The sequence below is a fragment of the Streptomyces sp. NPDC007901 genome (genome assembly GCF_042959465.1).
Lineage (GTDB): Bacteria > Actinomycetota > Actinomycetes > Streptomycetales > Streptomycetaceae > Streptomyces.
The window spans coordinates 550,929-659,535 of sequence record NZ_JBIBKW010000002.1 but is presented as its reverse complement, the minus strand read 5'-3'; the positions used below and the strand labels follow the sequence as shown (position 1 = coordinate 659,535).

The 108,607-nt window shown below is 71.5% G+C and carries 100 protein-coding genes and 1 riboswitch (1 of these 101 running past the window's edge); of the genes, 35 read left to right on the top strand and 65 right to left on the bottom strand.

Annotation, left to right across the window (positions count from 1 at the left end):
* Positions 1-211 precede the first annotated feature (211 nt).
* Genes ACFZDK_RS08750 through ACFZDK_RS08740 form a run of 3 tightly spaced genes read right to left on the bottom strand, consistent with a single transcriptional unit; the run spans position 212 to position 2,831 of the window.
* Complete coding sequence (locus tag ACFZDK_RS08750; protein WP_390971135.1) at positions 212-1,369, bottom strand: acetyl-CoA C-acetyltransferase; 1,158 nt, start codon at positions 1,367-1,369, stop codon at positions 212-214.
* Between the two features lie 46 nt (positions 1,370-1,415).
* The gene (locus tag ACFZDK_RS08745; protein ID WP_390971133.1) at positions 1,416-2,027 is read right to left on the bottom strand and encodes a TetR family transcriptional regulator; all 612 of its coding nucleotides are present in this window, start codon (positions 2,025-2,027) and stop codon (positions 1,416-1,418) included.
* 15 nt (positions 2,028-2,042) lie between these two features.
* Positions 2,043-2,831: an SDR family oxidoreductase gene (locus tag ACFZDK_RS08740; RefSeq protein ID WP_390971131.1), complete on the bottom strand. Its 789-nt coding sequence runs from the start codon at positions 2,829-2,831 to the stop codon at positions 2,043-2,045.
* Between the two features lie 53 nt (positions 2,832-2,884).
* Here ACFZDK_RS08740 and ACFZDK_RS08735 point away from each other — a divergent pair, with 53 nt between their 5' ends.
* Complete coding sequence (locus ACFZDK_RS08735) at positions 2,885-4,024, top strand: acyl-CoA dehydrogenase family protein (RefSeq protein WP_390971594.1); 1,140 nt, start codon at positions 2,885-2,887, stop codon at positions 4,022-4,024.
* Between the two features lies 1 nt (position 4,025).
* Positions 4,026-4,997 carry an acyl-CoA dehydrogenase family protein gene (locus ACFZDK_RS08730; protein ID WP_390971129.1) on the top strand — a complete coding sequence of 324 codons (972 nt, stop codon included), beginning with the start codon at positions 4,026-4,028 and terminating at the stop codon, positions 4,995-4,997.
* Here ACFZDK_RS08730 and ACFZDK_RS08725 read toward each other — a convergent pair.
* The 5 genes from ACFZDK_RS08725 to ACFZDK_RS08705 all read right to left on the bottom strand — a co-directional run bounded on the left by ACFZDK_RS08725 (position 4,972) and on the right by ACFZDK_RS08705 (position 14,791).
* Entirely contained in the window at positions 4,972-6,636 is a 1,665-nt protein-coding gene (locus ACFZDK_RS08725) for a cytochrome b N-terminal domain-containing protein (RefSeq protein WP_390971127.1), read from the bottom strand. The genes ACFZDK_RS08730 and ACFZDK_RS08725 overlap by 26 nt on opposite strands.
* A 95-nt stretch (positions 6,637-6,731) precedes the next feature.
* Positions 6,732-7,457, bottom strand: coding sequence for a VWA domain-containing protein (locus ACFZDK_RS08720; protein WP_390971125.1), 726 nt, complete (start codon positions 7,455-7,457; stop codon positions 6,732-6,734).
* Positions 7,458-7,609: 152 nt separating this feature from the next.
* Positions 7,610-9,070, bottom strand: coding sequence for a glutamate synthase small subunit (locus ACFZDK_RS08715; protein WP_390971123.1), 1,461 nt, complete (start codon positions 9,068-9,070; stop codon positions 7,610-7,612).
* Complete coding sequence (gene gltB, locus ACFZDK_RS08710; RefSeq protein ID WP_390971121.1) at positions 9,063-13,685, bottom strand: glutamate synthase large subunit; 4,623 nt, start codon at positions 13,683-13,685, stop codon at positions 9,063-9,065. The genes ACFZDK_RS08715 and gltB overlap by 8 nt, the downstream gene beginning before the upstream one ends.
* Before the next feature lie 374 nt (positions 13,686-14,059).
* A complete protein-coding gene (locus tag ACFZDK_RS08705; protein ID WP_355708015.1) occupies positions 14,060-14,791 on the bottom strand; it encodes a VIT1/CCC1 transporter family protein in 732 nt (243 codons plus the stop codon).
* Positions 14,792-15,087: 296 nt separating this feature from the next.
* On the opposite strand from ACFZDK_RS08705, the gene ACFZDK_RS08700 reads away from it, so the two are divergent.
* The 7 genes from ACFZDK_RS08700 to ACFZDK_RS08670 are packed head-to-tail and all read left to right on the top strand — an operon-like array spanning position 15,088 to position 22,962.
* Complete coding sequence (locus ACFZDK_RS08700; RefSeq protein ID WP_390971119.1) at positions 15,088-16,305, top strand: ADP-ribosylglycohydrolase family protein; 1,218 nt, start codon at positions 15,088-15,090, stop codon at positions 16,303-16,305.
* The gene (locus tag ACFZDK_RS08695) at positions 16,302-17,420 is read left to right on the top strand and encodes an ADP-ribosylglycohydrolase family protein (protein ID WP_390971117.1); all 1,119 of its coding nucleotides are present in this window, start codon (positions 16,302-16,304) and stop codon (positions 17,418-17,420) included. Before ACFZDK_RS08700 ends, ACFZDK_RS08695 begins: the two co-directional genes overlap by 4 nt.
* Before the next feature lie 8 nt (positions 17,421-17,428).
* Positions 17,429-18,604, top strand: coding sequence for an ADP-ribosylglycohydrolase family protein (locus ACFZDK_RS08690; RefSeq protein ID WP_390971115.1), 1,176 nt, complete (start codon positions 17,429-17,431; stop codon positions 18,602-18,604).
* Positions 18,592-20,010 (top strand): ADP-ribosylglycohydrolase family protein, encoded by a 1,419-nt coding sequence (locus ACFZDK_RS08685; protein ID WP_390971113.1) that lies wholly within the window; start codon positions 18,592-18,594, stop codon positions 20,008-20,010. Before ACFZDK_RS08690 ends, ACFZDK_RS08685 begins: the two co-directional genes overlap by 13 nt.
* Positions 20,007-20,900, top strand: a complete 894-nt coding sequence (gene rbsK, locus ACFZDK_RS08680) for a ribokinase (protein ID WP_390971110.1) — start codon at positions 20,007-20,009, stop codon at positions 20,898-20,900. Before ACFZDK_RS08685 ends, rbsK begins: the two co-directional genes overlap by 4 nt.
* An 11-nt stretch (positions 20,901-20,911) precedes the next feature.
* Positions 20,912-22,120: a CoA transferase gene (locus ACFZDK_RS08675; RefSeq protein ID WP_390971108.1), complete on the top strand. Its 1,209-nt coding sequence runs from the start codon at positions 20,912-20,914 to the stop codon at positions 22,118-22,120.
* Positions 22,117-22,962: an aldolase/citrate lyase family protein gene (locus tag ACFZDK_RS08670; protein ID WP_390971106.1), complete on the top strand. Its 846-nt coding sequence runs from the start codon at positions 22,117-22,119 to the stop codon at positions 22,960-22,962. Before ACFZDK_RS08675 ends, ACFZDK_RS08670 begins: the two co-directional genes overlap by 4 nt.
* Positions 22,963-23,056: 94 nt before the next feature.
* On the opposite strand, the gene lgt is transcribed toward ACFZDK_RS08670, so the two are convergent.
* The 11 genes from lgt to hisI form a co-directional block, all read right to left on the bottom strand.
* A complete protein-coding gene (lgt, locus tag ACFZDK_RS08665; RefSeq protein ID WP_390971104.1) occupies positions 23,057-24,049 on the bottom strand; it encodes a prolipoprotein diacylglyceryl transferase in 993 nt (330 codons plus the stop codon).
* Between the two features lie 92 nt (positions 24,050-24,141).
* The gene (locus tag ACFZDK_RS08660; protein WP_390971102.1) at positions 24,142-24,918 is read right to left on the bottom strand and encodes a thioredoxin domain-containing protein; all 777 of its coding nucleotides are present in this window, start codon (positions 24,916-24,918) and stop codon (positions 24,142-24,144) included.
* Positions 24,919-25,022: 104 nt separating this feature from the next.
* Positions 25,023-25,841, bottom strand: a complete 819-nt coding sequence (trpA, locus tag ACFZDK_RS08655) for a tryptophan synthase subunit alpha (RefSeq protein ID WP_390971100.1) — start codon at positions 25,839-25,841, stop codon at positions 25,023-25,025.
* Positions 25,838-27,121 carry a tryptophan synthase subunit beta gene (gene trpB, locus ACFZDK_RS08650; protein ID WP_390971098.1) on the bottom strand — a complete coding sequence of 428 codons (1,284 nt, stop codon included), beginning with the start codon at positions 27,119-27,121 and terminating at the stop codon, positions 25,838-25,840. The genes trpA and trpB overlap by 4 nt, the downstream gene beginning before the upstream one ends.
* 70 nt (positions 27,122-27,191) lie before the next feature.
* The gene (gene trpM / locus ACFZDK_RS08645; protein ID WP_390971096.1) at positions 27,192-27,428 is read right to left on the bottom strand and encodes a tryptophan biosynthesis modulator TrpM; all 237 of its coding nucleotides are present in this window, start codon (positions 27,426-27,428) and stop codon (positions 27,192-27,194) included.
* A gap of 21 nt (positions 27,429-27,449) precedes the next feature.
* Entirely contained in the window at positions 27,450-28,259 is an 810-nt protein-coding gene (gene trpC, locus ACFZDK_RS08640; RefSeq protein WP_390971094.1) for an indole-3-glycerol phosphate synthase TrpC, read from the bottom strand.
* Between the two features lie 148 nt (positions 28,260-28,407).
* Positions 28,408-28,857, bottom strand: a complete 450-nt coding sequence (locus tag ACFZDK_RS08635; RefSeq protein ID WP_390971092.1) for a DUF2752 domain-containing protein — start codon at positions 28,855-28,857, stop codon at positions 28,408-28,410.
* A gap of 78 nt (positions 28,858-28,935) precedes the next feature.
* Positions 28,936-29,196 (bottom strand): HGxxPAAW family protein, encoded by a 261-nt coding sequence (locus ACFZDK_RS08630; RefSeq protein WP_390971091.1) that lies wholly within the window; start codon positions 29,194-29,196, stop codon positions 28,936-28,938.
* Between the two features lie 219 nt (positions 29,197-29,415).
* Positions 29,416-30,060 (bottom strand): TIGR02234 family membrane protein, encoded by a 645-nt coding sequence (locus ACFZDK_RS08625; protein WP_390971089.1) that lies wholly within the window; start codon positions 30,058-30,060, stop codon positions 29,416-29,418.
* Between the two features lie 61 nt (positions 30,061-30,121).
* Positions 30,122-31,618, bottom strand: coding sequence for an anthranilate synthase component I (locus ACFZDK_RS08620; protein WP_390971087.1), 1,497 nt, complete (start codon positions 31,616-31,618; stop codon positions 30,122-30,124).
* Positions 31,619-31,629: 11 nt separating this feature from the next.
* Positions 31,630-32,070, bottom strand: coding sequence for a phosphoribosyl-AMP cyclohydrolase (hisI, locus tag ACFZDK_RS08615; RefSeq protein ID WP_390971085.1), 441 nt, complete (start codon positions 32,068-32,070; stop codon positions 31,630-31,632).
* Positions 32,071-32,143: 73 nt separating this feature from the next.
* On the opposite strand from hisI, the gene ACFZDK_RS08610 reads away from it, so the two are divergent.
* Positions 32,144-32,779 carry a TIGR03085 family metal-binding protein gene (locus ACFZDK_RS08610; RefSeq protein WP_390971083.1) on the top strand — a complete coding sequence of 212 codons (636 nt, stop codon included), beginning with the start codon at positions 32,144-32,146 and terminating at the stop codon, positions 32,777-32,779.
* A gap of 10 nt (positions 32,780-32,789) precedes the next feature.
* Positions 32,790-33,188, top strand: a complete 399-nt coding sequence (locus ACFZDK_RS08605) for a VOC family protein (RefSeq protein ID WP_390971081.1) — start codon at positions 32,790-32,792, stop codon at positions 33,186-33,188.
* A 4-nt stretch (positions 33,189-33,192) separates the two neighbouring features.
* Here ACFZDK_RS08605 and hisF read toward each other — a convergent pair whose 3' ends face one another.
* Genes hisF through hisD form a run of 8 tightly spaced genes read right to left on the bottom strand, consistent with a single transcriptional unit; the run spans position 33,193 to position 38,933 of the window.
* Positions 33,193-33,948 (bottom strand): imidazole glycerol phosphate synthase subunit HisF, encoded by a 756-nt coding sequence (gene hisF / locus ACFZDK_RS08600; protein ID WP_359209719.1) that lies wholly within the window; start codon positions 33,946-33,948, stop codon positions 33,193-33,195.
* Positions 33,949-33,973: 25 nt separating this feature from the next.
* Complete coding sequence (locus ACFZDK_RS08595; protein WP_390971079.1) at positions 33,974-34,366, bottom strand: Rid family hydrolase; 393 nt, start codon at positions 34,364-34,366, stop codon at positions 33,974-33,976.
* Positions 34,367-34,382: 16 nt separating this feature from the next.
* Complete coding sequence (gene priA, locus ACFZDK_RS08590) at positions 34,383-35,105, bottom strand: bifunctional 1-(5-phosphoribosyl)-5-((5-phosphoribosylamino)methylideneamino)imidazole-4-carboxamide isomerase/phosphoribosylanthranilate isomerase PriA (RefSeq protein ID WP_390971077.1); 723 nt, start codon at positions 35,103-35,105, stop codon at positions 34,383-34,385.
* Complete coding sequence (gene hisH, locus ACFZDK_RS08585) at positions 35,102-35,752, bottom strand: imidazole glycerol phosphate synthase subunit HisH (RefSeq protein ID WP_390971075.1); 651 nt, start codon at positions 35,750-35,752, stop codon at positions 35,102-35,104. The genes priA and hisH overlap by 4 nt, the downstream gene beginning before the upstream one ends.
* Complete coding sequence (locus tag ACFZDK_RS08580) at positions 35,743-35,907, bottom strand: hypothetical protein (RefSeq protein ID WP_390971072.1); 165 nt, start codon at positions 35,905-35,907, stop codon at positions 35,743-35,745. Before ACFZDK_RS08580 ends, hisH begins: the two co-directional genes overlap by 10 nt.
* 4 nt (positions 35,908-35,911) lie before the next feature.
* Positions 35,912-36,505, bottom strand: coding sequence for an imidazoleglycerol-phosphate dehydratase HisB (hisB, locus tag ACFZDK_RS08575; protein WP_133028294.1), 594 nt, complete (start codon positions 36,503-36,505; stop codon positions 35,912-35,914).
* Positions 36,502-37,611: a histidinol-phosphate transaminase gene (locus ACFZDK_RS08570; protein ID WP_390971070.1), complete on the bottom strand. Its 1,110-nt coding sequence runs from the start codon at positions 37,609-37,611 to the stop codon at positions 36,502-36,504. Before ACFZDK_RS08570 ends, hisB begins: the two co-directional genes overlap by 4 nt.
* Positions 37,608-38,933, bottom strand: coding sequence for a histidinol dehydrogenase (hisD, locus tag ACFZDK_RS08565; RefSeq protein WP_390971068.1), 1,326 nt, complete (start codon positions 38,931-38,933; stop codon positions 37,608-37,610). Before hisD ends, ACFZDK_RS08570 begins: the two co-directional genes overlap by 4 nt.
* A 201-nt stretch (positions 38,934-39,134) precedes the next feature.
* Between hisD and ACFZDK_RS08560 the strand changes: the two genes are divergently transcribed.
* The 4 genes from ACFZDK_RS08560 to ybaK all read left to right on the top strand — a co-directional run bounded on the left by ACFZDK_RS08560 (position 39,135) and on the right by ybaK (position 43,177).
* The gene (locus tag ACFZDK_RS08560; protein ID WP_390971066.1) at positions 39,135-40,712 is read left to right on the top strand and encodes an oxidoreductase; all 1,578 of its coding nucleotides are present in this window, start codon (positions 39,135-39,137) and stop codon (positions 40,710-40,712) included.
* A gap of 137 nt (positions 40,713-40,849) precedes the next feature.
* The gene (locus ACFZDK_RS08555; RefSeq protein WP_390971064.1) at positions 40,850-41,902 is read left to right on the top strand and encodes a hypothetical protein; all 1,053 of its coding nucleotides are present in this window, start codon (positions 40,850-40,852) and stop codon (positions 41,900-41,902) included.
* A gap of 11 nt (positions 41,903-41,913) precedes the next feature.
* Positions 41,914-42,654, top strand: a complete 741-nt coding sequence (locus tag ACFZDK_RS08550) for an LON peptidase substrate-binding domain-containing protein (RefSeq protein ID WP_390971062.1) — start codon at positions 41,914-41,916, stop codon at positions 42,652-42,654.
* A 16-nt stretch (positions 42,655-42,670) separates the two neighbouring features.
* Positions 42,671-43,177: a Cys-tRNA(Pro) deacylase gene (gene ybaK / locus ACFZDK_RS08545; protein ID WP_390971060.1), complete on the top strand. Its 507-nt coding sequence runs from the start codon at positions 42,671-42,673 to the stop codon at positions 43,175-43,177.
* Positions 43,178-43,692: 515 nt separating this feature from the next.
* On the opposite strand, the gene ACFZDK_RS08540 is transcribed toward ybaK, so the two are convergent.
* The 4 genes from ACFZDK_RS08540 to ACFZDK_RS08525 form a co-directional block, all read right to left on the bottom strand.
* A complete protein-coding gene (locus tag ACFZDK_RS08540) occupies positions 43,693-44,352 on the bottom strand; it encodes an AAA family ATPase (protein ID WP_390971058.1) in 660 nt (219 codons plus the stop codon).
* A 34-nt stretch (positions 44,353-44,386) separates the two neighbouring features.
* Positions 44,387-45,211 carry an ABC transporter permease gene (locus ACFZDK_RS08535; RefSeq protein ID WP_390971057.1) on the bottom strand — a complete coding sequence of 275 codons (825 nt, stop codon included), beginning with the start codon at positions 45,209-45,211 and terminating at the stop codon, positions 44,387-44,389.
* 100 nt (positions 45,212-45,311) lie between these two features.
* Positions 45,312-46,286, bottom strand: a complete 975-nt coding sequence (locus ACFZDK_RS08530) for an ATP-binding cassette domain-containing protein (protein WP_390971056.1) — start codon at positions 46,284-46,286, stop codon at positions 45,312-45,314.
* A gap of 200 nt (positions 46,287-46,486) precedes the next feature.
* On the bottom strand, positions 46,487-47,707 hold the full coding sequence (locus tag ACFZDK_RS08525) for an NYN domain-containing protein (protein WP_390971054.1): 1,221 nt from the start codon (positions 47,705-47,707) through the stop codon (positions 46,487-46,489).
* Positions 47,708-47,927: 220 nt separating this feature from the next.
* Between ACFZDK_RS08525 and ACFZDK_RS08520 the strand changes: the two genes are divergently transcribed.
* Positions 47,928-48,107 carry a hypothetical protein gene (locus ACFZDK_RS08520; RefSeq protein WP_390971052.1) on the top strand — a complete coding sequence of 60 codons (180 nt, stop codon included), beginning with the start codon at positions 47,928-47,930 and terminating at the stop codon, positions 48,105-48,107.
* A 113-nt stretch (positions 48,108-48,220) separates the two neighbouring features.
* Here ACFZDK_RS08520 and dnaE read toward each other — a convergent pair whose 3' ends face one another.
* Positions 48,221-51,760: a DNA polymerase III subunit alpha gene (dnaE, locus tag ACFZDK_RS08515; RefSeq protein WP_390971050.1), complete on the bottom strand. Its 3,540-nt coding sequence runs from the start codon at positions 51,758-51,760 to the stop codon at positions 48,221-48,223.
* Between the two features lie 182 nt (positions 51,761-51,942).
* Between dnaE and ACFZDK_RS08510 the strand changes: the two genes are divergently transcribed.
* From ACFZDK_RS08510 to ACFZDK_RS08495, 4 genes are all read left to right on the top strand, one after another.
* The gene (locus ACFZDK_RS08510) at positions 51,943-53,268 is read left to right on the top strand and encodes a DUF2252 family protein (protein WP_390971048.1); all 1,326 of its coding nucleotides are present in this window, start codon (positions 51,943-51,945) and stop codon (positions 53,266-53,268) included.
* Positions 53,269-53,335: 67 nt separating this feature from the next.
* The gene (locus tag ACFZDK_RS08505) at positions 53,336-54,022 is read left to right on the top strand and encodes a hypothetical protein (protein ID WP_390971047.1); all 687 of its coding nucleotides are present in this window, start codon (positions 53,336-53,338) and stop codon (positions 54,020-54,022) included.
* Between the two features lie 84 nt (positions 54,023-54,106).
* Positions 54,107-54,949 (top strand): thioredoxin domain-containing protein, encoded by an 843-nt coding sequence (locus ACFZDK_RS08500; RefSeq protein ID WP_390971045.1) that lies wholly within the window; start codon positions 54,107-54,109, stop codon positions 54,947-54,949.
* 102 nt (positions 54,950-55,051) lie between these two features.
* Positions 55,052-56,722, top strand: coding sequence for an alkaline phosphatase D family protein (locus tag ACFZDK_RS08495; protein WP_390971043.1), 1,671 nt, complete (start codon positions 55,052-55,054; stop codon positions 56,720-56,722).
* A gap of 16 nt (positions 56,723-56,738) precedes the next feature.
* On the opposite strand, the gene ACFZDK_RS08490 is transcribed toward ACFZDK_RS08495, so the two are convergent.
* Positions 56,739-57,308, bottom strand: coding sequence for a dienelactone hydrolase family protein (locus ACFZDK_RS08490; RefSeq protein WP_390971041.1), 570 nt, complete (start codon positions 57,306-57,308; stop codon positions 56,739-56,741).
* Positions 57,309-57,409: 101 nt separating this feature from the next.
* Here ACFZDK_RS08490 and ACFZDK_RS08485 point away from each other — a divergent pair, with 101 nt between their 5' ends.
* Positions 57,410-58,522: a mechanosensitive ion channel domain-containing protein gene (locus ACFZDK_RS08485; protein ID WP_390971593.1), complete on the top strand. Its 1,113-nt coding sequence runs from the start codon at positions 57,410-57,412 to the stop codon at positions 58,520-58,522.
* A 24-nt stretch (positions 58,523-58,546) separates the two neighbouring features.
* On the opposite strand, the gene ACFZDK_RS08480 is transcribed toward ACFZDK_RS08485, so the two are convergent.
* The 6 genes from ACFZDK_RS08480 to ACFZDK_RS08455 form a co-directional block, all read right to left on the bottom strand.
* The gene (locus tag ACFZDK_RS08480) at positions 58,547-59,287 is read right to left on the bottom strand and encodes an SDR family oxidoreductase (RefSeq protein WP_390971039.1); all 741 of its coding nucleotides are present in this window, start codon (positions 59,285-59,287) and stop codon (positions 58,547-58,549) included.
* An 81-nt stretch (positions 59,288-59,368) separates the two neighbouring features.
* Positions 59,369-60,955, bottom strand: coding sequence for a Na+/H+ antiporter (locus ACFZDK_RS08475; protein ID WP_390971037.1), 1,587 nt, complete (start codon positions 60,953-60,955; stop codon positions 59,369-59,371).
* 56 nt (positions 60,956-61,011) lie between these two features.
* A complete protein-coding gene (locus tag ACFZDK_RS08470; RefSeq protein ID WP_390971035.1) occupies positions 61,012-61,482 on the bottom strand; it encodes a GNAT family N-acetyltransferase in 471 nt (156 codons plus the stop codon).
* A complete protein-coding gene (locus ACFZDK_RS08465) occupies positions 61,479-62,423 on the bottom strand; it encodes an RluA family pseudouridine synthase (protein WP_355707935.1) in 945 nt (314 codons plus the stop codon). The genes ACFZDK_RS08470 and ACFZDK_RS08465 overlap by 4 nt, the downstream gene beginning before the upstream one ends.
* Positions 62,424-62,478: 55 nt before the next feature.
* Entirely contained in the window at positions 62,479-63,087 is a 609-nt protein-coding gene (gene lspA, locus ACFZDK_RS08460) for a signal peptidase II (RefSeq protein WP_390971033.1), read from the bottom strand.
* Between the two features lie 67 nt (positions 63,088-63,154).
* Positions 63,155-63,919 carry a TraR/DksA C4-type zinc finger protein gene (locus ACFZDK_RS08455; protein WP_390971031.1) on the bottom strand — a complete coding sequence of 255 codons (765 nt, stop codon included), beginning with the start codon at positions 63,917-63,919 and terminating at the stop codon, positions 63,155-63,157.
* A 593-nt stretch (positions 63,920-64,512) separates the two neighbouring features.
* On the opposite strand from ACFZDK_RS08455, the gene ileS reads away from it, so the two are divergent.
* Complete coding sequence (gene ileS, locus ACFZDK_RS08450; protein ID WP_390971028.1) at positions 64,513-67,650, top strand: isoleucine--tRNA ligase; 3,138 nt, start codon at positions 64,513-64,515, stop codon at positions 67,648-67,650.
* A gap of 217 nt (positions 67,651-67,867) precedes the next feature.
* On the opposite strand, the gene ACFZDK_RS08445 is transcribed toward ileS, so the two are convergent.
* From ACFZDK_RS08445 to rsmH, 16 genes are all read right to left on the bottom strand, one after another.
* Complete coding sequence (locus ACFZDK_RS08445) at positions 67,868-69,160, bottom strand: DivIVA domain-containing protein (protein WP_390971026.1); 1,293 nt, start codon at positions 69,158-69,160, stop codon at positions 67,868-67,870.
* Between the two features lie 56 nt (positions 69,161-69,216).
* On the bottom strand, positions 69,217-69,501 hold the full coding sequence (locus tag ACFZDK_RS08440) for a YggT family protein (protein WP_355707926.1): 285 nt from the start codon (positions 69,499-69,501) through the stop codon (positions 69,217-69,219).
* Positions 69,502-69,551: 50 nt separating this feature from the next.
* Positions 69,552-70,193, bottom strand: coding sequence for a cell division protein SepF (locus ACFZDK_RS08435; RefSeq protein ID WP_355707924.1), 642 nt, complete (start codon positions 70,191-70,193; stop codon positions 69,552-69,554).
* Positions 70,194-70,319: 126 nt separating this feature from the next.
* Positions 70,320-71,039, bottom strand: coding sequence for a YggS family pyridoxal phosphate-dependent enzyme (locus ACFZDK_RS08430; protein ID WP_390971023.1), 720 nt, complete (start codon positions 71,037-71,039; stop codon positions 70,320-70,322).
* A gap of 6 nt (positions 71,040-71,045) precedes the next feature.
* Positions 71,046-71,774: a peptidoglycan editing factor PgeF gene (gene pgeF, locus ACFZDK_RS08425; protein WP_390971021.1), complete on the bottom strand. Its 729-nt coding sequence runs from the start codon at positions 71,772-71,774 to the stop codon at positions 71,046-71,048.
* 10 nt (positions 71,775-71,784) lie between these two features.
* Positions 71,785-72,981 (bottom strand): cell division protein FtsZ, encoded by a 1,197-nt coding sequence (ftsZ, locus tag ACFZDK_RS08420; protein WP_390971019.1) that lies wholly within the window; start codon positions 72,979-72,981, stop codon positions 71,785-71,787.
* A 279-nt stretch (positions 72,982-73,260) separates the two neighbouring features.
* Positions 73,261-74,058 carry an FtsQ-type POTRA domain-containing protein gene (locus ACFZDK_RS08415; protein WP_390971592.1) on the bottom strand — a complete coding sequence of 266 codons (798 nt, stop codon included), beginning with the start codon at positions 74,056-74,058 and terminating at the stop codon, positions 73,261-73,263.
* A 29-nt stretch (positions 74,059-74,087) separates the two neighbouring features.
* Entirely contained in the window at positions 74,088-75,176 is a 1,089-nt protein-coding gene (gene murG, locus ACFZDK_RS08410; RefSeq protein ID WP_390971017.1) for an undecaprenyldiphospho-muramoylpentapeptide beta-N-acetylglucosaminyltransferase, read from the bottom strand.
* A 6-nt stretch (positions 75,177-75,182) separates the two neighbouring features.
* Positions 75,183-76,538 carry a putative lipid II flippase FtsW gene (gene ftsW, locus ACFZDK_RS08405; RefSeq protein WP_390971015.1) on the bottom strand — a complete coding sequence of 452 codons (1,356 nt, stop codon included), beginning with the start codon at positions 76,536-76,538 and terminating at the stop codon, positions 75,183-75,185.
* A 66-nt stretch (positions 76,539-76,604) separates the two neighbouring features.
* Positions 76,605-78,038, bottom strand: a complete 1,434-nt coding sequence (murD, locus tag ACFZDK_RS08400) for a UDP-N-acetylmuramoyl-L-alanine--D-glutamate ligase (RefSeq protein ID WP_390971013.1) — start codon at positions 78,036-78,038, stop codon at positions 76,605-76,607.
* Positions 78,020-79,090, bottom strand: coding sequence for a phospho-N-acetylmuramoyl-pentapeptide-transferase (mraY, locus tag ACFZDK_RS08395; RefSeq protein WP_390971591.1), 1,071 nt, complete (start codon positions 79,088-79,090; stop codon positions 78,020-78,022). The genes murD and mraY overlap by 19 nt, the downstream gene beginning before the upstream one ends.
* Positions 79,090-80,517 (bottom strand): UDP-N-acetylmuramoyl-tripeptide--D-alanyl-D-alanine ligase, encoded by a 1,428-nt coding sequence (gene murF / locus ACFZDK_RS08390; protein ID WP_390971011.1) that lies wholly within the window; start codon positions 80,515-80,517, stop codon positions 79,090-79,092. Before murF ends, mraY begins: the two co-directional genes overlap by 1 nt.
* A gap of 4 nt (positions 80,518-80,521) precedes the next feature.
* A complete protein-coding gene (locus ACFZDK_RS08385) occupies positions 80,522-82,186 on the bottom strand; it encodes a UDP-N-acetylmuramoyl-L-alanyl-D-glutamate--2,6-diaminopimelate ligase (RefSeq protein WP_390971009.1) in 1,665 nt (554 codons plus the stop codon).
* A gap of 43 nt (positions 82,187-82,229) precedes the next feature.
* A complete protein-coding gene (locus ACFZDK_RS08380) occupies positions 82,230-84,230 on the bottom strand; it encodes a penicillin-binding transpeptidase domain-containing protein (RefSeq protein ID WP_390971007.1) in 2,001 nt (666 codons plus the stop codon).
* Positions 84,227-84,757 (bottom strand): septum formation initiator family protein, encoded by a 531-nt coding sequence (locus tag ACFZDK_RS08375; RefSeq protein WP_390971005.1) that lies wholly within the window; start codon positions 84,755-84,757, stop codon positions 84,227-84,229. The genes ACFZDK_RS08380 and ACFZDK_RS08375 overlap by 4 nt, the downstream gene beginning before the upstream one ends.
* Positions 84,758-84,799: 42 nt before the next feature.
* A complete protein-coding gene (gene rsmH, locus ACFZDK_RS08370; RefSeq protein ID WP_390971003.1) occupies positions 84,800-85,756 on the bottom strand; it encodes a 16S rRNA (cytosine(1402)-N(4))-methyltransferase RsmH in 957 nt (318 codons plus the stop codon).
* A gap of 355 nt (positions 85,757-86,111) precedes the next feature.
* Here rsmH and ACFZDK_RS08365 point away from each other — a divergent pair, with 355 nt between their 5' ends.
* From ACFZDK_RS08365 to ACFZDK_RS08350, 4 genes are all read left to right on the top strand, one after another.
* Entirely contained in the window at positions 86,112-86,660 is a 549-nt protein-coding gene (locus tag ACFZDK_RS08365) for a carbonic anhydrase (protein WP_390971000.1), read from the top strand.
* A 284-nt stretch (positions 86,661-86,944) separates the two neighbouring features.
* Positions 86,945-87,985 carry an AAA family ATPase gene (locus ACFZDK_RS08360; protein WP_390970998.1) on the top strand — a complete coding sequence of 347 codons (1,041 nt, stop codon included), beginning with the start codon at positions 86,945-86,947 and terminating at the stop codon, positions 87,983-87,985.
* On the top strand, positions 87,985-89,334 hold the full coding sequence (locus tag ACFZDK_RS08355) for a DUF58 domain-containing protein (protein ID WP_390970996.1): 1,350 nt from the start codon (positions 87,985-87,987) through the stop codon (positions 89,332-89,334). The genes ACFZDK_RS08360 and ACFZDK_RS08355 overlap by 1 nt, the downstream gene beginning before the upstream one ends.
* Positions 89,331-91,730, top strand: coding sequence for a transglutaminaseTgpA domain-containing protein (locus tag ACFZDK_RS08350; protein ID WP_390970994.1), 2,400 nt, complete (start codon positions 89,331-89,333; stop codon positions 91,728-91,730). The genes ACFZDK_RS08355 and ACFZDK_RS08350 overlap by 4 nt, the downstream gene beginning before the upstream one ends.
* Before the next feature lie 131 nt (positions 91,731-91,861).
* On the opposite strand, the gene ACFZDK_RS08345 is transcribed toward ACFZDK_RS08350, so the two are convergent.
* The 3 genes from ACFZDK_RS08345 to ACFZDK_RS08335 all read right to left on the bottom strand — a co-directional run bounded on the left by ACFZDK_RS08345 (position 91,862) and on the right by ACFZDK_RS08335 (position 94,058).
* Positions 91,862-92,251 (bottom strand): DUF3040 domain-containing protein, encoded by a 390-nt coding sequence (locus ACFZDK_RS08345; protein WP_390970992.1) that lies wholly within the window; start codon positions 92,249-92,251, stop codon positions 91,862-91,864.
* A 277-nt stretch (positions 92,252-92,528) separates the two neighbouring features.
* A complete protein-coding gene (locus ACFZDK_RS08340; RefSeq protein ID WP_390970989.1) occupies positions 92,529-93,299 on the bottom strand; it encodes a methyltransferase in 771 nt (256 codons plus the stop codon).
* Between the two features lie 192 nt (positions 93,300-93,491).
* A complete protein-coding gene (locus tag ACFZDK_RS08335; protein ID WP_390970987.1) occupies positions 93,492-94,058 on the bottom strand; it encodes an SAV_6107 family HEPN domain-containing protein in 567 nt (188 codons plus the stop codon).
* A 180-nt stretch (positions 94,059-94,238) separates the two neighbouring features.
* Here ACFZDK_RS08335 and ACFZDK_RS08330 point away from each other — a divergent pair, with 180 nt between their 5' ends.
* The 5 genes from ACFZDK_RS08330 to ACFZDK_RS08310 all read left to right on the top strand — a co-directional run bounded on the left by ACFZDK_RS08330 (position 94,239) and on the right by ACFZDK_RS08310 (position 100,255).
* A complete protein-coding gene (locus tag ACFZDK_RS08330; protein WP_390970986.1) occupies positions 94,239-95,009 on the top strand; it encodes an ATP-binding cassette domain-containing protein in 771 nt (256 codons plus the stop codon).
* Entirely contained in the window at positions 94,981-97,065 is a 2,085-nt protein-coding gene (locus ACFZDK_RS08325) for a YhgE/Pip family protein (RefSeq protein WP_390970984.1), read from the top strand. The genes ACFZDK_RS08330 and ACFZDK_RS08325 overlap by 29 nt, the downstream gene beginning before the upstream one ends.
* A gap of 61 nt (positions 97,066-97,126) precedes the next feature.
* Positions 97,127-97,753, top strand: coding sequence for a TetR family transcriptional regulator (locus ACFZDK_RS08320; protein WP_390970982.1), 627 nt, complete (start codon positions 97,127-97,129; stop codon positions 97,751-97,753).
* A 364-nt stretch (positions 97,754-98,117) separates the two neighbouring features.
* Positions 98,118-98,732 carry a DUF4126 family protein gene (locus ACFZDK_RS08315; protein WP_390970980.1) on the top strand — a complete coding sequence of 205 codons (615 nt, stop codon included), beginning with the start codon at positions 98,118-98,120 and terminating at the stop codon, positions 98,730-98,732.
* A 47-nt stretch (positions 98,733-98,779) separates the two neighbouring features.
* Positions 98,780-100,255 (top strand): FAD-dependent oxidoreductase, encoded by a 1,476-nt coding sequence (locus ACFZDK_RS08310; RefSeq protein WP_390970977.1) that lies wholly within the window; start codon positions 98,780-98,782, stop codon positions 100,253-100,255.
* Positions 100,256-100,281: 26 nt separating this feature from the next.
* Here ACFZDK_RS08310 and ACFZDK_RS08305 read toward each other — a convergent pair whose 3' ends face one another.
* From ACFZDK_RS08305 to ACFZDK_RS08285, 5 genes are all read right to left on the bottom strand, one after another.
* Positions 100,282-101,286 (bottom strand): hypothetical protein, encoded by a 1,005-nt coding sequence (locus ACFZDK_RS08305; protein WP_390970975.1) that lies wholly within the window; start codon positions 101,284-101,286, stop codon positions 100,282-100,284.
* A gap of 56 nt (positions 101,287-101,342) precedes the next feature.
* Complete coding sequence (gene metF / locus ACFZDK_RS08300; protein WP_365680325.1) at positions 101,343-102,266, bottom strand: methylenetetrahydrofolate reductase [NAD(P)H]; 924 nt, start codon at positions 102,264-102,266, stop codon at positions 101,343-101,345.
* A 118-nt stretch (positions 102,267-102,384) separates the two neighbouring features.
* Entirely contained in the window at positions 102,385-103,032 is a 648-nt protein-coding gene (gene thiE / locus ACFZDK_RS08295; RefSeq protein ID WP_390970971.1) for a thiamine phosphate synthase, read from the bottom strand.
* 35 nt (positions 103,033-103,067) lie between these two features.
* A complete protein-coding gene (locus tag ACFZDK_RS08290) occupies positions 103,068-103,433 on the bottom strand; it encodes an Rv2175c family DNA-binding protein (protein ID WP_390970969.1) in 366 nt (121 codons plus the stop codon).
* Between the two features lie 118 nt (positions 103,434-103,551).
* On the bottom strand, positions 103,552-104,790 hold the full coding sequence (locus tag ACFZDK_RS08285; protein ID WP_390970967.1) for an FAD-dependent oxidoreductase: 1,239 nt from the start codon (positions 104,788-104,790) through the stop codon (positions 103,552-103,554).
* A 129-nt stretch (positions 104,791-104,919) separates the two neighbouring features.
* A riboswitch (TPP riboswitch) is annotated at positions 104,920-105,031 on the top strand.
* Here ACFZDK_RS08285 and thiO point away from each other — a divergent pair.
* The 3 genes from thiO to ACFZDK_RS08270 all read left to right on the top strand — a co-directional run bounded on the left by thiO (position 105,029) and on the right by ACFZDK_RS08270 (position 107,196).
* A complete protein-coding gene (gene thiO / locus ACFZDK_RS08280; RefSeq protein ID WP_390970965.1) occupies positions 105,029-106,189 on the top strand; it encodes a glycine oxidase ThiO in 1,161 nt (386 codons plus the stop codon). It overlaps the preceding riboswitch by 3 nt.
* Positions 106,186-106,398, top strand: coding sequence for a sulfur carrier protein ThiS (thiS, locus tag ACFZDK_RS08275; protein ID WP_355707857.1), 213 nt, complete (start codon positions 106,186-106,188; stop codon positions 106,396-106,398). Before thiO ends, thiS begins: the two co-directional genes overlap by 4 nt.
* Positions 106,399-106,401: 3 nt before the next feature.
* Complete coding sequence (locus tag ACFZDK_RS08270; RefSeq protein WP_390970962.1) at positions 106,402-107,196, top strand: thiazole synthase; 795 nt, start codon at positions 106,402-106,404, stop codon at positions 107,194-107,196.
* 146 nt (positions 107,197-107,342) lie between these two features.
* On the opposite strand, the gene ACFZDK_RS08265 is transcribed toward ACFZDK_RS08270, so the two are convergent.
* Together ACFZDK_RS08265 and ACFZDK_RS08260 are read right to left on the bottom strand one after the other, a co-directional pair.
* On the bottom strand, positions 107,343-107,792 hold the full coding sequence (locus ACFZDK_RS08265) for a MarR family transcriptional regulator (RefSeq protein ID WP_390970960.1): 450 nt from the start codon (positions 107,790-107,792) through the stop codon (positions 107,343-107,345).
* Positions 107,789-108,283 carry a MarR family transcriptional regulator gene (locus tag ACFZDK_RS08260; protein ID WP_390970958.1) on the bottom strand — a complete coding sequence of 165 codons (495 nt, stop codon included), beginning with the start codon at positions 108,281-108,283 and terminating at the stop codon, positions 107,789-107,791. Before ACFZDK_RS08260 ends, ACFZDK_RS08265 begins: the two co-directional genes overlap by 4 nt.
* 133 nt (positions 108,284-108,416) lie before the next feature.
* Between ACFZDK_RS08260 and pknB the strand changes: the two genes are divergently transcribed.
* Positions 108,417-108,607, top strand: partial view of a Stk1 family PASTA domain-containing Ser/Thr kinase gene (gene pknB, locus ACFZDK_RS08255; RefSeq protein WP_390970956.1) — the 5' end (the start) only. Its footprint extends 1,765 nt past the window's final position; the window shows 191 of its 1,956 coding nt (coding positions 1-191); its start codon is at positions 108,417-108,419; the stop codon falls past the right edge of the window.

Here is a 108,607-nt window from a genome sequence, read left to right as displayed (position 1 = left end):
ACTCCGTCCGCCGAAATTGGTGGCCTAGCCTTGTCCGCTCCGATCACAACCGCTCGATGACCGTCACGTTCGCCTGTCCGCCGCCCTCGCACATGGGCACCATCCCCCACGGCCCCCTCACACCGCTCGGCCCGAGGGGGCCTCCCAGGCTTCGGCGGCCTGCGCCGGACTCCGTCCGCCGAAATTGGTGGCCTAGCCTTGTCCGCTCCGATCACAACCGCTCGATGACCGTCACGTTCGCCTGTCCGCCGCCCTCGCACATGGTCTGGAGGCCGAAGCGGCCGCCGGTGCGTTCCAGTTCGTGGAGGAGGGTGGTCATCAGTTTGACGCCGGTCGCGCCGAGGGGGTGGCCGAGGGCGATGGCGCCGCCGTTGACGTTGACCCGGGCGGGGTCGGCGCCGGTCTCCTTGAGCCAGGCGAGGACGACGGGGGCGAAGGCCTCGTTGATCTCGACGAGGTCGATGGCGTCGATGGTGAGGCCGGTCTTCTTCAGGGCGTGCGCGGTGGCCGGGATCGGGGCGGAGAGCATCCGGATGGGGTCCTCGCCGCGGACGGAGAGGTGGTGGACGCGGGCGCGGGGGCGCAGTCCGTGTTCGCGGACGGCGCGTTCGGAGGCGAGGAGCATCGCGGCGGCGCCGTCGGAGACCTGGGAGGAGCAGGCGGCGGTGATGGTGCCACCGTCGACGACCGGCTTGAGGGCGGCCATCTTCTCCAGGGAGGTCTCGCGGCGCGGCCCCTCGTCCACGGCGACCGGGCCGTAGGGGACCGTCTCGCGCTCGAAGCGGCCCTCGTCGATGGCGCTCAGCGCCCGCCGGTGGGAGCGCAGGGCGAACTCCTCCTGGTCCTGGCGGCTGATGCCCCACTTGGCGGCGATCATCTCGGCGCCGGCGAACTGGTTGACGGGCTGCCGGCCGTACCGGGCCCGCCAGCCCTCGCTGCCGAGGAAGGGGCCCTCGGTCAGCCCGAGGGGCTCGGCGGCCTGCCGGGAGGCGAAGGCGATGGGGATCTGGGACATGTTCTGGACGCCGCCGGCGACCACCAGGTCCTGGGTGCCGGAGAGCACGGCCTGCGCGGCGAAGTGCACGGCCTGCTGCGAGGAACCGCACTGCCGGTCGACGGTCACGCCCGGCACCTCCTCGGGCAGTCCGGCCGCCAGCCAGCTGGTCCGGGCGATGTCACCGGCCTGCGGACCCACCGCGTCGAGGCAGCCGAAGACGACGTCCTCGACGGCGGCCGGGTCCACGCCCGACCGCTCGACCAGGGCCCGCAGCACATGGGCCCCCAGGTCGGCCGGGTGGACCCCGCTCAGTCCGCCCCCGCGCCGCCCGACGGGCGTACGCACCGCTTCGACTATGTAGGCCTCGGCCATGTCAGCAACTCCCTCGGCAGAAAGGGGTTTTCAACGAATGGGTGGGCTACTCACGGACGGCGATCCCGTCCAGCACCATCGACAGGTACTGCCGGGCGATCTCCTCCGGGCTGTGCTGTCCGCCGGGCCGGTACCAGGAGGCGGCGACCCACACGGTGTCGCGGACGAACCGGTAGGTGAGGCGGACGTCGAGGTCGGCGCGGAAGACGCGCGCGGCGACCCCGCGTTCCAGCGTGGACAGCCACGCCTTCTCGAACCTGCGCTGCGACTCGGCGAGAAAGCCGAACCTCTCCTGCGCGACCAGCTGCTTGCTCTCCTTCTGGTAGATCGCGACGGCGGCGCGGTGCCGGTCGATCTCCCGGAAGGACTCGGTGACCAGGGCTTCGAGGGTCTCGCGGGGCCCGAGTTCGGCGTCCAGGACGGTGTCGTAGCCGCCCCAGAGCTCGTCGAGGAAGGTCCGCAGGATCTCCTCCAGCATCGACTCCTTGGAGTCGAAGTGGTAGTAGAGGCTGCCCGCGAGCATGCCCGCGTGGTCCGCGATCTTGCGTACGGTGGTGGCGTTGTAGCCCTGTTCGGCGAAGACCTCGGCGGCGGTCTCGAGGAGTTCGCGGCGCCGGGCGGGGGCGGCGGTCACCTGGGGCTTCTTCTTGGTCGGCACGGGTCCATTGTGGTCCTAGGGATGCTGGCTGCTGACGGAGACGACCTCCCCCGTGAGGTACGAGGAGTAGCCGGACGCGAGGAAGACGATCGCGTTGGCCACCTCCCAGGGCTCGGCATACCGCCCGAAGGCCTCGCGGGCGGTGAGTTCCGCCAGCAGTTCGGCCGAGGTGGCCTTCACCAGGTGCGGATGCATGGCGAGGCTCGGCGCCACGGCGTTGACCCGCACCCCGTACGCGGCGGCCTCGATCGCCGCGCACCGGGTCAGCGCCATCACCCCGGCCTTGGCGGCGGCGTAGTGCGCCTGTCCGGCCTGGGCCCGCCAGCCGACGACGGAGGAGTTGTTGACGATCACCCCACCGTCCGCGCTGTCGCGGAAGTGCCGCAGGGCGGCGCGGGTGCAGCGGAAGGTGCCGCCCAGGGTGACGTCGAGCACCCGCGCCCACTGCTCGTCGCTCATCTCGACCAGGGTCGAAGTGCCGCCCAGTCCGGCGTTGTTGACGACGATGTCCAGCCGGCCGTGGACCCGCACGGCGGTGTCGAACAGCTCCCGCACCTGGGCCTCGTCGGTCACGTCACAGGGAAGGGCGGCCACGGCACCCGGATGCCGGCCGGCCAGCTCGGCCTCGTACTCCTTCAGCCGCCGCGCGTGCGCGTCGCTGATCAGCACGCGCGCGCCCTCCTCCAGGAAACGGCGCGCGGTGGCGCCGCCGATGCCCGCCCCGGCCGCGGCCGTGACGACGGCGGTACGCCCTTCGAGCAGCCCGTGCCCGGGCACGTACTCCGGACTCTCGACGTCTGTCATGGACCCACGCTAACCTACCAAACACTTGTTAGGGAAGGATGGTGACGGCGACCGTGGACCTGACCCACACCCCGGCCGACGAGGAGTTCCGCGCCGAGGCCCGCGCCTGGCTGGCGGACCACGTGCCCGACCCCCCGCTGCCCTCCCTGGAGACCGCGGAGGGCTTCGCGGCGCACCGCGCCTGGGAGGCCGAACTGGCCGCGGACCGCTGGTCGGTGGTGTCCTGGCCGGAGCGGTACGGCGGCCGGGACGCCGGGCTGATCCGCTGGCTGGTCTTCGAGGAGGAGTACCACGCGGCGGGCGCGCCGGGCCGGGTCGGCCAGAACGGCGTCAGCCTGCTCGCGCCCACCCTCTTCGAGCACGGCACGGAGGAACAGCGGGCGCGGGTGCTGCCGCCGATGGCCACCGGGGAGGTGGTCTGGGCGCAGGCCTGGTCGGAGCCCGAGGCCGGCTCGGACCTGGCCTCCCTGACCTCCCGCGCCGTACGGACCGACGGCGGCTGGCTGCTCACCGGCCAGAAGACGTGGTCGTCACGGGCGGCCTTCGCCGACCGCGCGTTCGGCCTGTTCCGCAGCGATCCGGACGCCCCGAAACCGCATCAGGGCCTCACCTACCTGATGTTCGACCTGCGGGCGCCGGGCGTGACCGTCCGCCCGATCGGCCGGCTGGACGGGAAGCCGGCGTTCGCGGAGCTGTTCCTGGACGAGGTGTTCGTGCCCGACGAGGACGTGATCGGGGAGCCGGGCCGGGGCTGGCGGGTCGCGATGTCGACGGCGGGCAACGAGCGGGGCCTGACGCTGCGCTCGCCGGGCCGCTTCCTGGCCGCCGCCGACCGGCTGCTGCGCCTCTGGCGGGCGCGGGGCGCCCCGGAGTCCGCCGCGGCCCGGGTGGCCGACGCGGTCGTCGGCGCCCGTGCCTACCAGCTGTTCACCTATGCGGCCGCCGCCCGCGTCCTGGACGGCGAGTCGCTGGGCCCGGAGTCCAGTCTCAACAAGGTGTTCTGGTCCGAGCTGGACCTCGCGCTGCACGAGACGGCGCTGGACCTGCTGGGCGCGGAGGGCGAGTCGGCCGACTCGCCGTGGTCCGAGGGATACGTCTTCTCGCTCGCCGGCCCGATCTACGCGGGCACCAACGAGATCCAGCGCGACATCATCGCCGAGCGCCTGCTCGGCCTGCCGAAGGAGCGCCGCTGACATGCGTTTCCTCCTCGACACCGAGCAGCGCGACTTCGCGGCCGCCCTGCGGGGGCTGCTGACGGCGGCGGACACACCGGCGGTGATACGGGACTGGAGCCGCGGCGAGCAGGTGAGCGGGCGGGCCTTGTGGGGCCGTATCGGCGCGGCGGGGGTGTTCGGGCTCGCCGTGCCGGAGGAGTACGGCGGGGCGGGTCGCCGCCCCGTCGAACTCGCCGTCGCGTTCGTCGAGTTGGGGCGGTACGCGGTACCGGGGCCGTTGGCTGAGACGGTGGCGGCGGCGGTGCTGCTCGATGACGGCGAAGGCCTCGCCAAGCGGTTCCTGCCGGGGATCGCGTCGGGCGAGTCGGTGGCGACGGTGGCGTTCGAGAAGCACGGTTACGGGTTCGCGCTGGACGGGGAGGCCGCCGATGTACGGCTCGCGGCCGCACCGGAGGGCTTGCTGCTGTCCTCCGGTGCCGGGGCCGTGCACCGGTCCCTGGACCCCGCCCGCCGGCTCACCCCGCTGTTTCCGGTCGGCGAACTGCTCGGCGCGGAGCCGCCGTGGGCGGAGGCACGGACCTGGGCCCGGCTGGCCACGGCCGCGCAGGCGCTGGGGGTGGGGCTGGCCCTGCTCGACAGAACGGTGGCGTACGTCAAGCAGCGGACCCAGTTCGGGGTGCCGATCGGGTCGTTCCAGGCGGTCAGGCACCGGCTGGCCGATGCGAAGATCGCGTTGGAGTTCGCGCGCCCGCTGGTCTTCGGGGCGGCCGTGACGATGACTCCGGCGGACGTGGCCGCGGCGAAGCTCGGCGCGTGCGAGGCGGCCTACGCCGGGGCGCGGGCCGCACTGCAACTGCACGGGGCGGTCGGTTACACGGCGGAGTACGACCTGTCGCTCTGGCTGACCAAGGCGCGGGCGCTGCGGGGAGCTTGGGGGACACCGGAGGAATGCCGCGGAGAGGTGCTCAGTGGTGGTGATCCCCGCTCGTGATCTCCCGGTACTCCTGCTCCGTCGGCTTCGGGATGTGGGTGTCCGGGCCGAACATGCCCTTGGCCAGGCTCGCCCGTACCCGCTGGGTGACGGTGACCTTGCGCCGTACCCCGTTCGCGTCCTCCAGGGGGCCGATCTCGTACGGCGGCTGCTGCTCGTGCTGGGTCAGGACGAACAGGCTCTCCTGGCTGAGCGGTTCGTGGACCTCGATGTACTCGCCGTGCGGAAGCATCTTGATGAGGCCGGTCTCCCGGCCGTGCAGGACCTTGTCGCGGTCCCGGCGCTGCAGCCCGAGGCAGATCCGTTTGGTGATGACGAAGGCGAGGACGGGGACGACGAAGACGGAGATCCGTACGAACCAGGTGATCGAGTTGATGGAGAGATGGAGATGGGTGGCGACGACGTCGTTGCCGCCGCCGATCAGCAGGACGAGGTAGATGCTCAGCCAGGCCACGCCGAGGGCGGTGCGCACGGGGGTGTTGCGCGGCCGGTCGAGGATGTGGTGCTCGCGCTTGTCGCCGGTGATCCACGCCTCGATGAACGGGTAGACGCCGATGGCCAGCAGGAAGAGCGGGAACAGCGAGAAGGGGATGAAGACGCCGAGTTCCAGGGTGTGGCCCCAGGCGTTGATCTCCCAGCCGGGCATGACCCGGATCAGGCCTTCGGAGAAGCCCAGGTACCAGTCGGGCTGGGCACCGGTCGTCACCAGGTCCGGCCGGTAGGGGCCGAAGGCCCACACCGGGTTGATGGTGGCGATGCCGCCGATGATCGCGAGGATGCCGAAGACGAGGAAGAAGAAGCCGCCGGCCTTGGCCATGTAGACCGGCAGGAAGGGCATCCCGATCACGCTCTTCTGGTCGCGTCCGGGCCCCGGGTACTGGGTGTGCTTGTGGTAGAAGACCAGGATCAGATGGGCGACGACCAGGCCCAGCATGATCCCGGGCAGCAGCAGGACGTGGATCGGGAAGAACCGGGAGATGATGTCGTGGCCCGGGAACTCCCCGCCGAACAGGAACATCGAGATGTACGACCCGACGATCGGGATCGACAGGATCGCGCCGTCGGCGAACCGGACGCCGGTGCCGGAGAGCAGGTCGTCGGGGAGCGAGTAGCCGGTCAGACCGGTGAGGATGGCGAGGAACAGCAGGGTCCAGCCGAACAGCCAGTTGACCTCGCGCGGCTTGCGGAAGGCGCCGGTGAAGAACACCCGCATCATGTGGACGAACATCCCGGCCACGAAGACCAGCGCCGCCCAGTGGTGGATCTGCCGGATCAGCAGTCCGCCGCGTACGTCGAAGCTGATGTGCAGCGTCGACTCGTACGCCTTGGTCATGATGATGCCGTTCAGCGGCTCGTAGGTGCCGTGGTACACGACCTCGGCGCCGCTGGGCTCGAAGAACAGGGTGAGGTAGATGCCCGTGAGGATCAGGATGAGGAAGCTGTAGAGGCAGACCTCGCCCAGCATGAAGGACCAGTGGTCCGGGAACACCTTGCGCATGTTGGCCTTGGCGAGGGAGTAGATCCCGAGCCGCCCGTCCGCCCAGTCCGCGAGCTTCTCACCCTTGCCGGGCGGCTCCGCTCGATCCGCGGAACTCCCCACCCGTGCCTGGCCGTTCACCGTTCGTGCCGCGTCGTCCATACGTCGCGTCGCCTCCCCGCCGGATCACCCCTCAGGGTGGCACGCCGGAGCGCTACAGCCAACGGGGCCGCGTAAAGTCGGCGGAGTCCGCCGGGTCAGCCGGCCCGCACGATGCCCGTCGCCCGCGCCGCCGCCAGCCACTGCGGGAACTCGCCGACGAGACGGTCGTACAGTTCGCCGTCCGGCACCTTCATCGGGTCCGAACCGGCGTGGAAGAAGCCCGCGTTGTCCACCGCCCGCTTCCCCGGCACCGCCAGCTCGTCGAGCTTGCGCAGGAAGTCGAACTGCTTGCTGTGCGGGTCGCCGAAGCCGACGAACTGCCAGAACAGCGGCAGCTTGGCCGCCTTGCACAGATAGCGTTCCGCGGCGAGCTTGTTGATGGGGCCGCCGTCGGTCTGGAAGACGACCAGGGCGGGCGCGGTGGAGCCGCTGTCGAGGTAGTGGTCGATGACCGCGTCCATCGCCAGGTGGTAGCTGGTCTTGCCCATGTGCCCGAGCCCGGCCGCGATCTTCTCGATCCGGCCGGTGTGTTCGGCCAGCTTGATGTCGGTGACCGCGTCGATGTCCGTGGAGAAGAAGACGACGGGCACCCGGCCGTCGTCGTCCAGGTGCGCGGAGAGACCGAGGACCCGGTCGGCAAGCGCCTGCACGCTGCCGTCCGCGTAGTACGGCTTCATCGAGCCGGAGTAGTCGACGACCAGGTAGACGGCGGCGCGCAGGCCGTCGAGTCCGTGCTTGGTGAGGGAGATCCCGGCCGACCTGTACGAGCCGACCAGCGCGGGCGCGGCCTGCTCCACCTTGCTGAGACTGATCGCGGCCATCCCACTCCCCCTTCAACTGCTGGTCAGGAGGCAGAGGTTACTTGATCGGCGGACATGCGGCGGCGCCTGCCCGGTCGTCCGGTCGGGGACTGTGGGGCAGGCGCCGTCAGTGTTCCGTACGCCTTTGTACGGGACGTTCTACGGGGTGATGATCAGACCATCAGCGAGCGGTCCGTCGGGCGGATCGGGGCCGGGAGGTCGCTCGCGCCGGTGAGGAAGCGGTCGACGCCCTTGGCGGCCGAGCGGCCCTCGGCGATCGCCCAGACGATCAGGGACTGGCCGCGGCCCGCGTCACCAGCGACGAAGACACCGGGGACGTTGGTCTGGAAGTCGGCGTCGCGGGCGACGTTGCCGCGCTCGTCGAGCTCGAGACCGAACTGGTCCACGACACCGTTCACCCGGTCGGTGCCGGTGAAGCCCATGGCCAGGGTGACCAGCTGGGCGGGGATCTTGCGCTCGGTGCCCGGCTTCGGGGTCAGCTTGCCGTCGATGAACTCCACCTCGGTGAGGTGCAGCCACTGGACGTTGCCGTCCTCGTCGCCCTCGAAGTGGGTGGTGGAGACGGAGTAGACCCGCTCGCCGCCCTCCTCGTGCGCCGAGGTGACCTTGTAGAGCATCGGGAAGGTCGGCCACGGCTGGTTCGGGGCCCGGTCCTCGCCCGGACGGGGCATGATCTCCAGCTGGGTGACGGAGGCCGCACCCTGGCGGTGGGCGGTGCCGACGCAGTCCGCGCCGGTGTCGCCGCCGCCGATCACGACCACGTGCTTGCCCTCGGCCGAGATGGGCGACACCACGTAGTCGCCCTCCTGGACCTTGTTGGCCAGCGGCAGGTACTCCATCGCCTGGTAGACGCCCTTGAGCTCACGGCCGGGGACCGGGAGGTCACGGGCGGTCGTGGCACCGGCGGCGATGACGACCGCGTCGTACCGCTTCTTCAGGTCGGTCGCCTTGAGGTCGACACCGATCTCGATACCGGTACGGAAGCGGGTGCCCTCCGCGCGCATCTGCTCGATACGGCGGTTGATGTGCCGCTTCTCCATCTTGAACTCGGGGATGCCGTAGCGGAGCAGGCCGCCGATGCGGTCGGCGCGCTCGTAGACGGCGACCGTGTGGCCGGCCCGGGTCAGCTGCTGGGCGGCGGCGAGGCCCGCCGGGCCCGAGCCGATGACGGCGACGGTCTTGCCGGACAGGCGCTCGGGGGCCTGCGGGGCGACGGTGCCCGCGTCCCACGCCTTGTCGATGATCGAGACCTCGACGTTCTTGATGGTCACGGCGGGCTGGTTGATGCCGAGCACGCACGCCGACTCGCACGGGGCCGGGCACAGGCGGCCCGTGAACTCCGGGAAGTTGTTCGTGGCGTGCAGACGCTCCGACGCGGCCGTCCAGTCCTCGCGGTAGGCGAAGTCGTTCCACTCGGGGATCAGGTTCCCGAGCGGACAGCCGTTGTGGCAGAACGGGATGCCGCAGTCCATGCAGCGGCTGGCCTGCTTGCTGATGATCGGCAGCAGGGAGCCGGGGACGTAGACCTCGTTCCAGTCCCGGACACGGTCGGCGACGGGGCGGGTCTTGGCGACCTCACGGCCGTGGTTCAGGAAGCCCTTCGGGTCAGCCATTGATCGCCGCCTCCATCATCTTCTCGTGGGTCTCGGTCTCGGAGAGACCCGCTCGCTCGGCGGCGTCCTTGGCGGCGAGCACTGCCTTGTAAGTGCCAGGAATGATCTTGCTGAACCGCTGAACGGCCGCGTCCCAGTCGGCGAGCAGCTTCTCGGCGACCGTGGAGCCGGTGTCCTCGGCGTGCCGGCGCACCACGTCGTGCAGCCACTGCTTGTCGGCGTCGTCGAGGGCCTCGACGGCGTCGACGTTGCCCACGTTGACGTTGTCGACGTTCAGGTCGATCACGTAGGCGACACCGCCCGACATGCCGGCCGCGAAGTTGCGGCCCGTCTCGCCGAGGACCACCGCGTGGCCGCCGGTCATGTACTCGCAGCCGTGGTCGCCCACGCCCTCCGAGACCACCAGCGCACCGGAGTTGCGGACGCAGAACCGCTCACCGGTCCGGCCGCGCAGGAACAGCTCGCCGCCGGTCGCGCCGTACGCGATGGTGTTGCCCGCGATGGTGGAGTACTCGGCGAGGTGGTCGGCCGCCCGGTCCGGACGGACGATGACACGGCCGCCGGAGAGGCCCTTGCCGACGTAGTCGTTGGCGTCGCCCTCCAGGCGGAGCGTGACACCGCGCGGCAGGAAGGCTCCGAAGGACTGGCCGGCCGAGCCGGTGAAGGTGATGTCGATGGTGTCGTCGGGCAGGCCCGCGCCGCCGAACTTCTTCGTCACCTCGTGGCCGAGCATGGTGCCGACCGTGCGGTTGATGTTGCGCACCTTGATCTGGGCGCGCACCGGCTGGGCGTCGGTGGCGCTGGAAGCGGCCAGGGCGTCGGAGGCGAGCTTGATCAGCTCGTTGTCCAGGGCCTTCTCCAGGCCGTGGTCCTGCGCGACGGTCTGGTGCAGGGAGGCGCCCTCGGGGAGCTCGGGCACGTAGAAGAGCGGGGCCAGGTCCAGGCCCTGCGCCTTCCAGTGGTTCACGGCACGGGTGACGTCGAGCGCCTCGGCGTGGCCGACGGCCTCCTCGATGGTGCGGAAGCCCAGCTCGGCGAGGATCTCGCGGACTTCCTCGGCGATGAACTTGAAGAAGTTCACCACGTACTCGGCCTTGCCGGAGAAGCGGTCGCGCAGCACCGGGTTCTGGGTGGCGACGCCGACCGGGCAGGTGTCCAGGTGGCAGACGCGCATCATGATGCAGCCGGAGACGACGAGCGGCGCGGTCGCGAAACCGAACTCCTCGGCGCCGAGCAGCGCGGCGATGACCACGTCACGGCCGGTCTTCAGCTGGCCGTCGGTCTGCACGACGATGCGGTCCCGCAGGCCGTTGAGCAGCAGGGTCTGCTGGGTCTCGGCGAGACCGAGCTCCCAGGGACCGCCCGCGTGCTTCAGCGAGGTCAGCGGGGAGGCACCCGTGCCGCCGTCGTGGCCCGAGATGAGCACGACGTCCGCGTGCGCCTTGGACACACCCGCCGCGACCGTGCCGACGCCGACCTCCGAGACCAGCTTGACGTGAATCCGCGCCTGCGGGTTCGCGTTCTTCAGGTCGTGGATCAGCTGGGCCAGGTCCTCGATGGAGTAGATGTCGTGGTGCGGCGGCGGGGAGATCAGACCGACACCCGGGGTGGAGTGCCGGGTCTTGGCGACCCACGGGTAGACCTTGTGACCGGGCAGCTGGCCGCCCTCGCCGGGCTTGGCGCCCTGGGCCATCTTGATCTGGATGTCGTCCGCGTTGACCAGGTACTCGCTCGTCACGCCGAAGCGGCCGGAGGCGACCTGCTTGATGGCGGACCGGCGGGCCGGGTCGTAGAGGCGGTCCGGGTCCTCGCCGCCCTCACCGGTGTTGGACTTGCCGCCCAGCTGGTTCATGGCGATGGCGAGGGTCTCGTGCGCCTCGCGCGAGATGGAGCCGTACGACATGGCGCCGGTGGAGAACCGCTTGACGATCTCGGAGACCGGCTCGACCTCGTCGACGGAGATCGACGGACGGTCGGACTTGAAACCGAACAGGCCACGGAGCGTCATCAGCCGCTCGGACTGCTCGTTCACGCGGTCCGTGTACTTCTTGAAGATGTCGTAGCGGTTGGCGCGCGTGGAGTGCTGGAGGCGGAAGACCGTCTCCGGGTCGAACAGGTGCGGCTCACCCTCGCGACGCCACTGGTACTCGCCCCCTATCTCCAAGGCGCGGTGGGCCGGCGCGATGCCGGAGGCCGGGTAGGCCTTGGCGTGGCGGGCCGCGACCTCCTTGGCGATGACGTCGATGCCGACACCGCCGATCTTGGAGGCGGTGCCGTTGAAGTACTTGTCGACGAAGCCCTGCTCGAGACCGACGGCCTCGAAGACCTGGGCGCCGCGGTAGGAGGCGACCGTGGAGATGCCCATCTTGGACATGACCTTCAGGACGCCCTTGCCGAGGGCGTAGATCAGGTTGCGGATGGCCTGCTCGGCCTCCATGCCCGGCAGGAAGGTGCCCGCGCGGGTCAGGTCCTCGACGGACTCCATGGCCAGGTACGGGTTGACGGCGGCGGCGCCGAAGCCGATGAGCAGGGCGACGTGGTGCACCTCGCGGACGTCACCGGCCTCGACCAGCAGGCCCACCTGGGTGCGCTGCTTGGTGCGGATGAGGTGGTGGTGGACGGCCGCGGTGAGCAGCAGCGACGGGATCGGCGCGTGCTCGGCGTCCGAGTGGCGGTCCGACAGGACGATCAGCCGGGCGCCGTTCTCGATGGCCGCGTCGGCCTCGGCGTAGATCTCCTCGATCCGCGCGGCGAGGGAGTCGCCGCCGCCGGAGACCCGGTACAGGCCGGAGAGGGTCGCGGCCTTGAAGCCGGGCATGTCGCCGTCGGCGTTGATGTGGATGAGCTTGGCCAGCTCGTCGTTGTCGATCACCGGGAAGGGCAGCACGACGGACCGGCAGGACGCGGCGGTCGGGTCGAGCAGGTTGCCCGCGGGGCCGAGGGAGGAGCGCAGCGAGGTGACGAGCTCCTCGCGGATCGCGTCCAGCGGCGGGTTGGTGACCTGTGCGAACAGCTGGGTGAAGTAGTCGAAGAGCAGCCGCGGGCGCTCGGAGAGAGCGGCGATCGGGCTGTCCGTACCCATGGAGCCGATCGGCTCGGCGCCGGCCTTGGCCATCGGCGCGAGGATGACGCGCAGCTCTTCCTCGGTGTAGCCGAAGGTCTGCTGGCGGCGGGTGACCGAGGCGTGGGTGTGGACGATGTGCTCGCGCTCGGGCAGGTCGCCCAGCTCGATCTCGCCGGCCTCCAGCCACTCGGCGTAGGGCTCGGCGGTGGCCAGGCCCGCCTTGATCTCGTCGTCCTCGATGATGCGGTGCTCGACGGTGTCGACGAGGAACATCTTGCCGGGCTGCAGCCGGCCCTTGCGGACGACCTTGGCGGGGTCGATGTCGAGGACGCCGACCTCGGAGCCGAGGACGACCAGGCCCTCGTCGGTGACCCAGTAGCGGCCGGGGCGCAGGCCGTTGCGGTCGAGGACCGCGCCGACCTGGGAGCCGTCGGTGAAGGTGACGCAGGCGGGGCCGTCCCAGGGCTCCATCATCGTGGAGTGGTAGCCGTAGAAGGCGCGGCGGGCCGCGTCCATGGAGTCGTGGTTCTCCCACGCCTCCGGGATCATCATCAGCACGGAGTGCGGCAGCGAACGCCCGCCCAGGTGCAGGAGTTCGAGCACCTCGTCGAAGGACGCCGAGTCGGAGGCGTCGGGCGTACAGATCGGGAAGACCCGGTCGAGCTTCTCCTGCGGGCCGAACAGGTCGGAGACCAGCTGGGACTCGCGGGCGACCATCCAGTTCCGGTTGCCCTTGACGGTGTTGATCTCACCGTTGTGGGCGACGAAGCGGTAGGGGTGCGCGAGCGGCCACGACGGGAAGGTGTTCGTGGAGAACCGGGAGTGCACGAGCGCGATCGCGGAGGCGAAGCGGCGGTCGGACAGGTCCGGGAAGAAGGGCTCCAGCTGGCCGGTGGTCAGCATGCCCTTGTAGACGATGGTCCGCGCGGACAGCGACGGGAAGTAGACGCCCACCTCGCGCTCGGCGCGCTTGCGCAGCACGAACGCCTTGCGGTCCAGCGCGATGCCCTCGCTGGCGCCTCCCCCAGACTCCGTCCGGGAGGTGCCCCCAGTGACGAAAACCTGCCGGAAGACCGGCATGGTGGAGCGGGCGGTGGCGCCGAGCAGCTGCGGGGCGACCGGGACCTCACGCCAGCCGAGGACGGTCAGGCCCTCCTCGGCCGCGATCGTCCCGATCCGCGAGACGGCGTCCTGGGTGCCGTCCTCGGGCAGGAAGGCGATGCCGACGGCATACGAACCGGCCGCCGGCAACTCGAATCCGGCCACCTCGCGGAAGAAGGCGTCGGGCACCTGGGAGAGGATGCCGGCGCCGTCACCCGAATCGGGCTCCGAACCGGTGGCGCCGCGGTGCTCCAGGTTCCGCAGAACCGTCAGCGCCTGTTCGACCAGCGCATGGCTCGCCTCGCCGGTGAGGGTGGCCACGAAGCCGACGCCACAGGCGTCGCGCTCGTTGCGGGGGTCGTACATACCCTGCGCAGCAGGGCGAGCATCCATGAAGGACCAGTTCTGGCCATTCGCGGAGTGCTGGGACGGCTGGCGCGGCGTACGCATCGGCTCTCCCGTCGTCGTCAGTGGCATATAGCAGGTGCCGAGGGACGACGTTGGCCCTCTGCGTTTTTGTTGCAAAATTTCACGCAGGTTACATGATGAAGCGGTTCGCGGGAACTGGATACACCGTTTCAACATGCGGACGCCGTAGGGGTTTCGGCGGGGCACCGCTCAAGGCGGTGAAGGTAGCGGGGGACCGATCCGGACAGATCGATGTCCATCGGCCCAAGGGAGCGGGACCGAGCGCGATCGTCGCCCCACGGGTGCCCGACAGGCGTCATTGCCCGCAGCGCTTACGGCTCATGCCCCGTGGTTAAGCATTCGAAACCAGCGAGTAACGGGTACTTATGCGGCCCAGCGCATAGCTACCAGTCGCCCTATCCTACGGCCGTCCCGAACAGAGTGCCCAGGGCGTACGTCACACCGGCCGCCGCACCGCCCAGTGCGAGCTGCCGCAGACCGCTGAACCACCAGCTCCGCGCGGTCACCTTGGCCACCACGGCACCACAGCCGAACAGCCCGGCGAGCGCCAGCAACAGGGCGGGCCAGAGCGCGGTGGCACCGAGCAGGAACGGCAGGACGGGCAGCAGCGCGCCCAGCGCGAACGACCCGAAGGACGAGACGGCGGCGACCAGCGGCGAGGGCAGGTCGCCGGGGTCGATCCCGAGCTCCTCGCGCGCGTGTATCTCCAGCGCCTGCTCGGGGTCGGCGGACAGCTGCCGGGCGACCTCCCGGGCCAGCGCCGGCTCGACGCCCCTCGCCTCGTACAGCGCGGCCAGCTCGGCCTCCTCGTCCTGCGGGTGCTTGCGCAGCTCCCGCCGCTCGACGTCCAGCTCGGCCTCGACGAGCTCACGCTGCGAGGCGACGGAGGTGTACTCGCCGGCGGCCATCGAGAAGGCGCCGGCGGCCAGCCCCGCGAGCCCGGTGATCACGATGGTCTGATGGCCGACGGCCCCGCCGGCCACACCCGTCATCAGGGCGAGGTTGGAGACCAGCCCGTCCATGGCGCCGAAGACGGCGGGCCGCAGCCAGCCCCCGTTCACATCCCGGTGGGTGTGGTTGTCGCGGTGGGCTTCGTGCAGTGTCGCCTGGGTCTCGATGACGGCCATGAAGGGTCCCCCAAAAGGTCTCGCGTGCGCCTCGAATAAGCTGAGGCAAAGCTAAGTTTGGACAAGTTCTATCTTTCGACAACGCTGACGTTACGCCCCGACATTCCCCGCCGCCAGCAAGGAAAGGCTCGGCTAACCTGCGGCTTTACCGCGACCCGCTCACACGTGCGAGGTGGTGCACAGATGTCGACCGGGTGATGTAAAGGCCTTCCAGGCTGCGGTCAACCGCCGTTGGTGGGACACATCCGCAAACGGTTCCGCGCCTCGCGCGAAGCCCCTCCCGGAGAGGCCCGCCCATGTCATCGATCGTCTGCACCCCGCCGGTCCCCACGCCCGACGAGCGCGCCCCTGAGCTGCACGACCGGGCGCGGGGCGCGCTGCTGGGCCTGGCCGTGGGGGACGCGCTCGGGGCGCCGGCGGAGAACATGAAGCCCTCCGAGATCCGCGCCCGCTGGGGCCGCATCACGGGATACGTCACCGACACCCCCGCCGGTACGGACGACACCGAGTACGCGATCTTCTCCGGCCTCCTCCTCGCCCGGCACGGCTCGGCCCTCACCCCGGCCCATGTCGAGGCGGCCTGGCACGAGTGGATCGCCGACCGCGCCGAGGGCCCCTTCAAGGGCGCCGGCTTCAGCGAACGCGGCACCCTGGAGAACCTCCGCCGGGGCCTGGCCGCCCCCATCTCCGCCCAGCACCGGCACGCCTGGAGCGACGGCCTGGCCATGCGGGCGGCCCCCTTCGGCGTCTTCGCCGCCGGCCGCCCCGCCGAGGCGGCCCGGCTCGTCGCCGTCGACGGCTCGGTGAGCCACGAGGGCGAGGGCATCTACGGCGGCCAGGCGGTGGCGGCGGGGGTCGCGGCGGCGATGGCCGGGGCGCCGCCCACGTCGGTGGTCGCGGCCGCCCTCGCGGTGATCCCGGACGACTCCTGGACGGCTCGCTCCCTGCGCCGGGCCGTCTCGGTCGCCCACGGCGGCGAACGGGCGGTCCGCTCCGCCGTCGTCATCGGCGGCTACCCCTGGACCGACCTGGCCCCCGAGGCGGTGGCCCTGGCCTTCGGCGCGTACGCGGCGGCGGACGGCGACTTCCGCGACGCGGTACTGACGGCCGTCAACATGGGGCGCGACGCGGACACGACGGCCGCGGTGGCCGGGGCGCTGGCGGGAGCGACGCGGGGCGAGGCGGCGATCCCCGAGGAGTGGAGGGCGGCGATCGGCCCGGCCCGGGGGAGCTGCCTGCCGTCCATGGCGGGGCACCACGTGCTGAACGTGGCCGACCTCCTGATGGCAACGGCTTCGGGACAGACCACCGCGCACTCCACGCCACCGGCCTTTCCACCGACCGAGCCGCGCTCCACGACGCCGGCCTTCGTGCCGACCGAGCCGCCCGCCGCCATCCCCACCGAGCCGCACCCCGCCACGTCAGCAGCACTTCCGCCGACCGAGTCACACCCCCGACCACCCGTCCCCATCCGGAGCTCCCTGGGGGTCGGCTGTGGCGAGGGGCTTCGGTGAACCGGCGTCGTATCGAGGGGCTCCTTCTCGGCCTCGCCGCGGGGGACGCCGCCGGCTGGCCCTCCGCCCGGCACCGCGCGTCCCGGATGCCCGAGTGGACCCGCCGCCTCACCCGCGAACTCGACACCTTCGCCGAGCAGAACGCGACCACCACCCTCCCCGTCCCCATCGCCCTCAACCAACCCCCCGAGCCCCTCCGCCTCGGCCCCTCCGACGACGCCGAGTGGGCGGCCTTCGCCGCGGAAGCCGTGCTGCGCGCCGGCGACGACACCGTCCTCGGCGACCTCAGCCGTGAGCTCCGTACCCGCGCCGCCATCGACCTCACCTGGACCGCCGTAGCCTCCGAGGTCGCCGCCGCGGCCGAACGCGCCCCGGAGATCGAGTCGGCCGTACTCCCCCTGCGTGCCCGTATCTCCGTCCGCGCCGGCCTCGGCAACCTCGCCACCGGCCTGCGCCCGCCCGCCACCGGCCACGACAACCCGCACTACTTCGACGACGCCGCCTGCGTCCGCGCCTGCGCACTCGCCGTCGCCCACCCCGGCGACCCCCAACGCGCCGCCGACCTCGCCGAGTTCGACGCCCGCTACACCCAGGACGGCGACGGAGTCCACGGCGCCCGCGCCATGGCGGCGGCCGTCGCCCTCGCCCTGGTCGGCGCCGAGGTCGAGACCTGCGTGGCCGCGGCCCTCGCCGAACTCCCCGAGTCCACCGAGATCGGCCGCAACGCCCGGCACGCCCTGACCCTCACCGGCGCGGCGGACACCGCGTTCGCCGTCATCCCCCTGCTCGAACACCAAATCGTCGACCACGTCTACAGCTACGGCATCGCCGCCGCCGAGACCGTCCCGGTCGCCCTCGCCCTCGCCACGGCCTCCCGAGGCCGGATCGCCGAGGCCGTGCCCGCCGCCGCGTGCCTGTCCAGGGTCGCCGACTCGGCCCCCGCCCTGGCCGGCGCCCTCACCGGCGCCCTCGGCGGCGGCGCATCCATCCCCGGGCCCTGGCGGGACGCCTGCCGCACCCTCTCCGGCTGCGCCCTCCCCCGCCTCACCGGCACCGACCTCGTGGAACTCGCCGAACTCCTGGAAGCCACACAACCGGCCCGTCCAGGTGGATGATTCGGTGCATGACGCCCAAAGGAGAAGAAAGCGCCGGAGCTTCGCTCGACGAACGGATCACCGGAGCGCTCGTCGGAGCCGCCGTCGGGGACGCCCTCGGCGGACCCGTCGAGGGGTACTCCCCCGACCAGATCCTCGAACGCCACGGCGGCCGCGTGCACGGCGTCGTCGGCCCCTGGAACGGCGACGCCTGGCGCACCGCCCGCCCGATCGCGCCGTACCACAAGGGCGACGGCCACGTCACCGACGACACCTTGATGACCCATGCGCTGGTACGGGTGTACGACCGCGTCCGCGACCATCTCGACGCGTACGCCATCGCCGACCACCTGGTCCCCGACCTGATGACCAACCCCCGCTGGATCCCGGAGCTGGAGACGGAGACCATCCCGCTGCACCGGATCTTCCTCGCGGAGAAGTGGCTCGCGGCCCGCCTCCACTACGGCCATGTCGATCCCCGCGAGGCCGGCGTCGGCAACATCGTCAACTGCGGTGCGGCGATGTACATGGCCCCGGTCGGCCTGGTCAACTCGGCGAACCCGCGGGCCGCGTACGCCGAGGCGCTGGACGTCGCGGGCGCCCACCAGTCGTCGTACGGCAGGGAGGCGGCGGGCGTCTTCGCGGCGGCGGTGGCGGCGGCCGCGGCCCCGGGCGCGACCCCGGAGTCGGTCGTGGCCGCGGCCCTGTCCCTGGCGAAGGACGGCACGCGTACCGCGATCGAACAGGTCTGTGAAGTGGCGTCACGCCACAGCGACTTCGAGTCGGCGCTCAGGCCCCTGCGCGAGGCGGTCGCCCCCTACGACACGGTCGGCCCCGACTACCGGTCCCCCTCCCTCGGCGCCCGCCGCCCGTCCCGCCTGCACGCCATCGAGGAACTGCCCGTCGCCCTGGGCATGTTGCTGGTGGCCGACGGCGACTACCGGCAGGCGGTCCTCGGTTCCGTCAACTACGGCCGGGACTGCGACTCGATCGCGACGATGGCGGGCGCGATCGCCGGTGCGCTCGGCTCCGCCGTACCGGAGGAGTGGTCGAAGCGGGTGGCCGAGGCGAGCCGCCTCGACCTCTGGGAGCCGCCGCGCGCACTGACCGCGGTCACCAGGGAGATCTTCACGCGCGACACCGAACGCCACCGCGTCCACGCGGAGTCCTTCGCCCGCCTCGGGGGCACGGGATGCTCCGCCTGACCTGGGTCCAGCCGGAGGACCTGCTGGGGCACGAGCTGCGGCAGGCACGGCAGGACGGACGGGAGCCCTCGGCGATCGAGGCGAGGTGGCTGGCGGCGGGGGGCAGGGAAGCTCCCGCACGTGCGGGAGCTTCGCCGGACCGGGCGTCCCGCTACGTCCGCCAGCTGGCGGAGGATCTCCTCGACGAACTCGCGGATCTGCCGAGCAGGTTGAACGAGCCGACGGATCTGGACGACATCAGGGCGCTGTGTCCCGAGTGGCCGTCGTCCGGCTGCGGGCCGGTGGGGGCTGATCGCGCCCACGCGGCGGAGCCGCACATGTTCCAGCCCCGCGCCCCTGACGGGGCGCTGCCCAGCCGCGCCTACGAAGCAGCCTGGCTGGGCCGAGCCGTCGGCTGTCTGCTCGGGAAACCCGTGGAGAAGCTGCCTCTGCACGCCATCCGGGACCTCGCCCGCGCCACCGGAAACTGGCCCCTGAACCAGTACTTCACCGCGCGCGGCGTACCGGCCGAGCTGCTCTGCGCCCACCCCTGGAACCGCCGCTCCGCCGCCACCTCCCTCGTCGAGAACATCGACGGCATGCCCGAGGACGACGACCTCAACTACCCCCTCCTGAACCTCCTGCTGCTCCAGCGCCACACCAGGAACTTCACCACCGCCGACGTGGCACAGCTCTGGCTCGACGAGCTCCCCGCCGGCCGTACCTTCACCGCCGAACGCGTCGCCTACCGCAATCTCCTCTCCGGCATCGAACCCCCGCACACCGCCCGCCACCGCAACCCCTTCCGTGAATGGATCGGCGCGCTGATCCGTGCCGACGTGCACGGCTGGACCAACCCCGGCGACCCGGCCGCCGCGGCCGGGCAGGCCCACCGTGACGCCGCCCTCACGCACACCGCCAACGGCGTCTACGCGGCGATGTTCACGGCCGCCGTCATCGCCACCGCCGCCACCGGAACCCACGACGTGCACGCCTGCCTGCGCGCCGGCCGTTCCGTCATCCCGCCCCGCTCCCGCCTCGCCACCGCGATCGGCCACGCGATCCGGCTCGCCGAGACCCACGAGGACTTCGAGACGGTCGTGGACGAACTCCACCGCACCCACTCCCCCACCCACCACTGGGTGCACGCCATCCCCAACACCGCCCTGATCGCCGCCGCCCTCACCCACGCCGACGGCGACTTCACCGGCTCCGTCTGCCGTGCGGTGAGCGGCGGTTGGGACACCGACTCGAACGGAGCGACGGCCGGTTCCGTCGCCGGGCTGCTCGCGGGCGACCCCGCCGCCCTGCCCGACCGCTGGACCACCCCGCTCAAGAACCGCCTCGCCACCTCGGTCGCCGGCTTCGACGGCACCGGCTTCGACACCCTCGCCCACCTCACCCACCTGGAGGCGACCCACCCATGACCCATATCGCCGTACTGGGCAGCACGAACATGGACCTCGTCGTCTACGCCGAGCGGGCCCCGCACCTCGGCGAGACCGTGACGGGGCGGGACTTCCGTACGATCCCCGGCGGCAAGGGCGCCAACCAGGCGATCGCCGCCGCCCGCGCCGGCGCCACCGTCTCGATGATCGGCGCGGTCGGTCACGACTCCTACGGCGCCCGGCTGCGCGAGACCCTCGAACACTCCGGCGTGGACACCGACTCGCTGCGCACCATCGAGTGCCCTTCCGGCACCGCGCACATCGTCGTCGACGACCAGGGCGGCAACGCGATCGTGGTGGTCCCCGGCGCCAACGGCACCGTCGACCACCTCGCCCCCGGCGACGAGGGTGTCATCGCCTCCGCCGACCGGCTCCTCCTCCAGCTGGAGATCCCGCTGCCGGCGGTCGTGGCCGGCGCGCAGGCCGCCCGCCGGCACGGCGTGCACACCATCCTCACCCCGTCGCCCGTCCGCCCCCTCCCGCCCGAACTCCTCGGCAACATCGACCTGCTGGTGGCCAACGAGCGCGAGGCCGCCGCCCTCACCGACCGCGCCGACCCGCGCGACGCGGCCGCCGCCCTGCTCGACCTGGTGCCACAGGTCGTCGTCACCCTCGGCGCGGCCGGCAGCCTCTACCTCACCCGGGACGCCCAGCCGCTCGTCATCCCCGCGCCCCGGGTGACCGCCGTCGACTCGACGGGCGCGGGCGACACCTTCGTCGGCGCCCTCGCGGTGGCCCTGTCCGAGGAGAAACCGGTCCGGGAGGCCCTGTCCTGGGCGGCCGCCGCAGCCGCCCTCGCCGTACAGCGGGAGGGCGCGTCGACCTCGATGCCGTACCGCCCGGAGATCGAGGCGCAGTACACCGCATGAGGACGACAACCATGAGTACGAAACCCCAGCCCCAGCCCCTGCCCCTCGCCGGGCTGCGCGTTCTCGATCTCGCCACGCTCTTCGCGGGGCCGCTCGCCGCCACCCTGCTCGGCGACTTCGGTGCCGAGGTCATCAAGGTCGAGCACCCCGGCAAGCCCGATCCCTCCCGGGGCCACGGCCCGGCCAAGCAGGGCGTCGGCCTGTGGTGGAAGCTGCTCGGCCGCAACAAGCGCGCCATCACCCTCGACCTGTCCAAGCGCGGCGGCCGTGCCACCCTGCTCCGGCTCGCCGCCACCGCCGACGTCATCGTCGAGAACTTCCGCCCGGGCACCCTGGAGAAGTGGGACCTCGGCTGGGAGGAGCTCTCCGCCGCCAACCCCCGCCTGGTCCTGACCCGGGTCACCGCCTTCGGCCAGTTCGGGCCCTACGCCCACCGCCCCGGCTTCGGCACCCTCGCGGAGGCGATGAGCGGCTTCGCGGCGATCACCGGCGAACCGGACGCACCCCCGGTGCTGCCGCCGTTCGGTCTCGCCGACTCCATCGCGGCACTGGCGACCGCGTACGCCGTCATGACCGCGCTCGCCGCCCGGGACCGCACCGGCGAGGGGCAGGTCGTCGACATGGCGATCATCGAGCCGATCCTGACCGTCCTCGGCCCCCAGCCCATCTGGTACGACCAGCTCGGCTACGTCCAGGAGCGCACCGGCAACCGGTCCGCCAACAACGCCCCGCGCAACACCTACCGCACGGCGGACGGGGACTGGGTCGCCGTCTCCACCTCGGCCCAGTCGATCGCGGAACGCGTGCTGCGGCTGGTCGGGCGCCCGGAGCTGATCGACGAGCCGTGGTTCGCGACCGGCGTCGGCCGGGCCGCGCACGCCGACGTCCTCGACGCGGCCGTCGGCGACTGGGTCGCCGTCCGCTCCCGTGCCGAGGTGCTGGCCGAGTTCGAGAAGGCGGAGGCGGCGGTGGCCCCCATCCAGGACGTACGGGACGTCATGGAAGACCCGCAGTACCAGGCGCTGGACACGATCACCACGGTCGCCGACCCCGAACTGGGCCCCCTGCGCATGCAGAACGTCCTCTTCCGGCTCTCGGCGACCCCCGGCGCGATCCGCTGGACCGGCCGCCCGCACGGCGCCGACACGGACGAGGTCCTCACCGAACTGGGCCTGACCGAGGCCCAGCGGCAGGCGCTGCGCGCGGAGGGCGCCGTATGACCACCTGCCGTAGGACCACCGAGACCACCGCCCCCTTCCCCCTGACCTGGCTGTACGTCCCCGGTGACCGGCCGCACGTGGTCGCCAAGGCGCTGGTCTCCGGCGCGGACGTGGTGGTGATCGACCTGGAGGACGCGGTCGCCCCCGACCGCAAGGACTGCGCCCGCGCCGCCACCGCCGACCTCCTCACCCACCCGCAGCCGGTCCCGGTCCACGTCCGGATCAACGGTCTCGACACCTCCTGGGCACAGACCGACATCCAGGCCCTGCTCGGCCTCCCCGGCCTCGACGGGCTGCGGCTGCCCAAGGTGACCAGCCCCGACGACATCCGCCACCTCGCCGACCGGACCGCCGCCCTGCCCCTCTACGCCCTCCTCGAATCGGCCCTCGGCATCGAGCACGCCTACGCCATCGCCACCGCCCACCCCGCCCTCCGCGGCATCTCCCTCGGCGAGGCGGACCTCCGGGCCGACCTGGGCGTACGGGACGACCTCGGCCTCGACTGGTGCCGCTCCCGGATCGTGGTCGCCGCCCGGGCCGCGGGGCTCGCCCCGCCGCCCCAGTCGGTCCACCCCGACACCCGCGACCTGGGCGGCCTGGCCGCCTCCTGCGCCCACGGCCGCGCCCTGGGCTTCCTGGGCCGCGCCGCCATCCATCCCCGCCAGCTCCCGATCATCGAACGGGCCTACCTCCCCACCGAGGCGGAAGTGGAACAGGCCGAGACCATCATCAAGGCAGCCACCACCGAACAGGGCGCCCAGGCCCTCCCCGACGGCAGCTTCATCGACGCGGCGGTGGTGGCCACGGCCCGCAGAACCCTCTCCCTGCTCAACCGCCGGTGATCTCGCGGTGCCGGACTCGCCTCGGCCCGGCGGCCCGCGTGCGAAGAGGGCGCCCGGTCGGTCCCGGGCGCCCTCTTCGTCGTATCGCGGCAGGTCAGCTCTTCTTGGTCCCCGACCCGGCCTCGTCCTTGACCTCGTCGGTCTCGTCGGCCTCGTCGCCCTTGGCTACGGGTTCGTCCTCGGAGGCCTCCGCCTCGGGAGCCTCCTTGGCCTCGACGGCCTCGGTCTCACCGTCGGCCGCACTGTCACCGTCAGTCTCACCGTCGGCGGCGCCCGGCTCGACCACCGTCTCCCGGCCCGGCCGCTTCTTCGCGGAGAGCACCATGTACAGCACGGCGAGCAGGAACACGATCATCGCGGTCCAGTCGTTGAGCCGCAGACCGAGGATGTGGTGGGCGTCGTCGACGCGCATGTACTCGATCCAGCCGCGGCCCACGCAGTACGCGGCGACGTACAGCGCGAACGCCCGCCCGTGCCCCAGCGTGAAGCGCCGGTCGGCCCAGATGACGAGGAAGGCGACGCCGATGCACCACAGCGACTCGTACAGGAAGGTCGGGTGGTAGTAGCCCGGGACCCGGCCGCCCTCGGAGGAGGTGATGTGCAGAGCCCACGGAAGGTGCGTCTCGCGGCCGTACAGCTCCTGGTTGAACCAGTTCCCCCAGCGACCGCACGCCTGGGCCAGGGCGATGCCGGGGGCGATGGCGTCGGCGTACGCCGGGAGCGGGATGCCCCGGCGCCGGCAGCCGATCCAGGCGCCGACCGCGCCGAGCGCGATCGCGCCCCAGATACCGAGGCCGCCCTGCCAGACCTTGAACGCGTCGACCCAGTCACGGCCCTCGCTGAAGTACAGCTCGTAGTCCGTGATCACGTGGTAGAGACGCCCGCCGACCAGGCCGAACGGTACGGCCCAGACGGCGATGTCGGCCACGGTGCCGGCCCGCCCGCCCCGGGCGATCCAGCGTTTGTTTCCGAGCCAGACGGCTACGAAGACACCGATGATGATGCAGAACGCGTAGCCGCGCAGCGGAATGGGACCGAGGTGGATCACTCCGCGCGAAGGGCTGGGAATGTAGGCAAGTGTTTCCATGGCAGGGTCGACGCTACCGTGCCGGACCGGGCCCACGGCAACCAGCCCGGCTACGGCTCCATAACAGGGGCGTGAGAAACGCTTACCGCCGCCTACCCCTTGTTCGCGTCCTCGACCAGCTGCTTCAGCTTGGCCGGGGTCATCGTCTGGTCCTGGTAGATGTTCTTGCCGTCGAGCAGCACGGTCGGGGTGCCGCCGAACTTGCCGGCCTGGAAGGCCTGGTTGGACTTGACGACCCAGGCGTTGTGCGTGCCGTCGTTGACACACTTCTCGAACGCCGGCGTGACCAGGCCGTCGACCTTGCCGGCCAGCTCGATCAGCTTGGCATCGCTGGCGAACGCGTCGTCGGTCTCCTTCGGCTGGTTCTCGTACAGCACGTCGTGGAAGTCGCGGAACTTGCCCGCGTCCTGGGCGCAGGCCGCCGCGTTGGCCGCGTGCCGGGAGCCGCTGCCGCCGAGGTTGCCGTCGATCAGCGTGGCCAGGTGGTACTCGATCCTGAGCTTGCCGGAGTCGACCAGCTCGTGGAGCGTCGGACGGTACGCCGCCTCGAAGGCCTGGCAGGCCGGGCAGCGGAAGTCCTCCCAGATGGTGAGCGTCGCCTTGGCGTCGTCCTTGCCGACCGGGATCGCGAGGCTGTCCTTGCCCTGCGCGCCCGAGGGCGCCACGACCGGGCCGGAGCTCTCACTGTTCTTGTCCTTGCCCGCGTTCGCGGCGACGATGCCGATCACCGCCGCCAGGCCCAGGACGCAGACGACGCTCGCGCCGACGATCAGCGCGCGCCGTCGCCGCTCCGAGGCCTTCTGCTTCTCGCGCTCGGCCGCCAGCCGCTCGCGGGCCATCCGCTTTCCGTCACGATTCTTCTCGCTCACACCCCCCAGAACGAACCGGGGAGGCGCACCGCGCCTCCCCGGTCCCAGGTCCACCCGTTCGAGTGACCGAATGTTCTGTTGTGTCCGGCGATACCCTGGTGGGTCTACGCCTGTCCGCGCACGCCCTTCGCCAGGTCCCCGGCCAGCTCGCGCACGGCCGCCACACCGGCCGCGTGGTCCGGCGCTTCCAGCATCCGCTTCACGAAGGCCGACCCGACGATCACCCCGTCGGCGAACCCGGCGACCTCGGCGGCCTGGGCCGCGTCGGAGACGCCGAGGCCGACGCAGACGGGCAGCTCGGTGCCGGTGCCCCGGGTGCGCTCGACCAGGTTCTGGGCCTGCGCGCCGACCGATTCACGCGTACCGGTGACCCCCATCAGGGACGCCGCGTAGACGAAACCGCTGCCCGCCGCCGTGATCTTGGCGAGCCGCTCGTCCTTGCTGCTCGGCGCCACGACGAAGACCGTCGCCAGGCCGTGCTTCTCGGCGTGCTCCCGCCACAGCGCCGACTCCTGGACCGGCAGGTCGGGCAGGATGCAGCCCGCGCCGCCCGCCTCGGCCAGCTCGGCGGTGAAGCGCTCGACGCCGTAGCGGTCGATGGGGTTCCAGTACGTCATGACGAGGATCGGCCTGCCGGTGGCCTCGTAGGCCTCCTTGACCGTGCGCATGACGTCCGCGATCTTGACGCCGCCGCGCAGGGCGATGTCGTCGGCGGTCTGGATGACCGGGCCGTCCAGGACCGGGTCGCTGTGCGGCAGTCCGACCTCGACGACGTCCGCGCCGCCGTCCAGGACGGCCTTGATGGCCTCGATGCCGCCGTCGACGGTCGGGAACCCGGCCGGGAGGTAGGCGATGAGCGCGGCGCGGCCCTCGGCCCTGGCACCGGCGAGGGTGCCGTTCAGCAGCTGAATGTTCCCGCTCACTTGGCGTCCCCCTCGATCTCGGCGGTGGCGGTGGCGTCGGCGGCCACCTCGGCGTCGGTGTCGTACAGCCCGAAGTAGCGCGCGGCGGTGTCCATGTCCTTGTCGCCACGCCCTGACAGGTTGACGACGATCAGCCCGTCCTTGCCGAGCTCCCTGCCGACCTCCAGGGCGCCGGCGAGGGCGTGGGCGCTCTCGATGGCCGGGATGATGCCCTCGGTGCGGGAGAGCAGGCGCAGGGCCTGCATGGCCGCGTCGTCGGTGACCGCGCGGTACTCGCCGCGGCCGGAGTCCTTGAGGTAGGAGTGCTCCGGGCCGATGCCGGGGTAGTCCAGACCGGCCGAGATCGAGTACGGCTCGGTGATCTGGCCCTCGTCGTCCTGGAGGACGTAGGACCGGGAGCCGTGCAGGATGCCGGGCTCGCCGGCGGTGAGGGTGGCCGCGTGCTCGCCGGTCTCGATGCCGTGCCCCGCGGGCTCGCAGCCGATGAGGCGGACGCCCGCGTCGGGGATGAAGGCGTGGAAGAGGCCGATGGCGTTGGAGCCGCCGCCGACGCAGGCGATCGCCGCGTCGGGGAGGCGCCCCGCGCGCTCCAGGATCTGACGGCGGGCCTCGACGCCGATCACCCGGTGGAAGTCGCGGACCATGGCCGGGAAGGGGTGCGGGCCTGCGACCGTACCGAAGAGGTAGTGGGTGTGGTCGACGTTCGCCACCCAGTCGCGGAACGCCTCGTTGATGGCGTCCTTGAGCGTACGGCTGCCCGACTTCACGGCGATGACCTCGGCGCCGAGCATGCGCATCCGGGCCACGTTCAGGGCCTGGCGCTGGGTGTCGATCTCGCCCATGTAGATGGTGCAGTCGAGGCCGAACAGCGCGCAGGCGGTGGCGGTGGCGACGCCGTGCTGGCCGGCGCCGGTCTCCGCGATCACCCGGGTCTTGCCCATGCGCTTGGTGAGCAGGGCCTGACCGAGCACGTTGTTGATCTTGTGCGAGCCGGTGTGGTTCAGGTCCTCGCGCTTGAGGAAGATCCGGGCACCGCCGGCTTCCGCGCCGAACCGGGGGACCTCGGTGAGCGCCGACGGGCGGCCCGTGTAGTTGAGGAGCAGGTCGTCGAGTTCGCGGGCGAACTCGGGGTCGTGCTTGGCCTTGTCGTACTCGACGGCGACCTCGTCCACGGCGGCGACGAGGGCCTCCGGGATGAACTTGCCGCCGAATGCGCCGAAGTAGCCCTCGACGCTGGGCACCTGGCCGGTGGGGTCAGGGAAGAAGAAATCGCTGGGCATGCCAGAACCTCACGGTGAGTGCGTGTGAAAAGACACTATTCGCCGTGGGGGCGGAGTCCGTCGTACGACCTCAGGCCGTGTGTGGCTGGTCGCGCTCACGCGACGAAGTCGCATGATCAGATACGGCCCCGCGCCCCTGAGGGGCGCGCTGCCATCGACGGCCGTTCACCTGTCCCGGTTCGTCACCGATGACGTAGCGCACGCGGCGGCCGTGGATTCGGCGGGCCGGGGCGCGGCAACCGCGGGGCCGGCAGCCGCGCGCGAGGCGGGCGTACCGGTCCACTGTCGTCGTCACCGTGAGAGTCATCGGGGTCAGCCTAGCGGGTGATCAGGGGCGGCCGTGCCGGAGTGCGGGGTGTTCGCCCGCCGCGACCAGGTCGGCCACCGCGGACTTGGGGTCGCGGCCGGTGACCAGGGACTCGCCGACCAGGACCGCGTCGGCGCCGGCGTTGGCGTAGGCGATCAGGTCGTGCGGGCCGCGGACGCCGGACTCGGCGACCTTGACGATGTGGTCGGGGATCTCCGGGGCGATCCGCTCGAAGGTGGTGCGGTCGACCTCCAGGGTCTTCAGGTTGCGCGCGTTGACGCCGATGATCTTGGCACCGGCGTCCACCGCGCGCTCGATCTCGTCCTCGTCGTGGACCTCCACGAGCGGGGTGAGGCCGATCGACTCGGCGCGCTCGATCAGCGACTCCAGGGCCGGCTGGTCGAGGGCGGCGACGATCAGCAGCGCGAGGTCGGCGCCGTACGCGCGGGCCTCCCACAGCTGGTACGACGTGACGATGAAGTCCTTGCGCAGCACCGGGATGTCCACCCGGGCCCGGACCGCCTCCAGGTCGGCCAGCGAGCCGCCGAAGCGGCGCTGCTCGGTCAGGACCGAGATGACGGCCGCGCCGCCCGCCTCGTAGTCCGCGGCGAGCCCGGCCGGGTCGGCGATCGCGGCCAGCGCGCCCTTGGACGGGCTGGAGCGCTTGACCTCACAGATGACCTTGACGCCCTCACCGCGCAGCGCGGCCACGCCGTCCTTGGCGGCGGGCGCCTTCGCCGCGCGCTCCTTGAGCTCGTCGAGGCTGACGCGCGCCTGCCGTTCCGCGAGGTCGGCACGGACTCCGTCGATGATCTCGTCGAGCACACTCACGCGAGCGGCCCCCTTCCGGACGGTTCTTTCCAGCGGTCACATCCCATGGGTTCGAAAACTCATGGTCACCTGCGATGGTATCCGCAGGACGGCACTGGCCTCGCATCGAGTTGACGCCGGTCCCACTACCTGGACGTTCGCCAGTCGATCAAGGATGCAACCAGCCACCGAACGGCAGGTTCCGGACAACGGTGAAGACCAGCACCAAGGCGCCCAGCGTCCACATCTGCACCGGCCTGAGCACGATCCGGGCGGGCCGGCCGCGCACCGCGCGCACCACCCAGACGGTCCACACGACGGCGAAGGCCAGATAGGCGACCACACCGGCCGCGTTGTCCCGCAGCGCGGCCAGGAAGTCCCCGTGGACGAACGCGTGCGCGCTGCGCAGGCCGCCGCAGCCGGGGCAGTACAGGCCGGTGAACCGGTACAGCGGGCAGACCGGGTAGTGGCCGGGCTGGTTGGGGTCGACGGTCCCGACGTAGGCGAAGGCACCGACGACCGCGCCCAGCACGGCGACGGGCACGGCCAGCCGGCCCCGGAGGGAGGGCATCGCCGGTGGGACGGCTGCGCGCTGGATGTCGGCGTTCACGCCTCGCATTGTGCCCCGTACCGTCGGCACACGCGCGTGAGGGGCGCCCCCGATCTCTCGGGGGCGCCCCTCAGGAAGCTTCGCGGGTCAGCTCTCGGCGCCGACCGGCTCGCGGGTGGCGGCGGCCGAGGTGGTGTAGGAGAGCGCGGCGGCCTGCTTCGGCTGGCCGAGACCCATGGAGCGCATGATCATGCCGACCACACCACCGAGGACCACGATCACCATGCCGGCCCAGAAGCCGAGCGGCTGGGCCATCACCATGAAGGCGCCCGCGACGCAGAAACCGATGAAGGCGATGGTGACGCCGGTCCAGGCGGCCGGGGTGTGACCGTGGCTGCTGCCCGCCATGACTTGCTCCTCGTTAGCTGGTGCGTGTCGTACGTGCCGTCCGTGGCCGCGCTCGTACGGGTCCGTTCCGGACGCTCGTCCTCCATTGTCCCGTACGAGTCCCCGTGCCGGACGCGGGGGTGACGTCTGATTCGCCACATCGACTGAAGCGCCCCGATACGGGGAACTGCGCGACCAGCCACAACGCACCCGCAGCCGACCGACAACCCATTCCCGATCTCACGCTCCGGTCGGATCCTCGCCCCGGTCCAGCGCCTTCCAGATGTCCTCGGGCCGGTCCGGATCCACCGGCTTCGGCGCCCGGCGCGGCCGCTCCGCCCCCGTGCCCCGCTCGTAACGCCCGGACATGGCGGGCCACAGCCGCCCGTAGCGCAGCGCCAGCAACCCCGCGACCAGGATGAGCGCACCGCCGGCCGCGGCGACGTACGGCCAGCCGGTGTGGCTGAGCGCAGCGACCGTCGCGGAGGTGTCACCGCTGGCCTGGGCGGCCTTCTCGTCGAGCGCGGAGTCGTCGGAGGCGCCCAGCAGGGCCGCGGCGAGGATGCCGGCGCCGGAGAGCGCGAGCAGCCCGGAGACCACGAAGCGGCCGGCCCTGCGGACGGCGAAGACGGCGACGAGCGCGGCGAGGCCCACTATGGCGAGGGCCGCGGGGACGCCCGTGACGTCGCTGCCCTTGGCGGTCAGCGGGAAGTCGCCGCCGGCCACCGTCGCGGTGCCCTCGGCCCAGCGCTGCCGGGTGGACAGCAGGGCCACGGCCGCGCCGAGCGCGCCGAACAGGAGCGCCGCGGCAAGGCTGCGGCGGCCGGAGCGCTCGGGTGCGGCGGCTTCGGAAGGGGGGTGAGGAACAGCAGTCACGTACTCCACTATCGCCTGAACCCCGGGCGAACGGTCACCCGGGGTCGCGTGAGAAGCGCCCCACTCGCCCCTACTCGCCCTGCGCGCCCAGTCTGTTGGCCGTGTGCACGGCCCGCAGGACCGCCGCCGCCTTGTTGCGGCACTCCTGGTCCTCGGCGACCGGATTGGAGTCGGCGACGATACCGGCGCCCGCCTGGACGTACGCCGTGCCGTCGCGCAGCAGGGCGGTGCGGATGGCGATGGCGGTGTCGGAGTCCCCGGCGAAGTCGAGGTAGCCGACGCAGCCGCCGTACAGCCCCCTTCTGGACGGCTCCAGTTCGTCGATGATCTGCATCGCCCGGGGCTTGGGGGCACCGGAGAGGGTGCCGGCCGGGAAGCAGGCGGTGAGGACGTCGAAGGCGGTGCGGCCCTCGGCGACCTTTCCGGTGACCGTCGACACGATGTGCATGACGTGCGAGTACCGCTCGACGGACATGAAGTCGACGACCTCGACGGAGCCGGGCTCGCAGACCCGGCCCAGGTCGTTGCGTCCGAGGTCGACGAGCATCAGGTGCTCGGCGCGCTCCTTGGGGTCGGCCATCAGCTCGTCGGCGAGGGCCTGGTCCTCCTGCGGGGTGGCCCCGCGCGGGCGGGTGCCGGCGATGGGGTGGACCATGGCCTGCCCGTCCTCGACCTTGACGAGCGCCTCCGGACTGGATCCCACGACGTCGAACCCGTCGAAACGGAAGAGGTACATGTACGGCGACGGGTTGGTGGCCCGCAGGACGCGGTAGACGTCCAGCGCAGACGCCGTGCACGGCGTCTCGAAGCGCTGGGAGGGGACGACCTGGAAGGCCTCGCCCGCGCGGATGCGCTCCTTGATGTCCTCGACGGCGACCTGGAAGTCGGGGCCGCCCCACAGGGCGGTGTACTCGGGAAGCTCCGAGGGCGGCAGGACGGCGGGCGGCTGGGCGACCGCGCGGGAGAGGTCCCGCTCCATCGCGTCCAGCCGGGCCACGGCGTCGGCGTGGGCCTCGTCGACGCCCGTGTCGAGGTCGTTGTGGTTGATCGCGTTGGCGATCAGCAGGACCGAGCCCTCCCAGTGGTCCATGACGGCCAGGTCGCTGGTGAGCAGCATGGTGAGCTCGGGCAGTGCGAGGTCGTCCCGCTCGCCCGGGCCGATCTTCTCCAGGCGGCGCACGATGTCGTAGCCGAGGTAGCCGACCATGCCGCCGGTGAAGGGCGGGAGGTCCTGGTCGTGGGGGGTGTGCAGGGCCTCGATGGTGGCGCGCAGGGCGGCCAGCGGGTCGCCCTCGACCGGGACGCCGACCGGCGGGGCGCCGAGCCAGTGGGCCTGGCCGTCCCGGGTGGTGAGGGTGGCCGAGGAGCGGACGCCGACGAAGGAGTACCGAGACCATTGATACGCCGTGCGGCCGTTCTCGGCGGACTCCAGCAGGAAGGTGCCGGGGCGCTCGGCGGCGAGCTTGCGGTAGAGCGCGACCGGGGTGTCGCCGTCGGCGAGGAGCTTGCGGGTGACCGGGATGACGCGCCGGTCGGTCGCCAGCTTGCGGAAGGTCTCGAGGTCCATGGCGGCAGACCTTACTGATCCGAGGCGGGTGTGCCGGAACCGGCGCCCTCGTGGGCGTGCTCGACGTCCTTGAGGAGCACGTCGGCGTCGAAGCAGGTGCGGTCGCCGGTGTGGCAGGCGGCGCCCACCTGGTCGACCTTGACCAGCACGGTGTCGGCGTCGCAGTCGAGCGCGACCGACTTGACCCACTGGAAGTGGCCGGAGGTGTCGCCCTTGACCCAGTACTCCCGGCGGCTGCGCGACCAGTAGGTGCAGCGGCCGGTGGTGAGGGTCCGGTGCAGCGCCTCGTCGTCCATCCAGCCGAGCATCAGCACCTCGCCGGTGTCGTACTGCTGGGCGATGGCGGGCAGGAGGCCGTCGGCGCTGCGCTTGAGGCGGGCGGCGATCTCCGGGGCGAGGCCACTGGACGGGGGTGTACCCGTCGTACCGGTCGTACTGGTCATGGGTGCCATTGTGCCGCGCCGCACCGACAGTCACGGTCCGTGTCCACTGTCCGGACGCTGGGTATGGCCGTAGGCTGGCGGTATGTCGACCTTCGCCAAGCGTGAACGGCTTCTGCTCGCCGACCTCTTGGAGACCGCCGGTCCCGAGGAGCCGACCCTCTGCGAGGGCTGGCTGACCCGTGATCTGGCCGCGCACGTGGTGGTGCGCGAGCGCCGGCCGGACGCGGCCGGGGGCACCCTGATCAAGCAGCTCGCGCCGCGCCTGGAGAAGGTGACGGCGGAGTTCGCCGCGAAGCCGTACGAGGAGCTGATCCAGCTGATCCGTACCGGCCCGCCGCGGTTCTCGCCGTTCCAGCTGAAGCAGGTGGACGAGGCGGCCAACACGGTGGAGTTCTACGTCCACACGGAGGACGTCCGCCGGGCCCAGCCGGACTGGTCGCCGCGCGAGCTGGACCCCGTCTTCCAGGACGCCCTGTGGGCGCGTCTGGAGCGCACCGCGCGGCTGCTGGGCCGGGGTGTGCCGACCGGTCTCGTCTTGCGCCGCCCGGACGGCCAGACGGCGGTCGCGCACCGGGGAGCCCCCGTGGTGACGGTGACGGGCGAGCCCTCCGAGCTGCTGATGTTCGCCTTCGGCCGGCAGAGCGCAGCGAAGGTCGAGGTGGACGGCGACGAGAACGCGATCGCCAAGCTGCACGACTCCAGGCAGCTGGGCATCTGAGGAGCACGCGGTGATCAAGGTCGCGATGACGAATGTCTACGTCGACGACGTGACCAGGGCGCACGCCTTCTACACCGACGTCCTCGGCTTCGAGACCCGCACCCGCCTCGACCTGGGCGGCGGCACCCTGTTCATCACGGTCGGCGCGCCGGGCGGGGCCCAGCAGGACCTCCAGCTGCTCCTGGAGCCCGGCCAGGGCCCCGTCGCGGAGCCGTACCGCAAGGCCGTCTACGAGGCGGGGCTCCCGGCGATCGTCTTCTCGGTGGACGACATCCACGCGGAGTACGAGCGGCTGCGCGCCCTCGGCGTCCGGTTCGCGCACGAGCCGCAGGAGCAGGGCCCGGTGATCGCGGCCGTCCTGGACGACACGGTCGGCAACCTGATCCAGCTGGCCCAGCCGAAGGGCTGACCTGCTAGCGCACGGGGTGCCCGGCCTCCCGCAGCGCCTGCTTCACCTCGCCGATGCGCAGGTCGCCGAAGTGGAAGACGGAGGCCGCGAGGACCGCGTCCGCGCCCGCGCCGACGGCGGGGGCGAAGTCGGCCAGCTTGCCGGCGCCGCCGGAGGCGATGACCGGGACCGTGACGTGCTTGCGGACGGCCGTGATCATCTCCAGGTCGTAGCCGTCCTTGGTGCCGTCCGCGTCCATGGAGTTGAGCAGGATCTCGCCGGCGCCGAGTTCGGCGGCCCGGTGGGCCCACTCGACCGCGTCGATGCCGGTGCCGCGGCGGCCGCCGTGGGTGGTGACCTCGAAGGAGCCCGCCTCGGTGCGGCGGGCGTCGACGGAGAGGACCAGCACCTGGCGGCCGAAGCGCTCCGCGATCTCACGGATGAGGTCGGGGCGGGCGATCGCCGCCGTGTTGACGCCCACCTTGTCGGCGCCGGCCCGCAGCAGCTTGTCGACGTCCTCGGCGGTGCGCACCCCGCCGCCCACCGTCAGCGGGATGAACACCTGCTCGGCGGTGCGGCGCACCACGTCGTAGGTGGTCTCCCGGTTGCCGGAGGACGCGGTGATGTCCAGGAAGGTCAGCTCGTCGGCGCCCTCCGCGTCGTACACCTTGGCCATCTCGACCGGGTCGCCCGCGTCGCGCAGGTTCTGGAAGTTGACACCCTTGACGACCCGGCCGTTGTCCACGTCCAGGCAGGGGATGACTCGGACCGCCAGGGTCATGAATCCACGGCTCCTCTGTATGCCTCTAGCCTCGGAAGGCTTCCAGTTCGACTTCGACCAGGATGCGCGGGTCGACGAAACCCTCCACGACCAGCAGGGTGGACACCGGGCGCACCCCGTCGAAGATCTCCTTGTGGGCCCGGCCCACCGCGTCCACGTCCCGGACGTGGGTCAGGTACATCCGTGTGCGGATCACCGACTCGGGTCCGAGCCCGAACTCGGCGATCGCCTCCAGGGCCGCGGTGAAGGCCACCTTGGCCTGCTCGTACGGGTCGCCCTCCCCGTACAGCACCGTGCCCTTGAAGGACGTCGTACCGCCCACCACGACCCGGTCGCCCGCCGCCACGGCGCGGGCGAAACCGAAGGACTCTTCCCAGGGACTTCCGCTCTGCGCGCGCCGTACGGCCTCAAACGTCATGACACTGTGCCCTTTTTCAAGATGTAGCCTCCAGTGCTTCTTCCAAGGTGAACGCCTTGGCGTACAGCGCCTTTCCGACGATGGCGCCCTCGACACCGAGGGGTACCAGTTCGGCCAGCGCACGGAGGTCGTCGAGCGACGACACGCCGCCGGAGGCCACGACCGGCCGGTCCGTCGCCGCGCAGACGTTGCGCAGCAGCTCCAGGTTCGGGCCCTGGAGGGTGCCGTCCTTGGCGATGTCGGTGACGACGTAGCGCGCGCAGCCCTCCTTGTCGAGGCGGGCCAGCGTCTCGTAGAGGTCGCCGCCGTCCCGGGTCCAGCCGCGGCCGCGGAGGGTGGTGCCCTTGACGTCCAGGCCGACCGCGATCTTGTCGCCGTGCTCGGCGATGACCCTGGCGACCCACTCCGGGGTCTCCAGGGCGGCCGTGCCGAGGTTGACCCGGGTGCAGCCGGTGGCGAGGGCGGCGGCCAGGGTGGCGTCGTCGCGGATGCCGCCGGAGAGCTCGACCTTGATGTCCATGGCGTGGGTGACCTCGGCGACCAGCGCGCGGTTGTCGCCGGTGCCGAACGCGGCGTCCAGGTCGACCAGGTGGAGCCACTCGGCGCCCGACGCCTGCCAGGAGAGGGCGGCTTCGAGGGGGGAGCCGTAGGAGGTCTCGGTTCCCGACTCGCCGTGCACGAGGCGGACGGCCTGGCCGTCGCGGACGTCGACGGCGGGGAGGAGTTCGAGCTTGCTCACAGTGTTCCGATCCAGTTGGTGAGGAGCTGGGCGCCGGCGTCGCCGGACTTCTCGGGGTGGAACTGCGTGGCCCACAGGGCGCCGTTCTCGACGGCGGCCACGAACGGCTTGCCGTGCGTGGCCCAGGTGACGAGCGGGGCCCGCATCGACGCGTTGTGCGTCTCCAGCGACCAGTCGTGGACGGCGTAGGAGTGTACGAAGTAGAAGCGCGCGTCGGTGTCCAGGCCGGCGAACAGGGCCGAGCCGGGCGCCGCGTCCACGGTGTTCCAGCCCATGTGGGGCACGATCTCGGCCTGGAGCGGCTCGACCGAGCCGGGCCACTCGTCGAGGCCCTCGGTCTCCACGCCGTGCTCGATGCCGCGCGCGAACAGGATCTGCATGCCGACGCAGACGCCCATGACCGGCCGCCCGCCGGACAGCCGGCGGTCGATGATCCAGTCCCCGCGGGCCTCCTTGAGGCCCTGCATGCAGGCGGCGAAGGCGCCGACGCCCGGCACCAGCAGCCCGTCCGCGTTCATGGCCTTGTCGAAGTCACGGGTGATCTCGACGTCGGCCCCGGTGCGGGCGAGGGCCCGCTCGGCGGACCGCACGTTCCCGAAGCCGTAGTCGAAGACGACGACCTTCTTGGAGGATCCGCTCAATTCCACACCTCCAGCCTCACGACACCCGCCGCCAGGCACATCGCGGCGCCGATCGAGAGCAGCACGATCAGGCTGGTGGGCATCTTCTGCTTGACGAAGGAGATGATTCCGCCGACCAGGAAGAGGCCGACGACGATCAGTACGGTGGACAGCCCGTTCATGGCTTTACAGCGCGCCCTTCGTCGAGGGGAGGATGCCGGCCGCGCGCGGGTCACGCTCGGAGGCGTAGCGCAGCGCCCGTGCCAGCGCCTTGAACTGGCACTCCACGATGTGGTGCGCGTTGCGCCCGTAGGGCACGTGCACGTGCAGCGCGATCTGCGCCTGGGCCACGAAGGACTCCAGGATGTGCCGAGTCATGGTGGTGTCGTACTCGCCGATCATCGGCGCCATCTTCTCGGGCTCGGTGTGCACGAGGTACGGGCGGCCGCTCAGGTCCACGGTCACCTGGGCGAGGGACTCGTCGAGCGGGACCGTGCAGTTGCCGAACCGGTAGATCCCCACCTTGTCGCCGAGGGCCTGCTTGAAGGCGGCGCCGAGGGCGAGGGCGGTGTCCTCGATGGTGTGGTGCGAGTCGATGTGCAGGTCGCCGTCGGTCTTCACGGTGAGGTCGAACAGACCGTGCCGGCCGAGCTGGTCGAGCATGTGGTCGTAGAAGCCGACGCCGGTCTTGATGTCGGTCTTGCCGGTGCCGTCGAGGTCGATCTCGACGAGGACCGAGGTCTCCTTGGTGGTGCGCTCCACGCGCCCTACGCGGGTCATGCGTCCAGCTCCTTCTTGACTTCACGTACCGCGTCGAGGAACGCGTCGTTCTCTTCGGGGGTTCCGGCGGACACCCGCAGGAAGCCGGGCACACCGTTGTCCCGGACGAGGACTCCCCGGTCGAGGATCTTCTGCCAGACGGCGTGCGGCTCCTCGAACCGTCCGAACTGCACGAAGTTCGCGTCGGACTCGGTGACCTCGAACCCGGCCGCCCGCAACTCGGCGACCAGCCGGTCCCGCTCGGCCTTCAGTTGCTCGACGTACTTCAGCAGCGTGTCGGTGTGCTCCAGGGCGGCCAGCGCGGTCGCCTGGGTGATCGCCGACAGGTGGTACGGCAGCCGTACGAGCTGTACGGCGTCCACCACCGCGGGGTGCGCGGCGAGGTAGCCGAGGCGCAGGCCGGCCGCCCCGAAGGCCTTCGACATCGTCCGGGAGACGACGAGATTCGGCCGTCCTTCGAGCAGCGGCAGCAGCGAGGCGCCGTGGCTGAACTCGATGTAGGCCTCGTCGACGACGACCATGGAGGGCTTGGCGGCCTGGGCGGCCTCGTAGAGCGCGAGGACCGTCTCGGGCGGCACCGCGTTGCCCGTGGGGTTGTTGGGGGTGGTGATGAAGACGACGTCCGGCTTGTGCGCGGCGATGGCCGCCGAGGCGGCCTCGACGTCGAGGGCGAAGTCCTCGCGCCGCGGGCCGGAGATCCAGCCGGTGCCGGTGCCGCGGGCGATGAGCGCGTGCATCGAGTACGACGGCTCGAAGCCGATCGCGGTGCGGCCGGGGCCGCCGAAGGTCTGCAGCAGTTGCTGGATGACCTCGTTGGAGCCGTTGGCCGCCCAGACGTTCGCGAGGGAGAGCGGGTGGTTGCCGGTCTTCGTGAGGTACCTGGCCAGCTCGGTGCGGAGCTGGACCGCGTCCCGGTCGGGGTAGCGGTTCAGGTCGCGGGCGGCCTCGCGGACCCGCTCCACGATCCGCTCGACCAGCGGCTCGGGCAGCTGGTAGGGGTTCTCGTTGGTGTTCAGCCGTACCGGAACGTCCAGCTGGGGCGCTCCGTAGGGGGACTTGCCGCGCAGCTCGTCCCGTACGGGGAGATCGTCGATTCCGAGGTTCACTTGCTCGCCGGTACCTTCCACCCGAACCTTGCCTTGATCGCCGCGCCGTGCGCGGGCAGGTCCTCCGCCTCCGCCAGCGTGACCACGTGGTGCGCGACGTCGGCCAGCGCGTCCTTCGTGTAGTCCACGATGTGGATGCCGCGCAGGAAGGACTGCACGGACAGGCCGGAGGAGTGGCAGGCGCAGCCGCCGGTGGGCAGCACGTGGTTGGACCCGGCGGCGTAGTCGCCGAGGGAGACCGGCGCCCAGGGCCCGATGAAGATCGCGCCCGCGTTGCGGACCCGGTCGGCCACGGCGGCGGCGTCGGCCGTCTGGATCTCCAGGTGCTCGGCGCCGTACGCGTCGACGACCCTGAGGCCCTCCTCGACGCCGTCGACCAGGACGATCGCGGACTGCCGGCCCTTCAGGGCGGGGACGATCCGGTCGTCGACGTGCTTGGTGGCCGCGACCTGCGGTGCCAGCTCCTTCTCGACCGCGTCCGCGAGCTCCACCGAGTCGGTGACCAGGACGGCGGCGGCCAGCGGGTCGTGCTCGGCCTGGCTGATCAGGTCGGCGGCGACGTGCACCGGGTCGGCGGTGGCGTCCGCGAGGACCGCGATCTCGGTCGGGCCGGCCTCGGCGTCGATGCCGATCTTTCCGGTGAAGTAGCGCTTGGCGGCGGCGACCCAGATGTTGCCGGGGCCGGTGACCATGTCGGCGGGCGGGCAGGACTCGGTGCCGTACGCGAACATCGCGACGGCGGTGGCGCCGCCGGCCGCGTATACCTCGTCGACGCCGAGCAGGGCGCAGGCGGCGAGGATGGTCGGGTGCGGCAGACCGCCGAACTCCGCCTGGGCGGGCGAGGCCAGCGCGATGGACTCGACGCCGGCCTCCTGGGCCGGGACGACGTTCATGACGACGGAGGACGGGTAGACCGACCGCCCGCCCGGCGCGTACAGCCCGACGCGCTCCACCGGCACCCACTTCTCGGTGACCGAACCGCCGGGCACCACCTGGGTCGTGTGGTTCGTACGACGCTGCTCGCGGTGGACGAGACGGGCGCGCCGGATGGACTCCTCCAGGGCCGCGCGCACCGCCGGGTCGAGCTCCGCCAGGGCCTTCTCGAGCGCCTGGGCGGGCACCCGCACCTGCTCGAGGGTGACCCCGTCGAACTTCTCGGCGAAGTCGATCAGCGCCGCGTCGCCCCGATGATGCACGGCCTCGCAGATCGGACGCACCTTCTCCAGGGCGGCCGAGACGTCGAAGTCGGCTCGGGGCAGCAGGTCGCGCAGTGCGGGGCCCTCGGGGAGGGCGTCGCCGCGCAGATCGATTCGGGAGATCACAGACCCAATTCTCTCAGACGGCACTCGGGGCCCGTCCGCGCGTATCAATGGCTGATACAGAACCTGGGCCAACGGCCGGTACATAGCCTGGCCGGAACCCGGAAGATCGTGTTCACCATCTGTGTTCGGGATCTCACCCACCGGGCATCACCGGTTGTACCGAAACATGACTCACGAGTAGTTGAGGAAGAAGGAAGAGCCGTGACCGAGGGGGACGGCGTCCGGGACGGGGACCTGCCGGACGATCTGACCGCGGCCGAGGCCGGTATGTGGCAGGCGTTCCGCAACGGCAGTGTGTACGACCTGAGCAGCGGCGACGCGCAGGTGGACGATCCGCACGGCGGCCATCCGTGGGGGCCGGAGCGGACCGTGCGGGCGCGGATCGTGTGCTGGCTGCTGCTGGACGGGCCGCCGGCACTCGCGGGCCGGGTGGCCTCGCTGAAGCTGGCCGGGGTACGGATCAGCGGCACGCTGGACCTGGCGGGCGGCACCGTCACCCCGTACCTGGAGCTGCGCGGCTGCCGGTTCGACGACGAGATCCTGCTGCCGGAGGCGCACTTCACGACCGCGCGGTTCGTGGACTGCGCGGCGCCCCGGCTGGAGGCCGCGCGGGTGCACACCGAGGGCGATCTGCATCTGCCGCGCTGCCGGTTCCTGGGCGGGGTCCGGCTGACCGACGCGCACATCGGCACCGACCTGCTGCTGAACCAGGCGGTGGTGTACCGGGACCGCAGCGGCCGGTCGATCGCGGCGGACGGCATGACCGTGGGACAGGATCTGCAGGCGGAGCTCCTCGAGTCGCACGGGGAGCTGAGCCTGCGCAGCGCCAAGGTGGGTGTCTCGCTGAGCCTGCGCGGCGCCCGGCTGCGCAACCCGGACGGGCGGTTCGCGCTGAACGCGCCCCAGCTGACCGTCGGCCGCACCCTCTACCTCACCCCGGCCGGGGTGGGCGGCCCCTGGCAGAGCGGCACGACCCCGGCGCGCGGGACCCGGATCCAGCGGTTCGAGTGCCAGGGCGGGATACGGCTGGACGACGGGCGGTTCGGGGACGCCATCGACCTGGAGCGGGCACGGTTCACCTTCACGGACAGCCAGCAGCTGTCGCTGCGCCGGGTGCAGGCGCCGGAGCTGCGGTTCCTCGGCGAGGAGCCGCAGCGCGGCGGGGTGCTGCTGTCCGGCGCCCGGGTGGTCAACCTGGTCGACCGGGCGACCAGCTGGCCGGGCCCGGGGCGGCTGCACATGGGCGGCTTCGCCTACGAGAACCTGGTGCCGCAGGGCCCGTTCCCGCTGACCCGGCGGCTCGGCTGGGTGGCGGCGGCCACCGCCGAGTACAACCCGGAGCCGTACGAGCGGCTGGCGACCGTGCTGCGGGCCGCCGGCGAGGACGAGGACGCCCGCGAGGTGCTGCTCGCCAAGCAGCGGCGGCGCCGCGAGACGCTGCCGCCGGCCGCCAAGGTCTGGGGGTACGCGCAGGACCTGACGGTGGCCTACGGCTACCGGCCGGGCCGGGCGGCGGTGTGGATGGCGGTGCTGTGGGCGGCGGGCACGCTCGCCTTCGCGCACGCCCCGCATCCGCCGATGGGCCCGGGCGGCCACCCGGTCTGGGATCCGGCGCTGTTCGTCCTCGACCTGCTGCTGCCGGTGATCGACCTGGGCCAGGCCGGCCAGTGGCGGCTCAGCGGCGGCTGGCAGTGGGCGGCGGCCGTGATGATCCTGCTGGGCTGGATCCTGGCAACCACGGTGGCGGCGGGGGCGACGCGGCTGCTGCGGCGGGGGTAGCGCTTCTTCTGACAGGTACCCAACAGGTGAGCAACAGTCACCTTTTACCTGTCCTTGACCTGGAGTCGTACAACTTTCGTGGAGTTGGCCGGGCGGTCTGGCGCAGGCCCGACCAGCGGACATTCAATGGCGGAACCATGGCTTCACTGCGCGCGCTGTTCCGTTCCGCACGGACGGCAAGAACCACCTCGCGCCCCGCCCTCGGCCCGCTGCCGGCTGACGACGAGGTACTTCTCGACGCGCCCGACGAACAGCTCGCCCCGGTGCTGATCGCGGCCGGCCAGGGCGCGTACGAACCCGCCGCGGCCCTGCTGGCCGGTACCCGGGCCGCGACCGAGTGGGAGGCACGGGACCGGTACGTGCACCGGCTGGCCCTCTTCGCCCGCTCGCGCGCCGAGTGGCTCGACGACTGGTTCCGGGCCGCCCCGCACGACCCCGACCTGCTGCTGCTCCGGGCCCAGCTGGCGGTGGACCACGCCTGGGGTTCCCCCGCCCGATCCGAGTTGCTACGCGCGGTGAGTCCCGTGATCACGGCCGCCGCCCGGGGCGACGACCGCGACCCGGTCCCATGGCGGATCGCCCTGGACCACGCCCGCGGCTCGAACGCCGGCCACAAGTACTTCGAGGAACTCTGGGAGGCCGCGGTCCGCCGCGCCCCGCACCACTACGGCTGCCATGTGGCGGCCCTGCGCTACCTGGGCACGTACTGGCACGGCTCGCACGGCGAGTGCTTCGACTTCGCCGACACGGCCGCGCAGGACGCCCCGCCCGACTCGCTCGTCCAGGCCCTGCCCGCCCGCGCGGCCTTCGCCTATCTCACCGACGGCTGCGGCCCCGAGGTGCCGCGCGCCCGCCTGGACGTGGCGGCCGACCGGGCGATCACGCTCTCCGCGCGGTTCCCGGCGGCCGACCTCTGGCCGGCCGAGGTCCGCAACAAACTGATGTACCTCCTGGTCCGGCTGGAACGCTGGGAGGACGCCCGCACCCAGCTGCACATGATCGGCCCGTACGCCACGTCGTTCCCCTGGGCCCGGCTGTCCGACGACCCGCTGGGCCATTTCGTACGGCTGCGGGCCCAGCTGCTGGCCGGTACCGAGCCCCATCCCGAGGCCGGCCCGACCCTCTCGCCGAGGGCCTCGGGACTTCCACGGGCCGAGCACGGCGGACAAGTCCCCGCCGATGACCACTAGGCTGTGGCGCCGTGACCACCGTCCGTCTCCCCCTCTTTCCGCTGAACTCGGTGCTGTTCCCGGGGCTGGTGCTGCCGTTGAACGTCTTCGAGGAGCGCTATCGCGCCATGATGCGCGACCTGCTGAAGACCCCCGAGGAAGAACCGCGCCGGTTCGCCGTCGTCGCGATCCGCGACGGCCACGAGGTGGCACCGAGCGCGCCGGGCATGCCGGACCCGACGGCCCAGCCCGACCGGGGCCCGGCGGCCGGCTTCGGACCCGACCCCCTCACGTCCTTCCACCGGGTGGGCTGCGTGGCGGACGCGGCGACGATCCGGGAGCGGGCGAACGGCACGTTCGAGGTGCTGGCGACAGGGACGAGCCGGGTGCGGCTGCTCTCCGTCGACGCGTCGGGACCGTTCCTGACCGCGGAGCTGGAGGAGCTGGAGGAGGACCCCGGCGACGAGGCGGGCGCGCTGGCCGAAGGAGTGCTGCGGGCCTTCCGCCAGTACCAGAAGCGCCTGGCGGGAGCCCGGGAGCGTTCGCTCTCCAGCGGGGTCGACCTCCCCGACGAGCCCTCCGTCGTCTCCTACCTGGTCGCCGCCGCGATGATGCACGACACCCCCACCAAGCAGCGGCTGCTGCAAGCCCCCGACACGGCCTCCCGCCTCCGCGACGAGCTGAAACTCCTTCGCTCCGAAACGGCGATCATCCGTAACCTGCCGTCATTGCCCGCGTCGGAGCTGACGCGGTCGCCGACGAGCCTGAACTGAGCCGGGGTTTCCTGACATGCCGAAGAAGCCGAAGAAGCAGCAGCAGTCCGGGGGCGGCACCCCGGCGACGGTGGCCCTGACCGCGGCGGGCGTGGACTTCACCGTCCACTCCTACGAGCACGACCCCTCCCACCCGTCCTACGGCGAGGAGGCGGCGGAGGCGATGGGGGTCTCCCCGGACCGTGTCTTCAAGACCCTGGTCGCGGACGTGGACGGCACGCTCACGGTCGCGGTCGTCCCGGTCGCGGGCAGCCTGGACCTCAAGGCTCTCGCCACGGCGGTGGGCGGCAAGCGGGCGGCGATGGCGGACCCGGCCCTCGCCGAACGCACGACAGGCTATGTCCGCGGCGGCATCTCCCCGCTCGGCCAGCGCAAGAAGCTCCCCACGGTCCTGGACGCCTCCGCCTCGGCCCACGCCACCATCTGCGTCTCGGCCGGCCGCCGCGGCCTGGAGGTCGAACTGACACCCACGGCCCTCGCCGACCTCACCCGAGCCACCCTCGCCCCCATCGGACGTGCGTGACCCCTCGACGAAGCCTCCGTCCTGGGTTAAGTACGGAAGGCATGTCGAAGAAGACCCGGAAAAGGAAGTGGCGCATCAAGAAGGGCCGCTCGAACCACGGCCGCCGTCCGGCATAGGGGTCGGGGGCGCGGCCACCTGCCGACCACAGGCCGCACGTGGCCGGTCGCACAGTTCCCCGCGCCCCTGACTCTTCCGCCCACACCGGCATTGAAGAGCCCGCCCGGCTATGACGACCCCAGCCGCATCTTCAGCCCGCCCGGCGTTCGACGACCACGGCGCCAAGCCACATCTTCAGCCCGTCCGGCGTTCGAGGACCACGGCGCCAAGCCACATCTTCAGCCCGTCCGGCGTTTGAGGACCACGGCGCCAAGCCACATCTTCAGCCCGTCCGGCGTTTGAGGACGAGGCCGTTCAGGCCGAAGGGGGGTCTGGGGGCGCAGCCCCCAGGGGGCGGGGGTCGAAGGGGGCGCGGCCCCCTGGGGATGGGACGGGTAGGGGCGGCGGGGGCGAGAAAACTACGCCGGTGGTGCGGCGTACGGTCCGTCCGCATACGGCGGCTCGGGGTCACGGGGCCCGAACAGCGCCATCAACCCCAGATGCACCAGCAACGCCGACAACGACCACGCCAGCAACGCCCCCCTCGCCCCGAGCTTCAGCGGCGCGGAGAACGTCACCCCCTTCCCCACCGCCTTGGCATGGGCGATCACATCCTGCTCCGGCCCCAGCCACACCCCCAGCCGCCACGCGAGCAGCGACCCCAGCAGCCCTCCCACACCCAGCGCCACCACCAACGGCACACCCCCACGCCGCCGCCACAGGAACACCACGACCGCACTCACCACCCCGAAGGCCAGCGCCAGCAGCGTGAACGTTCCGTCCACGCCCGCCGCCTGCTCACCCTCGGTGTCCTTGAGGTAGACCGCCCAGCTCTTCCCGGACTGGTCCGCCACCAGCGGCACATGCGGCGCCAGCCACAGCCACAGCAGCCCCAGCAGCGCACCGCTCACGGCCACCGCGAGGACGATCACCGCGGCCTCCCGCAGTTCGGTCTTCATCCCGGGACCGTCCTGTCCGTACTCTGCTCCGAACCCCGCCCCGGCAGGCGGCGGCGCCTGCCAGGCCTGGTGCGAGGGCTGGTCGTGCGGCGGCGGAGGCGGCGTCAACGGTGCGGTCACCCTGACATCGTGCCAGGTCGGCCTGTGTGGTGCGTCACCGGACGGCGGCCCTGCGGTACGCCCAGGTGGCGAGGGCCAGCGACACGACCCCCACCCCGGCGCACACACCCAGGTCAGCGAGGACGACGGCCCAGTCGGGCGCCGCCCCGAAGGTCCGGGCGTAGGCCTCCACGCCGTACGTCGACGGCAGCAGATCACGGGCGAACTGAATGATCGCCGGCATCCGGTCCGGCGGCAGCACACCGAGCAGCAGCGCCGCGGACATGCCCAGCTGTCCGAGCAGCGTGGCGAGTTCGGGGCGCGGGGCGAGCAGTCCGCAGGCCGCGCCCAGCCCCGCCAGGGCGGCCCCGGCGAGCGGGATCACGGCGACGAGGATCCACAGGTTCCCCAGCGGCAGCCCGAAGAGCACACACCCGAAGACGGCCGTGACCAGCGTCCCGGGCACGGTGAAGGAGGCGTACGCCGCGGCCGCCCCGAGCACCACCGAGGCCGGCGGCACCGGCAGCGTGGCGTAGTGGTCGAGACCGCCGCTCGCCCGCAGCTGCCCGAAGTACTGGGCCAGCAGGTTCAGCGCCACGTAGGCGACGACGACCACCGAGGACCCCGCCACCACGGACTGGGCCTCGCCACGGCTGTCGACCACCCCGCGCATCATGATCATGATGCCGACGGACTGGAAGGTCGCGACGAACAGCAGCGGGATCCGTGCCACCCGGGCCCGGGACAGCTGGGCCCGGTAGACGGCCACCAGCGACGGCCACAGCCGCGCGCGCGGACCCAGCTCGGCCGCCGCACCCGGCACCGTCTCCTCCACGGCCAGGGCACCGCCCGGCAGAACCTCCGCGGGTACGACACTCACGTCGCGCTGCTCCTCTTCCCTGCGGCATCCACGGCACGTACGGCCGCCGCGCCTTCCCGTACGGGCCCGGTCGCCCCGGCGTTCACGCACACGCTCACGGTCACGCCTTCACCAGCCCCTGCCGTGCGGCCCCGCCCAGCGCCAGATAGACGTCCTCCAGGCTGGGCGTGGCGAGGGTGAAGTCGTCGAGGGCGGCGAAGGCGGCCCCGCCGGTCACGGTGGCGACGACGGCCCGCGCCTCCTCGGGCGCGAGCCGCAGCGTCCAGCGCCGGCCGGACTCGGTGGCCCGCTCCCGCAGGACGGCCACCTCGGGCACCTCCAGCGGGGCCTGCTCCCGCCACACCAGCTCGACCCGCACCTCTCCGGCGACGCGCTCCTTGAGCCCGGCCGGGGTGTCACAGGCGATGACCCGCCCCTGGTCGAGCACGGCGACCCGGTCCAGCACGGTCTCGGCCTCGATCACGTTGTGGGTGACCAGGACGACGGTCGCTCCCTGCTCGGCGCGCCGCCGGTCGACGGCGGCCCACACGGCCCGCCGGGCGACGGGGTCCATCCCGGTCGTCGGCTCGTCCAGCACCAGCAGCGACCGCTGCCCGACCAGCGCGGCGGCGAAACAGGCCAGCCGCCGCTGTCCCCCGGAGAGCTTCTTGAGCGCCCGCCCGGCGATCGGGGTCAGGCCCAGTTCCTCCAGTACGGCGTCGCGCTCGCTCCGCGCCTGCCGTACGTCCAGTCCGCGCAGCCGCCCGGTGGTCTCGGCCGCGAGGGACACGGTCAGCTCGTCCAGGGCGGTGGACTCCTGTCCGAGATAGGCGAGGATCCGCGCGGCCCGCTCCGGGTGCCGCACGATGTCGTGCCCGAGGATCTCGACACTGCCGGCGTCGGGCCGCAGCAGTCCCGTGAGCTGCCGCACCAGCGTCGACTTGCCGGCCCCGTTCGGCCCCAGCAGCCCGAAGATCTCGCCCCGCCGGACGTCCAGCTCCACCCCGTCGGTGGCCCGCACCTCGGGCACCCCGGGAGCCCCGCGCCGCCCCTTGACCGCGGCGTAGGTCTTGGTCAGCCCACGCACGGCACACACGACATCACCCTGCCGCCGAAGTGCCCGACCCACGCCCGTACTCACAAGGGACGAGACTACGGGGTCGCCCACGTTTACTCGCCTTTGGGGCGCCTAGCCTGTTACCACGGCGGGGAGCAGCGCCCCTGAAAGGGGCGCGGGGAACTGCGCGACCAGCCCCCACCCACCCGCACCCGAAATCACTCCCCCAGCGCCCCCACTCACTCCGCCGACGCATGCTCCCCGGCCCCCGCCGGAACATCGAACTCTCTCCAGAACCCCGCCCGAATGGCGTACCGGTCGTGCTCGTCGATCTGGTCGTCCTTGTGCGCCAGCAACCCGAACCGGGCCGCGTACCGCAACAGCTCCCCGTCGATCCGGTGCGGAATCCTCGGATACATCCCGGACAGCCGCTGCAGATGCCCCTGGTCCCCGAGCCGCGACATCCACCGCCGGGCGAACACCTGCCCCACCTCGTACGGATCCCCGCCGACAGTCGTGATGTCCTCCTCCCGGTCGGCCCACCGCTGCTCCGCCGTGGTCAGCTGCGCCAGCGTCGGCATGGAGGCGGCCTCCGCCGACTCCGCGACGGCCCCCGGCCGGTCCACCCACCCCTTGTCGGAGGACCACCGCAGGGTGGCCGTGGTCACCGGATGCTGGACCGGCTGCGCGCCCGGCGCCCGCAGCGCGGCGAGGTCCTTCGGCGTCGGCACCCCCTTCGGCGCCGGCACCCGCTCCACCGCCCCGTTCTCCACCGCGGCGACCGGCGCCCGGTCCGCCTCCTCGCCCCCCGGGCCGGCCGCGGGCGCCAGCGAGGACTCGGGCAGCGGTGCCGACAGGATCGCGGCGATCTCCGGCCGCGGCACCGGCGGCGGCGCGCACACGCCCGTCAGCTCCTTCGCCCGTACCGCCTGGGTGATCCACGCCCGGTCCAGGACCCGTCGCTCGTCGGCCTCCGCGACCAGGTCCTCGGACTGGTTGTAGTCCCCGTCGGCCGCCTGCACGGCCCACAGGTGTACGGCGACCCCGTGCTCCTTCGCGGCCATCATGCCCGGCAGCAGATCCCCGTCGCCGGTCACCAGGACCACATCGGAGCAGGCGCGGTTGCGGGCCAGCTCGGTCAGCTCGGCGTGCATGGCCGCGTCCACGCCCTTCTGGGCCCAGCGTCCGTCGCTGCGGGTCAGCGCGCCGAGCCGGACGGTCACCCGGGGCATCACGCGCAGCCGGCGGTGTTCCGGCTGGGGGACGCGGTCGGGAGCGCCGTCGAACCAGTAGATGCGCAGCAGTGGACGCTCGGTGTCGGACTCCGCGCGGTCGCGCAGCGCCTGGATCAGCGCGGCGTGGTCGACGGTGATGCGGGAACGGGAGGGCTCACCGGCGAGGAGACTGGCGGCGGCACCCAGCAGATACCCGGCGTCCACCAGGACGATGCAGCGGTCCACGCGACTCACCCTCTTTCCGGGAGGTTTGCTTTCGGGGCTTCCTTCGAGTCTGCCCGACCACGCGGGGGTTAACGGCCCGAACTCGATCTTCGGCGTGGCGTTTCGAGACCTTGCTCTCCGACAAGCCCTGTTACAGACGGTAATTATCCGAAATGCGTCTGTTGTCAGCCTATGTGAGTCTGAATTCGGCCCCTAGATCCCCCACAGGAGGCAGATCACCATGGCCAAGAACAAGAACCGCAAGGGTGGCTCCCAGAACCGCACCTCGCAGCAGACCGAGCAGACCCACGAGCACGGGCAGCGTACGTCGAACGAGTCCCAGGACTCGCCGGTGTCGCACATCCAGGGCAGCCCGGCGGACGTGGCGCGCAAGAAGCAGAAGAGCTTCGGCCACAACTGAGCGGACCCCCGGGTCCCACAGGGCTGTTGAAGCCCGGGCACACAGAAGGGGCGCACCCGATGCGGGTGCGCCCCTTCCGCGCGCTCAGGGGCCGGCAGGGCCCGGCACCGGACCTATCCGGCCAGGCAGGACGGGCCGAGCAGGACCTTCAGGTCGCCGAACAGGGCCGGGTCCGGCTTCACCCGGTGCCGGTCCAGGCGCAGCACGGTCGTCTTGGTCGGCCCCTGGAGCTTGATCCGGACCTCGCTGTCGCCCTTGTGGTGGCTGAGGATCTCGCCGAGGCGGCTGACCATCGGCGGGGTGACCCGGGTGGCGGGGATGGTGAGGATCACGGGCGCGTTGGTCCCGGCGTTGGACAGGTCCGGGATCGCCAGCTCCATGGCGACCAGCCGGGGCACGTCCTCGCGCTTGTCCAGGCGGCCCTTGACGAACACGACCGCGTCCTCGACGAGTTGGGTCGAGATCAGCTGGTAGGTCGCCGGGAAGAACATGCACTCGATGGAGCCCGCGAGGTCCTCCACGGTGGCGATCGCCCAGGCGTTGCCCTGCTTGGTCATCTTGCGCTGCAGGCCCGAGATGATGCCGCCGATGGTGACCACCGCGCCGTCGGCGTGCTCGCCGCCGGTGAGCTGGGCGATGCCCGCGTCGGCCTTGTCGGAGAGCACGTGCTCCAGGCCGAAGAGCGGGTGGTCGGAGACGTACAGACCGAGCATCTCCCGCTCCTGGGCGAGCAGATAGGTCTTCTCCCACTCGTCGGTGGTGAACTCGACGTCCAGTCCGAAGCCGGGCTCGCTGTTCTCCTCCTCGCCCATCCCGCCGAAGAGGTCGAACTGCCCCTCGGCCTCCTTGCGCTTGACCGCGACCACGTTGTCGATCATCGGTTCGTACTGCGCGGTGAGGCCCTTGCGGGTGTGCCCCATGGTGTCGAAGGCGCCGGCCTTGATCAGCGATTCCGTGGTGCGCTTGTTGCAGGCGACCGCCTCGACCTTGTCGAGGTAGTCGGGGAAGGACACGTACTTGCCCTTGGCCTTGCGGCTCCTGATGATCGACTCGACCACGTTGGTACCGACGTTGCGCACGGCCTCCAGGCCGAACAGGATCACGTCGTCGCCCTGCGCCGCGAAGTTGTGCACCGACTCGTTGACGTTCGGCGGGAGCACCTTGATGCCCATGCGGCGGCACTCGTTCAGGTAGACGGCCGACTTGTCCTTGTCGTCCTTGACCGAGGTGAGCAGCCCGGCCATGTACTCGGCGGGGTGGTTCGCCTTCAGGTAGGCGGTCCAGTACGAGACCAGGCCGTACGCGGCGGAGTGCGCCTTGTTGAAGGCGTAGCCGGCGAAGGGGACCAGCACGTCCCACAGGGCCTGGATCGCCTCGTCGCTGTAACCCTTGTCGCGGGCGCCCTTCTGGAAGAGGACGAAGTTCTTGGCCAGTTCGTCGGGCTTCTTCTTGCCCATCACGCGGCGCAGGATGTCGGCCTCGCCGAGCGAGTACCCGGCGATGATCTGGGCGGCCTTCTGGACCTGCTCCTGGTAGACGATCAGGCCGTAGGTGACGGCCAGGACCTCTTCCAGGGGCTCCTCCAGCTCCTTGTGGATCGGGGTGATCTCCTGGAGCTTGTTCTTGCGCAGCGCGTAGTTGGTGTGCGAGTCCATGCCCATCGGGCCCGGACGGTAGAGCGCGGAGACGGCGGAGATGTCTTCGAAGTTGTCGGGCTTCATCAGGCGCAGCAGCGAGCGCATGGGTCCGCCGTCGAACTGGAAGACGCCCAGGGTGTCGCCGCGCTGGAGGAGTTCGAAGGTCTTCGGGTCGTCGAGCGGCAGGGCCAGCAGGTCGAGGTCGATGCCCTTGTTGGACTTCACCATCTTGACGGCGTCGTCCATGATCGTCAGGTTGCGCAGGCCGAGGAAGTCCATCTTCAGCAGGCCGAGCGACTCGCACTGCGGGTAGTCCCACTGCGTGATGGTCACGCCGTCCGTGTGCCGCACCCAGATCGGGGCGTGGTCGACGATGGGCTCGCTGGACATGATCACGCCGGCGGCGTGCACACCCATCTGCCGGACCAGGCCCTCGACGCCCTTCGCGGTGTCGATGACCTTCTTGACGTCCGGCTCGTTCTCGTACATCCCGCGGATCTCGCCGGCCTCGTTGTAGCGCGGGTGCGAGGGGTTGGTGATGCCGTCGAGGTCGATGCCCTTGCCGAGGACGTCGGCGGGCATCGCCTTGGTGAGACGGTCGCCCATCGCGTACGGGTAGCCCAGCACGCGCGCGGAGTCCTTGATCGCGTTCTTGGCCTTGATCTTGCCGTAGGTGCCGATCATGGCGACCTTGTCGGCGCCGTACTTCTCGGTCACGTACCTGATCACCTCGACGCGCCGACGCTCGTCGAAGTCGATGTCGACATCGGGCATGGAGACGCGCTCGGGGTTGAGGAACCGCTCGAAGATCAGGCCGTGCGGGATCGGGTCGAGGTCGGTGATGCCCATGGCGTAGGCGACGATCGAGCCGGCCGCGGAGCCTCGGCCGGGGCCGACCGCGATGCCGTTCTTCTTGGCCCACATGATGAAGTCGGCGACGACGAGGAAGTAGCCCGGGAACCCCATCTGGATGATGACGTCCATCTCGTACTCGACCTGCTTCTGCCGGTCCTCGGGGACACCGCCCGGGAAGCGGCGGTCCATGCCCCGGCGGACCTCCTCCTTGAACCAGGTGACCTCGGTGTAGCCGTCGGGGATGTCGAACTTCGGCATGAGGTTCTTGGCCTCGAACATGCCGGTGGTGTCGACCATCTCGGCGACCAGGAGCGTGTTGGCGCAGCCCTCCTGCCAGGCGTCCGAGGAATCGATGGCATACATCTCGTCCGTGGACTTCAGGTAGTAGCCGGTGCCGTCGAACTTGAAGCGGTCCGGGTCGGAGAGGTTCTTGCCGGTCTGGATGCACAGCAGGGCGTCGTGGGCGGTCGCCTCGTGCGCGTACGTGTAGTGCGAGTCGTTCGTCACCAGCGGCGGGATGCCGAGCTTCTTGCCGATCTCCAGCAGGCCGTCGCGGACCCGGTGCTCGATCTCGATGCCGTGGTCCATCAGCTCCAGGAAGTAGCGGTCCTTGCCGAAGATGTCCTGGTAGTCGGCGGCGGCCTTCAGTGCCTCGTCGTACTGACCTAGGCGCAGCCGGGTCTGGAGCTCGCCGGAGGGGCAGCCGGTGGAGGCCACGATCCCCTCGGACCACTGGGAGATCGTCTCCTTGTCCATCCGGGGCCACTTCTGCAGCCAGCCCTCGGCGTACGCGTCCGAGGAGAGCCGGAAGAGGTTGTGCAGCCCCGTGCTGTTCACGGCCCACATCGTCTTGTGGGTGTAACCACCGGAACCGGAGACGTCGTCCCGCTTCTGGTGCGGCTGGCCCCACTGGATCTTGCGCTTGTTGCGCCGGGACTCGGGGGCGACGTACGCCTCGATCCCGATGATCGGGGTGACCCCGGCCTTCTTCGCCGTGTGGAAGAAGTCGTACGCCCCGTGCAGGTTGCCGTGGTCGGACATGGCGATGTGCGTCATGCCCATCTCGTTGCAGGCGTTGAACATGTCCTTGAGCCGCGCGGCACCGTCCAGCAGCGAGTACTGGGTGTGGACGTGCAGGTGCGTGAAGGGCGGCTTTGACACGGTTTCGGCCTCCAAAGGAAACAGGCGTCGACGATCTTCCGACCGGCTGCGGACAGTCTGGGGGGACAGCGCCGAAGTCTATGCCCCGGGACTGACACAGTCCGGGCACTCCCACGTACCTTCGTGCGTTGAGTACGACGGAAACGCTGTCGTACACGTCATGCACCAGGAGGCACCCAGCGATGTCGGTCCACCGGCTCAACGACGAGCAGCGCGGCGAGGAGATCCTCGCCGTTTTCGACACCGCCTTCGGCGAGCTGCTGGCCGCCGACCCCGCCGCGTTCCGTGTGAAGTTCCGGAAGATGGCGGCCTCGGCGTTCGCCTTCTACCGGGGCACGGCGGCGCTGTTCTGCCATGACACAGACGCCGAGAAGCGCGGCGGCCCCTACCTGGACGAGCGCACCTCGCGCGTGTGGATCCACGGCGATCTGCACGCGGAGAACTTCGGCACGTACATGGACTCCAACGGCCGCCTGGTCTTCAACGTCAACGACTTCGACGAGGCCTACATCGGCCCCTTCACCTGGGACCTGAAGCGCTTCGCCGCCTCCATCGCGCTGATCGGGTACGCGAAGGCGCTCAGTGACGAGCAGATCACCGAGCTGGTCGAGGTGTACGCGGGCGCCTACCGGGAGCGGATCCACGCGCTGGCGACCGGGGCCAAGAGCGACGAGGTGCCGCCGTTCACCCTGGACACCGCCGAGGGCCCGTTGCTCGGGGCACTGCGCGCGGCGCGCTCGCTGACCCGCTTCGAGCTGCTGGACTCGATGACGGAGATCCGCGACTTCGAGCGCCGCTTCGCCTCCGGCGGCGGCTCCATCGAGCTGGACGCCGCCACCCGCTACAAGGTCCTGGCGGCCTTCGACGGCTATCTGGAGACCCTCCCGGAGTCGTCCCTGTCCCGCCCGGACTCCTACCGCGTGAAGGACGTCGTCGGCCGCCGGGGCATCGGCATCGGCTCGGCGGGGCTGCCGTCGTACAACATCCTCCTGGAGGGCTCCACGGACGCCCTGGAGAACGACGTCGTGATCTACATCAAGCAGGCCCAGACGCCGGCGGTCTCCCGGCACATCACGGACCCGGCGATCCGGGACTACTTCCAGCACGAGGGCCACCGCACGGTGATCTCGCAGCGCGCGCTGCAGGCCCACGCCGACCCGTGGCTGGGCTGGACCGAGCTGGACGGCGCGGGGCAGCTGGTCGCCGAGGTCTCGCCGTACGCGGTGGACCTGGACTGGGGCGACATCGACGACCCGGAGGAGATCGCGGCGGTCGTCGCGGACCTCGGCCGGGCCACGGCGTCCATGCACTCCGCGGCCGACGACCAGTCCGGCGAGTCCCTGGTGCCCTTCTCCACCGAGCGCGCCATCGACGCGGCGATCGCCGCCGACGAGGACGGCTTCGCGCCCCTGCTGACCGACTTCGCACACAGCTACGGCGCACGCGCGCGTGCCGACCACCAGATCTTCGTCGACCTCTTCCGCAACGGCCGCATTCCAGGGCTGTAACCTTCGCGGATTCACAGGGCCCTTTTAGGGGTCTCCTACATGGGCACGTGACAGACTCTCCACCGCTATGGACATATCCGGGACCCAGCTCAGAGCCGTGCGCGCGGCGCTGTTCACGGCCTTCGTCGTGACGCTCAGCACCGCGTCGCACGTGCTGCTGTCCCGGGCCCCGCTGCCGTTCACGACGGTGGCCGCGGTCGCCGCCGGTGTGTTCGCCACGGCGTACGCGCTGGCGGGCCGCGAGCGCGGCTTCGGCCGGATCGCGGCCCTGCTGATCCCGCTGGAGCTGGCCGCCGACACGGTCTTCACCACCGGTCAGCACGCCTGCTACGGCCGGGCGGGCGGCCCCATCGCCGGGCCGCTGCGCGCGGTCGGCTTCGACGTGCTCTGCCACGGCGGCGCCGTCGGCACCCCGCTGGCGCAGATGGCCGGCGGCTCCCGCGCCTCCGCGGTCCTCGCGCACGCCGACCCGGGCGCCGCCTGGCTGCTGCTCGCCGCGCACATCGGCGTGGGCCTGCTGGCCGCCGCCTGGCTGCGCCGCGGCGAGCGCGCCCTGACCCAGTTGCTCCGCGCGATCGCCGCCACCACCTTCCGCCCGCTGCTCCTCGCGGTCGCCGCGGGCGCGGTCCGGCCGGTTCCGGTACGACGGCTGCCGCGCCCGGCGCCGCGGGCGGCCGCCGCCCGCGACCTGGTCCTCGTGCACTCCCTGGGACGGCGTGGACCGCCGTGCTCCCCGGCGCTCGCCTACACCTGAGCGCCGCCTCCCGACCGAGTACGACGAGTCCCCCACACGTATCCCGCGTACGACATGTGCGCGTCCCCTATGGAGATCACCAACATGAGCAAGCGGAACAGCGCGGCGGCCAAGACCGCGGCCCGGGAGCGGCTGCGCGTCGAGCGCGAGAAGCAGGCCAAGCGCGCCAAGGTCAAGCGGCAGGTCATCGTGGCCGCCTCGGTCGTGGCCGTGCTGGCCGCGGCGGGCGGCATAGGCTACGCCGTCGTCCAGGCGAACAAGCCCAGCCACTGGGAGGCCGTGAAGGACGAGAAGGTCGTCGCCCCGGCCAACACCACCGGCACCAACGGCACCACGGTCGTCATCGGCAAGTCCACCGCCAAGAAGACCCTCAAGGTCTACGAGGACCCGCGCTGCCCGATCTGCGCCCAGTTCGAGCAGACCGTCGGTTCGACCGTGAAGAAGGACATCGACGACGGCAAGTTCAAGATCCAGTACATCGGCGGCACCTTCCTCGACGGCGACTCGCTCGGCAAGGGCCAGATCGGCTCGCGCGGCGAGGGCTCCAAGACCGCCATGGCCGCCATGGGCGCCGCGCTGAACGTCAGCGACGAGGCCTTCCTGGAGTACAAGACCGCGCTGTACTCGAAGAAGTGGCACCCGGACGAGTCCACCGACAAGTTCAAGAACGACAGCTACCTCATCGAGGTCGCCGACACCGTCCCGGCGCTGAAGAACAACAAGTCCTTCCAGGCCGACGTGAAGTCCGGCAAGTACGACGCCTGGGCGCTGGCCATGTCGAAGACCTTCGACACCAACAAGGACGGCGTGACGGGCACCCCGAGCTTCGTCATGAACGGCAAGATGCTGACGGCCGACTCCAACGGCAACCCGCCGATGACGGTCGAGTCCTTCAGCTCCCTGGTGGACGCGGCCCTCAAGGCCTGACCGGCCCGAAGCGGAGCGGAATCCCCGGCTCCGGGTGAAGAGCAGGCGAACTTTCACCGGTTCGCCTGCTCTTGGTCATACCGGTCAGTAACCTGAGCGCCCGTGACCAGTCGAAACAGATCAACACAGTCTTCCGAGGGTGCCAACTCCCTCTCCCCCCGCCGCCGTACGGTCGTCAAGGCCGCGGCGGCGACCGCTGTCCTGGCCGCCCCGCTGGCCGCCGCGCTGCCGGCCCGGGCCGCCTCGGACGCCCCCGCCTTCCTGCACGGCATCGCCTCCGGCGACCCGCTGCCCGACGGCATCCTGCTGTGGACCCGGGTGACGCCGACCGCCGACGCCGTCCCCGGCTCCGGTCTCGGCCCGGACACCCAGGTCAGCTGGGTGGTCGCCACCGACAAGGCGCTGACGAACGTCGTCTCGCAGGGCTCCGTCACCGCGACCGCCGACTCCGACCACACCGTCAAGGCGGACATCCGCGGTCTGGCCCCGGCCACCGACTACTGGTTCCGCTTCTCGGCGGGCGGCACGGACTCCCCGGTGGCCCGCACCCGCACCGCCCCGGCGAACGACGCCACCGTCTCCGGCCTGCGCTTCGGCGTGGTCTCCTGCGCCAACTGGGAGGCCGGCTACTTCGCCTCCTACCGCCACCTGGCCGCCCGTAACGACCTCGACGCCTGGCTGCACCTCGGCGACTACATCTACGAGTACGGCACCGGCGAGTACGGCACCCGCGACACCGTCGTCCGCCAGCACGCGCCCACCCACGAGATCATCACCCTCGCCGACTACCGCACCCGGCACGGCAAGTACAAGACCGACACCGACCTGCAGGCCCTGCACGCCAAGGCGCCGGTCGTCGCGATCTGGGACGACCACGAGTTCGCCAACGACTCCTGGTCCGGCGGCGCCGAGAACCACACCGAGGGCACCGAAGGCACCTGGACGGCCCGTCAGGCCGCCGCCAAGCAGGCCTACTTCGAGTGGATGCCGGTCCGCCCCGCCATCGCCGGCACCACCTACCGCCGGCTGCGCTTCGGCAAGCTCGCCGACCTCTCCCTGCTCGACCTGCGCTCCTTCCGCTCGCAGCAGGTGTCCACCGGCAGCGGCTCGGTCGACGACCCGGACCGCACCATCACCGGCCGCGCCCAGCTCGACTGGCTCAAGGCCGGGCTGAAGGCCTCCGACACCACCTGGCGGCTGGTCGGCAACTCGGTGATGATCTCCCCGTTCGCCATCGGCTCGCTCTCCGCCGACCTGCTCAAGCCGCTCGCCAAGCTGCTCGGCCTGCCCCAGGACGGCCTTGCCCTCAACACCGACCAGTGGGACGGCTACACCGACGACCGCCGCGAGCTGCTGGCCCACCTGCGCTCCAACGCGATCGGCAACACGGTGTTCCTGACCGGCGACATCCACATGGCCTGGGCCAACGACGTGCCGGTCGACGCCGGGACCTACCCGCTGTCCGCCTCGGCCGCCACGGAGTTCGTGGTCACCTCGGTGACCTCCGACAACCTGGACGACATCCTCAAGGTCTCCCCGGGTGTCGTCTCCACCGTCGCCGCGCCGATCATCCAGCTGGCCAACCGGCACGTCCACTGGGTCGACACCGACCGGCACGGCTACGGCATCCTGGACATCACCGCCGCACGGGCACAGATGGACTACTACGTCCTCTCCGACAAGACGAAGGCCGACGCCACCTCGTCCTGGGAGCGGTCGTACCGCACCCGCAGCGGCACCCAGAAGGTCGAGCGCACCTACGACCCGGTGTAACCCCCGTCCGCCCCGTCTACAGCGAGTCGAGGAAGCCGAGCGCCACCCGCCAGGTGGCCTCGGCGGCCTCCTCGTCGTAGTCCGGCAGGCCGGGGTCGGTGTAGAGGTGCCCGGCACCCGCGTACCGGTAGATCTCCACCTCGGCGCCGACCCGGCCCATCTGCAGATACCAGGCGCTCAGCCAGTCGTCCGTCTCGAAGGCGTCCGGCTCGGCCACGTGCAGCTGCACCGGAAGGTCGTCCACCGCGGCGTTCGGCGCGATGTCCGAGGTGCCGTGCAGAAGCAGCAGGCCCCGCGCCCGCTCGTCGCCCAGCGCCAGCGTCTGCGCGATCGAGGCGCCCAGCGAGAACCCCGCGTACACCAGCCCGCGCTCCGAGTACGGCGCCGCCGCCAGCACGGCCCGCTTCAGCAGTTCGTCCTTGCCGATCGACTCGTTGAACTCCATGCCCTCCTCGACCGTGTCGAACGTGCGCCCCTCGAAGAGGTCCGGCGTCCACACCTCGTGCCCCGCGGCACGCAGCCGGTCCGCGGCCTCGCGCACCGCGGGCCTGAGCCCATAGGTCGAATGAAAGAGCATGATGTTCATGCCCCCATGGTGCCAGCCGCCTCCGACGGCACCGTGACGGCCTTCTCACCGATCGGCATGTTCAGGACCCCGCGGATCCGGTTACGTTCCACCTCATGGAGATGGAGAACGTACTCCGCCCGCTGATCGTGGTCGGCGGCGCCGTCGTCCTCACCCTGCTGATCGGCTGGGCGACCGACCTGCTGCTGCGCAAGGCCGACACACGGCACACCGAGACCCCGCTGTGGGGCCTGCTGCGCCGGGCCCGCGTCCCCTACCAGCTGGTGCTCTGCGCGGCCCTGCTCAGAGGCTCCTACGACCAGGCCGCGCTGCTCCTGGAGCACCGGGTCGCCGTCGGCCAGCTCCTCACCCTGGTGCTGATCGGGTCGGCCGCCTGGCTGGTGGTGCGGATCGCGGCGGCGATCGTCGAGTCCTCGTTCAGCCGCTACGCCCGCGGCCACACCGACGCGGCCCGGGTCCGCCGGGTGCGCACCCAGGTGTCGCTGATCATGCGGGTGGTGGCGGCGGTCGTCGGAGTGATGGCCGTGGCCGCGATGCTGCTGACGTTCCCGGCGATGCGCGCGGCCGGCGCCTCGCTGCTGGCCTCCGCCGGGGTCCTCGGCATCGTCGCCGGTGTGGCCGCCCAGTCCACCCTGGCGAACATGTTCGCGGGCCTGCAGATCGCCTTCGGCGACATGGTGCGCCTCGGCGACACCGTCGTGGTCGACGGCGAATGGGGCACGGTCGAGGAGATCACCCTGACCTTTCTGACGGTACGGACCTGGGACGAGCGCCGGATCACCATGCCGGTGTCGTACTTCACCTCCAAACCCTTCGAGAACTGGTCGCGGGGCACCCCGCAGATGACCGGGATCGTCTTCTGGCATCTCGACCACTCGGCGCCGATCGAGGCGATGCGCGAGCGGCTCCGGGACATCCTGCGGGGGTGCGCCGCCTGGGACGGGCGGGACTACAGCCTGGTGGTCACCGACGCCGCGCCGAACACCATCCAGGTGCGGGCGCTGGTGACGGCCAAGGACTCGGACGACGTCTGGAAGGTCCGGGTCGCCGTCCGGGAGCAGATGATCACCTGGCTGGCCGCCGAGCACCCGTACGCCCTGCCCCGGGTCAACACGGCCGACGCGGTCCTGCCGCCCGGCGGGATCATCCCCTCCCAGGACGGCACGGCGGCCGGCCGCCGGCTGCACGAGCCGCCCCGCACCGGCCGCGGCTGACCCCTGCCCCTCTCCCCTCTCCTCTCAGTGGCCGCGTTCGGCACCGCCGTTGACCTGGACGATCTGCGAGGTGATGTGCCCGGCCAACGGGGAGGCCAGCCAGTGCAGGGTGGCGGCGACGTCACCGGGTGTCCCGGCCCGCCCGGTCGACGTCTCGGCGACGAGCCGCTCCCGCCGCGCCTCCTCGACCGGGCCGCCGAAGAACTCGGTGTCCTCGATGTACCCCGGCGCGACCACGTTCACGGTGACCCCGCGCGGCCCCAGCTGCCGGGCCAGATCGTGGGCGTAGGGGTGCAGGGCCGCCTTGGCGGCGGCGTAGGACCCGGTCCCCGAGCCCCGGAAGGCGGCGATGGAGCTGAGGAACAGCACCCGCCCTCCCGGATCGGCCAGCCGGTCCTTGAGCGCCTCCGTGAGCAGGACGGCGGTCAGCGCGTTCTGCCGGAAGTTCCCGCTCCAGACGCGCGCGACGGCGTCCAGCGGATCACCGGCCTCGGCGTCGGCCGCGAACGCCGCGTTCGCCCCGGCACTGTGGATCAGCACGTCCACGGTCCCGAACTCCTCGGCGACGAACCGCGCGACGTCCCGCACATCGGCCGGCTCGGCCAGATCGGCGGCGCGCACCACCGCCCCCGGCACCCCGGCCTCCTCCAGCACCTCTCTGCGCCGCCCGAGCAGCAGCACCCGATCCCCGTCGGCCGCGAACACCCGCGCCGCGGCCAGTCCGATCCCTGTTCCCCCACCACTGATCACAATGTTCCGAGCCATGATCCGAGACTACGAGCGGGAGGCTGCGGCTGCCTTCGGATATCCACAGCCGCCATGCGTTTGTATGACTGCCGCGGGAGATCAACGCAGACTACGGACGTCCAGATGCCGCAGCACCCGGTCCACGATCTCTGGATCCGCCCCCGGCTCGCTGCGCGCCGCCAGCACCTCGTGCCGCGCCGCGCTCAGCATCTCCTGCTGGATCCGCCGCAGGCGCTTCAGCCGCCGCATGCGCTTCTCGTGTCCCTCGCGCCGCTCGTCCTCCGCCACGTCGGGACTGATCCGGAACCCGATCTCGAAGGCCCGCCGCAGCATCTGCTCCGTGACGTCCTCCGGCAACTCCTCGACCTGCTCGATCTCCTTCAGCCGCCGCCGGGCCGCCTTCGCCGCCCGCACCGCCAGCTCCTTCTCGACCTCCTTCTCCCGGTCGGTGTCGGCCCGCACCCCCAGCCGTTTCACCAGCCAGGGCAGGGTCAGCCCCTGGAGCACCAGCGTCGCCATGATCACGCCGAACGCGATGAAGACGATCTCGTCCCGGTCCGGGAAGGCGGAGCCGTCGTCGGTCTTCAGGGGAATCGCCAGGGCCAGCGCCACCGACGCCACCCCGCGCATCCCGGACCACCACATCACGATGGTCTCCCGCCAGCTGGTCGGGATCTCCTCGTCGTAGTCCCGCCGGGCGTGCAGCCGCTTGGTCAGCCAGGTCGCCGGCAGCAGCCACACCAGCCGGACCACGACGACCACGGCCACGACCGCCGCCGCCCAGCCGAGCAGCTCGCCCCAGCGGCCGGACGCCGTACGCAGGGCGTTGTGCAGCTCCAGGCCGATCAGCCCGAACGCGACCCCGGTGACGAGGGTGTCGACGATGTCCCAGAAGGTGTATCCGGCGAGCCGGGTCATCACGTCGTCGGCGTCGGTGGCGTACTCGGCGATGAACAGCGCGGTGGTGAGCACCGCGAGCACCCCGGAGCCGTGCAGTTCCTCGGCGAGCACATAGGACGCGTACGGGACGAGCAGGGTCAGGCCGATCTGGAGGGTCGCGTCGCCGAGCACGTCCATCAGTTTGTTGGCGCCCCAGCCGAGCGCCAGCCCCACGGCGAGGGCGACCACCGCGGAGAGCAGGAAGTCCAGCCCGGCCCGCCAGGGCGAGAAGCTGCCGCTGACCACGGCGGCGATCGCCACGTGGTACAGGACGATGGCCGTGACGTCGTTGAAGAGGCCCTCGCCCTCCAGGATCGACACCAGCCGGCGCGGCAGCCCCAGCTGCCCGGCGACGGCGGTCGCGGCGACCGGGTCGGGCGGGGCCACCAGCGCGCCCAGCGCGACCGCGGCGGCGATCGACAGCCCGGGCACGATCGCGTTGGCGACGAAGGCCACGCAGACCGTGGTGACGAACACCAGGGCCACCGCGAGCAGGAAGATCGGCCGGATGTTGGCCGCGAACTGCCGCCAGGAGGTCCGCCGTACGGCGGCGTAGAGCAGCGGCGGCAGCAGGCCGGGCAGGATCAGCTCGGGCGGGATGTTCACGTTGGGCACGAAGTCGGCCACCGCGAGGACGATCCCGAACAGGGTCATCAGCACGGGCGCCGGCAGTCCGAACCGGTCCCCCACCGGGACGCTCACCAGGGCCCCCAGCAGCAGCACGAACAGCAGGGCCAACTGATCCACGGCCAGCGCTCCGGGTGTCGACGATCACACAGCGGGCCTCAAGCGTGCCATGCCGGCTACAGAACCCTGCGCATGCCCCGGTGCGGGATCCCCGCCTCCTCGTACTCCGGGCCGTACGGCTCATATCCCAGCCGCTCGTAGAAGCCCAGCGCGTGGGTCTGCGCGTGCAGGTCGACGGCGGCCAGCCCACGCGCGCGTGCGGCCTCCTCGATGGCCCGCACCAGGGCGACGCCGACGCCGAGGCCGCGGGCCTCCTGGGAGACCGCGAGCCGGCCCAGGGAGCCGAGGGAGAGGTCGCCGCCGGTCTTCGCCGCGGCCACCTCGCCGTACAGCAGCCGACCGGTGCCGAGCGGTACGCCGTCCTCGCGGACCGCCAGGACGTGCACGGCGACGGGGTCGTACGCGTCGTACTCCAGGTCCTCGGGGACGCCCTGCTCGACGACGAAGACCTGCTTGCGGACCGCCAAGCACGCCTCCAGGTCGGCGGGGTCCTCGGCGACCCGCACCGCGTACGCGCGCGTGCTCATCCGTAGGTCTCCTCGCGGACCTGGTCCAGCGCCTTCTGCAGGTCGGCCGGGTACTCGCTGGCGAACTCGACCCACTCGCCGTCCGCGGGGTGCTCGAAGCCGAGGCGGACCGCGTGCAGCCACTGGCGGGTCAGGTGCAGCCGCTTGGCGAGCGTCGGGTCGGCGCCGTAGGTCAGGTCGCCGACGCAGGGGTGGCGGTGGGCGGCCATGTGGACGCGGATCTGGTGGGTGCGGCCGGTCTCCAGCTTCACGTCGAGCAGGGAGGCCGCGCGGAACGCCTCGATGAGGTCGTAGTGGGTCACCGACGGCTTGCCGTCGGCCGTGACCGCCCACTTGTAGTCGTGCTGGGGGTGCCGGCCGATGGGGGCGTCGATGGTGCCGCTGGTCGGGTCGGGGTGGCCCTGCACCAGCGTGTGGTAGCGCTTGTCGACCGTGCGCTCCTTGAACTGGCGCTTGAGCGAGGTGTACGCGCGCTCCGACTTGGCGACCGCCATCAGGCCGGAGGTGCCGACGTCCAGGCGGTGCACGATGCCCTGGCGCTCGGCGGCGCCGGAGGTGGAGATCCGGTAGCCGGCGGCGGCGAGACCGCCGATGACGGTCGGGCCGGTCCAGCCCGGGGAGGGGTGCGCGGCCACGCCGACCGGCTTGACGATCACGACCACGTCATCGTCGTCGTGCACGATCTCCATGCCCTCGACGGGCTCCGCGACGATCTGCACGGGCGCGGGCGCCCCCGGCATCTCGACCTCCAGCCAGGCCCCGCCGCGCACCCGTTCGGACTTGCCCACCACCGAGCCGTCCACCTGGACCTTGCCCGCCGCGGCCAGCTCGGCCGCCTTGGTGCGGGAGAAGCCGAACATGCGGGAGATGGCGGCGTCGACGCGCTCGCCCTCCAGGCCGTCGGGCACGGGCAGGGTACGGATCTCGGGAAGCGTGCTCACCCGTCGAGTATGCCGGACACCTCGGACAGCCCCGTACGCGCGCCCTCGCGGCCCCTCAGTTCTTGTGGACGGTCCCGTCGGGGTCCAGGCCGCGGAAGGAGAGCAGCACGATCAGGATGCCGCCGCAGACGATCGCCGAGTCGGCCAGGTTGAACACCGCGAAACCCTTGGGCGCGATGAAGTCGACGACCTGGCCCTCGAAGATCCCCGGCGAGCGGAAGATCCGGTCGGTGAGGTTGCCGAGCGCACCGCCGAGCAGCAGCCCGAGGGCGACCGCCCAGGGGAAGCTGTAGAGCTTGCGCGCCAGCCGGAAGATCACGACGATCACGGCCGCGGCGATCACCGTGAAGATGATCGTGAAGGCACCGCCGAAGCCGAAGGCCGCACCCGGGTTGCGGATCGCGTGGAACTCCAGCCAGTCGCCGATGACCTCGATCGGCGCGTGGTGCTCCAGCTTCGCGACCACGATCATCTTGCTGACCAGGTCGAGGGCGTACGCGAAGGCGGCCACCGCGAACAGCACGGCGATACGGCGCCCGCGCCCGGGCCGCCGCTCGTCCGTGACCGGCCGCTGCTCCGCACCGGACGCGCCGGGCGTCGTCGTCTGCTCGCCGCCGTCGTCCGGGGTGCCCGGCGTACCGATGATGCGCTCCGCCTCTGCCACGTGAGTCCCTCAACCTAGGTGCCTGCCTCGGGACGAGACTACGGCACGCCCCAGGCGACACCGATGCTCAGTAGCGGCGTTCCTGTTTCTGCTTGCACTCCACGCACAGCGTCGCCCTCGGGAAGGCCTGCATCCGGGCCTTGCCGATGGGGTTCCCGCAGTTCTCGCAGAGGCCGTAGGTGCCCGCGTCCAGCTTCTCCAGGGCGCGCTCGGTCTGTTCGAGCATCTCGCGCGCGTTGGCGGCCAGCGCCAGTTCGTGCTCGCGCGTGATGTTCTTCGTGCCGGTGTCGGCCTGGTCGTCACCGGCGCCGTCCCCGGAGTCCCGCATCAGACCGACCAGGGCGCTGTCGGAGGCCTGGAGCTCGGCACGCAGCCGCATCGCCTCGGCCATCAGCTCGGTGCGCGCCTCCTCGACCTCCTCCGACGTCCACGGGTCCTCGCCCGGACGCACCGCGAGCTCGCCCGGAGCCGCCGTGGCGACCCGCGCCTTGGGGACGGCGGTCTCCGCCGCCGCAGTGGCCGTGCCAGGGGTCTTCTTCGCAACCACCGTCGTGGCTCCCGTCTGCTTCGCGGCCCGCGCCGCGCCCGCTTTCTTGGCCGTGCTCTTCTTGGCCGTGCTCTTCGCCGCCGCGGTCGCTTTCTTCACCGGCGTCTTCTTTGCGGCCGCTTTCTTGGCGGCGCCCTTCTCACCTGGCGTTTTCTTGGGAGCATCCGCCGCTTTCGCGTGCGTGTTCTTCTGTCCGCCAGCCTCCTGGGTGCCCCCGTCGGAGGCGGCCGCGCACCTGGTCCGGCCGGACGCCGACTGCTGTACGGCGGTCTTCTTCGCCACCATGGCCGCGGCCCCTTCACATATTGTGATCTTGCACGCGAATCGTGCTGGGACGATAAATCGACTCCAGTCCCGCGGCAACGGGGCACGCCGCCCGATCCGCCTGCCCCGCACCCCCCACGCAGCAGGTATGCATGCGTTGTGCCCAGCTCCCCGCGCGGTAATCCGTCGAGCCGGACATCCCAGGATGCGAACACGCGTACCTCGCCATTCGGGTCATCTCGGCAGGTGGAGGGCCCGTCGCCGCGGGGGCCGGGAAAACGGGTCGGCCGCTGTCCGTGCGGAGCCGTACACTGGGCGGAGCGAGAAGCGTGGATGGGGACGAGTAGCGGCGTACGCAGCCCAGAGCGACCCGGGGACGGTGGGAGCCCGGGGGCGAGCGCGACGCGAAGATCACCCCGGAGCCGCCGGAGGAACGCCCATCGAGGGTCAGTAGAACCGGCTTCGCGACCCCAATGAGGGGGCTCACCGGCGCGTACGGCGTCCGGGGAGCCAAGGAGGGTGGTACCGCGGGAGCGCGCCGCACACGGCGTACGGAAGACAGAGCTCTCGTCCCTCCGACGGAAGGCAGCAAGTCCGTTGGAGGAAGCTCGCAGATGACAGCGCCGACGTACCGCCAGGTGCCCGCACAGGTCGACCTGCCCGCCCTCGAGCACGCCGTGCTCGACTTCTGGCGCGACCAGAAGATCTTCGCCAAGACCCTGGAGCAGTCCGAGGGCCGCCCCGAGTGGGTGTTCTACGAGGGCCCGCCCACCGCCAACGGCATGCCCGGCGCCCACCACATCGAGGCCCGCGTCTTCAAGGACGTCTTCCCCCGCTTCCGCACCATGCGCGGCTACCACGTCGGCCGCAAGGCCGGCTGGGACTGCCACGGCCTGCCCGTGGAGCTCGCGGTCGAGAAGGAGCTGGGCTTCAGCGGCAAGCCGGAGATCGAGGCGTACGGCATCGCCGAGTTCAACGAGAAGTGCCGCGCGTCCGTCCTGCGCCACACCGACGCGTTCTCCGCGCTGACGACCCGCATGGGCTACTGGGTCGACCTGGACGACGCCTACGTGACCATGGACCCCGAGTACATCGAGTCGGTCTGGTGGTCGCTCAAGGAGATCTTCGGCAAGGGGCTGCTGGTCCAGGACCACCGCGTCGCCCCCTGGTGCCCGCGCTGCGGCACCGGCCTGTCCGACCACGAGCTGGCGCAGGGCTACGAGACGGTCGTCGACCCCTCCGTGTACGTCCGTTTCCCGCTCACCTCCGGTCCGCTCGCCGGCCAGGCCGGGCTCCTGGTGTGGACGACCACGCCGTGGACCCTGGTGTCCAACACGGCGGTCGCCGCGCACCCCGAGGTCACCTACGTCGTCGCCACCGACGGCCAGGAGCAGCTCGTCGTCGCCGAGCCGCTGGTGGCCAAGGCGCTCGGCGAGGGCTGGGAGACCACGGGCCAGACCTTCACCGGCGCCGAAATGGAGCGCTGGACCTATCAACGTCCGTTCGAGCTGGTGGAGTTCCCGGAACCGGCTCATTACGTCGTGAACGCCGAATACGTCACCACCGAGGACGGTACGGGTCTGGTCCACCAGTCCCCCGCCTTCGGTGAGGACGACCTCAAGGTCTGCCGCGCCTACGGCCTGCCGGTGGTGAACCCGGTCCGCCCGGACGGCACCTTCGAGGAGGACGTGCCGCTGGTCGGCGGCGTCTTCTTCAAGAAGGCCGACGAACGGCTCACCGAGGACCTGGCGCAGCGCGGCCTCCTCTTCAAGCACCTGCCGTACGAACACAGCTACCCGCACTGCTGGCGTTGCCACACCGCGCTGCTCTACTACGCGCAGCCGTCCTGGTACATCCGCACCACGGCGATCAAGGACCGGCTCCTCGCGGAGAACGAGAAGACGAACTGGTTCCCGGAGACGGTCAAGCACGGCCGCTACGGGGACTGGCTGGACAACAACATCGACTGGGCGCTGTCGCGCAACCGCTACTGGGGCACCCCGCTGCCGATCTGGCGCTGCGAGGACGACCACCTCACCGTGGTCGGCTCCCGCGCGGAGCTCACCGAACTGACCGGCACCGACCAGTCGGGCCTGGACCCGCACCGCCCGTTCATCGACGCCGTCACCTTCGCGTGCCCCGAGTGCGCGAAGACGGCCACGCGCGTGCCGGAGGTCATCGACGCCTGGTACGACTCGGGTTCGATGCCGTTCGCGCAGTGGGGCTACCCGCACAAGAACAAGGAGCTGTTCGAGAGCCGCTACCCGGCGCAGTTCATCTCCGAGGCCATCGACCAGACCCGCGGCTGGTTCTACACGCTGATGGCGGTCGGCACGCTGGTCTTCGACAAGTCCTCGTACGAGAACGTGGTCTGCCTCGGCCACATCCTCGCCGAGGACGGCCGCAAGATGTCCAAGCACCTGGGCAACACCCTGGAGCCGATCCCGCTGATGGACCGTCACGGGGCGGACGCCGTGCGGTGGTTCATGGCCGCCGGCGGCTCGCCGTGGGCCGCCCGCCGGGTCGGCCACGGCACCATCCAGGAGGTCGTCCGCAAGACCCTGCTGACGTACTGGAACACGGTCGCCTTCCAGGCGCTGTACGCCCGTACGTCGAACTGGGCGCCGTCCGCGGCGGACCCGGCCCCGGCCGACCGCCCGGTCCTGGACCGCTGGCTGCTCTCCGAACTGCACGCGCTCACCGACCAGGTGACGCAGTCCCTGGAGGCGTACGACACCCAGCGCGCCGGCAAGCTGCTGTCCGCGTTCGTCGACGACCTGTCCAACTGGTACGTCCGCCGCTCGCGCCGCCGCTTCTGGCAGGGCGACAAGGCCGCGCTGCGCACGCTGCACGAGGTCGTGGAGACCGTCACCCGGCTGATGGCCCCGCTGACCCCGTTCATCACCGAGCGGGTCTGGCAGGACCTGGTCGTGCCGGTGACCCCGGGCGCCCCGGAGTCGGTGCACCTGTCGTCCTGGCCGGAGGCGGACCTGTCCGCGATCGACCCGGAGCTGTCCAAGCAGATGGTCCTGGTACGACGGCTCGTGGAGCTCGGCCGCGCCACCCGCGCGGAGTCGGGCGTCAAGACCCGGCAGCCGCTGTCCCGGGCGCTGGTCGCGGCGGTCGGTTTCGACGCGCTCGACCGGGAGCTGCACACGCAGATCACCGACGAGCTGAACGTCTCGTCGCTGGCGTCGCTGTCCGAGGTGGGCGGCTCGCTGGTGGACACCACGGCCAAGGCGAATTTCCGGGCGCTGGGCAAGCGGTTCGGCAAGCGGGTGCAGGACGTGGCGAAGGCGATCGCCGTCGCGGACGCGGCCGCGTTGTCGCTGGCGCTGCGCGAGGGCACGGCGACGGTGGAGGTCGACGGCGAGACGGTGACGCTGGCGCCGGACGAGGTGATCATCACGGAGACGCCTCGTGAGGGCTGGTCGGTGGCGTCCGACTCGGGTGCCACGGTCGCCCTCGACCTGGAGATCACCGAGGAGCTGCGGCAGGCGGGCCTCGCCCGGGACGCGATCCGGCTGATCCAGGAGGCGCGCAAGAACAGCGGGCTGGATGTGGCCGACCGGATCGCGCTCCGGTGGGTGTCGACGGACCCGGCGGTGATCGCGGCGCTGGCGGAGCACGCTCCGCTGATCGCCGACGAGGTGTTGGCGACCGACTTCTCCCAGGGCGAGGGGGATGACGGTTACGGCGATCCCTTCACCGACGAGGGGCTCTCGCTGACGTTCCGCCTGCGCAAGGCGTAAGCGCCGGCCTGCCTGTTCGAGAAAGGGGGCCCGGTCTCCACGATGGAGATCGGGCCCCTTCTCGTAGGTGCGGGTCGGAGCGCTCACCGTGCGCGGTTCCCCGCGCCCCTGAGGTAAGGACATGCAACCCGCGTAAACAGGGCGGGGCCCCGGATCGGAATCCGGGGCCCCGCCCTGTGGTGCTCTGCCGACGGCTACGCGCGCTACGCGCCCGCCGTCAGTTGTCGTCCTCGTCGATGAGGAAGCCGCGCATCGGGGACGGCGCCTGGCCCATCGGAGAGGGGCCCTGCGGGCGTACCGGTGCCATCGGCTGGGTCATCGCCGGCGTCATCTGCTGCTGGCCGCCGTAGGACGGGGCAGCGGGGGACGGGGCGCCCATCGACGGACCGCCCATCGACGGGTTGCCGCCGTAGGACGGGGCGCTCGCGCCGGCCGGGGCCATGGAGGGCGCCGGGGACGGCGGGAGGGAGGCCGTGGCCGGGGTGCGCGGCGGAGCCAGGGAGTCGTCGGCCTGGGTCTCCAGCTGACGCAGCTGGGACTCGAGGTACGACTTCAGACGCGTGCGGTACTCGCGTTCGAAGCCGCGCAGGTCCTCGACCTTGCGCTCCAGCGTGGCGCGCGCGGACTCCAGGGAGCCCATGGCGACGCGGTGCTTCTCCTGCGCGTCCCGCTCCAGCGCGTCCGCCTTGGCACGGGCGTCACGCTCCAGACCCTCGGCGCGGCTGCGGGCCTCGCCGACGATCTTGTTGGCCTCGGAGCGGGCCTCGGCGATCGCCTGGTCGGCGGTCTGCTGGGCCAGCGAGAGGACACGGGCGGCGCTGTCGCCACCGGGGCCCTGACCGGGGCCGCCCATCGGACCGCCCATGGGGCCGCCCATCGGGCCACCCATCTGCTGCTGCATGGGGGGCTGGCCGCCCATCGGACCCGGGCCCATGCCCTGGCCCATCGGGCCGGGACCCTGTCCCATGCCCTGACCCATGGGGCCCTGGCCCATCGGACCCTGGCCCATGTGGCCCTGACCCATCGGACCGGGACCCTGCGGACCGCCCTGGCCACTGGGACCGGCCGGCAGCTGCGGGGCGCCGCTCGGCAGCTGCGGGGGACCGCCCATGGGGCCACCCATCTGCTGCTGCGGCGGGCCCGATATGCCGGCGGGCACCGGAGCGCCGGGGCCTCGCATGCCCTGCTGCGGCATCCCCTGCTGGGGCATACCGCCCTGCTGCGGCATCCCCTGCGGAGGCATGCCACCCTGCTGCGGCATCCCCTGCTGGGGCATACCGCCCTGCTGGTCCTGCGGCTCCGGGGGCTTGCGCATGTTCTGCTGGTTCTGGGCAGCAGCGCGCGTGGCCGCGGCCAGCTTGGCGCGCAGGTCCTCGTTCTCGCGGAGCAGGCGCGTCAGTTCGGCTTCGACCTCATCGAGGAAGGCATCGACCTCGTCCTCGTCATAGCCTTCTCGGAGGCGGACGGTCGTGAACTGCTTGTTCCGCACGTCCTCGGGGGTCAACGGCATCTCTTCACCTCAACGTAGTCGTCGGCGTTCGGCAAGACGGTAGGTCACATCGCTCATCACAGCCGACCCACGATGGCGATCAGGATGTAGACGATGATCATCAGTACGAAGAAGGACAGGTCGAGCGCCACGCCCCCGAGACGCAGCGGCGGGATGAACCGCCGCAGAAGCTTGAGCGGTGGATCGGTGACAGTGTAGGTGGCCTCAAGTACGACCACCATCGCCTTGCCGGGTTGCCATGAGCGGGCGAACTGGAACACGTAGTCCATGACCAACCGGAACAGCAGCACGATGAGGAAGCACATCAGCGCGATGCGAATCACATCCAGGAACACGCTCATGATCCGTGCTTCCCTCTCCCCTGTTCCATGCCCTGTACCGGTGTTGTGTCTCAGCTCTGGTTGAAGAACCCGCCCTCTGCGATGCGGGCCTTGTCCTCCGCCGTGACATCGACGTTAGCAGGAGACAACAGGAACACCTTCTGCGTCACCCGCTCGATGCTGCCGTGAAGACCAAACACCAAACCGGCCGCAAAGTCGACAAGTCGCTTCGCGTCTGTGTCATCCATCTCAGTCAGATTCATGATCACCGGGGTGCCCTCGCGGAAGTGTTCCCCGATGGTACGGGCCTCGTTGTAGGTCCGCGGGTGAAGCGTGGTGATCCGGTAAGGCTCTCGTTCCGACACGACCTTGGGCATGATCACCGGTGCGTTCTTCTCCAGGCTTGCGCGTTCTTGTGTGATGGACGCCACGGGAGCGATGCGCGCCGGGCGGCCGGATTCCGCGGGTAGCGAAGCGGAATGCGACACCGGTTCGCGCGGTGGCGACGGTTGTACCACTCGTACCGAATCGTCCCTTTGGGACTGATGTGCGCCGTGGGACTGGTGCGACGGCTCATGCCGTCGATGGTCCCGCTCCGGCTCCGGGTCCAGTTCGGGCTCGAAGTCGTCGTCGGGGTCGAATCCGCGGCCGTCGTACCCATCGTCCTCCACGAGGCCGAGGTAGACCGCCATCTTGCGCATCGCGCCGGCCATGCTCTGAGTCCTCCGCTCTGTGGTGGATCCGTGACGACTGCCAAGTCCCGCGATCCACGTGGCCGTTGCGCCCGCCTTGGGCCGCATTGACCATATTTTCTGCTGTGGTCCGACTTCCTGGCGACGTTACCCGAGCCTGGGGCGGACTCCGAGTACCGCAGTGCCGACGCGTACATGTGTCGCCCCGGCCGCCACTGCCTCCTCGAGGTCCGCACTCATCCCTGCGGAGACCATGTTGGCAGCCGGATGGGCCCGGCGCAGGTCAGTCGACAAATCCATCAACCGATCGAACGCCGCACGTTGGCGCCCCGCGTACTCCCCGGTGAGCGGAGCGACGGTCATCAGTCCGTCGAGCCGCAGCCCCGGCGAGCCGGCGACGAGGTCGCCCAACTCTTCGATTCCGCCCGGCGCCACGCCGCCGCGCTCGCCCCGTTCGCTCGCACCCGCGTCGAGCGCGACCTGGAGGAGGCACCCCACCTCGCGCCCGGCCCGCACCGCCTCCCTGGACAGTGCCTCGACGAGCTTGGAGCGATCGACGGACTGCACGAGATCCGCGTAACCCACCACGGATCGCACCTTGTTGGTCTGCAATTGACCAACAAAATGCCAGTTGAGGGGCAGATCCGCACATTCGGCGGCCTTGGGGGCCGCGTCCTGGTCCCGGTTCTCGGCGACGTGGCGCACACCGAGTCCGGACAGGATCCGCACATCGCTCGCCGGGTAGGTCTTGGTGACCACGATCAGGGTCACCTCTTCACGCTTGCGCCCGGCCGCCGCACAGGCGGCGGCGATGCGCTCCTCCACTTTCGCCAGGTTCGCGGCGAGTTCGGTCTTACGGTCCGTCATGCCCCATCAGTCCAGCCACACGTAGCCCGCGAGCCGCCCGGTGGTGCGGTCGCGGCGGTACGAGAAGTGATCATCCGACTCCCGCGTGCACACCGGCGACTGCACCCGGTCGTGCACCCCGGCGCGTGCCAGCTGTGCGTGCACTCCGGCGCTCACGTCGACCGCCGGTGTGCCCCAGCTGGTCTCGGCGTGCGCCGCCGGCTCGACGGCGGACACCTCGGCACGCATCGCCTCCGGCACCTCGTAGCACCGGCCGCAGACGGCGGGGCCGGTGCGGGCGACGATCCGGGCCGGGTCGGCGCCGAGTTCCGTCATGGCGCGTACGGCGGCGGGAACGACCCCGGCGACCATGCCGGGCCGACCCGCGTGGGCGGCGGCCACCACGCCGGCGACCGGGTCGGCGAGCAGGACCGGGGTGCAGTCGGCGGTGAGTACCGCGAGGGCGAGCCCCCGCCGCACGGTGACGACCGCGTCCACCTCCGGCACCGGCCGCTCTCCCCAGGAACCGTCCACGACGGCCACCTCGGCGGAGTGCACCTGGTTCATCCAGACCACGTCCGCCGGATCGAGGCCGAGGGACTTGGCGGCGACGTCCCGATTGGTCCGTACCGCCTCGGGGTCGTCGCCGACCGCCCCGCCCAGATTGAGCTCCTCGTACGGAGCGGCGCTCACCCCGCCCCACCGGTCGGTGAAAGCGAAGTGCGCGCCGCTCACGGTCTCGCGCTGTCCTATCACGTCGTAAGGATCACTTGAGGAAGTCCGGTACGTCCAGTTCCTCGGCCGCGCTGTCCGTGTAGGAACGCGACGGCGGGACCGGCGGGGCGACCGGGATGTCGGCGACCGGCTCGGGCGCCGGCTCCGGCTCCTCCTTGGGGGTCACGCTGCCGAGCGAGCCGAAGGACGGGCGGGACTCGGGCTGCCGTACCGGAGTCGGCTCGTCGCGGCGGGTGGAGGCCGAGGACGAGCCGAGGACGTTGTCCCGGCGGGCCGGGGGCTGGCCCCCGTCGAAGCCGGCCGCGATGACCGTGACCCGGACCTCGTCGCCGAGGGCGTCGTCGATGACCGCGCCGAAGATGATGTTGGCCTCGGGGTGGGCGGCCTCGCTCACCAGCTGGGCGGCCTCGTTGATCTCGAACAGGCCGAGGTCGGAGCCGCCGGAGATGGAGAGCAGGACTCCCCGGGCGCCGTCGATGGAGGCCTCCAGGAGCGGCGAGGAGATCGCCATCTCGGCGGCGGCCACCGCGCGGTCGTCGCCGCGGGCCGAGCCGATGCCCATGAGGGCCGAACCGGCCTCGGACATGACCGACTTGACGTCGGCGAAGTCGAGGTTGATCAGGCCGGGCGTGGTGATGAGGTCGGTGATGCCCTGGACACCGGAGAGCAGGACCTGGTCGGCCGACTTGAAGGCGTCCAGCACCGAGACCTGGCGGTCCGAGATGGACAGCAGCCGGTCGTTCGGGATGACGATGAGGGTGTCGACCTCTTCGCGGAGTTCGGCGATGCCGTCCTCGGCCTGGTTGGCGCGGCGCCGTCCCTCGAAGGTGAACGGGCGGGTGACCACGCCGATGGTGAGGGCGCCGAGATTGCGCGCGATGTTGGCCACGACGGGCGCGCCGCCGGTGCCGGTGCCGCCGCCCTCGCCGGCCGTCACGAAGACCATGTCGGCCCCCTTGAGGACCTCCTCGATCTCCTCGCGGTGGTCCTCGGCGGCCTTGCGGCCGACGGCCGGGTTGGCGCCGGCGCCGAGTCCCCGGGTGAGTTCACGGCCGACGTCGAGCTTGACGTCGGCGTCGCTCATCAACAGCGCCTGCGCGTCGGTGTTGATGGCGATGAACTCGACGCCCTTGAGACCGACCTCGATCATCCGGTTGATGGCATTGACACCACCGCCGCCGACACCGATGACCTTGATGACTGCGAGGTAGTTCTGCGGTGCTGCCACGTCGAAGGCCTCTCGCCTCGAATTACGTCGCCGTCCCCATGCGGTGCCCCGCGCGGGGACGGCAGATGCCGAATGGGACGGTCCGTAGCGCCGACCCGAACCCTAAGCCTGAAGTTTAGGGTTACCAGTATGTCTGTTCCCTGGAGTCTTCTGAACAGGACACTAAGTCGACAAGCGGCGCCCGTTCAACGAACACGCCGAACCTCCCGTTTTTCTTTTCACCCTATGTGATCAGCCATAGCAGTGCCCAACCAGGGTGCTGGCCTGCGCTGATGTGCGTCAACTCGCCGATGACGCAGGGGCGGTGGGAACGCTCACGTCGAAGTGCCGGGCTCCGGAAGCGGCTTTCATGAGTGCGGTGAGAGTACGCGCCTTGGCGGCGCCGTTCTCGGCACTCCCCCACTCGACGGTGCGGCCGCCGCTCAACTCCAGCGAGATGTCGTCGTAGGAACGGACCTTGAGGGTCGCGGTGTCCCGGCGGACGGCGGCCGGAATGGCACCCGCGACCTGGACCGCCTCCCGCACCAGCCGGTCGGTGCCGAAACGGCGCAGGCTCGCGGTGGCCGAACCCGATCGGGGCAGGCTCAATTCCAGCGCCGGAACGCCTTTCGGAGCCTGCGGAACCGTCGCGAACCGGACGCCTTTCTTGTCCACTTCGGTGAAGTTTCCGCCCTTTTCGATGAGCAGAACCGGGGTGCGCTCGATGATTTTCAGCCCGATTCCACGGGGCCAGGAACGGACGACGTCGACCACGTCGATCCGGGGCAGTTTCCGGCGCAGCCGGGCCTCGATGCCGTCCGTGTCCACGGAGATCATCGGAGCCCCGACCGGGACGTCGGCGGCCTCCAGGACCTGCTCCGGCGTCAGAACGGCCGTACCGGACACGGAGACATGCCGAACGCGCAGCCACGGAGAGCCGTACAACAGCCAGACGGAACCGGACCCGAGGAGCACGACGGCGAGGGCCAGAATGACGATCATACGAAAGCGGCGGTTGCGCAGCCGCCGGAGGAGCGGCGGGCCGGACGACTCCTGCTGGCGTTCACCGCGCTCGGCGGTGGTGGTCGGTCCGGCCACGCTGCTCACTTGCCTTTCGTCATACAGTCCTAGCGGCTTGAGGCGATCGCCTCGTACACCATGCCGACGAGCAGTTCGTCGGCGTCCCGGCGGCCGAACTCGCTTGCCGCGCGGGACATCTCGTACAGCCGGTGCGGGTCGGCGAGCACGGGCAGGACGTTCTGCTGCACCCACTCCGGGGTGAGTTCCGCGTCGTCGACGAGGAGGCCGCCGCCGGCCTTGACCACCGGCTGGGCGTTCAGGCGCTGTTCGCCGTTGCCGATGGGCAGCGGGACGTAGGCGGCCGGGAGCCCGACGGCGGAGAGTTCGGCGACGGTCATCGCGCCCGCGCGGCAGAGCATCATGTCGGCGGCGGCGTACGCGAGGTCCATCCGGTCCAGGTAACTTACCGGGATGTACGGGGGCATTCCCGGCATCTGATGCACCTGCGGCAGTTCGTTCTTCGGACCGACCGCGTGCAGGATCTGGATGCCGGCCTGCTGGAGCCAGGGGGCGACCTGCTGGACGACCTCGTTGAGCCGGCGGGCGCCCTGGGAGCCGCCGGAGACCAGCAGCGTGGGCAGGTTGGGGTCCAGGCCGAAGCGGTGCCGGGCCTCGGGACGGGCGGCGGCTCGGTCCAGGAGGGAGATGGAGCGGCGCAGCGGGATGCCGATGTAACGGGCGTCGCGCAGCTTGCTGTCCGGGGTGGAGACGGCGACGGCGGCCGCGTACCGGGAGCCGATCTTGTTGGCGAGGCCGGGGCGGGCGTTGGCCTCGTGGATCACGATCGGCACGCCGAGGCGCTTGGCGGCGAGGTAGCCGGGCAGGGCGACATAGCCGCCGAAGCCGACGACGCAGTCCGCCTTGGTGCGCTCCAGGATCTGCTCGGCGGCCTTGATGGTGCCGCGCAGCCGGCCGGGGACGGTGATCAGCTCGGGGGTGGGCCTCCGGGGCAGCGGCACCGCCGGGATCAGCGCGAGCTCATAGCCCCGCTGCGGGACGAGCGTGGTCTCCAGGCCGCGTTCCGTGCCCAGGGCCGTGATCCCCACGGTGGGGTCCTGCCTGCGCAGGGCGTCCGCGAGGGCGAGCGCGGGCTCGATGTGGCCGGCGGTCCCCCCACCAGCGAGTACGACATGCACCGAAATTCACCGCTCTCCGGACGAGCGCGCCACCGAGGCGCGCCGTCGCATCGTGTTCCATCTCCGAGGTCCCCGAGGACCCCCGGCCCCCCGCTTTCTACCAAAGCGAGGTTGCCGCATCGCAAGCGCCGCCCGCGCAGCGGGCTCGTCGCGTGCGAAGGCGATCAGCAGCCCGATGGCGAACATGGTCGGCAGCAGGGCGGAGCCCCCGTAGGAGAACAGCGGGAGGGGGACGCCGGCGATCGGCAGCAGGCCGAGCACCGCACCGATGTTGATCACCGCCTGGGCGGTGATCCAGGTGGTCACGCCTCCCGCGGCGTACCTCACGAAGGGGTCCTCCGTGCATCCGGCCACGCGGATACCCGCATAGCCTAGAGCCGCGAAGAGGGCCAGTACCGACAGCGTCCCCGCGAGGCCCAGTTCCTCACCGGTGACGGCGAAGATGAAGTCGGTGTGGGCTTCGGGGAGTTGCCCCCATTTTTCCACACTCGCGCCGAGCCCGGATCCGAAGAGCCCGCCGCTGGCCAGGGCGTAGATGCCGTGCACCGCCTGCCAGCAGTCGGCGACGCCGGTCTTGGGCTCGGTGGCGCCGATGCAGGCGAGCCGGGCCATGCGGTTGGGGCTGGTCTTGATGAGGATCACCCCGAGCACGCCCGCGATGGACAGCACCCCGGCGAACAGCCGGGTCGGCGCCCCCGCCAGCCACAGCAGGCCGAACAGGATCGCCGTCAGGATGATCGCCGTGCCCATGTCGCCGCCGAGCATGATCAGCCCGAGCAGCAGGAAGCTGACCGGGACCAGCGGCACCAGCATGTGCTTCCACTGGGTCAGCAGCCGCTTCTCCTGTTTGCGCGCCATCAGGTCGGCGCCCCAGAGCACCAGGGCCAGCTTGCCGAACTCGCTGGGCTGGATCTGGAAGGAGCCGCCCAGGGAGATCCAGTTCTGGTTGCCGTTGACCGACATGCCTATCCCCGGCACCTGTACCAGAGCCATCATGAAGACGGCTCCGGCGAGGATCGGGTAGGCGAGCGCCCGGTGCAGTTTCACCGGCATCCGGGACGCGACGAGCAGCAGTACGCCGCCGATGCACGCGGCGAGGAACTGTTTGCGGAAGAAGAACGAGCCCGGCAGCGACATCTGCAGCGCGGTGATCTGGGAGGCCGAGTAGACCATCACCAGCCCCAGCACGATGATCAGCAGGCTGCCGCCGAGGATCAGGTAGTACGCGGTCAGTGGCCGGTCCCAGGCCCGGTGGGCGCGCGTGTAGAGCCGCCGCAGCGGGTTCTCCCGCCGCGAGCGGGAAGCGGCCGGCCTGCGGACTGCTCGCTGTACGGGCGGCCGGCCGGTGCGGCTACCGGGCATCAACGCCTCCGCTGAACGTCGACCGTCCCACGCGTCCCTCCCATGGTCGCCCGGCAGGCGGCCGGGTCAGGCTCCGAGTTCGCGAACAGCCTGGGCGAACGCGTCACCGCGCTTGTTGTAGTTGGCGAACATGTCCATGGAGGCACAGGCGGGGGCGAGGAGCACCGTGTCGCCCTCGGTCGCCAGCCGCCGGGCCTCCTGGACCGCCGCGAGCATCGCCCCAGTGTCGGTCCGGTCGAGGTCGACGACGGGTACTTCCGGCGCGTGTCGCGCGAGGGCGTCCCGGATGAGGGCGCGATCGGCGCCGATGAGCACCACTCCGCGAAGTCGCTTCGCCGACTTGGCGACCAGCTCGTCGAAGGTCGCGCCCTTCGCCAGACCGCCCGCGATCCATACGATCGACTCATATGACGCCAACGAGGCTTCCGCCGCGTGGGTGTTGGTGGCCTTGGAGTCGTCGACATAGGCGACCCCGTCCACGTCGGCGACGTGCGCGATGCGGTGGGCGTCCGGGGTGAAGGCCCGCAGCCCGTCCCGTACGGCCGTCGGGGGCACCCCGAAGGCCCGCGCGAGGGCCGCCGCCGCCAGGGCGTTGGCGATGTTGTGCGGGGCCGGCGGGTTGACGTCGGAGACCTCGGCCAGCTCCTGGGCGTTCTGGTGCCGGTTCTCGACGAAGGCGCGGTCGACCAGGATGCCGTCCACGACACCGAGTTGGGACGGCCCCGGGGTGCCGAGGGTGAAGCCGATGGCCCGGCACCCCTCCTCGACGTCGGCCTCCCGGACCAGCTCCTCGGTGAGCTTGTCGGCGACGTTGTAGACGCAGGCGACCCGGTTGCCCTCGTAGATACGGCCCTTGTCCTTGGCGTACGCCTCCATGGAGCCGTGCCAGTCCAGGTGGTCCGGGGCGAGGTTGAGCACGGCCGCCGAGTGGGCGCGCAGCGAGGGCGCCCAGTGCAGCTGGTAGCTCGACAGCTCCACGGCCAGGACGTCGTACTCCTCGTCGCCGAGGACCGCGTCGAGCAGGGAGACCCCGATGTTGCCGACGGCGGCCGTGCGCAGGCCCGCGGCCTTCAGGATCGACGCCAGCATCTGGACGGTGGTGGTCTTGCCGTTGGTGCCGGTGACGGCCAGCCAGGGGGTCGCGTCGGGGCCCCGCAGCCGCCAGGCCAGCTCGACGTCGCCCCAGATGTCGACGCCGGCCGCGCGGGCCGCCGTGAACAGTGGCTTGTCCGGCTTCCAGCCGGGTGCGGTGACGATCAGCTCGGTGCCCTCGGGGAGCGTGGCGCCGTCGCCGAGGCGCACGGTGATGCCGAGCGCCTCCAGCTCCGCGGCCTGTTCACGCGCGCGTGCGTCGTCGCCGTCGTTGACGACCGTGACGATCGCGCCGCGCGCGTGCAGCACCTTCGCGGCCGGGACGCCGGAGACGCCCAGCCCGGCGACGGTGACGTGCTTGCCCTGGAGTTCCGGGGACACCGAGGAGGTCACTTGTCCGCTGCCCATCCCGCATAGAAGAGGCCAAGTCCGACAATCACACAGATACCTTGGATGATCCAGAAGCGGACCACCACAAGTACCTCGGACCAGCCCTTGAGTTCGAAGTGATGCTGGAGTGGTGCCATCCGGAAGACGCGCTTGCCGGTGAGCTTGAAGGAGCCGACCTGGATGACGACCGACATGGTGATGAGGACGAACAGACCGCCCATGATGGCCACGAGGATTTCCGTGCGGGACAGGATCGCGAGGCCGGTGAGGACACCGCCGAGCGCCAGCGAACCGGTGTCGCCCATGAAGATCTTGGCCGGCGAGGTGTTCCACCACAGGAAGCCGAGGCAGGAACCCATCAGCGCGGAGGCGATGACCGCGAGGTCCAGCGGATCGCGCACCTCGTAGCAGGCGTTGGGGTTGGTCAGGGTCGTCGCGTTGGCGCAGGACTCCTGGAACTGCCAGACGCCGATGAACGTGTAGGCGCCGAAGACGAGCACCGAGGCGCCGGTGGCCAGACCGTCCAGACCGTCCGTCAGGTTCACGCCGTTTGACATCGCCAGGATCATGAACAGCGCCCAGACCACGAACAGCACCGGGCCGATGGACCAGCCGAAGTCCGTGATGAACGACAGCTTGGTGGAGGCCGGGGTGTTGCCGCGGGCGTCGGCGAACTGCAGCGAGAGCACCGCGAAGGCGATACCGACGATCAGCTGGCCGGCCATCTTCGCCTTGGCCCGCAGACCCAGCGAACGCCGCTTGACGATCTTGATGTAGTCGTCCAGGAAGCCGACCAGGCCCATCCCGCACATCAGGCCCAGCACCAGCACACCCGAGTAGGTCGGGGTGTAACCGGTGATCACCTTGGACAGGAAGTAGGCGGCGACCGTCGACAGGATGAAGGCGATACCGCCCATCGTCGGCGTACCGCGCTTGCTGGCGTGCTCGCGCGGGCCGTCGTCACGGATGTACTGGCCGTAGCCCTTGCGGGCGAGGAGCTTGATCAGCAGCGGGGTGCCGATCAGCGTCAGGAAGAGACCGATGACACCCGAGAAGAGGATCTGCTTCATCATCGGGCATCAACACCCTCGGCACCGGACTCCAGGAGCGCCTGCGCAACGCTCTCCAGGCCCACCGAACGTGACGCCTTCACGAGGACGACATCCCCCGGGCGCAACTCGCTGCGCAACAGGTCGACCGCCGCCTGTGCGTCGGACACGTGCACCGACTCCTCACCCCACGAACCCTCGTTATATGCGCCCAGTTGCAGCCAGGAGGCTTCCACTCCCCCGACGGCGACGAGCTTGCCGACATTGAGCCGGACGGCGAGCCGTCCGACCGCGTCGTGCTCGGCGAGCGCCTCGTCCCCGAGCTCGGCCATCTTGCCGAGCACCGCCCACGTACGTCCCCCCCTTGCCTGTGAGGCTGTGCCCATGGCCGCGAGCGCGCGCAGCGCGGCTCGCATGGACTCGGGGTTGGCGTTGTAGGCGTCGTTGACGATGGTCACGCCGTCCGGGCGCTCGGTGACCTCCATACGCCAGCGGGAGAGGGAGCCCGCCTCGGAGAGCGCGGTGGCGATCTCTTCCGCGGACATGCCCAGCTCATGGGCGACGGCGGCCGCGGCGAGCGCGTTCGACACGTGGTGCTCACCGTACAGGCGCATGGTCACATCGCTTGCACCGGAGGGTGTGTGAAGGCTGAACGCGGGCTGTCCCGTGTCCGTGAGTCGTACGTTCTCGGCCCGTACGTCCGCTTCGGCCGACTCTCCGAAAAGGACCACCTTCGCCTTGGTACGGGAGGCCATGGCCCGCACCAACGGGTCGTCGGCGTTGAGGATCGCGACCCCGCCGTCCTCGGCGGCCGGCAGTGCCTCCACCAACTCGCCCTTCGCCTGGGCGATCTGCTCCCGGCCGCCGAACTCGCCGATGTGGGCGGTGCCGACGTTGAGGACCAGGCCGATCTTCGGGGGCGTCAGATCCGTCAGGTACCGGATGTGGCCGATGCCCCGGGCCCCCATCTCCAGCACCAGGAACTTCGTCTCCTCGGTGGCGGACAGGGCGGTCAGCGGCAGCCCGATCTCGTTGTTGAGCGAGCCGGGCGTGAACACGGTCGGCGCCTTGGTGCGCAGCACCTGGGCGACGAGGTCCTTGGTGCTGGTCTTGCCGGCCGAGCCGGTCAGCGCCACGAGGGTCGCGCCGAGCCGTCGTACGACATGGCGGGCCAGGGCGCCGAGGGCCCTCTGGACGTCGTCCACGACGATCGCGGGCACGCCGACGGGGCGCGACGCCAGTACGGCGACCGCGCCCTGTCCGACGACCTGGGCGGCGAAGTCGTGGCCGTCCACGCGCTCGCCCACGAAGGCGGCGAACAGGCTGCCCGGTCCCGCCTCGCGGGAATCCCGGACGACCTCCCCGGTGACCTGGACGGACGGATCCGGTATGTCGTGCGTCTGCCCGCCGACGACTTCTGCGATCTCGGCGAGAGAGAGGGCGATCACAAGTTCATCCCTGGGTCTTCTGGATAGCTTCGCGAAGCACCTGGCGGTCGTCGAAGGGACGGATCACGCCGGCGATGTCCTGGCCCTGCTCATGGCCCTTGCCGGCGACCAGCACCGTGTCGCCGGGGTGCGCGCGGGCGACGGCGGCTTCGATCGCGGCGGCCCGGTCCTCGAAGAGGAGCACCTCGCCGCGCTCGTGGGCGGGCACCGAGGCGGCGCCTTCGAGCATGGTCGCGAGGATGGCGAGGGGGTCCTCGGAGCGGGGGTTGTCGGAGGTGAGCACGGCCGTGTCGGCGAGCCGGGCCGCGGCGGCGCCCATCGGGGCCCGCTTGGTGCGGTCGCGGTCGCCGCCGCAGCCGAGGACGATGAGCAGCCGGCCCTTGGTGACCTTGCGCAGGGCCCGCAGGACCGACTCGACGGCGTCCGTCTTGTGGGCGTAGTCGACGACCGCGAGGTAGGGCTGGCCGGCGTCCACGCGCTCCAGGCGGCCCGGCACGCCCGGCACGGCGGCGATGCCGTCGGCGGCGGTCTGCGGGTCGAGGCCGGCGGCGGCGAGGGCGACGATCGCGGCGAGGGTGTTCGCCACGTTGAAGGGGCCCGGCAGCGGCGACTTGGCGGCGATCCGGACGTCCTCGGGCCCGACGACGGTGAACGTCGAGTCCATCGGGCCGATGTGGACGTCGGTGGCGCGCCAGTCGGCGTCGGGGTGGCCCTCGGCGGAGTAGGTGACGACCGGGACGGAGGCCTCCCGGGCGAGCCGGCGGCCGTACTCGTCGTCGACGTTGACCACACCCCGTCTGCTGCGTTTCGGGGTGAACAGCTGTGCCTTGGCCCGGTAGTAGTCCTCCATGTCGGAGTGGAACTCCATGTGTTCCGGGCTGAGGTTGGTGAAGACGGCGATGTCGAAGACGCAGCCGTCGACCCGGCCGAGCACCAGGGCGTGGCTGGAGACCTCCATGGCGACCGCCTCGACGCCGCGCTCGCGCATGACGGCGAACAGCGCCTGGAGGTCGGTGGCCTCGGGGGTGGTGCGCTCGGACTTGATGCGCTCGTCGCCGATGCGCGTCTCGACCGTGCCGATGAGCCCCGTGTTGCGGGTCGACTTCAGGCCGCCCTCGACCAGGTAGGCCGTGGTGGTCTTGCCGGACGTGCCGGTGATGCCGATCTGGAGCAGGCCGCTGCCGGGACGGCCGTAGATGGTGGCCGCGAGTTCGCCCATCCGCGCCCGCGGGTCGTCGGCGACCAGGACCGGCAGGCCGGTCGCGGCGGCGCGCTCGGCGCCCGTCGGGTCGGTCAGCACGGCGACCGCGCCGAGGCCGGCGGCCTGGGCGACGAAGTCGGCGCCGTGCAGCCGGGCGCCCGGCAGGGCGGCGTACAGGTCACCGGGGCGGACCGCGCGCGAGTCATGGGTGATGCCCGTGACCTCGACGGTGTTGCTCGCGGTGGCCGGCTCGGCGGCACCCAGCTGGTCGGCGAGCTCCGCGAGGGGTGTGGCGGAGATCTGAACCGGCCTGGGCGGCCCCGGATATGTCACGGAAGCGCCCTCCTGGGTGGTTTGGGACTGATCAGCATGTGGCACGGCGGTGAGCGTACCGGGCGCACCCGCTGGGGAGCGAAGTGAGGGGCGCGGGGCGCCGTGGTTCCCGGGATCGGGGGTGATCGTTGTCACGGGCTCGTTCCTGGTGGTCTGTGCGAGAGCGCTGCGGCGCCGATCAGGGCTTGTAGTCGACGGGCAGGTTCGCCGCCTTGGCGCCGGTCGGCGGGACCTGGAGGGTCTTGAGGGCGAACTCCATCACCTGCTTGTAGATCGGGCCGCAGATCTGGCCGCCGAAGTAGCTGCCGGAGGTGGCGTTCTGGATGGCGCAGTAGACGGTGATGCGGGGGTTGTCCGCGGGCGCGAAGCCGGCGAACGACGAGGTGTAGCCGCGGTACTTGCCGGTGGCCGGATCCACTCGGTTGGCGGTGCCGGTCTTGCCCGCGACGTTGTAGCCGGGGATGGCCGCCTTGGCGCCGGTGCCCTGTTCGTCGTCCACCACGGACTCCAGCATCTCGGCCAGGGTCTTGGCCGTCTTCGCGCTGATCACGCGGGTCTTCTTGGGCTGCGCGGCCGGGGTGAAGTTGCCGTCGGCGCCCTTGGTGCCGCGCACCAGGGTCGGGTCGACGCGGACCCCGCCGTTGGCGATCGTCGAGTAGACGGAGGCCGCCTGCATGGCGTTGATGGAGAAGCCCTGGCCGAAAGGAATCGTGTACTGCTGCGAGGTCGACCATTTGTTCGGCGCGGCCAGGATGCCCCTGGTCTCGCCGGGGAAGTCGAGCCCGGAGTAGCTGCCGATGCCGAACTTGCGCAGATACGAGTAGAGGGCCTGGTTTGCCTGCTCCTGGGTCTTGCCGAGCTGGCCGGTGGCGAGGATGGTGCCGATGTTGCTGGACTTGGCGAGCACGCCGTTGAGCGTGAGGTACCAGGTCGCGTGGTCGACGTCGTCCTTGAAGAGCCGGTCGCCGCGGTGCAGCCGGTTGGGCACCACCACGTGGGTGAGCGGGGTGGCGGCGTTCTCCTCCAGTACGGCCGCCATGGACATCACCTTGGCCGTGGAGCCGGGCTCGTAGGCGTCCTGGAGGGCCGCGTTGCCCATGTCGGCGGAGTCGGCCGTCGACAGGTCGTTCGGGTCGAAGCCGGGCGAGTTGGCCATCGCCAGGATCTGCCCGGTCCGCGCGTCCTGGACGACGACGTAGCCGCGGTCCGCCTTGGACTTCTTGACCTGCTCGGTGATGGCGTTCTGCGCGGCCCACTGGATGTCGCGGTCGATGGTGAGCTCGACGTCGGAGCCAGGCACGGCCGGGGTCTCGGTGGAGCCCGCGGTGGGTACCTCGCGGCCGCCGGACTGGGCGTAGCGGATCTTGCCGTCCTTGCCGGTCAGCTGCTTGTCGAGCTGCTGTTCGATCCCGCCGCCGCCCTTGCCCTCGGCGTTGACCCAGCCCAGTATCCCGGCGGCCAGGTCGCCGTTCGGGTACACGCGCTGGCTGCTGGGGTCGGCGAAGACGCCGGCCAGCACGTTGACGGTGCTGTTGTCGGTCCCGGCCTTCGCGGTGAGCGCGGCCTTCAGGTCCTTGATCTGCTTCCAGACCTGCGGGGTCTGCCGGGTCGCGAGCCGGACGTAGCGCAGGTCCTTGTTCGCGGGCCGCAGCAGCTTGACGAGGGTGGCCTGGTCCTTGCCGAGGATGGGGGCGAGCAGCGCGGCGGCCTGCTCGGGGCCGTCGTCCACCTTGAGCTGCTTGCTGGTGAACATCGTGGGGTCGGCCGTGATGTCGTACGCGTCCTCGCTGATCGCCAGCGCCACGCCGTTGCGGTCGGTGATCCCGCCGCGCTCGGCGGCCAGGGTGTGCACGACGTACCGGTTCAGCTCGGCCTTCGCCGCGTAGGCGCTGGCGTCGACGGCCTGGACCTGGAGGAGGCGTCCGACGAAGACGAGCAGGACGAGGGTCAGGGCGAGGCCGACCATGCGCAGCCGGGGGCGGGGGCTGCCCAGCCGCAGGGCGGGTGCGGCCGGGGAGCGCGGGGCGCTCGGGCGGCGGACCGGGCGGGCGCCGGGACCGGGGCCGGAGCGGCTCCGGACGGTGCCCCTGGGGTCCCGGGGGCGCGGCGGCTTGGCGGGGCCGGGCACACGGCGGCGCGGCGGCTGCCTGTTTCCAGAAGTGTCGGGCACTTCCGTCACCTGCCGGGGGTCGGGGTCGGGGATGTCACGGGCGTGAGGGCCGGGGTGGGCGTCGGCGCGGGGGCCGTCACCGGCGCGGAGGCGGTGGGCGTCGGGGTGGGTGCGACCGTGGACTGCATGCCGATGACCTCGGGGGCGGGCGGCACGGTGGTCTGCCGGAGGGCGGCGGGGCCGGGGACGCCCTTCACGGTGCCGTCGGGGCCGAGGAAGGCCGGGTCGCCGCCGGGGACCATGCCGAGCTCGCGGGCCCGGCGCTGGAGGGCGTCGGGGGCGGAGTAGGCGTCGATGTCCCGCTGCAGGGCCTGCTCCTCGTCGGTGAGGTTCTTGGTCTGCTTCTGCAGGTCGTCGAGTCTGAACGAGCCCTCGCTGAGCGCCGAGTTCAGCACCAGCAGGCCGATCAGGCCGCCGCCGAGGAGCAGGACGACGAGCAGGACGAACGGGGTGCGGGCGGCCTGGTTGGCACGGCCGGCCGGAAAGAGCCGGGCGAGCCGGGCGGCCCGCCCCTTCAGCTCGGGTTTCCTACTCACGTGTCCTCCGGTGGGTGCCCAGCGTCCCCTCGCTCACACGGCTCATTCAATGGACTCCCTGATCCGCTGGGCCCCACGAAGACGCGCCGGAGCGGCGCGGCGGTTCTCGACGACCTCTTCCTCGGTGGGAAGTTCGGCACCGCGCGTGAGCAGCTTGAGCCGGGGCTGGTACTGCTCGGGCACGACCGGCAGCCCGGGCGGCGCGGTGGTGGCGGCGCCGGCCGCGAACACCTGCTTCACCAGACGGTCTTCGAGCGAGTGGTACGACAGCACTGCGATCCGTCCGCCGACCGCGAGAGCCTGCACGGCGGCCGGGATCGCCCTTTCCAGGACGGAGAGTTCGCCGTTGACCTCGATGCGCAGGGCCTGGAAGGTGCGCTTGGCGGGGTTGCCGCCGGTGCGCTTGGCGGCCTGCGGCAGCGAGTCCCGGATCAGCTCGACGAGCCGGGCGCTGTTGGTGAACGGCTCCTTGGCGCGCTCCCGGACGATCGCCGAGACGATCCGCTTGGCCTGCTTCTCCTCGCCGTACGCGTAGAGGATGCGGACGAGGTCACCGGCCGGGTAGGTGTTGAGGACCTCGGCGGCGCTGATGCCGGTCGTCTGGTCCATGCGCATGTCCAGGGGCGCGTCCTGGGCGTAGGCAAAACCGCGGTCGGCCTCGTCGAGCTGCATGGAGGAGACCCCGAGGTCGAACAACACGCCCTGCACGCGCGCGATGCCAAGGCGTTCGAGTACGTCGGGGAGCTCGTCGTAGACGGCGTGCACCAGGGTGGCGCGGTCGCCGAAGGGGGCGAGCCGCTCGCCGGACAGGCGCAGGGCCTCCTTGTCGCGGTCCAGGGCGACCAGGCGGGCCTCGGGGAAGCGGGTCAGCAGCGCCTCGCTGTGGCCGCCGAGGCCGAGGGTGCAGTCGACGACCACGCTTCCGGGCGCCTCCAGGGCAGGTGCCAGCAGATCCAGGCACCGCTGGAGCATCACCGGGACGTGTCGACTCTGGCTCAAGGGGGCCTCTCAGTTCCGGCACGGGGGACGCACCGCCGGGTCCCCGCCCGCTCGGTACGCGCGCCGCGCACGTGGGGAGACGGCCCGGGCGCCGTGCCGGGGTCTCCAGGGGATTTCACCAGCGGGGAGAGCCTCGCCTCCCGCTTCGCGTCACTTTAGTCCACCGTGTCGCGCGGTCAATCAACCGGCCTGCGCGTCGCGTACGGCATCGCGTCGGGGGTGGCAATGGGAAAGGAATCATCCGTACAGCCTCCGTTTGCCCTCCGTGTGGGTTAGCTCACAACAAGCCACGATGACGTTCTTTGTCCCCTCTCACAGGAGGCCGTGACCGGCCGTGACCAGTAACGTCATGACTATGACGACTTCCGCAGCAGTTCCCACTGGATCCGAAGGCGCCATAACCACGGACGGCACCGTGACGGACCGCCTGGTCGACGCCAACCGCACGTACGCCGCGGCCTTCACCGACCCCGGTATGGACGCCCGGCCTGTACTGCACGTGGCCGTCGTGGCCTGCATGGACGCCCGCCTCGACCTGCACGCCGCGCTCGGTCTGGAGCTCGGCGACTGCCACACCATCCGCAACGCCGGCGGTGTGGTCACCGACGACGTGATCCGCTCCCTCACCATCAGCCAGCGCAAGCTCGGCACCCGCAGCATCGTCCTCATCCACCACACCGGCTGCGGTCTGGAGGCCCTCACCGAGGACTTCCGCACCGAGCTGGAGATGGAGGTCGGCCAGCGCCCGGCCTGGGCGGTGGAGTCCTTCCGCGACGTCGACCAGGACGTACGTCAGTCCATGCAGCGGGTGCGCACCTCGCCGTTCCTGCTCCACGCCGACGACGTACGCGGTTTCGTCTTCGACGTCCGCACCGGCCTGCTGCGCGAGGTCGACCCGGCCTGACCGACCGCCCACCCCCTCCCCCGGCCCGGCGCAGCGGGACGCGTGCCCCGAATCACCCTCGCGGAAAGCTGTCGGCCCGCTGTCGAATAGGCGGCTGAAAGGCCGTAAGACCGACATACTGCGGGCAGTTGTCCACAGGCGAGTGACACGAATCGGTAACGGCAGCAAGAATGCGGTGTGGGACGTCGCGCGGAACCATTCACGCGTGGTGTCCGTGATTCGGGGTGGGCCGGTTATGCGAGACGATGCGCCGGCCCGGGCAATAACGGGCCGAGGAGGGCCGGGTGACGACCTATGACGATCGAGCGAGCCTCACTGATCTGACTGCCACTGTGGAGCGGGTCCGCAGTTCGGTGGAGGGTGTGATCGAGGGCAAGCCCGAGGTCGTACGGCTTTCGCTGACCGTGCTGCTCGCCGAGGGACATCTTCTGATCGAGGACGTCCCGGGCGTGGGCAAGACGATGCTGGCGAAGGCGCTGGCACGGTCCATCGACTGCACCGTGCGGCGTATCCAGTTCACCCCCGACCTGCTGCCGTCGGACATCACCGGCGTGTCCATCTGGGACCAGCAGCGTCGGGACTTCGAGTTCAAACCGGGTGCCATCTTCGCCCAGATCGTGATCGGCGACGAGATCAACCGCGCCTCGCCGAAGACCCAGTCCGCGCTCCTGGAGTCGATGGAGGAGCGGCAGGTCACCATCGACGGGCAGACCTATGAACTGCCCAGCCCCTTCATGGTGGTGGCGACGCAGAACCCGGTCGAGATGGAGGGCACCTACCCGCTGCCCGAGGCCCAGCGCGACCGCTTCATGGCCCGGGTCTCGGTCGGCTACCCCAGCGTGGAGGCCGAGTTGCAGATGCTCGACATCCACGGCGCGGTCAACCCCCTGGACGACCTCCAGCCGGTGGCCCACGCCCATGACGTGGTGAAGCTGATCGACGCCGTGCGCGGTGTCCACGTCGCCGAGCCGGTCCGGCGGTACGCGGTGGACCTGGTCTCCGCCACCCGCACCCACCCCGACCTCAGACTCGGCGCCTCCCCGCGCGCGACGCTGCACCTGCTGCGCGCGGCGAAGGCGTCCGCCGCCCTGAGCGGCCGGGAGTACGCCCTGCCGGACGACGTGCAGGCACTCGCCGTGGCGGTCCTGGCCCACCGGCTGCTGCCCACCGCCCAGGCCCAGCTCAACCGGCGCACCTCCGAGCAGGTCGTCCAGGAGATCCTGCAGTCCACCCCGGTACCGGCGGCCCCCCAGCAGCAGGCCGGCTTCGGCGGTCTGGGCCGGGGCGTGCCGGCGTATCCCCAGCAGCCCCCGCGGAGTCTGTGATGGGCACCCCGGCGGAGGCGGACCGCGGGGAGACCGGCGGGATCCGCACGGCCCTGGCCGGGCTGACCACCCGCGGCCGCTCCTTCCTGGCGGCCGGTGTCGCGGCGGTGATCTGCGCGTACATACTCGGCCAGCAGGACCTGCGCCCGGTCGGGCTGCTGCTCGCCGTGCTGCCGCTGATCTGCGCGGCCGTGCTCTACCGCACCCGCTACCGGGTCGCCGGCAGCCGCCGGCTCTCGCCCGCGCGGGTGTCGGCCGGCAGCGAGGCCCGGGTGCATCTGCGGATGGACAACGTCTCGCGGCTGCCCACCGGCCTGCTGATGCTCCAGGACCGGGTGCCCTACGTGCTCGGCCCGCGCCCTCGCTTCGTCCTGGACCGGGTGGAGCCCGGCGGCCGCCGTGAGGTGTCCTACCGGGTCCGCTCGGACCTGCGCGGCCGCTATCCGCTGGGCCCGCTCCAGCTGCGCCTGACCGACCCGTTCGGCATGTGCGAACTGACCCGTTCCTTCTCGACGTTCGACACCCTGACCGTCATCCCGAAGGTCGAGCCGCTGCCGCCGATCCGGCTCAGCGGCGAGGCGAAGGGATACGGCGACGGGCGGCAGCGCTCGCTGGCCCTGGCCGGCGAGGACGACGTGATCCCGCGCGGCTACCGCTACGGCGACGACCTGCGCCGGGTGCACTGGCGCTCCACCGCCCGCTACGGCGAGCTGATGGTGCGCCGCGAGGAGCAGCCGCAGCGCGCCCGCTGCACGGTGCTCCTGGACACCCGGGGCGGCGCCTACGCGGGCGCGGGTCCCGACTCGGCGTTCGAATGGGCGGTGTCCGGCGCCGCCTCGGTCCTGGTCCACATGCTCGAACGCAACTTCTCGGTACGGCTGTTGACGGACTCCGGCAGTTCGGTGCCCGGCGAGGGCGCCGACGGTTTCACCGGCTCCGGCCAGGAGTCGGCGGACGCGGCCGGGCTGATGATGGACACCCTCGCCGTGATCGACCACTCGGACGGCACCGGCCTGTCCCGGGCCTACGACGTGCTGCGCGGCGGGAACGAGGGGCTGCTGGTGGCCTTCCTGGGCGATCTCGACGAGGAGCAGGCGGCGGTGGCCGCGAAGATGCGCCAGCGCAGCGGCGGTGCCGTGGCGTTCGTGCTGGACCCGGACACCTGGGTGCGGGAGCCCACCGACGTGCCCGCGCCGGGCAACCCGCACGAGGAGCGGCTGCGGATGCTGCGTGAGGCCGGCTGGACGGTGCTCGGCGTGGAGCGCGGCGCCTCGCTGACCGAGCTGTGGCGGCAGGCCGGCCGGGAGCGCACCTCGATGGCCGCGGCGGGCGGGGAGACACGGCGATGAGCGGACGAGCCCGGCTGGCCCTCACCGCGGCGGCCGCGACGCTGCTGGCGTCCTGCGCCCTGCTGCCCCTGGTCGCCCCGTGGACCTGGATGTTCCAGGCGGTGTTCCTGGTGGCGATCCAGACCGGCGTGGGCGCGGCGGCCCGACGGGTGCCGCTGGCCCGGTCGCTGACCGTGGCCGCGCAGGCCCTGGTCACGCTGCTGATGCTGACCCTGGTCTTCGCCCGGGAGCACGCGATCCTCGGGCTGATCCCCGGCCCGGACGCCTTCCGGTACTTCGCCGACCTGCTCCAGCAGGGCTCCGAGGACGTCAGCCAGTACGCGATACCCGCACCGCTGACGGACGGCATCCGCCTGATGGTGCTCGGCGGGGTGCTGATCGTCGGGCTGCTGGTCGACACCCTCGCGGTGACCTTCCGCAGCGCGGCCCCGGCCGGGCTGCCGCTGCTCGCGCTGTACTCGGTGGCGGCCGGCCTGACCGACAACTCCGCCGAATGGCTGCTGTTCCTGATCGCGGCGGCCGGTTACCTGATGCTGCTGCTCGCCGAGGGCCGGGACCGGCTCTCGCAGTGGGGCCGGGTGTTCGGCGGGGTGTCACGGACCCCCGGCGGGCCGGACAGCGGCGCGGCCCCGGCACGCTACGGCGGCCGCATCAGCGTCGCCGTGCTCGGCGTCGCCGTGCTGGTTCCGTCCTTCGCGATGCCGTCGATCCAGGGCGGCCTGTTGGACGGCACCGGGGCCGGGGTCGGGGTGGGCAACGGGAACGGCGGCACGATCTCCGCGGTCAACCCGCTGGTGTCGCTGCGGGACAGCCTCAACGTGGACGAGGACCGTCAGGTGCTGTCCGTGCGGACCAGCACCGACGACGTCTCCGACCTGTATCTGCGGATCGTCTCCCTGGACGACTTCGACGGCACCACCTGGAAGCCGGCCCAGCGGCACATCACGAACGTGCCGGACAAGTTCCCGACCCCGGCCGGCCTCGGCGGCGACATCAAGCGGACCACGGTGCGCACGACGATCTCGGCCGCCGACTGGTACGCCCAGGACTGGCTGCCGATGCCGTACCCGCCGAGCGGGGTGAAGGTGGCCGGCACCTGGCGCTACGAGCCGGTCGGGATGACCCTCGTCGGCGACCACGGGCAGAACACCCGCGGTGAGACCTACCAGGTCACCAGCCTGGACGTGCGGCCGACGGCGGAGCAGCTGGCCGCGGCGCCGGAGCCGACGGCGGCCATGAAGCGGGACTACACCAAGGTGCCCTCCTCGCTGCCCTCGGTGGTGGCGCAGACGGCGAAGGAGGTCACCGCGGGCTCGGCGAACCACTACGAGGAGGCGGTCAAGCTCCAGGACTACTTCGCGGTGACCGGCGGCTTCCAGTACGACACCCAGGTGCAGGTCGGCCGGGGCGAGGGCGCGATCGCGAACTTCCTGAAGCAGAAGCGCGGCTTCTGTGTGCACTTCTCCTTCGCGATGGCCGCGATGGCCCGCACGCTGGGCATCCCGGCCCGGGTCGCGGTGGGCTTCGCGCCCGGCACCCCGCAGGCCGACGGCACGGTCTCGGTGGGCCTGAAGGACGCGCACGCCTGGCCGGAGCTGTACTTCGAGGGCGTGGGCTGGACCCGCTTCGAGCCGACCCCCACCCGGGGCACGACCCCGTCGTACACGGTGTCGGACACCCCCGGCTCCTCCGTGCCGAACGAGGCGCTGCCGTCCAAGGGTGCCTCGGCGGCACCGTCGGCCTCGGCCTCGGAGAGCGCGAGCTGCACGCCCCAGCTGCGCCGGCAGGACGCCTGCGCGAGCCCGTCGTCGGCCACCGCGGCGGCACGCGGTGACGACAACTGGTGGGGGCGGCTGCTGCGGTGGCTGACGTTGCCGTTGCTGGTGGTCGCCGCCCTCGCCGTGCTGACGCTGCCCCTGACGCCGATGCTGTGGCGGCGCATGCTGCGCGCGAGACGGCTCGGCGGGTACGCCCGTACCCCGGAGGGCGTGGCGGCGCACGCACTGGCGGTCTGGCAGGAACTGATCGACACGGCCTGGGACTTCGGCATCCTGCCGGACGAGTCGCTGACCCCGCGCAACGCGGCCGCACGGATCGTCCGGCTCGGGCACCTCGACCCGGTCACGGAAGCCTCGGTGCACCGGGTGGCGGACGCGGTCGAGCAGGTGCTGTACGCGCCGCGGCCACAGCCGACGGCCGGGCTCGCCGACGACGTCCGCCGGGTGGCGACCACGCTGGGGGCCACGGTCGGCACCCCGGTCTTCCTCAGGGCGACGCTCGCCCCGCGGTCGCTGGTGCGCATGGTGTGGGCGGCCTCGGCCGGGTGGGCCCGGCTGCGGGAGCGCGCGGCAGCGGCCCGGCCGGCCCCGCGCAGGCCGTCGGGGCAGCGAGGCTGACGGAGGAGGGCTGCCGTCGGGCCGACCGGCCCGACGGCAGCCGATCATCACGCATCACGTGTTGGGCAACGACCGAGGGGTGACCGCCCGGTGGCGGTCACCCCTCGGTCACGCTCTGTTCGGCGGAGCCGTCAGTGGCCCTGTTCGTCGCGGCGGCGCTGCCAGCGCTCCTCGATGCGGTCCATCACGGAGCGCTTCGGCCGGCTCTGACGACGGGCCTGCGGGCCTCCCGCGGGCTGCTCACCGGGCTTGGGTGCCTTGCGCCAGCCGGTGACGGCGAGTACCGCGCAGCCCAGCATGACGAGGAAGCCCACCACGCTGACCCAGATCTGCAGCGTGACCATTCCGGCGATGAGGAGCGCGATACCCACGAGGAAGCCGGCCACCGCCTGGTAGACCCGTCGCCGGGTGTACGTCCGCAGGCCGCTTCCCTCAAGCGCTGTCGCGAACTTGGGGTCTTCGGCGTACAGCGCTCGCTCCATCTGCTCAAGCATTCGCTGCTCGTGCTCCGAGAGCGGCACGGCGTCCTCCTCATCGTGCAGTCGCCGGGGCGACCCGGGGGGTCCCTTCAGGATAGGCAGGGAATCGCCCCCGTGAAACCCGCCCCTCTAGGCCAATTGGCCAACCGGAACCCGCCATGGCCGTTCCGACTCGCTGAAGCTTCCATTCCCCAGCGGCCGGTCCGTCATGCCGGGCGGTCTCCCTCGATCATACGGCGCAAACCCCTCGATCGGGGGGCCTGTGGCGTACTCCATCCGCTGTCGAGCCCCTGATCAGCGGGCTCGTCCCAGGAGAATCTCAGGCCCCGGCGGCACCCGCGGTCTCGCCGAGCACATGCAACTGGGTGGCGACGGCATGGAACGCGGGCAGCTCGGCCGCGGCGGCCTCCAGCTTGAGCAGGGCGTCGAGGGCGCCGGGTTCGGTGTCCACGAGGACGCCGGGCACCAGGTCGGCGAAGACCCGTACCCCGTGCACGGCGGCGACGGCCAGGCCCGCGCCCTCGACCAGGCCGGTGAGCTGCTCGGCGGTGAAGCGGCGCGGCATGGGGTCGCCGCTGCCCCAGCGGCCGTCGGGGTCGGCGAGGGCCTGCCTGGCCTCCGTGAAGTGCCCGGCGAGGGCGCGGGCGATCACGGCTCCGCCGAGCCCGGCGGCGAGCAGGCTGAGGACGCCCTCGGGGCGCAGGGCGGCCACCGTGTTGCGTACCCCCTCGGCCGGGTCGTCGACGTACTCCAGGACGCCGTGGCACAGCACCACGTCGTGGCTGCCGCGCTCGACCACGTCGAACAGGCCGAGGACGTCGCCCTGGACGCCCTTGACCCGGTCGGCCACGCCGGCCTCGGCAGCGCGGCGCTCCAGCGCGAACAGCGCGTTCGGGCTGGGGTCGACGACGGTGACGCGGTGGCCGAGGCGGGCGAGGGGGACGGCGAAGTTGCCGCTGCCGCCGCCGGTGTCGAGGACGTCCAACGCGTCCCTGCCGGTGGCCTTGACCCGGCGGTCCAGAGCGTCCTGGAGGACCTCCCAGACCACGGCGGTACGGAGAGAGGCGCGGGGTCGTGTGGGGTCCGGCACGGCAGTTGACTCCTCGGCGCGGCACCGCCTGTTGCCCGGCGGCGCGAACTCGGTGCCTCCCCCGGCCCGGGTGCGGGAGGAAGGGAGGCTTCAGGCGTTCTCCACCCTATTGCCTCCGCCGCCTCGCCCGGTCCCCCGCGCGTCCGGGATCTCCCCTCCCTGTTCTCGCACCTCCGGGATCCCCCCTCCCGGTCATCCCGCGTCGGGCAGCCCTCTTCCGGGGTCGCCGTCCGGCTGCCGCTCGCCGTCCTGGCGGCGCGGTTGCGGCAGCACCGGCTGGAGGACGAGCATCCGCTCGACGATGCGCAGGAACATCGCGACGTCGCGTATCAGGTCGTCGGCGTCGCGGCGGGTGGCTGCGCCCTGGATGCCCGCCACGGCGCGGGCCCGGCGGCCGGCGCCGGAGGCGAACAGGGCGCTCCACTCGGTCAGCTCGGGTGTGACCTCGGGGAGCACCTCCCAGGCGCTGCGAATGCGGGCCCGGCGCCGGGGCGAGGTCTCGGGGCGGGCACGGGCGGCGAGCACGGCGGCCGCGGTGCGCAGGGCGGCCAGGTGGGCGGTCGCGTAGCGCTCGTTCGGAGTGTCGAGCAGCTCGGCCTCGTCGAGGGCGGCACGGGCCTGGGTGAGCAGGTCGAGGGCGGCGGGCGGGGCCGTGGCCCGGCGGAGCACGGGGTGCACGTCGCTCGCCGGGCCGGTCAGTGAGGGGGCAGGGCCGGTGGCGCGGCGCCGGTGGGCGGCGGCCGCTGACGAGTTGGCCATGACGATCCTCCTGTCGTCTGGGTGACGGCTCCCTCACACGGGGTGCCGTATGTGCCCATCGTGCGGTATGCCACTGACAATCCGTTCTGACCTGGGCTTTTGCTTCGATCGGAAGTTCGGGCTAGTTTTTGCACTGACCAGTCAGTTCAAAAACGGGGCGGACGTGGAAGAGGGGGACCAGTGCACGGCGTACCTGTCACGGCCGAGGGCCTGGGGCTCAGGGGCCCGCGGGGCTGGGCGTTCCAGGGGATCTCCCTGGACGCCGGGCCCGGCGCGCTGATCGCGGTGGAGGGGCCGTCCGGCTCCGGCCGCACCTGTCTGCTGCTCGCGCTCACCGGCCGGATGAAGGCCACCGAAGGCACCGCGCGCGTCGGCACCGCCCGGCTGCCCAAGCAGCTGGCGGCCGTACGCCGGATCAGCGCGGTGGCCAACGTCGCCGGGGTCACCGACCTCGAACCCGCCCTGACCGTCGGCGAACATCTGCGCGAACGGGCCCTGCTGCAGCGCCGGTTCGGCGACTCCCTGCGCGACCTGGTGAGGCCGCGCGCCGACCGGGGCGCGCGGGCACGGCAGCTCGTCGACGACGCCCTGGCCGCCGCCGGGCTCGACCCGGAGTCGCTGCCGAAGGGCACCCGGACCGCCGTGCGGGATCTGGAGCGGATCGAGGCGCTGCGGCTGTCCGTGGCGCTGGCCATGACCGGAAAGCCCCGGCTGCTGGCCGTGGACGACGCGGACCTGAAGTTGTCGGAGGCCGAACGGGACGAGGTGCGGGCGCTGTTGGCGTCGATCGCCGCGTCCGGGACAACGGTGGTGGCGGTGTGCGGGGAGGCGATGGCGGGGGCCGTCGTGGTACACACCGGCAGCGCCGAGGCAGCCGAGGCACTTGAGACACCCGACGCACCGGAGAAGAAGGAGGCCGGCGATGCGCTCGCCGCGACTGGCCGCGCTTGAGCTCAGGCGCTTCGGACGGGGGAAGCTGCCGCGCGCGGCCCTGGTGGCCCTGCTGGTGCTGCCGCTGCTGTACGGGGCGCTGTACCTGTGGTCGTTCTGGGATCCGTACGGCCGGTTGGACCGCATCCCCGTGGCACTCGTCAACGACGACCGGGAGGCGACCGCGAGCGGCAGGAAGATCAGCGCCGGCGACGACATCGTCACCGGGCTGCGCGACAGCGACACCTTCGACTGGCACGAGGTGAGCGCCGCCGAGGCCCGGCGGGGCGTCGAGAACGGCACCTACTACCTGTCGCTGACCATGCCCGCCGACTTCAGTGAGCGCATCGCCTCCAGCGCGGGCGACTCTCCCGAGACCGGCGCGCTCCAGGTGCGCACGAACGACGCGAACAACTACATCGTCGGGCAGATCTCCCGGACGGTCTTCAACGAGGTGCGTTCGGCCGCGTCCACCAAGGCGTCCCGGTCCTTCCTGGACCGGATCTTCATCTCGTTCTCCGACATCCACGGGCAGACCGTGAAGGCCGCCGAGGGCGCCGACACGCTCACCGGTGGCATCGGGAAGGCCGAGAAGGGGTCGAAGGACCTCGCGGACGGGCTGAAGGACGCCAAGACCGGCAGCGCGAAGCTCGCCAAGGGCATCAAGAAGCTGGACGCGGGCGCCGGGACGCTCGCGGACGGTTCGCGGCAGGTCGCGGACGGCACCCAGGAGCTCGCGGACAAGGTCGACGCCGTCTACGGCGAGGTCGGCCCGTATCTGGAGAAGAACGAGAAGACCATCGGCGACACCGCGCGGCTGGTCGCCGACTCGGCGCAGACCGTCCGCGACAACCTGGGCGTCCTGGTGAAGGCCGCCCCGGCGGCGGCGAAGACCGCCCACACCGCGGCCGACACGCTGGACGAGGTCTACCGCGCGCGCTGCTCGGCGGACCTGCTGACCGACCCGGTCTGCCCCGACCTGAAGAAGGCCAGGGACGCGGCCGACGACGTGGCGGCCGTCGCCGACGACCTCGACACGCTGATCGCCGACCAGAACGGCGACCTGAAGACGCTCGACGGCAACCTCGCCACCCTCCAGCAGCAGGCCCGGGCCCTCGCCGACCGCGCCCCGCACCTGTCCGAGGACGTCGCCGACGCCGTCAAGAAGATCGACAAGCTGAACGACGGCGCGGCCCGGGTCGCCGCGGGCGCCGCGAAGCTGCACACCGGCCTCGGCACGGCCGGCACCGGCGCGACGGGCCTCGACACGGGCGTCGGGAAGCTCAGGACCGGCGCCTACGACCTCAGCGGCGGGATGTACAAGCTCGTCGACGGCTCGGGCCGGCTGGCGGGCGGTCTGCACGACGGCGCCGACAAGATCCCCGACTACGGCACGAAGGACCGCGAGCGGCGCACCGGAGTCATGGCCGACCCGGTCCAGCTGGCCTCCCGGGACCTGCACAAGGCGCCCAACTACGGCACCGGGTTCGCCCCGTACTTCATCCCGCTGTCCCTGTGGGTCGGCGCGATGGTGGCCTACATGCTGATCCAGCCGCTCAACCGGCGCGCCCTGGCGGCCGGTTCGGCGGCCTGGCGGATCGCGCTGGCGGGCTGGCTGCCGGTGGTCGCGGTCGGGGTGCTGCAGACGGCCGCCCTGATGGCCGTACTGCACTGGGCGATCGGGCTGCAGATGGCCCGCGCGGCCGGCACGGTCGGCTTCCTGTTCCTGGTGACGGCGTGCTTCGCGGCGCTCGTGCAGTGGCTGAACGCGCGCTTCGGGGCGGCGGGGCGGATCCTCGTCCTCGCCCTGCTGATGCTCCAGCTGACCTCGGCGGGCGGCACCTATCCGGTGCAGACCAGTCCGGGCTTCTTCAACGCGATCCACCCGTTCCTGCCGATGAGCTACGTCGTGGCGGCGCTCAGGAGGCTGATCACGGGCGGCGGCCTGGGCCCGGTGTGGCAGGCCTGCGCGGTCCTGACGGCGTTCACGGCGGGTGCCCTGGCGCTCACCGCGCTGTCGGCCCGGCGCCGCCAGGTGTGGACGCTGGACCGGCTGCATCCTGAACTGAGCCTGTGAGGCCTGCATGACCTCCCCTTCCGTGCCCGCGCGGGCCACCGTTCCTGTGAGAATCAGGACCATGGAAAGCAGCAGCACCACGGGCGGCGGCACGCGCCGAGAGGCCACCCGGCAGAAGCTCTACGAGGCAGCCGTCACCCTCATCGCCGAGCAGGGGTTCTCCGCCACCACGGTGGACGAGATCGCCGAACGGGCCGGGGTCGCGAAGGGCACGGTCTACTACAACTTCGCGAGCAAGTCGGTCCTCTTCGAGGAGCTGCTGCGGCACGGCGTGGGCCTCCTCACCGCGTCCCTGCGGGACGCCGCCGAGCAGACCGCGCGGGAGGGCGGCAGCCGGGTCGACGCCCTGGACGCGATGGTCCGCGCGGGCCTCGTCTTCATCGACCGCTACCCGGCCTTCACCCAGCTCTACGTGGCCGAGCTGTGGCGCACCAACCGGGCCTGGCAGTCCACGCTCATGGTGGTCCGGCAGCAGGCCGTCGCGGTCGTCGAGGGCGTGCTGCGCGAGGGCGTGGAGAACGGCGAGTTCAGCGACGAGATCGACGTCCAGCTGACGGCGGCCGCACTGGTGGGGATGGTGCTGGTGGCGGCCCTGGACTGGAAGTCCTTCCAGCCGGAGCGCTCCCTGGACGACGTCCACGCGGCCCTGTCGCGGCTGCTGCAGGGACGGGTGAGCGGGAAGGGCTGAGCCGGATGTGCGAAGGCGCCGGCCCTCCGGTGGCCGCGTCCCCCGCGGGCCACCGTAGGACCGGCGCCTTCCGTGCTCCCCCGTACTCCCCCGGTTTCCGGTCGTTCCCCCGGGTCCCCTCTCCCCCGTGTCTCGCTTCCGCCGACGTGCATCGGCGGAAGGAGCGGTCGAGGGCGCCTCGGTCGTTCCGCCGCCCCGTGTCGGCGGTGCCGGGCCGCGCGCCCCTTCCCGTGTCTCCACTCTCTCGTTCACGCAGGTCGCGGCCCATCCGCGCGCGTACTCAACTCGCTCCCTAGGTACACGTACTCAGGTCTGCGCACGCACGCCCACCACGCGGCGCCGCCGACTGGTTACGATCGCGTCCGTGTCGGTACTCCCCTTGGTCTTCACCAGCGGCTGGGCCAGCGGAATCAACGCCTACGCGGTGGTGCTGCTGCTCGGCTTCTTCGGCGCCACCGGTCTGAGCGACGATGTCCCCGAGACACTGCAGCGCCCCGAGGTGCTGATCGTCGCGGGCGTGCTGTTCCTGTGCGAGGCGGTCGCGGACAAGATCCCGTACGTCGACTCGGTGTGGGACTCCGTGCACACCGTGGTCCGCCCGCTCGCGGGCGCCTGGGTCGGCGCGCTGCTCGCCGGGCAGAGCGGCTCGCTCAACGACGTGGTGGCCGGGCTGGTCGGCGGTTCGACGGCGCTGGCCAGCCACAGCGTCAAGGCCGGCACCCGGATGGCGGTCAACACCTCCCCGGAGCCGTTCAGCAACATCGTGCTGAGCTTCGCGGAGGATCTCGGGGTCGCCGGCATCGTGTCGTTCGCCATGTTCCACCCGCTGGCGGCGGCGATCATCGCGGCGGTGCTGCTGGCCACCGGACTGATCGTGCTGGTGTTCCTGGTCTCCCGGATCCGGCGGTTCTGGCGCCGCCGCGCCCAGCGCCGGGAGGAACGGCGGCTGGCGGCGCACCCGGGCCGGCCACCGGGCTGACGGCCCGCCGGACGGGACTGTCGGTGGCGGTCGATAAAGTCGCGGGCATGGGACGGATTGCGGTGATCGGCGCCGGGACGGGCGCCATGGCGGCGGCCGCCCGGCTGGCCGTCGCGGGCCACCGGGTGACGGTGTACGAGCGTACGGAGACGTACGGCGGTGCGCTGCGCCGCTTCGAGCGCGACGGGTTCGCCTTCGACACCGGCCCCGGGCTGCTGCCGCTGCCCGCCGTGTACCGCGACCTGTTCGTCAAGACCGGCAAGGAGCCGCTGGAGGACTGCGTCGAGCTGGTCCAGGTCGACCCGTCGGCCCGGCATGTCTTCGCGGACGGCACGGCGGTCTCGCTGCCGAACGCGTCCCGCGCGGGCGTCGTCACCGCCCTGGACGAGGCGCTCGGGTCGGGTGCCGGGCAGCGCTGGGGCGACTTCCTGGTGCGGGCCCGCGAGGCCTGGGACCGCACCCGGCGCCCCCTCCTGGAGGAGCCGCTGTGGCCGAACTGGCAGGTGCTGGCCGAGCGCGAGCCGTACCCGTCCGTCCCGCACAAGAAGCTGCTGCGCACCCGCCGGGCCGGCACGCTCGCCGAGATCGGCGCCTGGGAGCTGCGCGACGAGCGCCTCGCCGCGCTCCTGGAGAGCCATGCGCTCGCCTACGGCCTCGACCCGCGCACCGCACCGGCGAGCGCGGCCGTGCTGCCGTATCTGGAGCACGCCTTCGGCACCTGGTATGTGCGCGGTGGCATACGGGAGTTGGCGCGCGCGGTGTACGAGCGGTGTGTGCAGCGGCGGGTCGCGTTCGTGTTCGGCGCCGAGGTCACCGGGGTCGTGGAGAAGGACGGCCGGGCGGCGGGCGTGGAGCTGGCCGGCGGTGAGGTGGTCGACGCGGACTTCGTGGTCGCGGGCATGGCGCCGGACGCGCTGGGCCGCCTCGCGGTGCGCGCCGAGGGCGGGCCGGCGCCCCGGCGAGGGCTGCCGAGCCGGCTGACGGTGCTGCTGGCGCTGCGCGGCGGGCGGCCCGAGGGGACCGCTCACCGGACCGTGGTGCACGCGCCGGACCGGTCCGCGGAGCTGGACGGCCTGTTCGGCTCCGGCCCGGCGGCGCCGGGGACCGTCACCGTCCTGCGGCCCGACGACCCCGCGCTGACCCCCGACAACGGTCACGAGGCGGTCGCGCTGGTCTCGACGGTGCCCGCCGGGACCGGCGCCGATCCCGTGCGGACCGAGCAGATGATCACCGCCGCCGAGCGGGCCGTTCCCGGACTGCGGGACCGGATCCTCTGGCAGGAGGTGCGCACCCCGGCGGACATCGCGGAGGAGACCGGCGCGGCAGGCGGCGCGGTGCCGCCCCCGGCACTCGCGGCGGCCGCCGGAGACCTGCTGTACCCGTCCAACACGACCGACCTGCCGGGCCTGTTCACCGCCGGAGGCTGGTCCCACCCCGGCGGCGGGCTGCCGCACGCGGGCATGTCGGGGGCGCTGGTGGCCGGACTGATCGTGGAGGGACCGGAGTTCCGCGGCTCGCAGTGAGCCGGCGGGCTCGGCGCGGGGAAGCTTCAGAAACGGTACTGCTCGTCGTACCCGTTGCCCTGGTGGCCCTGACCCTGGCCCTGCTGCTGCCCGTCGCCCTGGTAGGGATACGGCTGCTCCTGCGGGAGTTCGCCGCCGTAGGTCTCGTCGGCGCGCTGCTGCGGGACCCAGACGCCGTCGGCCGGGGTCTCGTAGCCGCCGGTGCCGTACTGCCCCTGGGCGTAGCCCTGCTGGTCGTACTGCTGGGTGCCGTACGACTGGTCGTACCCGGCGCCGCCGTACGTCTGGTTGCCGATGTACGGGTCGGAGTAGTTGGCGTACTGCTGCTGGCCGCCGCTCGTGTCATAGCCGTACTGCTGCTGGCCGTAGCCGGAGTAGTCGTACGCGTAGTTCTGGTCGGTGCCCTGGGCGGCGTACGACGGGTCCTGGCCGGCGGCGGCGTAGGCGGCCTGCTGGTCGCCGGCGGCGGCGTAGCCGGAGCCGTCGCGGTAGACGCCGTAGGAGCCGGTGTCGTCGGGCATCGGCTGCGGCTCGTAGACCGTCGTGGACTCGGCGGCGGAGGGCTGCTCGCCGGGCCGGGCGGCGTTCGGGGTGAAGACGTCGTCGCGGTCGTAGTCGTCGTCGCCGTAGACGGGGGTGCTGCCCGTGGCGTAGGCCGCCTGCTGGCCGGCGTAGGCGGCGTCGGCCGCGTCCGGGTCGGTGGCCTCCAGGCCCGGGTCCTCGTCCGGCTCGCCGCGACGGCGCCTGAGCAGGCCGCCTTCGTCACCCTCCGTGCCCGGACGCTTGACCGCCCAGCCGGCCTCGAAGCCGCGGCGGAAGGACAGCGTGACGTAGGTCTGGCCGACCGCGAAGGCGATCGCGCCCACGCCGATGACGATGACGGACGGGATCAGGACACCGAAGACGACTCCGAGGAAGCCGACGAAGGCGAGCAGCCGCCAGCGCAGCCGCGCCTTGTACTGCAGCAGTACCTCGCCGAGCAACCACAGCGCGACGATGCCGAACGCTGCGTAGAGGACCGTCCAGCCCATGTACGCCCCTCTCCCAGTGACCGCTACGCAGTGTGTCGTACTCCGGTGCGGCCGGTCTAGGCCCGCGGGGGATGGTGCAGGCCCAGGTTTTCGTAGATTTCCAGCGTTGCCGTGGAGTTGTTGAGCGTGATGAAGTGCAGTCCGGGCACTCCCTCGGCCAGCAGCCGCGCGCAGAACTCCGTGGCGAATTCGATGCCAATGGAGCGTACCGCCGCCGGATCGTCTTTCGCTGTGAGGATCCGCTCTTTCAGGACGTCCGGGAAGACCGCGTTGCTGAGTTTGGGCAGCCGTTCCAGCATCTTCACACTGGTGACCGGGAGAATTTCCGGAATCACCGGCGTCTCGCAGCCGGCCGCCGCGACCGAGTCACGAAGGCGAAGGTAGGACTCGGGCTGGAAGAACATCTGCGTGATGGCGTAGTCGGCGCCCGCGCGGCACTTGTCGACGAAGTGCCGGACGTCGGTGTCCCAGTCGCCGGAGCGCGGATGCATCTCCGGGAAGGCGGCGACGCCCACGCAGAAGTCGCCCGACTCCTTGATCAGCCGGACGAGTTCGGCGGCGTAGGTCAGGCCCTGCGGATGCGCCACCCAGTCGCCCATCGGGTCGCCGGGCGGGTCACCGCGCACCGCGAGCATGTTGCGGATCCCGGCGTCCGCGTACTGGCCGATGATGTTGCGCAGCTCGGCCAGCGAGTGGTCGACCGCGGTGAGGTGGGCGACCGGGGTGAGCGTGGTGTCGGCGACGATCTGCTCGGTCTCCTTGACCGTGCCCGCGCGGGTGGAACCGCCGGCACCGTAGGTCACGGAGACGAAGTCGGGGGCGACCGCCTCGACCCGCCGGAGCGCGCTCCACAGGTTCCGCTCACCCTTGGGGGTCTTCGGCGCCGAGAACTCGAACGAGTACGTGGTTTTGCCGGAGGCGAGCATGTCGCGCACGGTGCGTGCGCGGTCAGTCCTGGTGGATGCAGTTCCTAGGGCCATACTCGCAGGTTAGCCAGGGGCGGACGGTGACCCAACCGCGCTCGGGAAATTCGCCCGGTTTGTCGGCCTCCCGTCCGGATACTGGACATGTTTCCGGACAGCCGGGCCGGACGGTGCGCTACGCCGACCGCAGCCGCTTCGCGAACTCGGCCGCCGCCGCGCCCGGGTCGTCGGCGTCGGTGAGCGCCCGGACGACGACCACCCGGCGGGCGCCCGCCTCCAGGACCTGGTCGAGGTTGCCCAGGTCGATGCCGCCGATGGCGAACCAGGGGCGGTCGGTGCCCAGGCCGGCGGTGTACCGCACCAGGTCGAGGCCGGGGGCGTGGCGGCCGGGCTTGGTGGGGGTGGGCCAGCAGGGGCCGGTGCAGAAGTAGTCCACCCCGTCCTGGACGGCGGCCGCGGCGGCCTCGGACCCGGCGTGCGTGGAGCGGCCGATCAGGACGTCCGGGCCGAGGATCGCGCGGGCGGCGGGTACCGGCAGGTCGCCCTGGCCGAGGTGGAGCACGTCGGCGCCGGCCGCATGGGCCACGTCCGCCCGGTCGTTGACCGCGAGCAGCTTGCCGTGCCGGGCGCAGGCATCGGCGAACACGGCGAGGTGCTCCAGCTCCTCGCCGGCCTCCATGCCCTTGTCGCGCAACTGCACGATGTCGACACCGCCCGCCAGGACCGCGTCCAGGAACTCGGCGAGGTCACCCTGCTCCTTACGGGCGCCCGTGCAGAGGTAGAGACGGGCGTCGGCCAGCCGGGCGCGGGCGGTGTCGGTCATCGTCTTGGTCCCCCGTTGAGTCGGTACTGGCTGCCTCAGACGGCGAGCGCCTGGGCGCGGCGCTTCACCTCCGTACCGCGATTCTCACTCAGCGCCTGCGCGGGGGTGCCGGGCAGGGTCTCGTCGGGGGTGAAAAGCCATTCCAGCATCTCTTCGTCGCTGAAGCCGTCGTCCCGCAGGAGCGTCAGGGTCCCGGACAGGCCCTTGACGACCTTGTCGCCGTCGATGAAGGCGGCGGGGACGTGCAGCGCGCGGTTCTCGCCACGGCGTACGGCGATGAGCTGGCCCTCCTTGACCAGCTGCCGCACACGCGTCACCTCGACGTCGAGCATCTCTGCGATGTCGGGGAGGGTGAGCCATGCGGGGACGAGAGCATCGATGTTTGCGTCAATCTCGGTCACGGGGTCAAGGGTAGGCGTTTTGGTGGTTCGGGCGCGATGGGTGGGTGTTCGGGTGCGGCGCCGTGGGGGCTGATCGCGCCCACGCGGCGGAGCCGCACATGCCAACAGCCCCGCGCCCCTAAAGGGGCGCTGCGGTCGCATCTTTCAAGGGGCGGGCCGGATCGGCCAGTGCCTCGGCGTCCATCTGGCGCCCCGCCTCGATCAGCCGTCGTCCCTGTGCCAGATCACGCGGGCGACCGACGGCCAGGAGGGCTACCAGGCGGTCTTCGCGCAGCCAGCAGACGCTCCAGGACGGGCCGGACGGATCGCCGCGCCACACCAGCCGGTCGGCGGACGCGTGGTGGCCGGCGTACTGGACGAAGCGGCCGAACTGTTCGGACCAGAAGTACGGCACGGGGTCGTAGACGGCGTCGGTCTCGCCGAGGATGTTGGCGGCGACGGTGCGCGGGCCCTGGAGGGCGTTGTCCCAGTGGTGGATCAGCAGGCGCTCGCCGTAGCGGCCGGACGGGAAGGAGGCGCAGTCGCCGACCGCGTAGACGTCCGGGACGTTGGTGCGCAGCCGGTCGTCGGCGAGCACCTCGCCGTGGGAGCCGAGCTCGATGCCGGAGCCGGTCAGCCAGGAGGTGGCGGGGCGGGCGCCGATGCCGACCACGACGGCGCCCGCGGGCACCTGTGAGCCGTCGTCGAGCATCACCGCGCCGGGCTCGACCCGCGCCACGCGCGCGTGGGTGCGCAGGTCGGCGCCGCTGTCGGCGTACCAGGCGGTCATCGGCACGGCCACCTCCGCGGGCAGCGCCCCGGCGAGCGGACGGTCGGCGGCCTCCACGACGGTGACCGCGCAGCCGGCCTCGCGGGCCGCGGTGGCGAACTCGGCGCCGATCCAGCCCGCGCCGACGACCACGACGTCGTGCTGCCGGACGAGCACGGGCCGCAGCCGTTCGGCGTCGTCGAGGGTGCGCAGCAGATGGACGCCGGGCACGCCCTCGGTGCCGGGCAGCGTGATCGGCTCGGCTCCGGTGGCGAGGACCAGGACGTCGTAGGGCACCGGTCCGGTCTCGGTGTCCAGCTCGCGGTCGGCGGGGCGCACGCCCAGCGCCTCGCGGCCCAGCGCCAGCTCGATGTCGAGGGCCTCGAAGTCGACCTCGAAGGCGGAGTTCTCGGCCTTGCCGAGGAGCACGGCCTTGGAGAGCGGCGGCCGGTCGTACGGCTGGTGCGGTTCGGCGCCGATCAGTGTGACGGGGCCGGTGAACCCCTGTTCGCGCAGGGCCACCGCGGTCTGCACCCCGGCCATGCCCGCGCCCACGACGACCACGCGCCGCGTCTGTGACGTGCCCTGTTGCTGCGTCTGCTCGCTCACCTGATCACCATAGACAAGAACGATAGACAACTGACAAACAGTCAGTCATGGGGCGTGCTGGGTGACGTCTTCCACAGCGCGGGCCCAGGCCGTCTTACCCGGGCGGAGCCCCGCGGGCTAGGGTGGCGGGCAAGCACACGCGGGAGCCCGGACGCACCGGGCTGAGAGGGAGGCTGGCGGCCTCCGACCGTACGAACCTGATCCGGGTCATGCCGGCGAAGGGAGGGGCTGGACGCCCATGTCCTCACATACGTCCGACGTCCTCGTCATCGGGGGCGGAGTCATCGGCCTGGTCACGGCCTGGCGGGCGGCTCAGCGCGGGCTCGCCACCGCCGTGGTCGATCCCGAACCCGGCGGCGGGGCCGCGCAGGTGGCGGCCGGGATGCTGGCCGCGGTCACCGAACTGCACTACGGCGAGCAGACCCTGCTGGGGCTCAACCTGGCCTCCGCCCGCCGCTATCCCGACTTCGCCGCCGAGCTGACCGAGCTCACCGGCCACGATCTCGGCTACCGGCGCTGCGGCACCCTCGCGGTCGCCCTGGACGCCGACGACCGGGCCCATCTGCGGGAGCTGCACGCCCTTCAGCAGCAGTCGGGCCTGGAGTCGGAGTGGCTGTCGGGCCGGGAGTGCCGGCGCCTGGAGCCGATGCTCGCGCCGGGCGTGCGCGGCGGGCTGCGGGTCGACGGCGACCACCAGATCGACCCGCGCCGGCTGGCGGCCGCCCTGGTGGCCGCGTGCGAGCGGGCCGGGGTGGTGTTCCACCGGGACTGGGCGGAGCGCCTGGAGGTGGTACGGGGGCGCGCCACCGGCGTCCTCACCCGCACGGGTGACACCTGCGGCGCGCGGCAGGTGGTACTGGCCGGCGGGAGCCTGAGCGGACAGCTCGCGGGCGTGCCCGACGACGTGCTGCCGCCGGTACGGCCGGTGAAGGGTCAGGTACTGCGGCTGACCGTGCCGAAGCGGTACGCGCCCTTCCTCAGCCGGACCGTACGGGCCGTGGTGCGCGGCAGCCAGGTCTACCTGGTGCCGCGGGAGAACGGCGAGCTGGTGGTCGGCGCGACCAGCGAGGAGCTGGGCTGGGACACGACGGTCACCGCGGGGGGCGTGTACGAGCTGTTGCGCGACGCGCACGAACTGGTCCCCGGGATCACCGAGCTGCCGCTCACCGAGACCCGGGCCGGGCTGCGCCCCGGCTCCCCCGACAACGCGCCGCTGCTCGGGCCGACCCGTCTCGACGGCCTGCTGCTGGCCACCGGGCACTACCGCAACGGGGTGCTGCTCACGCCGGTCACGGGGGACGTGATGGCGGAGCTGCTGGCCGGCGGGGAGCCGCCGGAGGAGGCCCGTCCGTTCACGCCGAGGCGATTCGGCGCCGTACTCGTGGAGCAGACCGCATGAACCTCTCCGTCACCATCTCCGTCAACGGCGAGCGCCGGGAGATCGCCCCGGGCACCGCGCTCGACACGCTCGTACGGTCCCTCACGCCCGCGCCCTCCGGGGTGGCCGCGGCGGTCAACGAGACCGTCGTACCGCGCGGCGAGTGGCCGGGCACGGCGCTCGCCGAGGGCGACCGCGTGGAAGTCCTCACCGCCGTGCAGGGGGGCTGAGCCATGGCCGACGATCCGTTCGTCCTCGGGGGTACGACCTTCTCCTCGCGGCTGATCATGGGGACCGGGGGTGCGCCGAGCCTGGAGGTGCTGGAGCGGGCGCTGGTCGCGTCCGGGACCGAGCTGACCACGGTCGCGATGCGGCGGGTGGATCCGGGGGTACGGGGGTCCGTGCTGTCGGTCCTCGAACGGCTGGGCATCCGGGTGCTGCCGAACACGGCCGGGTGCTTCACGGCGGGGGAGGCGGTGCTGACGGCCCGGCTGGCGCGGGAGGCGTTGGGGACCTCGCTGATCAAACTGGAGGTCATCGCCGACGAGCGCACGCTGCTGCCGGATCCGGTCGAGCTGCTGGACGCGGCGGAGACGCTGGTCGACGACGGGTTCACGGTGCTGCCGTACACCAACGACGACCCCGTGCTGGCCAGGAAGCTGGAGGACGTCGGGTGTGCGGCGGTGATGCCGCTGGGGTCGCCGATCGGGTCGGGGCTCGGGATCCGCAACCCGCACAACTTCCAGCTGATCGTCGAGCACGCGCGCGTGCCGGTGATTCTGGACGCGGGGGCCGGTACGGCGTCGGACGTGGCGCTGGCGATGGAGCTGGGGTGTGCGGGGGTGATGCTGGCGTCGGCGGTGACGCGGGCGCAGGATCCCGAGCGGATGGCTCACGCCATGCGGGCCGGGGTGGAGGCGGGGCGGTCGGCCCGGCTGGCGGGGCGGATTCCGCGGCGGCACTTCGCCGAGGCGTCCTCTCCTGCCGAGGGCCTGGCCGTGCTGGACCCCGAGCGCCCCGCGTTCTGACCGCCGGTCCGGTCACGTTTCCCTCTCCCACCCACGCACCGCCCGGCACTGTTCGCCGAAGAGGTGGCCCCCTCCCGTGGGGGCCGAGCGCCGTCGGCGGCCTCCGGGCGTGCGTGGCCTTCGGGCGGGCGTGGCGGGGCCGTGCCTCAGGCGTCGGCCAGTTCCGCGTTGGCGCGCTGGGTGATCAGGGTCAGTACGCGGCCGGCGACGGCGAGGTCCTCGGGCGGGATGCCGGCGTACAGGCGGGCGGCTATCCCGCCGCTCTCGGCGGAGACGCGCTCGTACAGGTCCCGTCCGGCGGCCGTGGGCCGCAGCCGGGACGGGTCGGCCGGGTCGGCTTCCAGCAGCTTCGCGGCCAGCAGTTCCTCGATCACGCCGTGCACGAACGAGTCGTCGTTCTTCAGTGCGCCGGTGACCTCGCCCACGAGTGCGTCGCGGCCGACGGGCTCGGCGGCGATCGCGACGAGCCGGAGCGTCAGGTTCTGGTGGAACGTGACGCCGTGGCGGTCGAGCACGCGCTCCAGGAGGGCACGCGGGGCGTGGTGGGCAAGGCCGATGATCCGGGCGTTGACGGCGGGTGCGGTGGTGGTGGTCATGACTGCTCCTTCTCGTTCTCGGTCTCGTTCTCGGTGTACGGATCAAGAGGTGCGTCGAGCAGGATCGCGAGTTCGCGGGTGAACTCCCGCGCGCGGGGGCCGCGCTGTCCCCCGAGGGGCTCCAGCAGCTGGTCCAGCAGGCCCTGGACCACCCTGATCGCCCGGCGGGTGATGTCGCGCCCCTGGTCGGTGAGCGCCAGCCGGATGGCGCGCGGGTCGTCCGGGTCGCGGGTGCGGGCGACGAGTCCGGCGGTCTCCAGGGCGCGGGCGAGCTTGGAGACGTAGAGCGGTTCGAGGCCGGTGTGGTCGGCGAGCTCACGCTGGCTGGGCCGCAGACCGGTGCGCCCCATGCCGTACAGCGACGCCATCACCGCGTACTGGGCATGGGTCAGGCCCAGCGGCGCGACCGCCCGGTCGACGGCCACCCGCCACTTCGTCGACAGGCGCCAGACCAGGTATCCCGCCGTCGCGCTCTCAGCTGCTTCGCTCACGGAAAATACAGTACATGGATACTATGTACATGGCTACTATTTTCGGGTGTCGAGCGTCACAGCTCCGCTGCAGTCCGGGGAGTGAGCGGTCTTACCTGTGGGACTGTCAGTCCGGGCTCGTACACTCGCCTGCGTGGATATGACCCTTCAGGACCCTCTCGTCGGGCAGGTGCTCGACGGCCGTTATCGCGTCGACGCGCGGATCGCCGTCGGCGGGATGGCCACGGTCTACCGGGCCCTGGACGTCCGGCTGGACCGTGTGCTCGCCCTGAAGGTGATGCACCCGGCCCTCGCCGTCGACGGGTCGTTCGTCGAGCGGTTCAT

Excerpts from the sequence above, each read along its gene's own strand:
- ACFZDK_RS08505 (WP_390971047.1), top strand. The coding sequence starts at position 53,336 with ATGGACATATCCGGGACCCAGCTCAGAGCCGTGCGCGCGGCGCTGTTC.
- ACFZDK_RS08510 (WP_390971048.1), top strand. The coding sequence starts at position 51,943 with ATGTCGGTCCACCGGCTCAACGACGAGCAGCGCGGCGAGGAGATCCTC.
- ACFZDK_RS08715 (WP_390971123.1), bottom strand. The coding sequence starts at position 9,070 with ATGGCTGACCCGAAGGGCTTCCTGAACCACGGCCGTGAGGTCGCCAAG.
- ileS (WP_390971028.1), top strand. The coding sequence starts at position 64,513 with ATGACAGCGCCGACGTACCGCCAGGTGCCCGCACAGGTCGACCTGCCC.
- ACFZDK_RS08335 (WP_390970987.1), bottom strand. The coding sequence starts at position 94,058 with ATGGCCAACTCGTCAGCGGCCGCCGCCCACCGGCGCCGCGCCACCGGC.
- thiE (WP_390970971.1), bottom strand. The coding sequence starts at position 103,032 with ATGACCGACACCGCCCGCGCCCGGCTGGCCGACGCCCGTCTCTACCTC.
- ACFZDK_RS08310 (WP_390970977.1), top strand. The coding sequence starts at position 98,780 with ATGGGACGGATTGCGGTGATCGGCGCCGGGACGGGCGCCATGGCGGCG.
- ACFZDK_RS08670 (WP_390971106.1), top strand. The coding sequence starts at position 22,117 with ATGACCACCTGCCGTAGGACCACCGAGACCACCGCCCCCTTCCCCCTG.
- lgt (WP_390971104.1), bottom strand. The coding sequence starts at position 24,049 with ATGGAAACACTTGCCTACATTCCCAGCCCTTCGCGCGGAGTGATCCAC.
- rbsK (WP_390971110.1), top strand. The coding sequence starts at position 20,007 with ATGACCCATATCGCCGTACTGGGCAGCACGAACATGGACCTCGTCGTC.
- trpB (WP_390971098.1), bottom strand. The coding sequence starts at position 27,121 with ATGCCCAGCGATTTCTTCTTCCCTGACCCCACCGGCCAGGTGCCCAGC.
- ACFZDK_RS08685 (WP_390971113.1), top strand. The coding sequence starts at position 18,592 with ATGCTCCGCCTGACCTGGGTCCAGCCGGAGGACCTGCTGGGGCACGAG.
- ACFZDK_RS08725 (WP_390971127.1), bottom strand. The coding sequence starts at position 6,636 with ATGGACGACGCGGCACGAACGGTGAACGGCCAGGCACGGGTGGGGAGT.
- ACFZDK_RS08700 (WP_390971119.1), top strand. The coding sequence starts at position 15,088 with ATGTCATCGATCGTCTGCACCCCGCCGGTCCCCACGCCCGACGAGCGC.
- ACFZDK_RS08365 (WP_390971000.1), top strand. The coding sequence starts at position 86,112 with ATGACGACTTCCGCAGCAGTTCCCACTGGATCCGAAGGCGCCATAACC.
- hisF (WP_359209719.1), bottom strand. The coding sequence starts at position 33,948 with ATGACCCTGGCGGTCCGAGTCATCCCCTGCCTGGACGTGGACAACGGC.
- ftsW (WP_390971015.1), bottom strand. The coding sequence starts at position 76,538 with ATGCCCGGTAGCCGCACCGGCCGGCCGCCCGTACAGCGAGCAGTCCGC.
- gltB (WP_390971121.1), bottom strand. The coding sequence starts at position 13,685 with ATGCGTACGCCGCGCCAGCCGTCCCAGCACTCCGCGAATGGCCAGAAC.
- ACFZDK_RS08730 (WP_390971129.1), top strand. The coding sequence starts at position 4,026 with ATGCGTTTCCTCCTCGACACCGAGCAGCGCGACTTCGCGGCCGCCCTG.
- ACFZDK_RS08325 (WP_390970984.1), top strand. The coding sequence starts at position 94,981 with ATGCGCTCGCCGCGACTGGCCGCGCTTGAGCTCAGGCGCTTCGGACGG.
- ACFZDK_RS08470 (WP_390971035.1), bottom strand. The coding sequence starts at position 61,482 with ATGAGCACGCGCGCGTACGCGGTGCGGGTCGCCGAGGACCCCGCCGAC.
- ACFZDK_RS08635 (WP_390971092.1), bottom strand. The coding sequence starts at position 28,857 with ATGCGAGGCGTGAACGCCGACATCCAGCGCGCAGCCGTCCCACCGGCG.
- trpM (WP_390971096.1), bottom strand. The coding sequence starts at position 27,428 with ATGACTCTCACGGTGACGACGACAGTGGACCGGTACGCCCGCCTCGCG.
- hisB (WP_133028294.1), bottom strand. The coding sequence starts at position 36,505 with ATGACCCGCGTAGGGCGCGTGGAGCGCACCACCAAGGAGACCTCGGTC.
- mraY (WP_390971591.1), bottom strand. The coding sequence starts at position 79,090 with ATGAAGCAGATCCTCTTCTCGGGTGTCATCGGTCTCTTCCTGACGCTG.
- metF (WP_365680325.1), bottom strand. The coding sequence starts at position 102,266 with ATGGCCCTAGGAACTGCATCCACCAGGACTGACCGCGCACGCACCGTG.
- ACFZDK_RS08610 (WP_390971083.1), top strand. The coding sequence starts at position 32,144 with ATGTCGACCTTCGCCAAGCGTGAACGGCTTCTGCTCGCCGACCTCTTG.
- thiO (WP_390970965.1), top strand. The coding sequence starts at position 105,029 with ATGTCCTCACATACGTCCGACGTCCTCGTCATCGGGGGCGGAGTCATC.
- ACFZDK_RS08440 (WP_355707926.1), bottom strand. The coding sequence starts at position 69,501 with ATGAGCGTGTTCCTGGATGTGATTCGCATCGCGCTGATGTGCTTCCTC.
- ACFZDK_RS08500 (WP_390971045.1), top strand. The coding sequence starts at position 54,107 with ATGAGCAAGCGGAACAGCGCGGCGGCCAAGACCGCGGCCCGGGAGCGG.
- ACFZDK_RS08355 (WP_390970996.1), top strand. The coding sequence starts at position 87,985 with ATGGGCACCCCGGCGGAGGCGGACCGCGGGGAGACCGGCGGGATCCGC.
- ACFZDK_RS08750 (WP_390971135.1), bottom strand. The coding sequence starts at position 1,369 with ATGGCCGAGGCCTACATAGTCGAAGCGGTGCGTACGCCCGTCGGGCGG.
- ACFZDK_RS08690 (WP_390971115.1), top strand. The coding sequence starts at position 17,429 with ATGACGCCCAAAGGAGAAGAAAGCGCCGGAGCTTCGCTCGACGAACGG.
- ACFZDK_RS08630 (WP_390971091.1), bottom strand. The coding sequence starts at position 29,196 with ATGGCGGGCAGCAGCCACGGTCACACCCCGGCCGCCTGGACCGGCGTC.
- ACFZDK_RS08620 (WP_390971087.1), bottom strand. The coding sequence starts at position 31,618 with ATGGACCTCGAGACCTTCCGCAAGCTGGCGACCGACCGGCGCGTCATC.
- ACFZDK_RS08430 (WP_390971023.1), bottom strand. The coding sequence starts at position 71,039 with ATGACGGACCGTAAGACCGAACTCGCCGCGAACCTGGCGAAAGTGGAG.
- ACFZDK_RS08265 (WP_390970960.1), bottom strand. The coding sequence starts at position 107,792 with ATGACCACCACCACCGCACCCGCCGTCAACGCCCGGATCATCGGCCTT.
- murD (WP_390971013.1), bottom strand. The coding sequence starts at position 78,038 with ATGGGCAGCGGACAAGTGACCTCCTCGGTGTCCCCGGAACTCCAGGGC.
- ACFZDK_RS08720 (WP_390971125.1), bottom strand. The coding sequence starts at position 7,457 with ATGGCCGCGATCAGTCTCAGCAAGGTGGAGCAGGCCGCGCCCGCGCTG.
- ACFZDK_RS08270 (WP_390970962.1), top strand. The coding sequence starts at position 106,402 with ATGGCCGACGATCCGTTCGTCCTCGGGGGTACGACCTTCTCCTCGCGG.
- ACFZDK_RS08490 (WP_390971041.1), bottom strand. The coding sequence starts at position 57,308 with ATGAACATCATGCTCTTTCATTCGACCTATGGGCTCAGGCCCGCGGTG.
- ACFZDK_RS08705 (WP_355708015.1), bottom strand. The coding sequence starts at position 14,791 with ATGGCCGTCATCGAGACCCAGGCGACACTGCACGAAGCCCACCGCGAC.
- ACFZDK_RS08435 (WP_355707924.1), bottom strand. The coding sequence starts at position 70,193 with ATGGCCGGCGCGATGCGCAAGATGGCGGTCTACCTCGGCCTCGTGGAG.
- ybaK (WP_390971060.1), top strand. The coding sequence starts at position 42,671 with ATGCCGAAGAAGCCGAAGAAGCAGCAGCAGTCCGGGGGCGGCACCCCG.
- thiS (WP_355707857.1), top strand. The coding sequence starts at position 106,186 with ATGAACCTCTCCGTCACCATCTCCGTCAACGGCGAGCGCCGGGAGATC.
- ACFZDK_RS08350 (WP_390970994.1), top strand. The coding sequence starts at position 89,331 with ATGAGCGGACGAGCCCGGCTGGCCCTCACCGCGGCGGCCGCGACGCTG.
- ACFZDK_RS08555 (WP_390971064.1), top strand. The coding sequence starts at position 40,850 with ATGGCTTCACTGCGCGCGCTGTTCCGTTCCGCACGGACGGCAAGAACC.
- ACFZDK_RS08740 (WP_390971131.1), bottom strand. The coding sequence starts at position 2,831 with ATGACAGACGTCGAGAGTCCGGAGTACGTGCCCGGGCACGGGCTGCTC.
- ACFZDK_RS08580 (WP_390971072.1), bottom strand. The coding sequence starts at position 35,907 with ATGAACGGGCTGTCCACCGTACTGATCGTCGTCGGCCTCTTCCTGGTC.
- ACFZDK_RS08480 (WP_390971039.1), bottom strand. The coding sequence starts at position 59,287 with ATGGCTCGGAACATTGTGATCAGTGGTGGGGGAACAGGGATCGGACTG.
- hisI (WP_390971085.1), bottom strand. The coding sequence starts at position 32,070 with ATGGCACCCATGACCAGTACGACCGGTACGACGGGTACACCCCCGTCC.
- ACFZDK_RS08485 (WP_390971593.1), top strand. The coding sequence starts at position 57,410 with ATGGAGAACGTACTCCGCCCGCTGATCGTGGTCGGCGGCGCCGTCGTC.
- ACFZDK_RS08445 (WP_390971026.1), bottom strand. The coding sequence starts at position 69,160 with ATGCCGTTGACCCCCGAGGACGTGCGGAACAAGCAGTTCACGACCGTC.
- ACFZDK_RS08675 (WP_390971108.1), top strand. The coding sequence starts at position 20,912 with ATGAGTACGAAACCCCAGCCCCAGCCCCTGCCCCTCGCCGGGCTGCGC.
- ACFZDK_RS08320 (WP_390970982.1), top strand. The coding sequence starts at position 97,127 with ATGGAAAGCAGCAGCACCACGGGCGGCGGCACGCGCCGAGAGGCCACC.
- ACFZDK_RS08305 (WP_390970975.1), bottom strand. The coding sequence starts at position 101,286 with ATGGGCTGGACGGTCCTCTACGCAGCGTTCGGCATCGTCGCGCTGTGG.
- ACFZDK_RS08455 (WP_390971031.1), bottom strand. The coding sequence starts at position 63,919 with ATGGTGGCGAAGAAGACCGCCGTACAGCAGTCGGCGTCCGGCCGGACC.
- ACFZDK_RS08520 (WP_390971052.1), top strand. The coding sequence starts at position 47,928 with ATGGCCAAGAACAAGAACCGCAAGGGTGGCTCCCAGAACCGCACCTCG.
- ACFZDK_RS08595 (WP_390971079.1), bottom strand. The coding sequence starts at position 34,366 with ATGACGTTTGAGGCCGTACGGCGCGCGCAGAGCGGAAGTCCCTGGGAA.